This window comes from Arthrobacter rhombi (genome assembly GCF_039526245.1).
Taxonomy (GTDB): domain Bacteria; phylum Actinomycetota; class Actinomycetes; order Actinomycetales; family Micrococcaceae; genus Arthrobacter_H; species Arthrobacter_H rhombi.
Genome location: NZ_BAAAIV010000010.1, coordinates 74,413 through 187,751, shown reverse-complemented (window position 1 = coordinate 187,751; position 113,339 = coordinate 74,413). Strand labels below are relative to the sequence as shown.

The following is a 113,339-nucleotide window of genomic DNA, read 5'->3' as shown; positions in this document are numbered from 1 at the left end:
CACCTGCTCCTGGTGATCGCCCATCAGGGCATGCCCGAATACCATGCCTTTGCGGACCTGGTTGAGAAGTATCCGAGAGTCCACATGGATACGACGATGGTCGGGACCGACTTCACCAACCAGTTCGCGCCCATGCCGGAGAGCTATCTCGAACGACTGCCGGGCCTGCGGGAAAGAATTGTCCTCGGTTCCGACTTCCCGAACATTCCCTACCGGTACTCCCATCAGCTCGAGGCACTGGCGCGCTTGGGCCTGGGCGATGAATGGATGCGCAGCGTGTTGTGGGACAACGGCGCACGGCTGCTGGGATTGCCGGCGCACGAACCAATGTTGGAAACCTAGGCCATCCAGCCAACCCATACCCCACATACAGGTTCTCCCAAGGTGGACTTCCTAGAGTGGTGAGTACCTCAAAAAGGTGCGAGTGATGAATCGGGCCCCGGCTTTCCCCCAAGCCGGGGCCTTCATCATGTCCGGGTGCCTACCAGGAGACGATGAGCAGCGTCGCCGCGAACACCAGCCCGGAGGCGATCAGCACGATCGTGGTGTAGCCCAGGATGTCGCGCATCTTCAGCCCCGCAATGGCCAGCAGCGGTAGCGCCCAGAACGGTTGGATCATGTTCGTCCACTGGTCACCGTAGGCAACTGCCATGATCGGGATCGCCGGATCCACCCCCAGCTGTTCTGCTGCGGTGAGCATGATCGGTGCCTGGACGGCGAACTGCCCGCCCCCTGAGGGGACGAAGAAATTCACCAACCCCGCAGACAACAGGGCCAGCACGCCGAAGGTCTGGGGCGTGGAGATCGAGACGAACGCTTCGGAGAAGACCTGGATCAGCCCGGTGCCCTGCATGATGCCCAGGATCCCGGCGTAGAGCGGGAACTGCAGCAGGATCTCCCCGACATTGGACGCGGCATCCTTCGTCAGGGCCACCAGCTCGAAGGGGTTGCGCACCAGCAGCAGGATCAATGCCAGGAACGTCCAGTTCACGATGTCCAGGGTGATGGTGCCGCCCTGCACGAAGTGGATCACCAGGTAGGCGGCCAACATGAGGCCGAGCAACAAGGTCGGGACGCGGCTCGCGTCCACGCGGTCCGCGGGAGTGACGATGTCCTCTTCGACCTGGACTCCGGTGTCACGGGCGTCGCGCTCCAGTTCAACGATCTTGTCGGCCTGGCGAGGAGCCACCAGGAACAGGGCCAGACCGACCACCACGATCGTGGCGACTGCCGCGATCATGTTCCACGTCGAGAACGTCGTCTCGGAGATCGGCAGCGGTCCTCCCAGCTGCTTGGCAATGAACGAGTCCGGGGTCGCCGCCGTCAGCGGACCGGAGCCCGAGTAGCCCATGTGCCAGACGACGAAGCCGGCGAACCCGCAAGCCACGAGCATCGGGAAGTGCAGCCGGAGACCGCGTTCGCGTCCCTGGGCGGCGACCTCCTTGGCGAGCAGCGCCCCCACGACCAGGCCCAGCCCCCAGGTGATCAGCGAGGCCACGGCGGCGACGACGAACACGAACAGGTAGGCCTGGATCGGCGTGCGCGGGATGCTGCCCAGGAACGCCAGCAACCGGCGCACCGGACGCGTGTTGGCCAGGATGTGGCCGAGCATGAGAACCAGGGCCATCTGGGTAATGAAGGCCAGCAGGCCGGCCAGTCCATCACCCCAGCTCTTGATGACCAGCACCGGCGAGGAACCGGTCAGGGTGAGCGCCAGGATGGCGACGATGAACGTCAGCACGATCGCGAAGACGAGTGCTGAGGGGATGAACTTCTCGACCAAATGGTTGACCGGACGCATGGCGCGCGAAATCGGCGTGCCCTGCTTCACGGTATCTGTGCGACTCTGCACGAAAAACACCTCGCGGGATGAAGGAGTGGGTGATTTCGAACACACTACCGTCAACCAATTCCTGACTAGGGAACCCCCATCATCCGGTCGGCCGTCAGATGGAGCAGGAGTCCGGCTGAACTGGGGTTCGCAGTGATTCCCCACCGCACGCACAGCCCGCGTAAAGCTTGGGCTTTTAGTGTTTTAACTACCTCATAAAGGTGCGAGTGATGAATCGGGCCCCGGCTTTCCCCCAAGCCGGGGCCTTTCTCATGTCCGGGGTGGGGCTATCAGTCGATCCGCCGGGCCCCGGGGCCCGGCTGGACCACGAAGATGTCGGGCTCCAGATATCCCTCATCGGCGAACCGCCGGCGCACCGCAGCCATGACGGCCGCTGTATCCCCCACGGGAACAACGGCGATGGCCGAGCCGCCGAAGCCTCCGCCGGTCATCCGCGCCCCCAGGGCGCCGGCCTGCTGTGCTGCCTCGACGGCAGCGTCCAGCTCCGCACAGGAAATCCCGAAGTCGTCGCGCATGGAGACGTGGCTGGCGTCCAGCAGGGGGCCGATGGCGCGGGGGCCGGCGGTGTCCAGAATGTCCACCGTGTCGAGCACCCGCTGGTTCTCGGTCACGATGTGGCGCACCCTGCGGAACGTGTCGGCGTCCAGGACCTGCTCGGCTTCGGTAAGCCGGCTGGTGTCCACGTCACGCAGCGCGGGAACCCCCAGGGCGGCCGCGCCGCGTCGGCAGGCGGCGACCAGGTCCTTGTAGCCTCCGGATTCGTGCGCGTGGGCCACGCGGGTGTCGATGACCAGCAGCTCAAGCCCTGCACCGGCCAGATCCAGGGACACCTGCCGGGCGTCGCGGCTGCGGCAGTCCAGGAACAGGGCGTGCCCGGTGGTCCCGAGCAGGGAGGCTGACTGGTCCAGGATGCCCGTCGGTGCGCCGACGAAGTCGTTTTCTGCGTGCTGGCAGAGCAGGACCAGGTCCTCCCGGGGGATATGCAGTCCCAACAGGTCGTCCAGGGCGAGGGCGACGGCGCATTCGATCGCCGCCGAGGAGGACAACCCGGCACCGGAGGGAACGTCGGAGTCGAGCAGGACATCCACCGCCGGCACCTGGTGGCCGCGTTGTTGCAGCGCCCAGATGACTCCCGCTACATAGCGGGCCCAGGGTTCGACGGTGGCAGGTTCGAGCTGGCCCAAGTCGGCCTCCGCAATCCTGCCTGCCGTCGCCGCCTGGCCGGTTCCTGCCGGGTCGGCGCCCTGTAGCGATGCGGCCCGCAACCGGGCGGGACCCTGAGGCCGCAGGGCGACGGCGACGCGCGCCGTATGCCCCAGCGCGAAGGGCAGCACGAACCCGTCGTTGTAGTCGGTGTGTTCGCCGATGAGGTTCACACGGCCGGGGGCGGCCCACACACCGTCGGGTGCAGATCCGAAGAGCTCGCCAAAGGCCAGCGCAACGCGCTCGGCCGGGAGGGCACCGGCGTCGTCCTGATGACTCATGCCGGGGTTCCCTTCACTGACTGGACGGCGTCCCGGAGCCGGGCTGCCGTGGATTCGGGCGTGACGTCGCCGATGAAGGCACCCATCGCGGCCTCCGATCCTGCCAGGTACTTCAGCTTGTCCTCGGCCCGGCGCGGGGAGGTCAACTGCAGGTGCAGGCGCAGTTCGCCGGCGTCCGGGTGACGGGTGGGGGCCTGGAACCAGGCGGCGATGTACGGGGTGGGCGTGGCATAGAGGGCATCCACCCCGCGGATCAGGCGCAGGTACACCTCCGCCAGGTCGGCCCGCTCGGCGGCGGTGAGCCCGGCCAGGTCCGCGACGTGGCGGTTCGGGACGATGTGCACCTCGATGGGCATGCGGGCGGCAAACGGGACGAAGACGGTGAAGTACCCGCTGCGTTCCACGATCCGGGAGCCGTCGGAAATTTCGAAGTCCAGCACGTCCTGCATGAGGTTGCGTCCGGTGTCGGCACGATGGTTGCGCGCCTGTTCCAGTTGGGCCAGCGTCCGGGGCGGAACGTAGGGGTAGGAATAGATCTGGCCGTGCGGGTGGTGCAGGGTCACCCCGATCTGGGCGCCGCGGTTCTCGAACGCGAAGACCTGCTCGATCCCCGGCAGCGCCGAGAGTTCCCCGGTGCGCTGGGCCCAGGCATCGACGACGGTGCGGGCCCGCTCCAGGGGGAGGTCTCCGAACGAGTCGTCATGAGCGGCACTGAAGGCGATGACTTCGCACCGTCCGTGCGCGGGAAAGGTCTCCCCCAGGCCGGCGCCCAGGACCTGGTCCTGCTGGTCCGGCCCGAAGGAGGGGAAACGGTTCTCGAAGACGACGACGTCGTAGTCCTGGGCCGCAACCTCGGTGGAACGGCCAGCCCTCGAGGCGCACAGCGGGCATTCATCTGCCGGCGGCAGATGCGTACGGGTTTGCCGGTGGGCGGCGAAGGACACCCACTCCCCCGTCAGCGGGTCCCGCCGCAATTCGGCAGCCGGTGGCCGACCCGGCAGCGTCCGCAGGTCTGAAAGTGCCGCAAAGTCCTCGGGTCGATGGGATGCGTCGAAGAAGTACAGGATGTCCCGGCCGTCGGCCATGCGCCCCCGCACCGGCTCGCGCGGTGTCCCGACGTCGGCCTGCCGCGGGGTGCGGGTCACGGGGCTGTTCACGATGTCTCCTCGGCTTCGGCATGGAGCAGGATGGCCCGCTCGGGATTGAGGGCGGGCACCATCAGGCCGACCGTGGACAAGTAGGCGCCCGTCGCGGTGAACCCGTCGGCCACCCAGTCCGGGGCTTCGCGTTCGGCATAGGTACCGGCTTCGTTCCCGGGAAGGACCACCGACACACGGTAGGTCGTCCCGGGTTCCAGCCCCGGCAGCGCCACGGCCCCCGGCCCGGCATCCTCGCTGGAGCGCAGCAGGGAGAAGGCATACAAGGCCTCCTGGCCGTCGAGGGCCACCGTTCCGTACAGGCTGAAGGCGTCGTCGGCGAGGTCGGCACGGACCTGGACCCCGGAGTGCAGCAACGCCCGGTGCTGCTTGTAGAGCCCGACGAGTTCGTGCAGGGTCTCCCGGTCGGTGCCCACTGCTTCGCGGATGTCCCATTCCATCCCGAAGTGCCCGAACAGGGCGGTGATCCCGCGGAAGGCCAGGGCGTGCGTGCGCCCCGAGGTGTGGGCGGTCGAGGGGCCGATGTGCTGGCCGACGAGTTCCGGGGGCAGCACCCGCTGGGTCATCTCCTGGATGTGCTGGCGTTCCAGCGCGTCGTTGGAGTCCGAGGCCCACACCCGGTCCGTGTGTTCGAGCACCCCCAGGTCCACCCGACCGCCGCCGGAGGAACACGATTCGATCTCCAGCCCGGGGTGGGCGGCCTTGAGCTCGTCCATCATCCGGTAGGCGGCCAGCGTCTGGGCGTGCTGGGAGGGGGTCCCGGCCGAGGCCACGTCTGCCAAGTCGCGGTTCTGGTCCCATTTGAGGAACGCGATCGGTCCTCCCGCGTCCCGGGCCGTCGAGAGCACCGCGTCCAGGGAAGCGAACACGTGGGCGTAGGCGTCCGGCCGGGTCAGGTCCACCACGTGCTGGTTCCGCCAGGTGGGGGCCAGCCGGTCACCGCGGGCACTGCAGATCCATTCGGGATGGTTGCGGGCCAGGTCGGAGTCGGGATTCGTCATCTCGGGTTCGACCCACAACCCGAACTCCATGCCCAGCTCGTTGACTTTCCCGATGAGCGGCTGCAGCCCGTCGGGCCACATCTCGGCCGAGACGCTCCAGTCACCGAGCCCGGAGGTGTCGTCGCGGCGGGATCCAAACCAGCCGTCGTCGAGCACGAAGCGTTCCACGCCGGCCTCCGCGGCGCAGACGGCCAGCGAGGTGAGCTCGTCCAGGTCGTGGCGGAAGTACACGGCTTCCCAGGTGTTCAGCACCACGGGCCGTTCACGGCGCGGGTGGCTTGGGCGCGAGCGCAGGTAGGTGTGGAAGCGGGCAGCGATGCCGTCGAGTCCGTCGGCGGAATAGGCCAGGTACGCCCACGGCGAGGTGTGGGAGCCGCCGGTGTCCAGCACGATCTCCCCGGGGCCGGGCAGCTCCCCCGCACCGAGGGCCCGGGTGGGGGTGGCGGTGCGTTCGGCGAACACCGTGCTGTTCCCGCTCCACCCGAAGTGCAGCGCCCACACCTCCCCGCGCCGGTTGGCGAAGGACGGTGTTCCGGCGGCCATCAGCAGCGGCGCATCATGCCCGGTGCGGCCGCGCCGGCCGGTGCGGGTGTGCGTGCCCACCACGAACGGCAGGCGCTGGACCGACCGTTCACGGGACCACCGCCCGGCGGTGTCGAGCAGGTCGGTGGCCTGCGGGCCCACGGGCAGCATCACGTTCAGGGCGCGCACCTCATAGCCGGGGGCGCCGACGTTGGACACGGTGTGGCGCACGCGCAGCACCCCGCCGGGCAACAGCTCCGCCTCGGTGGACAAGTCCAGGCCGGCGTCCGCATCGGTGGCACGCAACACCAGCCGCTGGGGTTCCTCGGTCACCTCGGGATCGGCGAACCGGGCCGAGGTGTCCCGGCCTCCGCGCCCGCCCTCCAGCAGCGGGGTGCCGGACCAGCCGTTCGCCGCCTGCGGCCACAGCGGCATCGCCAGCGGGTGGTCGTAGTTGGAGTGCAACACGGGACCGGTGGATTCGTGCTCCGGCAGCGGGCCGGGATCGGCGCCATGATGCACGACGGCGGGAACTCCGGTGGTCTGCAGGATCAGGGCCACGCCGTGGCCGGCCAGGGATACAAGACTCATGCGGTGCCCTCCCAGGCGGTGGTGCCCAGCAGGGCGACGTCAATGACCAGCTCTGCCTGGCTGGATGTCAGGGAATCCCGGGTGGGAACGTCGACGCCGCAGGACCGGCTGCCCAGCCCGTGTTGGCCGGCGTCGAGGCCCAGATGCCAGGCGGTGGGTGCCGGCAGGTCGGTGGGGTGGTCAGCGGCGGCCAGTTCCTGCTGGCTCCACGGGCTGAGGGTGAAGCCGGTATCCGGCGGCCCCTCGATGACCCGCAGGCGCAAGGTCCTGCCGTCGGCCAGTGCCAGGTCCAGCCGGTGCAGGTGCCCCCGACGGCCGTTGGCCTGGGGCCGCGGGTAGTCGGTGCGCAGGTCCCCGGCCCTCAGCCGGTGGGTTCCAAACCGGGGGGCCGCCTGCGAGTCGGCGTAGGACTCCCCCGGCCCGGCCCCGGTGAATTCGACGACGGCGTCATCGGTGAGGGCCTCCGCCGGCAGGGTGAAGTCCAGACCCAGTTGGGCCAAGGGGAACCCCAGCTCCTGCAGCGCCGCCAGCCGGGCCCGCAACCGCAGGCCACCGTCGACGACGCTCCAGTGCAGGTCAGCGGTGAAACCGGAGGACAACGCCGGGGCGCCGTAGCGGTGCGTTGCCCGCAGCGTCGATTCGTCGCCACCGGTGGACACGGTGCGGCGCTGGAGCCGGTGCAGGCCGGCGGCATGCCACTTCTCTGCGAGCGCGACGACCGGGCCGGGTTCCGTGTCGGCGTAGTCGTCCCAGTCGAAGCCGGGTGCCGCCTGGGCGGTGATGCCCACGGTGCCGGCGCCGCCGGGCCGCAGGTCGCGGGTGGGTTCAATGGCTCCCGCGTCGTTGTCCGTCGGCGCACGGTAGGCCAGCAGCTCCGGACCCGCCAGGCCCAGGCCCGCCCAGTCCCGCAGCAGTCCGGCGGCGTCGAAGTCCGCCACCGTGCGGGGGTCGGTTGCTGCTGTCTGTGCCGTGGCGGGCAGGTGGCGTTGCGGGGCGGCCGCGGCGGCACGGGCGGAGCCGGGACCGGCCGTCGCCGTGGGGCCGGCGATGATGCCCTGTCCCCAGGCGACCTCATGGCCTCGTGGCGCCCACCAGGTGTCGGCGACCAGCCGCGCTGAGACGGTGAAGACGGCACCGGGGTGCTGCCGTGCTGCGGCGGGCACTTCCACCGTGGCGCTCGAACGGGCGGGGAGCGCCGGATGGTCGAGGGTGCCCCCGGCCAGCGGCGCGACCGCAGCGTCGGGACCGGTGGCATCCAGCCGCCAGGTGAATTCGATGCCCGAGGTGTCGACGAAGTCCTGGCGGTTCTCGATCCGGACGTCCCCTCCCACGGTGATCCGCACGGGGGCGATCACCGCAGCGTATTCCAGCAGCCCCGGGCTCGGGGTCCCGTCGGCGAAGACCAGTCCGTCGAGCACGAAGTTGGAGGTGTGGATCGGCTCGGCAAAGTCGCCGCCATAGGCATGCACCGGCCGGCCGTCGGCGGTGCTGGCCAGGATCCCGTGGTCCTTGTACTCCCAGACAAAGCCGCCGGCCGCGCGGGGATGCGCGTCGAAGAGGGCCTCGTAGTCGGCCAATCCCCCGGGGCCGTTGCCCATCGCGTGCGCATATTCGCACAACACGTACGGTTGTGTGGCGATCCGGTCCGAGCCGGCGGCGCTCGCCGAGGGCACCGGGTCTCCGGCGAGGATCGAGGCGGACTCGGTGGGGGTCGCATACATCCGGGAGTACACGTCGGTGTAGGCGCCGTCGTGGTCACCTTCGTAGTGGATGGGGCGCATCGGATCGTGGTCGCGCAGCCAGTCGGCCATCGCCGCCAGGTTGGCCCCGGTGCCTGCCTCGTTGCCGAGCGAGAACATGACGACGCTGGCGTGGTTCGCGTCCCGTCGCCAGGTGCGTTCGATCCGGTCCAGGTAGGCCGGAAGCCACGCGGGGTCGTCGGAGGGATTGCGCGCCCACCGGTCGACGACGAAGCCGTGGGTCTCCAGATCGCATTCGTCCACGAGCCAGAAGCCCAGTTCGTCGGCGAGGTCAAGCAGGTGGTGGTTCGGCGGGTAGTGGCTGGTGCGGATGGCGTTGATGTTGTGCCGCTTCATCGTGGCCAGCTCGCTGCGGGTGAATTCCCCGGTGACCGCGCGGCCTGAAGTGGGGTGGAATTCGTGGCGGTTGACGCCGCGGAACCGGATCGGGGACCCGTTCACGCGCAGCACGCCCTCGAGGATGTCGACGCGGCGGAATCCCAGGCGCAGGGTCACCCGTTCGTCCGGGGAGGACAGGGTGGCCGGATAGAGGTGGGGCGTCTCGGCGGTCCACCCCTGGACGGTTCCGACATCCAGCTCGGTCCGGGCGGTGGTGATGTCGCGGGCGATCCCCAGGTCGGGGATGGACAAGTGCAGCGGGAACGCCGCCGCCGGGGCATCGACGTCCAGGGCCAGGTGACCGGTCCCGTCGTCGTAGTCGGCCACGACGTGGACGTCACGGATGCCGGCCCGTGGTTCGCCGATGAGGGTGACGTCACGGAAGATCCCCGGCAGCCACCATTGGTCCTGGTCCTCCAGGTAGCTCGCCGCGGAGAAGGCGTGGACGCGTACGACCAGGCGGTTGCGTTCGCCTCCCGTGCGCAGCGTGTCGGTGACATCGAATTCGTGTGTCAGGCGGCTGCCCGAGGCGTGGCCGATCTGCGTGCCGTTGAGCCACAGTTTGAAGGTCGATTCCACTCCCTCGAACCGCAGGATGATCCGGCCCAGTCCCGCCAGGACGTCAGCGGTGAAGCCGAGTTCGTCGGCGGTGAATTCGCGCAGGTGGTCACCGGTTCCGTTGGCGTCGGGCACGTAGGGGGGATCCACCGGGAACGGATAGTCGACGTTGGTGTACCAGGGGCTGCCGAAGCGGTTGACCTGGCCGATGACCAGGGGGCCGTTGGAGGGATCGAGCACCCAGTGGCCGGGCACGGTGACGGTGTCGGGGAAGTCGGCGTCCTCGGCCGCCGGGTCCGGGCGTGCACCGGAGACCGACGGCGCATAGCGGAAGCCCCACGTCCCGGCCAGGTTGGCCTCGGGCCGATCGGAGGCCAGGTGCGCCCGGGCGGGCAGGGTCCCGGAGCCGGGTGAGGGGTCGAGGTCGTAGGGAAGCTGCGGGATTCCAGTCGTGGTCACCGGGCCGCCCTACTTGTTGCTGCCGAGGGTCAGGCCGGCCACGAAGTGCTTCTGCAACAGCAGGAACATGACCACGGTGGGCAGGGCGATCATGACCGCACCGGCGGCCACCAGGTTGTTGTCCGTGAAGAACGCACCCTTGAGGTTGTTCAGCGCGCTGGTCACCGGCATCGCGTCGCCATCGCGCAACAGCACCAGGGCCCAGAAGAAGTCGTTGTAGATCCACGCGAACTCCAACGTGGCCAGTGCGGCCAACGCCGGGCGGGTCAGCGGCAGGATGATCTGGTAGAACTGCCGCCACACCCCGGCCCCGTCGACCTGGGCGGCCTCGCCGAGCTCGTCGGGCAGGGCCTTCATGAAGTTGGAGAGCACGAAGACGCAGAAGCCCATCTGGAAGGCCACGTTGATCACGACGACGCCGAACTGGGTGTTGTAGATGTCCATCGACAGGAACATCCGGTACAGCGGGGTGATGATGACCTGTTGCGGCAGCAGGTTCGCGGCGGTGAAGAACATCAGCATCGCCAGGTTGAGTTTGAAGCTGAAGCGCGCCAGCACGAAGGCCGCCATGGAGGACATGAACAGGACGATGACGACGGCGGGGAGTGCGATGTAGAGCGAGTTCAGGAAGTAGTGGGGCAGGTCCGCCTGGTTCCAGGCGGTGACATAGTTGTTGAAGTTCAGCGTGTCCGGCAAGGACACGTAGCCCTTCTCAGCGGTTTCCGCGTAGGGGCGCAGCGACGTGTAGATGGCCCAGGCCAGCGGCACGAGCCAGATCGCCCCCCACAGGATCAGGGACACGTGCAGGATGACGCGGCCCGGTCGCAGCGGAGCCTTGCGCTCCGGACCGGCTTCTCCGCGCCGGGATTTCCGGGTTCCGGTGGCTGCTGCCCGGGAGGCCACGGGGCCGGGTTCCCCGGGGGTTAATGTGGCGGCGCTCATCGGGCCCCCTCCTTCTTGAAGGTCTGCACCAGGTAGGTGACGATGAAGACCAGCGAGATGACCAGCAGGATGACCGCAATCGCGGATCCAAAGCCGATGCGGCTGGCCTCGCCGATGATGTTGTTCGTGATCAGCACGGAGAGCAGCTCCAGGCCGTTGGTCCCCTTGTTGATGATGTACACGATGTCGAATGCCCGCAGGCCCTCGATCACGGTGACCACCAGGACGATGACGTTGATCGGCTTGAGCACCGGGAAGATGACCCTGAAGAAGGTCTGGCGTTGGTTGGCCCCGTCGATGGAGGCAGCTTCCTTGATGGAGGGATCCACGCCCTTCAGCCCGGCCAGGTAGAGCACCATGATGTAGCCGACGTGTCGCCAGCTGGCCGCGACCAGCACGGCCCACAGGTTGACGTCGGAGTTGCCCAGCCAGTTGACGTTGGCCCCGGAGAGCTGGTTGATCAGCCCCTGGTCCTGTGAGTAAAGCAGGGTCCAGATGAAACCGACCAGGGCCAGGGACAGCACCACCGGCAGATAGAAGACGCTCTGGTAGACGCGGGTCCCGCGGATGTTCTTGTCCAGCAGGACGGCCAGGAACAGCCCCAGGGGTGTGGCGATCAGGGCCAGGACCAGCAGCCAGATGACGTTGTTGCGCAAGGCGGGCCAGAACGGCGGGTAGATCGTGGCGATCTGCTCGTAGTTCTGGAACCCGACAGGCTGGATGGCCGTCACGCCGTTCCAGCGGGTGAAGGAGAGGAACACCGATCCCAGGGCCGGCCCCCAGACGAAGGCCAGCACCACCAGGGCCGGGACACCCAGCATGAGGGTCAGGACCACACGGTCGGCGGTGCTGTATCTGCGGACCTTCCGGGCCCTGGCCGGACGTGCCTTGTGCGTCAATGTGCTCATGGTGTTCCTCTCCCCCGCGGCCTCAGCCGGCGAAGATCGCCTTCTTCTGCGCTTCGACGTCCTTCAGGATGTTGTTGATGTCCTTGGGGTTCTTGATGAACGCCTGGATGGAGGGGATCATCACCGTCGAGGCGAAGTCCGGGCGGGTATCTCGGTCCATGAACTGGGCGATGTTCTTGGCCTCGCCGACGACCTTGGCCGCCTTCTTCTGCAGGGCCGTGTAACCGGAGGTGTCCATGTCGTTGGCCGGGCCCACCAGGCCCTTGTCGGCGTCGGCATTGATCTTCTCCGCGTCAGCGCTGCCCAGGTACTCCAGCAGCTTCTTGGCGGTGCCGCCGTTTTGCGTCTTGGCGCTCATCATGAATCCGTCGATGGGTGCGTCGATCGAGTCGGTGCCGAAGTCCGGGTTGATCTCCGGGAAGGTGAAGAAGTCCAGGTCCTTCAGCGCGTCCCCACCCTCGGCATCCTGGAACTGCTGGGAAACGAACATCCCCAGCAGGTACATCCCCGATTTCTTCTGCAGCAGCCCCTGCGCGGTTTCCTGCCAGTCGCGTCCCAGGCCACCCTTCTGGTGGTACGGCAGCAACTTGGTCCACGTGTTGAAGACCTCCTTGACCTGATCGGACTCCCAGGAATCCTCTCCGGCCAGGAGCTTGGTGTGGTAGTCGTAGCCGTTGATGCGCATGTTCAGGATGTCGAACGTGCCCATTCCGGGCCACCCGTCCTTGTCGCCGAAGGCAATCGGAGCCAGGCCTTCCTTGAGCATGTCCTCGCTGACGGCGGTCATCTCATCCAGCGTCTTGGGAACCTCGTACCCCTTGTCCTCGAACACCGATTTCCGGTAGAAGACGGCCCACGGATAGTAGGAGAGCGGGACGAAGTACTGCTTGCCATCAGTTCCCGTGGAGGCGGCCTTGAACGATTCGCTGAAGTTCTTGCCGATGTTCTCCCACACCGAGGAGATGTCCCCGGCCAGGCCCTGGTCGGCGAAGAAGCGCATGCGGTAACCGGAGAACCAGCTGAAGACGTCGTCCGGGTCACCCTGGAGGTAGGAGTTGATCTGCTCCTGGAACGTGTTGTGGTCCACGGTGTTGATCGAGACCTTCGATCCGGACTCCTTGACGAAGCCGTCGATGATCTTCTTGTAGGCGGCCTTCGGCACTGCATCAGACTGGTTGGAACCGAAGGTGATGGCGCCGCTTCCCTCGCTGACGCTCGCGCTGCCACCACCCCCGCCACCGCAGGCGGTGAGAGCGGCGAGTGCCGACAGGCCCATCGCCCCTCCGAGGACTGACCGTCGGTTGACGGGGACGCTGAGTCCCTTGCCCAGCGATGACGGGCTGGGCGGGAACGAACGCCCGGTCGGACGCGATGGTTGGTGGGCCACGGTGACTCCTTGGGTTGTGCCGTCGGCCCGGATTTCCAAGGACACAACGACGAGGATGATGGAGAAACGCTCAATATCGATCAGAAAACAACTAATTCTGACTTCTGGACACTATGACACGCACCACAACCTGACGCAAGGAGTTGACGAAAATCCCTGTAAATCGTGCTGTTGGCGAGACAATTCGAAGGGTTTTCCGATGGAACGACTCGCACAATTCCGCACCTCGGTTATGCTGACCCCACCACGTACACCGGCCCCCATCCCCGCAGGAAGGCGCATCGACCATGGCAGAGATGCTTCCGCAGCAGCGCCACCGCCACATCCTGGAGGAGCTGAACCGCTTCGGCCAGGTCCGCGTGACCGAGCTGTCGCACGATCTGGGCATTTCGGAAATGACAGTCCGCCGGGACCTCAACGCCCTGGCCGGGGCCGGGGAACTCGTCAAGGTCCACGGCGGTGCCACCCGCGAGCAATCCGCCACCAGCATCGAGCCCGGCTTCATGCGCAAGCTCGGATTGGCTGCTGCCGAGAAGGAGGCGCTGGCCGTGTGCGCCGCCCGGCTGATTGAACCGGGCATGTCGGTCGCCCTGAATTCCGGGACCACGACCTATGCGCTGGCCAGCCAGTGCACCGGGATCGACGACCTCACCGTCATCACCAACTCGCCGCGGATCGCGGAGGTCTTCTACAGTGCCGAGAACCAGACCCAGACCATCATCCTGACGGGCGGGATCCGCACCCCCTCCGACGCACTCGTCGGCCCCCTGGCCACTGCCGCATTGGCCCAGCTGCACGTGGACATCTGCTTCATGGGCGTGCATGGCATGACCGCCGAGGACGGGTTCACCACGCCGAACATGCTCGAGGCCCAGGCGAACCGGGCCTTCCTGGCCTCCGCTGCCCAGCACGTGGTTGTCGCCGACCACAGCAAATGGGGCATGACCGGCCTGTGCCAGATTTCCCCGCTGGAGGCTGCCGACATCCTGATCACCGGTGACGCCCTCTCCCCCGACGCGGCGGAGGTCGTGCGGCAGTCGATCGAAACGCTGCTGCTCGCCCCCACCGCCTAAACTGGCGCCATGCCCCTGCCCCTGAGCCGCGAGCTGGCCCAACGCGTCATCGACCAGATCGCCCCGACGCTCGAGTTCAACATCAACGTGATGGACCCCTCGGGCCGGATCATCGCCTCCACCGACCCGGCACGCATCGGTGATCTGCATGCCGTCGCCCGGGCCGTTGCCTCCGGCGAACCGCGGATCGTGCACGACGACGGCTCCCCCACCGAACGTGCGGGAATCAACCTCCCCGTGCGGCTCGAGGGAGGGATCGTGGGCGTCCTGGGCATCACCGGGCCACCGGAGCGGGTCGCCCCGGTGGCGCAGGTCCTGGTCCTGACGATGGTCCTGCTGCTGGAGCGCGAGCGGGAAATGGACGACTCGGCCCGCCGGGAAGCAGCAGATCGTGAACTGCTGGTCCGCCTGGTCTCCGGTGAACTCGCTGCCGAGGCGATCGAGAAGGCCCTGGCCGCCGGGGTGCCGGACCTGCCGCCGCCCTGGAGGCTCCGGGCCGTGCTGGCTCCGGAGCCGACGGGCACTCCGGACACCGTCGAGAGCGAGCCGCGGCCTCGCGGACCGCATCGACATGCCCACTTCGGTGGCGCGCTGTGGGTGCTCACCGGCGGGCGGGGTGCCGGGCTCGAGGACTGGCCGGCGGAGATCCCGCCCGGATGCACCGTGATCGACGGCGGACCCTGCGCAACCGGTGGCGACCTGGCCGGATCGGCCCAGGCCCTCGGAGCCCTGGCCACGGCACGGAAGGTGTTGCCCACGCCGCCCACCTCCGGAGCCCTCCGGCTCGACGACCTGGCCGCCGAACTGTCGGTGGCCTGCCTGCCTCCCGCCACGGCGGCAACGCTCGCCGCCCGCGTGGGCCCGCTACGCGCGGAACACGTGGGCACCCTGGATGCCTGGGCCGCAGCGGGCGGATCGGTATCGGCGACGGCACGGGTGTTGTTCGTCCATCGCAATACGCTCACCCAACGACTGGATCGGATCACCCAGCTGACCGGACTGGACCCGCGGATCCCGGCGCAGGCACAGACACTGCGACTGGCCACCATCGCGTCCCGCGCCGAGACATCGACACCTCTGGGCACGCCGTCGACACATGGCTAGTCTGCACCCTCCTGGGGACCAAAATACGTAAAATCGTGGGCACCTTGCCCATATCGTCGGTTCGCGGTGCCGCCTAGAGTGGTCCCATGAGCACCGAGATCCAGCCCGTCATCGTCGTCGCACCGGATTCCTTCAAGGGCAGTGCCTCCGCGGCCCAGGCTGCCGCCGCCATGGCCCGGGGTGCGCGCGCCGTCGCCGGCGAGGCGGCACGGATCGTCGAGCTGCCACTGGCCGACGGCGGCGAGGGCACGCTGGATGCGTTGTTGGCCGTGTGGGGTACCGCACCGCGCAGCACGGAAACCACCGACGCACTCGGACGCCGGTGCACCGCCCGGTACGGCATCTCGGCGGATGGCACCACCGGCATCATCGAGGCAGCCGAGGCCAACGGCCTCCCCCAGGTATCGGATGTCCCCCTGCAGCCGCTGGTCGCCGACACCTACGGCGTCGGTCGCGTCGCCGCCGTGCTGCTGGACGCCGGCGTCGAGGAGATCCTGTTATGCATTGGCGGTTCGGCCACCACCGACGGCGGGGCAGGGCTCCTGCGCGCCCTCGGCACCAGGTTCCTCGATGCCGGAGGGCACCCCACCGGCACCGGCGGCGGGGACCTGTCCTCCATCCGGAGCGTCGATGCCTCCGGGGTGCATCCGCGGGCCACTGCGGTGCACTGGAGGATTGCCGTCGATGTCGACAACCCGTTGTGCGGGCCCCGGGGTGCCGCCGCGGTCTTCGGCCCGCAAAAGGGCGCCTCACCCCAGGACGTGGACACCCTGGATGCGGGGCTGGCCCACCTGGCACGGGTTCTGGCTGCCGGGGACGTTGCCACGACGCCGGGGTTCGGGGCGGCCGGTGGCATGCCGTTGGGGCTGGTCGCCGTCCTCGGCGCACAGCTGGTGCCCGGGGCCGAGCTGGTCTCCACGGCGGTGGGCTTGCCGGAGGCGCTGGCAGGTGCCGACGTCGTACTCACCGGGGAGGGCCGGTTGGATTCACAATCCCTGGGCGGGAAGGTCGTCGACGCGGTGCGGCGCACCGCGTCGGCGCACACCCGCGTGGTGGTCATCGCCGGGGCCGTGCAGCTCGATGCCGCCGCCTGCCGTGCCGCGGGGTTGACCGCTGCGTTCTCGATTGCCCCGGGACCTGCCGAGCTGGCCGGGCTGCAGGCCGATGCCCAGTGGCTGATCGAGGACACCGCTGCCCAGGCCTGTGCCGCGCTGGGGCTCGGGACCGGACGGTGCGGCTAGTCTCGAGGGACCATGAAAACGTTGGACAAGGCAGTACGCATCGATGCGTGGCTCTGGGGAGTGCGCGCCTTCAAGACCCGCTCCGCGGCCACCGCCGCGTGCCGTGCCGGACACGTCAAGCTCAATGACCGCCCGGCCAAGGCCGCGGCGGTCATCGTGCCCGGGGATACCATCCGGGTGCGCGAAGCGGGGTTCGAGCGGATCCTGGAGGTCCGCCAGCTCATCGTCAAGCGCGTGGGGGCGCAGGCGGCGGCCAGCTGCTTCATCGACCACACGCCGGCCCGCCCGAAGGCCCCCGCGCTGATGGTCCCGGTCCGGGACCGCGGCACGGGGCGGCCCACGAAACGCGACCGGCGCGAGCTGGAGCGGATGCGCCGCGAGCTGGGCGGTTAGGCCTCGGCGTCGGCCCCCGGACGGGATCCGAGTTCGGCATCCAGGCGCAGCAGGCCCGGGCCGTCGTTGCCGATGAGCCGGACGCGGCCGATGATCTCGCCGACAGTTGCCTCCTCCTCGAGCTGCTCGGAAACGAACCAGCTCAGCAGCGGCAGGGCGTCGATGTCGCCCTCTTCCTGGGCCAGCCGGTACAGGTGGCGGATGGCCTCGGAGACCTTGACCTCGTGGGCCAGCGATGCCTCGAAGGCGTCACGGACGGAACCGGCCTTCACCCCGGGGGCCTTGATGGCGCCGATGGTGGGGCTCGAATCGCGGTCCGTCATGTGGGAGATGAACTTCTCGGCGTGGACGATCTCCTCCTGGGACTGCGCACGGAACCAGCCGGCGATGCCCGGGAGGTCCTGGACCTCCATCTCGATGGAGAGCTGGCGGTACACGATGGACGCTTCGAGCTCCAGGGTGACTTGGTCGTTGAATGCCTTTTCGAGTGCTCCGGTGAGTTTCATGGGGCCCAATCTACGGCGGTTTCCCGGGGCTGTCACCGGAGTTTGGCCTAACTGACCTGATCCGGTCCCCATTAGCGAACGGTGGCGTTGCGCCGGGTGGGCAGGGTTGGGAAGCCATGCCTGATCGCCCCTAGACTGGCCGGATGGGTCATATTGATGTTGCCGGAATCGACTACTTCCTCTCCGACGGCACGCAGCTGCTCAACGAGGTCTCCTTCAAGGTCGGCGCCGGGAGCAAGACCGCACTGATCGGCCCCAACGGCACCGGCAAGACCACGCTGTTCAAGATCATCTCCGGGGACCTGGTGGCCGATGGCGGCACCGTGGGGCTCTCCGGCACGCTGGGCATCATGCGCCAGTTCGTGGGCCAGGTCCGTGACGAGTCCAGCGTGCGGGACCTGCTGGTCTCCGCCGCTCCCCCGGTGCTGGCCGCTGCCGCCGCCGAACTGGCGGCCTCCGAGGACGCCATGCTGGCCGACCATTCCACCGCGGCGGCGGAGGAGAAGACGCAGATGCGCTACGCGCAGGCCATCGTGGACTGGGGTGACGCCGGCGGGTACGAGGTGGAGACCGTCTGGGACGAGGTCTGCATGGCCGCCCTGGGATTGCCCTTCGAGAAGGCCCAGTACCGGCCGGCCTCCACGCTGTCCGGCGGCGAACAGAAGCGTTTGGTCCTGGAAGCGCTGTTTGCCGGCAACGACGAGGTGCTGCTGCTCGACGAGCCCGACAACTACCTCGACGTGCCGGGCAAGCGCTGGCTCGAGTCCAAGCTGCGCGCCACCGACAAGGCGGTGCTGTTCATCAGCCACGACCGCGAGCTGCTCAACCAGGCGGCCGGGCGGATCGTCACCCTGGAACCGGGCATCAACGGCGCCTCGGCCTGGATCCACGGTGGCTCCTTCGGCAGCTACGTCGAGGCCCGTGCCGACCGCAACGCCCGGTTCGAGGAACTGCGCAAACGCTGGGACGAGGAGCACCTGAAGCTCAAGGAGCTGGTGAACATGTACAAGAACAAGGCAGCGTTCCGCTCCGACATGGCCAACCGGTACCACGCGGCACAGACCCGGTTGGCGAAGTTCCTGGAGATCGGGCCGCCCGAGGCGCTGCCGATCGAGCAGAACGTGAAGATGCGCCTGCGCGGGGGACGGACCGCCAAGCGGGCGATCGTGGCGCAGAAGCTGGAGCTGACCGGGTTGATGAAGCCCTTCTCCACCGAGATCTGGTTCGGAGACCGCGTGGGGGTCCTGGGATCCAACGGTTCGGGCAAATCGCATTTCCTGCGCCTGCTCGCCGCGGGAGGCACCGACCCCGAACGCGAACACCTGCCGGTCTCCGACGCCGTGCTGGCCGAGGTGCCCCACGAGGGCACGGTGAAACTCGGGGCCCGCATCCGCCCCGGCTACTTCGCCCAGACCCATGTCCGCCCCGACCTGGGCCACCGCAGCCTGCTGGACATCCTGCACCGCGGTGACGAGCACCGCTCGGGACTCGGACGCGAGGCGGCCTCCGGGGCGCTGGACGGCTACGGGCTGGCCGCCCAGGCCGAACAGTCCTTCGACTCGCTCTCCGGTGGCCAGCAGGCCCGTTTCCAGATCCTGCTCCTGCAGCTGTCCGGCGCCACCCTGCTGCTGCTCGACGAGCCCACCGACAACCTGGACCTGCACTCCGGCGAGGCCCTGGAGCGGGCGATCAACGCGTTCGAGGGGACCGTCCTGGCCGTCACCCACGACCGCTGGTTCGCCAAGTCCTTTGACCGCTTCCTGGTGTTCGGCTCCAACGGGAGGGTCTACGAGACCGAGGAACCGGTCTGGGACGAGGCCCGGGTGGAACGCGCCCGCTGAAGAATTGCACAGCGTTGTAGCGGCAGCAGGGAATAGAAGCTGCCGCCACAACGCTGTGCCGAAGAGGTGGCCAGGGGTGGACCCTGGACACGACACCGAAGTTCCCCCCACCGAAGGAGCCACGTTGAGCATCTACGCCGTCACCAACCCCGCCACCGGCCAGGTCGAGAAGGAGTTCGAGACCATCACCGACGCCGGCCTGCAGGACGCCGCCACCGCGGCCCACACCGCGTTCGGCGCCTGGCGCACCAGTTCGATCGAGGACCGGGTGGCGCTGCTGGGCCGGGTCGCCGACCTCTATGAGGAACGCAAGGTCGAACTCGCAGCGATCATCACCCGCGAAATGGGCAAGCCGGTGCTGCAGGCCCAGGGCGAAATCGACATCGTCGTCTCCATCTACCGCTACTACGCCACCAATGGCCCGAAGTACCTCGAAGACGAGCAGCTTGATGTCGTCGCCGGGGGCACCGCCGTCGTGCGCAAGGAAGGCCTCGGCGTCCTGCTGGGCATCATGCCGTGGAATTTCCCGTACTACCAGGTGGCCCGGTTCGCCGCCCCTAACCTGATGAACGGCAACACGATCCTGCTCAAGCACGCGCCGCAGTGCCCGGAATCGGCGCTGGCGATGGAGCAGATCTTCCGCGACGCCGGCGCCCCGGAAGGTGCCTACGTCAACATCTTCGCCACCAACGAGCAGATTGCCGAGCTGATCGCCGACCCGCGGATCCAGGGCGTTTCACTGACCGGTTCCGAACGTGCCGGTTCGGCAGTCGCCGAGACCGCCGGGCGCAACCTGAAGAAGGTGGTGCTCGAACTCGGCGGCTCGGACCCGTTCATCCTGCTGGACACCGCGAACCTGGACAAGACCGTCAAGCGTGCCGTCAACGGCCGCATGGGCAACGGCGGGCAGGCCTGCAACGCCGCCAAGCGCTTCGTGGTGATGGAGGACCTCTACGACGACTTCGTCGAGAAGTTCACCGCATCCCTGGCGGCGATCACCCCGTCGGATCCGACCGATGAGCAGACGTTCCTGGGCCCGCTGTCCTCGCAGGCAGCTGCCGACAACCTGGAGCAGCAGGTGAAATCGGCCATCGCCGAGGGCGCGACGGCCCTGGTGGGCGGCGCGAAGGTCTCCGCCGACGCGGCGTTCTTCCAGCCGACGGTGCTCACCGGCGTCACCCCCGACATGGACGCGTTCCACCAGGAGCTGTTCGGTCCGGTCGCGATGATCTTCAAGGTCTCCAGCGAGGAGGAGGCGGTGGCCCTGGCCAACGACACCCCCTTCGGCCTGGGGTCCTCCATCTTCACCGAGGACCCGCAGCGCGCCCAGCGGGTGGCGCACCAGATCGATGCCGGCATGGTCTACATCAACGAGCCCTCCGGCACCGCTGCGGAACTGCCGTTCGGCGGCGTGAAGCGCTCGGGTGTGGGCCGCGAGCTGGGCAAGTACGGGATGGATGAGTTCGTGAACCGCAAGCTCATCCGCACCCGCTAGCCGACAGCGAAACCGGTGGCCCCGGGGTCCGGCATCACCTGCCGGACCCCGAGGTGCCCCACCCGCCCCGGCGCCTGCGCCGAACGCAACCAGTCCACCAGTGCGTCGAGGTCCTCCTGCGCGCCCTGGGCGGTGATCCGCACGCTGCCGTCCCGGCAGTTCACCGCAGCACCGGCCAGGCCCAGCGCCTCGGCCTTCTGCCGGGTCAGGTAGCGGAACCCGACTCCCTGCACCGTGCCGGTGGCCGTGGCCTCGATGGCTGCGGGAGCACCGTCGTCGTGCCCTGGGTGCCGTGTGGGCGCCCCGTTCATGCCATGATCCCGCCGCCGCGGGTCAGTTCGATCGGCTCGACGTCGGCGGTGAACCCGAAGACGTGGGCGTAGAACGCCAGTGAGAGCTCCTGGGCGCGCACGATGTTCGCCGCCATCCGGAAGCCGTGTTGTTCGCCGGCGAAGAGGACGAAGGCGTGCTCGATCCCCTTGGCCGCCAGCGCGTCGGCGAACTTCCGGGACTGGTTCGGCGGCACTACCCGGTCCTCGTCCCCCTGGAGCAGCAGCACGGGGCAGTCGAGCTGGTCGACGTGGTTGATCGGCGCGCGTTCGGCGTAGAGTTCACGGGCCGCGGGCCACGGGCCGACCAGTGATTCCATGTAGTGGGCCTCGAAGTCGTGGGTATCGGCGACCAACGCCTCCAGGTCGGCCACCCCGTAGCGGGAGATGCCGGCGGCGAACGTGGACGTGCCGGTCAGGCAGGCCAGGGTGGTCCAGCCGCCGGCGGAGCCCCCCTCGATGGCCAGCCGGGCGGGATCGGCGATCCCGGCGTCGACCAGGCCCCGCATGACCGCTACCGTGTCCGCCACGTCGGCGACGCCCCATTGGCCAGCCAACCGGTCCCGGTAGGCGCGGCCGAAGCCGCTGGATCCCGCGTAGTTCACGTCCACCACCCCGATCCCCCGGCTGGTGTAGTACGCGATCTGCAGCGACAGCCCGATGCGCGCCTGCCCGGTGGGCCCGCCGTGGACGAACGCGACGAAGGGCGGCAGTTCCCCGACGTCCCCGGCGTACCCGGCGAGCGTCGGGGCGTAGACGTTGGCATGCACGACGGCGCCGCCGTCACCGGGGAACTCCATGGCCCGCCCCACGGGCAGGGCGCCGGGCGCGGGGATCCCGTCCAGGGCCAGCCTCAGGGTGCGCAGGCTGCCCGTGGCGCCGTCCACCAGCCGGATCCCGGTCCCCTCGGTGGTGTCCTGCGACAGGGTCAGCACCTGCAGGCCGGTGCCTGCCGGGTCGCGACGCACCCCGGCCGGGAGCGCGTGGGTCAGCGGGAGGTCCAGCTCCTCGAGCTCCCCGGTGGCCGGGTCCAGCAGGCCCAGGGCCATGCCGTGGGTGCCGTGGGCGGTGAGGATCCGCCCGTCCTCGAGCAGCTGGTACCAGGTGGTGCCGATCTGCCAGAGCGGCTCGGCGAACTCCTCCGCCCGCGGGCACAGCGGCCGGGCCTCACCGCCGCCGAGGTCCTGGGCGTACAGGTTCCACCAGCCGGAGCGGTCCGAGATGAAGGCCAGCGTGCTGGCGTCGAGCCATTCGGGTTGGAGCACCGATTCGGTGGTGGATCCCGCCAGGTCCAGCACTGCCGTGGCCGGGCCGGCCTCATCGAGGCGGCCGACGTGCAGCACGGTGCCGTCCCATGGCATCTGGGGGTGCTCCCAGCTGATCCAGGCGATGCGCGTTGCGTCCGGGCTGACGCGGGGGTAGGCGACGAAGCGCGAGGACGGGGTGACCCGGCGCAGGGCGGCGGCATCCTCGGCCGCGCTGCCGTCCAGCGGGATGGCCACGATGTAGCGCTCGATCACCGCCCCGGTGTGGTCCTCGCACACGGCCAGGACCTCGCCCGCCCGCCAGGAGGCGGTGAATTCGGCGAAGCGCAGCTGCGGGTCGGCCGCGTTCCCTGCCGGCGCCGAGGCGGGGGTCAGCGCGCTGGGCCCGTCCCCGGTGCGCAGGTAGACGCGCTGGTCGGCGTAGTTCGCGAACACCAGCCGGTCCCCGGCGCCGTCGTCCACCGGGGCCCAGGCGGCTCCGCCGTATTCGTGCACCCGGCTGCGCACGTTGTAGGGGGCCGGCACCAGGTCGCGGTCCGGATCCCCGCCGGCGATCACGGTGAACCGGCCGCCCTCGGCGGGTCGACCCTCCTGCCACCAGATCTCGTCGCCGACGTAGCGCGGGGAGGCCACCGGGATGGTGGAGGCCACCAGCGAGGTGGCGGAGATCGGCGAGGGCCAGGAACCGAACGGGGCGCGGATTGTCATGCCCGTAGCGTATCGACATCGCGGCCCGGCACGGCAGAATGGGCGCATGCATACCTACGCCGTCTTCCTGCGCGGCATCAATGTCGGCGGGGTCAGGATCGCGATGAAGGACCTCACCGAGGCGCTGGCCGGCGCCGGATACGCCCACGTGTCCACCCTGTTGGCCTCGGGGAACGTGGTCCTCGACGCGTCCACCGCCGATGCCGCCGCGCTGAAGGCGGACCTCGAGGCGGTGCTGCGTGCGCGGTTCGGCTACACCGCCTGGGTCATCATCACGACGCCGGGGCAGCTCGCCTCGATCGTCGCCTCCTACCCCTTCGGGGCCGTGGATGACGGGATCGAACGCCACGACTACGTGGTCCTGGCGGCGACCCCCGACGCGGTCCGCACGGTGCTCGAGGCCTGCCCGGAGCCGTCCGCCGGGGAGCAGGTCGCCGCCGGGGAGGGCGTGCTCTACTGGCAGGTCCCGCGGGGCAGCTCGCTGCAGACCAACGTGGCCCGCGAACTGGGACGCAGCCGCCATCAGGCGGTGCTGACCACGCGGAACATGAACACCCTGCGCAAGGTCCTGGCCCGGATCGGGGCCTGAGCAGCGTCAGCCGCGCGCCGGCACCCGGGAGGCTTCGGCGTCGTCCTCGATGTGGCGTGGCCCGTTGATCATCACCGCGCCGATGATGAGCACCACCAGGCAGACGCCGAGCATGCCGAAAGAGGCAGCCCAGCCACCTGTGGCATCGCGCACGACGCCGAAGAGCAGTGGCGCGATCGCCGCACCCGCGTAGCCCAGGCCCTGGCTGAACCCGGCCAGCACCCCGGACCCATAGGTGGTGCGCGAGCGCAGGTTGATCATCAGCAGCGCCATCGCGAAGGTGCCCTGGCCGAGCCCTGCGGAGGTGATCCACCACCAGGTGCCCTGGGTGGGGAAGAAGAACATGCCGGCGTGCCCGATGATCCACAACACGATGAACACCCCGGCTGCGTAGATCGGGTGCTTCATCCGCGGTACCACCAGGGGCACCAGCAGGCTCACCGGCAGCCCGAGGATCGCGAAGTAGCCCAGCGCGCTGCCGGCCACCGCCGGGTCGAGGCCCTCGCCGATGAGGTAGGGCGGCAGCCAGGTGAAGTAGACGTAGGTCTGGCCCGAGTTGCCGGCCAGGAAGATCGCCAGGCCCCAGGCCACGCGGGAACGCCACGGGTTGATCCGCCGTTCGGCTTCCACCGGGACGACGCCGGAGAGCCGGGCCTTGGTCTGTTCGGCTGTCTCGGTGGCGGCCAGCCGGGCGTGCTCGGCCGCCTCGGCACTGCGGCGGCGGCGGTCCGCGGCGAACTGCAGGGCCCAGGGGATGAGCACGACGACGCTGGCCAGGGTCCAGAATCCGATGGAGAACCGCCAGTCGGAAACCTGCGCGAGCGGGACGGCGAACATCGGGCTCATGGCGGTGCCGATCGCGATGAGCGTCACGTAGCCGGAGGTCACCAGGGAGATCCGGTCGGGGAAGTACTTCTTGACCAGCGGCGGCAGCACGACGTTGCCGATGCCGTAGCCGACCATGGTCAGCGCGGAGAGCAGCAGGAACGATGACACGTCCCCCACGAAGGCGCGGCATCCCTGGCCGATGATGGCCACGACCACGGCCAGCAGCAGGGTGCGTTCAAGTCCGAACGCGGAGATCATCCGCGGGGTGAACAGCCCGGAGACGGCAAAGACGATGGGGGCCAGCATGGCCAGCAGGCCGGTGGTGAACGAGGTGAATCCGAGCTCGGGCCCGATGACGTCCAGCAGCGGCGGAACGGAGACGACGGCTGCCCGCACGCTCAGCGCCATGAGGAGGATGCCCACGAGGGCCGCGATGCGCCCCTTCCACGGGCGGGTTTTCAGGCGGAACGCCATCAGCTGCCCTCCCTCAGCCGGTCGACCTGGAGCAGCAGGGCATCGATGTCGGCCCCCACCAGCGACCTCGACCAGCTGCCGGGCAGGGTCGAGTGGAAGTACAGGCCTTCGCCGATCAGCATGATGGCCTCCGCCGCATGCGGGTCGGGGACGTCCTGGCGCACCAGCCGCTCCCAGTCGCCGTGGACCTGGTCCAGGGCAGCCACTGCCGGTGCATGCGATCCGGCGGCCAGCCGGACGACTGCCTGGTAGGTGTGGTCGAACGCGGTGTCCTCGGCAGTGGAGGTCCTCACGTAATACCGTGCAGCACCCTCGGCGGCGGTGGCCATGAGTTCGTTGTCCTGGCGGGCCGCGTCGAGCAGTCGGTTGATCACCGCTTCGGCGAGGGCGTCCTTGGACGGGAAATGGTAGAGCAGGCCCCCTTTGGAGACGCCGGCCAGGGCCGCGGTGGCGTCCATGGTCGCTGCCCGCTCCCCCTCGGTCCGCAGCAAGGTGCAATAGGCGTCGAGGATCTTCTCCCGCGCTGCTGGTGGTCTGGACATGGACCCGACTCTAGCGTTTTTGCCTCTGCCGGCTGTCATCGGTGAAACATGGACGTCATACCGTCCAGACGGTACAGTTATGCAGGTTCAGCCGTCCTCTTTCCAAGGAACCCATGAGCCTCCCCCAGTACTCCACGAGCCCGCAGCCCCAGCCCGGCCGCGCGCGGCGCTGGTCGGCACTGGTCGTGCTGATGTTCCCGGTCCTGCTGGTCGCCGTGGACAACACGGTGCTCAGCTTCGCCGTCCCCGCAGTCTCCTCGGCCCTGGCACCCACCTCGACGCAGCTGCTGTGGATCATCGACGTCTACCCCCTGGTTTTGGCTGGCCTGCTGGTGCCGATGGGCAGCCTGGGCGATCGGATCGGCCGCCGGAAACTACTGCTGCTCGGCGGGGTGGGCTTTGCCGTGGTCTCGGCCGTCGCCGCCTTCATGCCAAGCGCCCCGCTGCTCATCGCCGCGCGCGCCCTGATGGCGGTTTTTGGCGCCATGCTCATGCCGGCCACCCTCTCGCTCATCCGGAACATCTTCACCAACGCCGCCGAGCGCCGCCTGGCCATCGCGGCCTGGGCTTCCGCGTTTTCCGGAGGAGCCGCGCTGGGGCCGATCGTCGGCGGGTGGCTCCTGGAGCACTATTGGTGGGGCTCCATCTTCCTGCTGTCCGTGCCCATGCTGCTTCCACTGCTGCTGCTGGGCCCGTTCCTGATTCCCGAGTCCCGCGACCCGGCGCCGGGGCGCGTGGATCCGGCGAGCATCGCCCTGGCCATGGGGGCCCTGGCTCCGATCGTCTACGGCATCAAGGCCGCGACGGGGCACGGTCCGGCATGGGTCGCCACAGTCGCCATCGTGTGCGGGTTGCTGTGTGGTTTCGCCTTCGTCCGCCGCCAACTGCGCAGCACCTCGCCCATGCTCGATGTGCGCCTCTTCCGCAATCCCGTCTTTTCCGCTGCCCTGCTGGTGAACCTGTTCAGCGTCTTCGCCCTGGTGGGATTCATCTACTTCCTGGCCCAGCATCTGCAGCTCATTGCCGGCCTGTCCCCTATGGAGGCGGGTTTCTTCATGGTTCCCGGGCTGGTCCTCACGGTGGTCTTCGGATTCGTTGCGGTGCCGCTGGTCCAACGGATCGGAGCATCCCGCGTCGTCATGGCCGGGCTCGCCTTCAGCACGTGCGCCTACATCCTAGTCGTCGCGTTCGGCCGCTCTGGATCCATGCCTGCACTCTTGGCGGCCTTCTGCGTCCTGGGCATCGGCGTGGGGCTGGCGGAGACCATCTCCAACGACCTGACGCTCTCCGCCGTCCCTTCGCATCGGGCAGGGGCAGCGGCGGCGATCTCCGAGACCGCCTACGAGGTCGGCTCCGTCCTGGGCACCGCCATCCTGGGAAGCATCCTCAACGCCGCCTACAGCCGCGGGGTCTCGGTTCCGGAACACCTGCAGCCGGCCCAGGCCGACCGGGTCCGGGAAACCCTGGCGGGCGCCGTCGACGTGGCGGGCACCCTCCCTTCATCCGGGAACGCCGCCGTGCTGATGGAATCCGCGGCCCACGCCTTCGACAGCGGGGTCACCATCACCGCCGCCATCGCCGCAGCACTCATGCTCACTGCACTTCTGGTCGCCAGGAGGGCCCTCCGACAGCCGATCGTCGAGGGGCCGACGCCTCCCAGGAGCCCGATCGGGTCGGCCGAAACCGCGGAAACGACGGCCAAAAAGAGGTAAACGCCGGGCAACATCGGGATGAAAGTCCGGAAGTCCTGCCCCCGAGGTAGGTATTGGCGGCAAACTCGCGTATTGTGGAACTCGTAGTCGTAGTTTTCTCGCAGTAATTTCAGTGTCAAGGCCCCGTTCGCGGGGAGTGTCTCTTTTTGACTCGCGGTAAATCTCGTAGCTGCATGTCACCGTCAAGTCCGGTGGTGACAACCCCTACGTCCCCTGCGGACAGTCTCGAAAGGACACAATCATGGCAATTGGTACCGTCAAGTGGTTCAACGCTGAAAAGGGCTTCGGCTTCATCGCTCCGGATGACAACTCGGACGACGTGTTCGCGCACTACTCCGCGATCCAGTCCAACGGCTTCCGCTCCCTCGAAGAGGGCCAGCGCGTCGAGTTCGAGGTGACCCAGGGCCAGAAGGGCCTGCAGGCCACGGACATCCGCGCCGTCTAAGTCTTCCATCAGGTCCTTTTGGACCGATGAGAACACCTGAAAATGGTGGCATCCCCTCGGGGATGCCACCATTTTTGTTGCCCGTCGGTTACTGGACGATGATCTTGTCCAGGTCAGGCTGCTTGGAGAGGAAGCCGTACTCCACGGTCATCCCGCCCAGCTTCTCGAGCTGGTCCCGCGGAACCGCAGCATCCCAGGTCTCCATCTTGAGGCCCTTGGCCATCTTGGCGTCCATGCCCATGAACTCCGGAAGCAGCGCCTTTGCGTCGGCCTGGTGGGCTTCGGCCGACGTCAGGGTCTCCGTCATCGCCTCGCGGAACTTGGTGACGACAGCCTGCTGGTCATCGGCATACTTGCCGCTGGTGAAGGTCACCATGGTGGGCAGTCCGGGGATGGCCACCTGGTTGGGATAGCCGACGAGCTTGTTGTCCTTGTCGGCCAATGCCCGGCTCAGGAAGGGCTCGGGTATCCAAATCGCATCGGTGTTCCCCCGCTCCAACTGGGCTTCCATGTCCTGGAAGCCCATTTCATTGAACTTGAGCTTCGAGGCGTCCGCTCCATCCTGCGCCGCCGCATCCATGATGGTCAGGTCGCCTTGCGTCTTCAGCGCATTGACCGATGTGGTCTTACCCGCCAAATCAGCAAACCCGTCGATTCCGGAATCCTTGCGGGTCACCACGCCGTTGATGTCATCGCCCTCGGCCTTGGAATTCGAGTAGCCGGTGACGATGCGCATATCCAAGCCCTTGTCGGCAGCGGTCAGCACCGACAGCGGATTACCGACGGCGAAGTCCATGCTGCCCGTCGATACTGCCGGAAGCATGGCAGCCCCGCCCTGCCCCGTCTGCAGTTCCACCTTCAGGCCGTGGTCTTTGAAGATGCCCTCGTCGATCCCGTACTGCATGGCCACCGATGGAGCGATGGACAGGACGCCGACGGTCACGGGCGTCAGCTCGCTACTGCCGCCCGAACTGGAGCCGGCGTCTGCAGCACCGGAAGGCGACCCTCCCCCGCAGCCACTCAACAGCAGCATCGCCGCCAGGCCCAGGCCGACCGTTGCTGATCTTAGTTTCATCATGGTTGTCTCCTCATTGAGCTCCGGCGGGCGTTCCCGACCGGCGTCGTGCTGGCGGCGTCGAGGCGGACCTCCGACGCAACGTGTGATGGATCACACCATAGTCAGGCTCTTCGCGATTTACAAGAAGTTTTCAATGATTGAGGAAGACACCTATTTATGACTCGCTCACCCTAGACGAACACTATGGACATAGATATGTTGTTGTGACCGACCCTAAGGACTTCACCATGGCCTCCACTCCGGACCCCCGCCGCTCCTCCGGCATCGAGCTGGTGGACGATTTCTCCCTGGAAATGACCGGCAAGGACAACGCGGCCCTCGCCGAAGCAACCGGCACCGTGCCGCCGGGAACCAGGATCAACGTGACCTTCCTGGGCAACGAGAACCTGAACATGCGCGTCGCCGCCGCCGCGGCCGTACGGGCCGCGGGGTTCGAGCCCATTCCCCACATTTCTGCCCGCAGACTCGTCTCGGTGGCCGAACTCGACGAATTCCTCGAAGCACTGGCCACCCGAGCGCAGGCCACCGAGGTGTTCGCCGTCGGCGGCGACCCGGAGGCTCCCCTCGGGCCGTTCCCCGACGCACTATCCCTGATCACCTCCGGCCGGCTTCAGGCCCACGGGGTCACCGCGGTGTCCATCGGCGGATACCCCGAGGGACATCCCGACATCGACGACGCCACGCTCTGGGAGGCGCTGGAGGCCAAGGCGACGGCACTCCACGATGCCGAGCTGGACGGGTCGATCATCACGCAGTTCGGATTCGACACCGGCCCGGTGCTTTCCTGGCTGCAGGAACTACGGAGTCGCGGCATCCAGCTCCCCGTCCGCATCGGCGTGCCGGGGCCCGCTGGCGTCAAGAGGCTGCTGACCTACGCGCGCCGCTTCGGGGTGTCATCCTCGGCAGGCATTGCCCACAAGTACGGCTTTTCCTTGGCCAACCTTCTCGGCACCGCCGGCCCCGACCGGTTCATCACTGATCTGGCGGCCGCCCTGGACCCGGCACTCCACGGCGACGTCCGGCTACATTTCTATACCTTTGGTGGCCTGCAGGCCACCGCCCGCTGGGTCGCGGACTTCGACACCGGGCACTAGACGGGAGCCGGCGCCGACGGACATCTATCCCGCCCGACACCGGCTCCACACGCGCTAATCGGTCGGCAACAACTTATCCATGTCCGGCTTCTTGTCGATCAGCCCACGGTCCAGGGAGATATCTGCGACCTGCTGGATTGATGCCGCGTTGACCTCGGTGTTGTAGGTCGGCAAGGTGAGCTTCTCGATGACCTCTGGCTTCAGCGTGGTGTATTCCGGCAGGATCGCCTTGACCTTCTCGGGGTTCTCCTGGGCATACTGCTGCGAGGCCTTCATCGCCCGGACGAACTTCGCGGCCGTTTCAGGGTGCTCCGCAACATACTGGTCGGTCGAGAAGTAGACGGCCACCGTCAGGTCCTTCACGGGCTCGGCATAATTGGAGAACACCGGAACATTGCCGTCGGCCTCGGACATGGTCACGAACGGCTCCACTGCGGCAATGGCATCCACGTTGCCCTTGGCCAGCTGCGCGGTCATGTCGGGGAAGGCCATCTCCACGAAATGGATCGACTTGTAATCCCCTCCAGCCTGCTTCACGGCTTCTGAAATCGTGGAGTCGGAGATGTTGTTCAGCGTATTGACGCCGACCTTATGGCCCGCCAACCCAGCGATGTCCTTGATCCCGCTATCGGGCTTGGTCATCACGGACGCGAAGTCGGCCTTGGTGTCCCCGGTGGTGCTCCCCCCGGGCGCCATCATCTTCAAGGGCAGCCCCTTGCTTCGCCCGACGATCATCGAGGTGACATTGGAGAAGCCGAAATCCATCTGGCCACTGGTCACGGCGGGCACAATGGCTGCGCCACCCTGCGCCGGAGTGAGCTTCAGTTCGAGCCCCTCCTTTTCGAAGATCCCTTCCTTGACCCCGAGATAGATCGGCGCCACGTCAACGATCGGAATCACCCCGACCTCGATCTGCTCCAACGAAGCTCCTCCGGAACCCGACGACGGTGCGACCTCGCTGGATGACGGCGACCCTCCCCCGCAGGCCGTCAAACCGAGAATGGCCACTAGCCCAACGGCATACTTCAACCTGCTCATGCTGTAACTCCGATCGATGGGCCCCGAGTCGAGGCGAGTGATGTGGTTCACATGGTAGCTATCGGCATAGATAATGAACAGGCTTGCAGTTAACGCGTCGACCGACGGCCTGCCGACACGCTGGAGAGTCCCATCGCCAGCAAACCCCCGAGGCGCCCCCTCTCGACATAACTACGTAGATAGTCATATGGTCGAGGCCAGGCAGTGAGCCACGCCACACGCCGCGATGGAATGCGATCGAGCGGAAATCGCCCCGAAGGAAGAGGAATGCACCATGACGCACCAGAATCTCCAGGAAGTACTCGACGCAACGGAGAACACCGTCGACTTGCTGCGCAACTCGCAGCTGGGCGCCTATATCTATCCGGTGGTTGCCCCAGAATTCACGAATTGGCGCAGCGAACAACGCGCATGGCGCGAAACGGCGGTGCTGTACGACCAGTCGCATCACATGGACAACCTGTTCATCTCCGGTCCCGACGCCCTGAAGCTCATCTCGGACACGGCAATCAACTCGGTGGCCAATTTTCCCGTGAACAAGGCCAAGCAATACGTCCCCACCACCCCGGCGGGGCACGTCATCGGGGACGGGATCCTGTTCCACGAAGCCGAGAACGAATATGTCTACGTTGGCCGGGCTCCCGCGGCCAACTGGCTGCTGTTCCACGGGGAGACCGGAGGCTACGACGTCAAGATCGAGGTGGATCGACGTTCGCCGTCGCGTCCGATGGGCAAACCCGTGCAGCGACGCTACTGGCGATTCCAGATCCAGGGACCGAACGCGTGGAAGATCATCGAGAAGCTCAACGGGGCCCCCGTTGAGCAGCTGAAGTTCTTCACCATGGACACCATGCAGATCGCGGGACAAGCCGTCCGAACGCTGCGACACGGCATGGCCGGTGCGCCCGGTCTGGAGATCTGGGGACCGTACGAGTCCTACGACAAGATCCGTGATGCGGTCCTCGAAGCCGGGCAGGAGTTCGGCATGCTCGCCGTGGGTGCACGGGCCTACCCATCCAACACACTGGAATCCGGCTGGATCCCCTCGCCCCTTCCCGGGATCTACACCGGCGAGGAGCTCCGCGCCTACCGCGAGTGGCTCGGCGCCGACAGCTATGAGGCCGTCAACGCCGTGGCCGGCAGCTTCGTTTCCAACGACATCGAGGACTACTACCTCACGCCGTGGGAGCTCGGCTATGGATCCTTCGTCAAATTCGACCACGACTTCATCGGCCGTGAGGCCCTGGAGAAGATCGACCCGTCCACCCAACGCCGCAAGGTCACGCTGGCCTGGGATCCCGAGGACCTGGGCACCATCCTCACCTCCGTGCTGGACACCGAGCAGGAGCCCTACAAATACTTCGACCTCCCACTGGCCAACTACGGCTCCTCCAACTACGACCGCGTGATCGACGCCGACGGGAACACCGTGGGCCTGTCGATGTTCACCGGCTACAGCGCCAACGAACGCCGGGGCCTGTCCCTGGCGACGATCGATCCACAGGTCCCCGAGGGGGCGGAACTGCGGGTGGTCTGGGGCGAACCCGATGGCGGCACCCGCAAGACGACCGTCGAACCGCACCGCCAGTTCACGGCCCGCGTCGTGGTCAGCCCGGTCCCCTATTCGGTGGCCGCGCGCGGCGACTACAAGGGCGGATGGCGCACCGGCTACACCCAGTAGCCGCGGAGGGGAGTGTCCGGGCCGGGGCACTCCCCTGCGCATCGGGGCACATAGGATGGGCACACAAACCACGGAAAGGTGCGCGGATGAGTTTGCGCTATGCCATCCTGGCGCTGCTGAATGTGGAGCCGATGACGGGCTATGACCTGTACAAGTTGTTCGGCGAGTCCGTCGGGCACGTCTGGTACGCCCCGGATTCGCAGATCTATCCCGAGCTGCGCAAGATGGAAAAGGAACTCCTGGTCGAGGGCGAGGACATCGCCTGGGGCAAGAACGGGACCAAACGCCGCTACCACGTCACTGGCGCCGGGGCCGATGCCTTCACCGGCTGGATGAACGAACCCATGGGCTTTTCCCGGGTGCGCGACCCCGCCCATCTGCGCGCCGCCTATCTTGAATGGGCCACTCCCGAGGCGGCCCGAGCCCAAATGCGCGACCACATCAAACACAACACTGTGTTGCTGCGCCAGTGGGAGACGAAGATCCGCGAGATCGACACCGGCACCAGCGCCATGCTGAACCGCCGATTGGAAGTGACCCCGGAGCCCGATCACCACCGCACGTCGGCCTTCAAGCGCTTTGCCTACGAGGGGCTCATCGCCCGCGCCGAGGCCGAGATCGCGTGGGCCAATCGCGGGTTGCGGCTGATCGAGGAGCTCTACGCCGGAGAATCGGCAACACCGCCCGGCATCTCGACGCCCCGGCGGTAGCCGGCTGCGGCAGTGCGCCTACTGCCCCAGTCCGGAATGCCGTGCTGCCAGGGCGTCGGCCACGGCTTCCTCGCGGTCGTGCAGGCGTGCTGCCCGGTCCCGCCCCCGGGCGGAGCGCAGGGCGGCATGCCGAGCGGCACGCCGGGCGGTGAGCTGCTCGCCCCAATCGGTGAGCGCTGTCCCCGCACCGATGAGCGCCGCACCGAAGCCGTCGGGCTCCAGCGCGCACAGCTGGCGGCCGGTGACATCTGTGGTGGGCAGGATGTGGGTGTTCATGTCGTTTTCTCCTGGTTCGGGCCCGCGGTCCCGGGATGTTCCGGGTCCACCAGCGGAAAGGCGTTGAAGTGCATCTGCACCGGCCGGGCATCGGGGCCTCCGGTATCGCGGTATTCCTCGACGATCTCGCCCAGGAAGGTGACCACCCGATCGGAGATCTCCGCCAGCTGGCCGCGGTCAAGCCGCAGGTTGGACGTGTTCATCACGGCACCATCCATCCACTCGGGCCCCAGGGTGTCATCGCCGAAGCGCAGGAAATCATCCAGCGCCCGGGCGCGGTTCTGCTCGAATTGCCGGGCCACGATCCGCGCAGCCGAGACCGTGGCCGGGTCCGATTCCATGACGTCCGGTCCCACGGCGATCGGGCCCGGCGGCCGCTCCCACCAGCGTTCGCGCCCATTGCCCCGTTCCGGGAGTTCCCGGACCAGCGAGTGCTTGGCCAGCTGGCGGAGGTGGTAGCTGGTCGAACCGCTCGATTCACCCAGCCGTTCGGCCAACCCGCTGGCGGTCTGCGCCCCGTAGCGTGAGAGCATCTCCAACAACTGCAGCCGCAACGGATGGCTCAACGCCTTCAGTGCGGGAAGGCCAAGGGGCCTGCCGCTGTGCTTGCGGGAGTCTTCGAGTGGTTCCATGTGGACAGCGTACGACTGCAAAGAAACCTTTGCAAGCCTTTCTTTGCAATACGTTTTTTGCGGTTTTCCGGGTCGGGAATGATTGAGGACGACGACGGGTTGTCGCCTATGTGAACATCCCCCTCTCCCTCCTTGACCTTGCCCCGGTCCCCGCCGGCAGCACCATCGCCAACACCTTCCGGGAGTCAGTCGAACTGGCCCGCACGGCCGAGGCGGCCGGCTACACCCGCATCTGGTACGCCGAGCACCACAACATGGCCTCCATCGCCTCCAGCGCCACGTCGGTCCTCATCGGGCATATCGCCCAGCAGACCTCCTCCATCCGTCTGGGCGCCGGCGGCATCATGCTCCCGAACCACTCACCACTGGTCATCGCCGAGCAGTTCGGAACGCTGGAGACCCTGTTCCCCGGACGCATCGACCTGGGACTGGGCCGGGCGCCGGGCAGCGACCAGGCCACGTTCCGCGCCTTGCGCCGGGACCCGGCGGCCGCCGACTCGTTCCCTCATGATGTCCGGGAACTGCAGGGGTTCCTGACCGGGAACTCGCGCATCCCCACGGTCAACGCCTACCCCGGCTCCGGCACCAACGTCCCGATCTACATCCTCGGATCGAGCCTCTTTGGCGCGCAACTGGCCGCCCAACTCGGACTGCCCTACTCCTTCGCCTCCCACTTCGCCCCGGACGCCCTGCACGCCGCCATTGCTGCCTACCGGAACAACTTCCAGCCCTCGGAGCAGCTGTCCGAACCCCACGTGATCGCCGGGGTCGGCGTGGTCGCCGCCGAGACCAACGAGCAGGCGCAGGTCCAGATGGAACAGGTCCGCCGCGACCGCGTTTCCAGCTTCCTCGGCCGCGGCCGGGACACCCCGTTCACCGAGCCTGAAATCGACATGCTGATGGAATCGGCTGCGGGCGAGCAGATCCTGAAGATGCTCGCCTACACCGCCGTCGGCTCACCCGAGGCAGTGCGGGAATACCTCGAGGGCTTTGCCCGCAGCGCCCATGCCGACGAGCTCATCACGGTCCACAACGCCTCCGATCCAGCGGATCGGCTGGCCTCGGTCAAGCTGACGGCCACCGCCATGGGCCTGGCTGGCTGAGCGGCGCCACCAGCCCGCACGGTCCTCGGTCTCCCTCCGCCGCGGGTCGGATCGTTCACAAGAGCCCCGTCCCGGCCTAGGCTGGAGGTGTCAGAGGTGCATTGGGCAGTCGGCCTCGCACCCGGAGCAGGAGGGCAACGACCATGAGCGGCATCTACGACGACACGGTGTTCGACGAAGCGCCCGAGGATGATCTCGACGAGCCCGAGGATGGCCGCTACGGCACCCCCGAGGACGGCTCCTCGGACAACCCGGAGACCATGAACCGGATCGATCCCCTGCGCCGGCACAGCTACCTCGTCGAGGACGACCTCGAGGAACACGACGACGCCGACGGCGACTCCGAGAACGAGACGCTGGCTTCGCAGTGGGAACTCGACGATGAGGAGCAGGCGGACCAGGAGGACGACGAGGACTAGCATGGCGTAGGAGAGCTTTTCGTTCCCCACGCCGACACCCAGGAGTGCTGATGGTCAACCCCGTGCATCTGCGCACCCTCCTGGAGGTCATCGCCCACGGCTCCTTCGCCGCGGCCGCCATTCCCCTGGGCTACACCGCCTCTGCCGTCTCCCAGCAGATGACCGCACTGGAACGGGACACCGGCGTCGCACTGTTCCGCCGGTCCGCCCGCTCCATTGAGCCGACCGAAGCGGCAACCACCATGGCCCGGCATGCCCGCAAGGTCCTCACCGACATCGATGCGCTGCTCGCTGCCAGCACGACGGCGGCGGGAGACCCGGGCGCGGACCCCGCGCAGGAGCTGCGCCTGGGCATCTTCCCCTCCCTGGCCACCTTCGCGCTTCCCCGCCTGCTCGGTGCACGGGACTGGGCCGGTCTGGGGATCCGGTTGCGGGTCAGCGTGGGCGAACCACACCAGACGATTGCCAGCCTGCAGGCCGGCGACGAACTCGATCTCGCCCTGGTCTTCCAGGTCGGCCAGACCGGGTTGGGTTGGCCCGGGACCATGGACCGGCAGTGGCTTGGCGACGACGAGTTCCGTGTGGTGGTCCCCGCCTCCTGGAAATTCGCCGACGGCGCGCGGGTCGAAGCCGCCCAGCTGGAGAACATGCCGTGGATCATGCACCACCCCGGGACCTCGGACGCCACGGTCATTTCCCGGCTCTTTGCCTCCTGCAACCTGCACCCCCGCATCGTGGCGCACTGCGACGATTTCAACGCCTCCCTGCACCTGGCCTCCACGGGCCTGGGCGCCGCCTTGGTGCCCGCACTGGCCATGCAGCAGAAGCCCGCGGGACTCGTGGTCCTGGATGTGCCAGAAATCAGGTTGGCCCGCAGCATCTTCGCCCTGCAAACCGGCCCGGCGCGCAGCCCCAAGGTCGATGTGTTCATGGACCGCCTGGCCGCAGAACTCCGGCAGATCAGCATCGCCCCCTGACCGGAATCCCCGCGCCAGTTCCCCCTCCGCCCAGCCCCCCACAGGGAACGACGGCGCCGCTCAGCGTCTGGCGCGCAGGGCTTCCTCGACGCGGCTGGCGGCTTCCCGCAGGTGCGGCAGTACGGCCATGGCCTCGTCGGCACCGTTCGGGCCGCCGGGTGCGGTTCCCGGCATCGTGCTCATGGAGACGTTCAGGGCGGCGGCGACGGTGCCATCCGGGGACAGGACGGGCACCGCGATGGACCGCAGCCCGACCTCGAGCTCCTGGTCCACCAGGCACCATCCACGCTCCCTGACCGCGTCCAGTTCCCGGCGCAGGGCCGCGGGATCGGTGATGGTGTTCGGGGTCAGTGCCTCCAACGGGCGGGCGGCGAGCGCCGCGTCCAGTTCCTCCGGATCGAGGTGTGCCAGCAGCACCCGGCCCATGGAGGTGGCGTAGGCGGGGAAGCGGCTGCCCACGGCGATGCCGACGCGCATGATGCGGCGGGTGTGGACCCGGGCGATGTAGACCACGTCGGATCCGTCCAAAACGGAGGCGGAGGCCGACTCGTTCAACCGGGAGGAGAGTTCCTCGAGCACGGGTTCGATGAGCTCGGTCAGGGTGTGGCCGGCCAGGAAGGCGTATCCCAGCTGCAGCACCTGGGCCGTCAGCTCGAAGTGCTTTCCATCGGTCCGCACGTAGCCCAAGTCGGCCAGGGTCAGCAGAAAGCGGCGGGCCGTGGCCCGCGAGAGGCCGGTGCGCTTGGCGACATCGGTCAGGGTCATCGAATGGTGTTCGGCGTCGAAGGCGCGGATGACATCCAGCCCACGGGCCAGCGACTGCACGAACTGGCCGCCCGTGGCCGTGGGCGGGGCAGCCGGGGTCGTCTCGACGTCGTGCTCCATGGTGTCCTTCCGAAAAGGTGCGGGGGCCGTGGCGGTCCCGCGGCAACCCACCCATCCTAGAGGGCGACGGCACGGGCCGTTCCGTGGAGGCCGGCCGACGGGCGGCACGGCCCCCACGGTGGTGGTGCTAGGCCTGCTGCAATGCCACCGGGAGGCGTTCGGAGAGCTCGGCGAAGCTGATCCCGTGGGTGGAGCGGACCGTGACCGTTCCGTCCTCGATGAGGAAGATCGCCGATTCCGTGTAGATCCGCGAGACGCAGCCCAGCCCGGTGACGGGGTAGCTCAGTGCCTCGACCAGCTTGGACTCCCCGGCCTTGGTGAACAGCCCCATCATGACCCAGGTGGACTTCGCGCCGATCGCCAGGTCCATGGCACCGCCGACCGCGGGGATGGCCCCGGGGGCTCCGGTGTGCCAGTTGGCCAGGTCGCCCGCCTGGGAGACCTGGAAGGCGCCCAGGACGCAGACGTCCAGGTGGCCCCCGCGCATCATCGCGAAGGAATCGGCATGGTGGAAGTAGCTGGCTCCGGGGAGTTCGGTGACCGGGATCTTGCCGGCGTTGATCAGGTCGCCGTCGATGTCATCCCCCGTGGCCACCGGGCCCATGCCCAGCATGCCGTTCTCCGTGTGGAGGGTGACTCCCTGTTCGGCGGTGAGGTAGTTGGAGACGTTGGTCGGCTGGCCGATGCCCAGGTTCACGAAGGCGCCCGCGGGGATGTCCGCGGCGACCATTTCTGCCATGTCATCGCGGGTCAGTGCCGCGTCGGTGGAGGTGTAGGTGCTCATTTGTTCTCTCCTGCGATCTGGACGATCGTGTCGACGTAGATGCCCGGGGTCACCACGACTTCCGGGTCGATCCCGCCGACCGGGACGATCTCGTCGACCTGGACGATGGTCTGCGCCGCGGCGGTCGCCATGACCGGGCCGAAGTTGCGGGCGGTCTTGCGGTAGACGAGGTTGCCGAACTCGTCCGCCGTGAGTGCCTTGATGAGGGCGACGTCCGCCTTGATCGGGGTCTCCAGCACGTAGCCGATCCCGTCGATCTCGCGGGTCTCCTTGCCTTCGGCCAGCAGCGTGCCGTAGCCGGTGGGCGTGAAGAACCCGCCGATCCCGGCGCCGGCGGCGCGCAGTCGCTCGGCCAGGTTGCCCTGCGGGACCAGTTCGAGTTCGATCTCCCCGGCCCGGTAGGCCTCGTCGAAGTGCCAGGAATCGGACTGGCGCGGGAACGAGCAGATGACCTTGCTGACCTTGCGCTCCTTGATCAGCAGCGCCAGCCCGGCGTCGGCCTGTCCGGCGTTGTTGTTCACCACCGTCAGGTTCGAGGCCCCGCAGGCAAGCAGCGCGTCGATCAGTTCCATCGGCTGGCCGGCGTTGCCGAACCCCCCGATGAGGACGGTGGCGCCGTCGTGGATGCCGGAGACGGCATCGGCGGCGTTGGTGGCGATACGTGGTGCCACGGTGGTACCCCTTTACTTGCTGGTGGTGTTTTCGAGGACGACGGCCAGGCCCTGGCCGACGCCGATGCAGATGGCGGCGACGCCCCAGCGTTCGCCGGAGGCCTGCAGCCGTCGGGCGAGCGTGCCGAGGATCCGCAGGCCCGAAGCACCGAGGGGGTGGCCGATGGCCAGGGCGCCGCCCCAGGCGTTGACGATCCCCTCGTCGATGCCCCAGGCGTCGACACAGGCCAGGGACTGCGCGGCAAAGGCCTCATTGAGTTCGACGGCGGAGACGTCCCCCCAGCCGATGCCCGCCTTGGCGAGGGCGCGGTTGGCCGCCTCGACCGGGGCGAACCCGAAGTACTGCGGTTCAAGGGCGGCGGCGCCGCGTCCGGCGATGCGGGCCAGCGGTTCGCGGCCGAGCAGGCCAGCGGCCTTCTCGCTGCCGAGCCAGGCGGCGGAGGCGCCGTCGTTCATCGGGGAGGCGTTGCCCGCGGTGACGGTGCCGTTCTCGGAGCGGAAGACGGTGCGCAGCCCGGCCAGGGATTCGGGAGTGGATTCGGGACGGATGGTCTCGTCGCGATCCAGGCGCACGCCCTTGCGGGTGTTCGGTTCGACGGGGACCACGAGGTCGTCATAGCGCCCGGCGTTCCAGGCGGCATCGGCCAGCTGGTGGGAGCGCGCCGCGAAGGCGTCCTGGCGTTCGCGGTCGATGCCCTCGCGTTCGCGCAGCTGCTCGGTGGCCTCCCCCAGGGAGACGGTCCAGGCGCCGGGCATTTCGGGGTTGACCAGGCGCCAGCCCAGGGTGGTGTTGGCCAGTTCGAGGTTGTTCATCGGGAACGGACGCTCGGTCTTGGGTAGCACCCACGGGGCACGCGACATGGATTCGACGCCGCCCAGCAGCATCAGGTCGGCATCCCCGACGTTGATCTGGCGGGAGGCGATCATGGCGCCGTCCAGGGATGAGCCGCAGAGCCGGTTGACGGTAGTGCCCGGCAGGGAGACGGGGAGACCGGCCAGCAGGGTGGCCATCCGCGCCACGTTGCGGTTTTCCTCGCCAGCGCCATTGGCGTTGCCGAAGATCGTCTCGTCGATCCGCTCGACGTCCAGGTCCGGGGACCGGCCCACCAGCGCCTTGATGATGTGCGCCGCGAGGTCGTCGGGCCGATGCGAGGCCAACGCCCCACCGATCTTGCCGAACGGGGTACGTACCGCGTCGTATATGTAGGCCTGTTGCATGGGACTCCCGCCATCACGTGTTCGCTGAATGAACTTAAGTTCGTATATTGAACTCTATCGGTTCGTCCCCCGCGACACAATGGGGAGGACCCGACCTTCTGCTGGCCAGCCCCCCAGGGCGGGAGTAGCGTCATTGAATGGGAACCACACATGGCGAAGGGACGGGCTCGATGACACAGGTACAGGACACCGAAACGGGTAGCGGGAATGAGATCCTGGTCGACCTGGCGGATGGCCTCGGGATCCTGACCTTGAACCGGCCCCGCCAGATCAACGCGCTGACCCGCCCCATGGTCACGGAATTGACCCGACAGCTCGAGGCCTGGCGCGAAGACCCGCGGGTGGGGATCGTGGTGCTGCGCGGCGCCGGCGACCGGGGATTCTGCGCCGGAGGAGACATCCTGGCCTTCCACACCTCCATCACCACCGGGAAACAACACGAGTTCCTGTCCTTCCTTGCCGAGGAATTCCAGCTCGACGGAATCATCGCCACCTACCCCAAACCGGTCGTGGCATTCATGGATGGGCTCTGCATGGGCGGCGGAGTCGGCCTGGCAGGTCACGCGTCGGTCCGCATCGTGACGCCCCGCTCGGCGATCGGCATGCCCGAAACCCACATCGGCTACTCCCCCGACGTCGGCGGAACCCACCTGCTGGGGCTGGCCCCGGGACGGCTCGGCGAACACCTGGCCCTGACTGCTTCCACGATGGGTGCCGGGGACGCCATCCACGCCGGATTCGCCGACTTCTGCATCGCCGAGGACGGGTTCGACGAGGTGCTGGCCGCGCTGCCCGACCTGGTCGGGGTGCCGGCGAACGACGTGGCGGTGGCCCTCGAGATCCTGCACGGCACTGCCGCACCCGCCGCCCGCCTGGTGGCCGACGCCGCCTGGATCGACGACGCCTATGCCGGCGCGGACGTCCCCGATATCCTGGCGCGGCTGGACGCCAGCACCTTTGCCGCGGCGGCTCCAGCGGCAGCATCCATTCGGGCCAACTCCCCGCTGGCCACCCAGACCGCCTTGCAGGCAGTGCGTGCCGCCCGGGAAGACGCCCACCTGCCCTCGGCACTGGCCCGCGAACTGCGCGTGGCCGATTACCTGATGAAGCATCCGGATCTGCCGGAGGGGATCCGCGCCCAGATCATCGACAAGGACCGCTCCCCGCGCTGGTCTCCGGCGGACCACGCCGGGGTTGATTCCGCGGAGATCGCCGCGGCCATCGCCTCCTCGTAGCCGTGGCGAATTCCCCCTCGGGCGATTCCATGTTGGACCGGCTGGTCAGGATCCTGGATTCCTTCGATGCGGACCAGCCCACGCTCACCGTCACCGCCCTGGCGCGGCGCGCCGGCGTGCCCCGGGCGACCGCCTACCGCCTGGTGGAGGACCTCGTCTCCCATGGATTGCTGGCCAGGAACGACGACGGCGAAGTCAGGCTGGGTCTGCGGTTGTGGGAGCTCTCCAACCGGGCCTCCCTCACGCGCGACCTGCGCTTGGTCGCCTTGCCCTACATGGAGGACATCAACCAGCTGCTGCGGCAGAACACGCAGCTGTCGATCCTGCACGAGGACGAGGTGCTGATCGTGGAGCGGTTGTCCCGCCCCGGAGCGGCCGTCAACCAGGCCCACGTCGCCGGGCGGATGCCGGTCCTGCGCACGTCGATGGGCATGGCATTGCTGGCCTTCTCGCCTCCCCACCTCACCGAGGGGTTCCTGGACCGGCATCAGCAGGAAGCCCTGGCCCAGCAACCTGACCTGCGCCGCACGCTGGCCCATATCCGGTTGACCGGTTACGCCACGCTGGCCGGTTTCACGGACCCCGAGACGACCGGGGCCGCCGTCCCCATCCTGGATGACCGCCGTCGTGCCGTGGCGGTGATCTCCGTGGTCGTTCCCACCGATTCCGACTTGCTGCCGGCCGCGGTCATAGCGTTGCGGACTGCAGCCGGAGGAATTGCCCGTTCCCTCGCCGGGACGGTCTGACCGGCTACGCCACCCCGTCGGGACGATGTCCGCGCTTGGCGAGCTGGATCTGCTCGTAGACATGGTGGCGCAGCTCGGTGAACCGCGGCAGGGACCGGGTCTCGAGCTGGTCGCGCTCATCGGGCAGGTCGATGACCAGATCCTCCTGGACCACCGTGGGCGATGACGAGAGCACGATCACGCGGCCACCGAGGTAGATCGATTCGTCGATATCGTGCGTGACGAACAGGACCGTCATGCCCAGGTCCTTCCACAACCTGCGCACCAGGTCCTCCAGATCCGCACGGGTCTGGGCATCCACCGCGGCGAAGGGCTCGTCCATGAGCAGCACCTCGGGCTGGTACGCCACGGCACGGGCGATGGCCACGCGTTGCTGCATGCCACCGGAGAGCTGCCACGGATACGAGCGGGGAACCGCGGAGAGCCCGACGGCTTCCAGTGCCTCGGCGACGCGCGCCTTGCGTTCGACCTTGGGGACGCCAGCGTTCTTCAACGGCAACTCCACGTTGTCGGCCACCCGCAACCAGGGGAACAGCGAGCGCCCGTATTCCTGGAACACGACGGCCATCTTCTTCGGTGGCCCGGTCACCTTCTGGCCATCGAGCATCACCTCGCCCTCGGTGGCGCCCAGAAGCCCCGCGATGACCTTCAACAAGGTCGTCTTGCCGGACCCCGAGGGGCCCACCAGGCATGCCAACTCCCCCCGGGCCAGGTCGAACGTCAGGTTCCGCACCGCCTCGATGTCCCCGCCATCGGTGTGGTAGACCTTTTTCACCCCGCGTACCGAGAGCAGGGCCTCCCCTGCGCCGAGGGTCCGCCCGGCAGGAGTCGGTGAGTCCACCGGACCGGCGGATGGGGACAAGTGATCGGGAACCGCTGCGGGAGTGCTGGCTTCAGACTGCATTTTCTACCTCTTTCAAGCCGTGGTACCAGCGCAAGACGCGCCGTTCGGCCCACTGGAAGATGAACGACATGACCACACCGATGAGTCCGAGCACGATGATGCCGGACCACATTTCGGGAATGGCAAAGGAACGTTGGAACTGCACGATGGTGAAGCCCAGCCCTGAGGACGAGGCGAACATCTCCGAGATCACCATCAGGATCAACCCGATCGACAGGCACTGGCGGATCCCTGCCATGACCGTCGGCATGGCCGAGGGAATCACCTGGTAACGGATCCGGGCGAACCCCGAGATGCCGTAGGAACGCGAGGTCTCGTTCTGCACCGGATCGATCGAACGGACCCCCTCGATCGTGTTGAGCAACACCGGCCACACGGCACCGGAGACGATCACGGCGACCTTCATCGAGTCATTGACCCCGATCAGGAGCATCAGCACGGGGATCAGCACCGGCGGCGGCAGGGCCCGGAAGAACTCGAACACCGGCTCGGTCAGCGCGCGCAGGGTCCGGTTCAGACCCACCAACAGGCCCAACACCACACCCAGGATGATGGCCAGCAGCACGCCGATGACCAGCCGCCCCACGCTGGGGAGCACGTCGGAGGAGATCCGGCCCTGGAACCAGGTGGGGCCAAAGGTATCGACCAACTGCGCAGGGGTCGGGACGAAGAAGTTCGGCTCCCCGGAAGTACCCACCCACCACAGGGCCACCAACAGGACCGGCAGCGCGAGGAGGTATCCCATGGATTTCAGTGTTTTCATGCGATGGCCTCCCCACGTACCGAGGGATGCCACCCCAGCACCCGGCGTTCAACGGCGCGCATGACGACGTTGATCACCGTGCCCAACAGCCCGGTCGCCAGGATCAGCGCATACATCCCCGAAACGGCTCCACCCGACTGGGCCAACCCGATCTCCCGGCCCAAACCGGGCGAGCCGATGATCAGCTCCGCGGTGATGGCCAAAATCAGGGCGACGGCGGCGCCCAACCGGATGCCGGTCATCAAATAGGGAAGCACTGTCGGGAACACCACGTCCTTGATCCGCTGCCATGTCGAGAAGCTGTAGGACCGGGCGGTCTGCATGGCCACGTTGTCGACGTCGGCCACACCATAGAGCACCTGGATGAGGACCTGCCAGAAGCAGGCGTAGACGATCAGCAGCAACGACGATTCGATCTTCACCCCGTACAGCAACACGGCCAACGGGATCAAGGCGACCGAGGGAATCGGGCGCAGGAACTCGATCGAGGAGTTCGTGAAGCGGCGCAGGAACCGCGAACTGCCGATCACCATGCCCAGCACGAGCGCCAGGACGGTCGCCATCGCCAGGCCGACCGCCCAGGCCAGCAGGGTATCGCCCACGGATACCCAGAAGGCGGCCAGGCCGAAGTCCCGCCCCAGCGCCACGATGACTTCGGAGGCCGGTGGCAGGTACTTGGCCTGGACGATGCCCAGGATCGGCATCAGCTCCCACCCCACCAGGAAGATGACCACCCCCACCAGGCCCAGCGCCCACGATGGTGGTCCTTTTCGACGGGCCCGTGCGGGCCGCGGCGGCTTCGGTGCCGTCGTCGGGTCAATCACGACAGTCATGGCAGCAACACCTCCAGATCAGGCGCCTGGGAGAGCGTCCCGAATTTCACGGCGGCCGCGCCGAGCTTCTGGGCCGCTTCGCGGTTCATGTCGACCTGGAATTTCGGAAGGATCAGCTTCTTGCGGGTCTCGGCGTCGATTTTGGTGTAGGTCCCGACGATGTCACGGACCTTGTCCGGGTTCTGCTCGGAGAACTCCAAGGACTTGTCCATGGCCCGCTTGAACTTCGCGGCCAGTTCCGGGTTCTTGTCGATCGCCGCCTGGGAGGTGAAGTACGCGGAGATGTCGAGTTGGGGGTCGAAGTCGGTGAAGTTGTTGCTGATCACCCGGGCCCCGTCGTCCACGGCCTGGGTCAGGAACGGGTCCAGGATCCAGGCGGCGTCGACCACTCCGTTGTCCAGAGCCGCCGGGGCGTCGGGGAAGCCGACTTCGACGAAGTTGATGGATTTCGGGTTGCCCCCGTCCTTCTCGACGATGGACTTGATCGTGGTGTCGCCGATGTTGGAGAGGTTGTTCACGGAGACCTTCTTGCCCGCGAGGTCCTTGGGCGAGGTGATCTTTGAATCCTTGGAGACGACGACGGCGCTGAAATCGTGGTCGGTTCCGGTGGTGCTGTTGCCGTTGGCCACGATCTTCATGTCCAGCCCCTTGTCGTTCGCCACCATGAGCGAGACGAGATTGGAGAAGGCGAAGTCGTAGCTGCCCGATTGGACGCCGGGGATGATGGCCGCGCCGCCACTGGCGGTCTGGATGTCCAGGTCGAGTCCCTCATCGGCGAAGAACCCCTCCTTGTCACCGAGCCAGATCGGGGCGGTGTCGACGATGGGGATGACGCCGACCGTGACCTTGGTCAGTGATCCGCCAGCGGATCCCCCGGCGTCACCGGATCCGCCGCTCGGCGAGCCCGAACCGCACGCTGCCAGCGCCAGGATCGTTCCGGCGACGGCTGCGGCCCTCACGAGTTTCTTCATGATCTGTTCCTTGCCTCAAGGGTGTTTGTCGTACCGACGCGACCCGGGTCCTGGTGGGTGATGATGCGGTTGCGCAGGGTCGCCTTGCGGATCTTTCCGCTCGCGGTGCGCGGGAGTTCGCCCACAAATTCGACAGTGCGGGGAATCTTGTATCGGGCCACCCGGCCTTCAAGATGTGCCTGCAGGGAAGCGCCATCCAAGGCTGCGCCGTCGAAGAGCTCGACGACGGCCCGCGGAACCTCGCCCCACTTCTCGTCCGGAACGCCGATCACGGCGACGGAGGCCACCTGGGGCAGTTCCATGATCACCGTTTCCACCTCGGCCGGGTAGATGTTCTCCCCACCGGAAATGATCATGTCCTTGAGCCGGTCCGAGACGTAGAGGAATCCTTCGTCGTCGAGGTGTCCGATGTCCCCGGATCGCAACCATCCGCCGTCGATGATCGTCTGCGCACTGGCTTCGGGCAGTTGCCAATACCCGGAGATGACGTTGGGGCCGCTGATCTGGATCTCCCCGTCGACTCCCGCGGGGGCCATGCCGCCGCCCGGTTCGACGATGCGGATGTCGGTGAAGAAGTGGGGAAGCCCGGAGGAACCTGCCTTCTCGTGTGAGTGCTCGGCCAGCAACGCGGTGGCTCCCGGGGCGGTCTCCGTCATGCCGTATCCGTTGGAGAACGAGAGCCCCCGGGCTTCGTAGGCCTCGGAAACCCTGGCCGGAACTGCCGATCCGCCGCAGGTCAGCTTGACCAGCGAGGAGATGTCGGTGGTCGCAAACGTCGGGTGCTCGGCCAGCAACTGGTAGGTCGTGGGCACACCCGACAGGCTGGTGATCCGATGATGCTCGATGGCCGCCAGCACCTCGCCGGGGTCGAACCGGTCCTGGAGCACCAGGGTGCCGCCCTTGAGCAAGGTCGGCAGCGCGCCCATGCCGAGGGAGGCGACGTGGAACATCGGGGCGATCATCAGCGCGACCTCGGAGGCCGGAACGTCGTAGTCGACGATGACGTTGATGCTGTTCCAGGTCATGTTGCCGTGGCTGAGCACTGCGCCCTTGGGACGCCCCGTGGTGCCGGAGGTGTAGAGGATGATCGCCGGGTCCTCCAGGGACACCGGGACATCGACGGTCGTCGGCTCGGCGTTGGAGATGGCCTCTTCATAGGCCTCGACACCGGCGGAGGTGCCGCCGACCGACCAGCGGGCCCGGACGTCGGTCCCCTCAACGGCCTGTCCGGCGAGCTCCGTTAGTTCCGACGCGTGGATCAGCAGCCGGCTTCCCGAGTCGGTGAGCTGGTAGGCCAGTTCCCCCGCGGCCAGCCGGGTGTTGAGCGGGACGAACACGGCACCGAGAATCCCGGCAGCGAAAAGCGTTTCGAGGTAGGCAGGATGGTTGTTCCCGAGGTAGGCGATGCGGTCTCCGGCGGTGATCCCCCGCTCCTGCAGTGCACCGGCAAGCAGGTCCACCCGGTCGGCCATGTCCGCATACACGAGTTCCTGTCCGGCGTGGATGACGGCGGGCTTGTTCCCCGACTTCACCTTGCGCTTGCGGATCCACGGACCCAGCCCGGCATTGCGCATGTCCCATCTCCTTCGATGTCCGGCAGGCCTTCGCGACCCGGCCGATGTGATGCGTATGACATACACCACACGTAAATCAGGTTATGTTCAACTATTGAGAAAATCAATATCTTTCGTGGGGTCAGGCGTAGAAGCGGTACAGGCCCCGGGATACCACTGCCGGCTTGGTTCCGCCCTCGACCTCGATGACCTGGTCCACGGCGATCTGGTAGCCACCGGGGACCTCGTCGACGGTGGCGATGACTGCTTTCATGCGGATCCGGGATCCGACGTGGACCGGCGAGGGGAACCTGACTTTCTCGAGTCCGTAGTTCACCTTCGTCGTGACCCCGTGGACGTCGAAGAGTTCGGCCCAGAAGGGGATCTGCAGGCTCAGGGTGAGGTAGCCATGGGCGATGGGGCCGCCAAAGGGCCCGTCCTTGGCGCGCTCGGGATCAGTGTGGATCCACTGGTGGTCGTCGGCGGCATCGGCGAAGGTATCCACCTGCTCCTGTGTGACAGTGCGGTAGTCGCTGTAGCCGAGGTCGGTCCCGACGGCAGTGGGAAGGTCTTCGTAGCTGATGACTTTCTGGGACATGTCATTCTCCTGGGTAGGTGGTGGCGGGATTCCGCCGGGGGTGTGCAGGGTGGGATCAGCGGAAGGCGGCCAGACCCGTGATGGATCGGCCGACGACCAGCGCATTGATCTCGTGGGTTCCCTCGTAGGAATAGATGGCCTCGGCGTCGGCATGGAAGCGGGCGACATCGTGGGCAACGAGGATGCCGTTGCCGCCGACGACCTCGCGGGCCAGGGCGGTGGTTTCCCGCAAGGTGCGCGCCGTGTGCATCTTGGCCAGCGACGAATCCTCGTCCCGGTAGATGCCCTCGGCCTGCCGCTGGCTCAGCCGCACGACCATGCCCAGGCTTGCCGTGACATTGCCGAGCATGTGTGCCAGCTTCTCCTGGATGAGGGCGAAGCCGGCCAACGGCCGCCCGAATTGTTCCCGCTGGCCCACATAGCGGACCGCCGCCTCATAGGCACCGGCTGCGGCGCCGGCCGCGCTCCACGCCACGTCGGCCCGCATGCGACGCAGGCAGGCCGCAACATCGGTCCACGAGTTGATGTTCGGCAACCGGGCGGATTCGTCGACCACGACGCCGGTGAGCTTGATGTCGAAGTTCTGCATGATGCGCAGGCTCGCCTTGCCCCGGATGACCTCGAGTTCGACACCCTCCGCGTCGACCGGAACGACGAAGCACTTCACTTGGCCATCGTCGACATCACGGGCGAAGACTGCCATGACATCTGCTTGCCCCGCCCCTCCGATCCACCGTTTGGCTCCGTCGATGGTCCACTTCCCGGTGCCGGCGTCCCGACGCGCGCTGGTGGCCAGGCCCCCGGCGATATCCGATCCATGCTCGGGTTCGGTCAGGGCGAAAACGCCCTTCCAGGAGAAGTCACGGATACGGGCATCGAGCTCCGCGGCATGGGCTGCCGCAGCTCCGTAGGCGATGGTGGTGCGGAACAGGCCGGCCTGGGCGTTGTACCAGGTCAGTACCGAGGCATCGGTGCGGGCGAGTTCGAAGGTGCGGAACCCGGAGTACAGGGCGCCGGGTTGCCCACCGGTGTCCGCGACCTCCACCGGGTCCATCAGACGGGCCTCGATCAGTGGTGCCTCGATGCCGGGAGGGAATTCGCCGCGGTCCCAGCTTTCGGCCAGGACTGGACGGACATGCTCATCGAGCAGTCCCCGCAGCCGCAGCAGGGACGCCCGCTCGGCGTCGCTGAGCAGCTCGGCGTAGCCGTAGGCGTCGGCCGGATGGAAGGGGGCCTGGGTGGTCATGACTTCTCCAACCCGAGGACGCGGACCGCGTTGTCTTTCAGGATGCCGGGCCGCACCGCATCCTTCAGGGGCAGGTCGGCGAAGGCAGCCAACCATTTTTCCGGGGTGATCAAGGGGAAATCGGTGCCGAAGAGGAGCTTGCCGGCCAGGATGTTGTTTGCGCGCTTGACCAGCGACTCCGGGAAGTACTTGGGGCTCCAGCCGGAGAGGTCGATGTACACGTTCGCCTTGTGGGTGGCGATCGAGTTGGCCTCGTCCTGCCACGGCACCGAAGGGTGGGCCATGATGATGGCCAGGCCCGGAAACTCTGCCGCGACATCGTCGAGCAGCAGGGGGTTGGAGTAGCGCAGCTTGATGCCCCGCCCGCCGGGGAGGCCGGCTCCCATCCCGTTTTGGCCGGTATGGAAAGTACACGGAAGCCCCAGCTGCTCCAGCTCACGCCAGAGCGGACGGAACGCGCCATCGCTGGGATCGAACCCCTGCAGCGAGGGGTGGAACTTGAATCCCCTCACGCCCAGCTCGACGGCTTGGCGGCGGGCTTCAACGAGGGCGTCAGCACCGGTGCGCGGGTCGACGGATCCGAACGGGATGAGGACATCGTGGTGGCGCGCGCATCCGGCGACCAGGTCGTCGATCGAATTCGGCAGATGCCCCAGCGCGGTCCGCGCATCCACGGTGAAGACCACTGCTGCCATTCCGGCAGCCCGGTAGATCTCGGCGATGCGGTCGATGGAGGGGGTGCGCTCCTCGGATTTGAAGTAGGCGGCCGAGGCCTCGAAGAGGTCCTCCGGCATCGATCGATGCCCGTGCGAATCCTCTTCGAGGTGGACGTGCATGTCGATGGCTGAAATCGCTGCCAGGTCAATGGCCGGCTCGTAGACAGGCATGCCCGCCTACTTCGCCGGTGCCGGCTGCAGGTCCGCAGGCAGTTCGGGGAACGTCTCCCCGACGCCCTGCGCCTGTCCGGCGAAGGGGTAGCCGGACCGGAGGGTCTCGTAGTCCCAGCCGCCGTCGCGGTATTCGGTGGCAACTGCCTCGGGGTGGCTCCACAGCTGCAACCGGTCGCCGCCCACCCCGATGACCTGGCCGCTGATGTCGGCTGCCTCGTCCGAGGCGAGGTAGGCCACGAGGCCGGCAACATCGTCGGCGGTCCCGAAGCCCAGCTCCTTCCGGAAGAAGTCCGGCATGGCCTCACCGCGTTCGTCGGCCTCGACGGCCTTGGCAAAGAACGGGACGGTCTGGGTCATGGCCGTGGCGGCGACGGGGATCACCGCGTTGACGGTGACACCGGCGCGTTTCATCTCCAGCGCCCAGGTGCGCACCATGCCCACGATGCCTGCCTTCGCGGCAGCGTAGTTGGTCTGGCCGAAATTGCCGCGCTGCCCCGTGGGGGAACCAATGGTGACGATGCGCCCGGCGAGTGCGTTGTCCTTGAAGTACCCGAAGGCCTCGCGGACGCAGGTGAACGTGCCACGCAGGTGGACGTTGATCACGGCGTCGAAGTCCTCGTCGGTCATCTTCAGCAACGACTTGTCCCGCAGGATCCCGGCATTGGTGACCAGGATGTCCAGCCGGCCAAAGGCCTCCAGTGCGCCGGCGACCAGCTGGGCGGCGGCTTCCGAGCTCCCCACCGGGGCGACCACGGCGGTGGCACTCCCCCCGTCGGCCCGGATCGCGGCAACGGCCTCGGCAGCCACATCGGCGTCGACGTCATTGACGACGACGGCAGCACCCTGGCGGGCCAGCTCACGTGCATAGGCCAGCCCGAGTCCGCGGCCGCTGCCGGTGACGATGGCGACTTTTCCAGTGAGGGACATGGGGGCTCTCCTTCGGATCGGCGCCAGCCGGCAATGTTGCCGGGCCGACTGGCACGTGGGATTCTGGTGTTGGTTAGATGACAACTGATATTCTTGATTAAGTCAACCATTAATTAACTCATCAAATATTTTGGAGCTCCCATGACGACCCCTACGGCACCCGCGACCAGCGGCACCGATCGCTTCCTGGCCTCGGAGCTGGCCGGCGAGGCCAGCTTCCTGATTGCCCGCGCCCGCTCGCGCGGTTCGTCCATCGCGAACGAGCGCCTGGTGCCCCTGGGATTGCGCGTGCGCTCCTACTCCGTGCTCTCCCTGGCCTGCAGCGGTCTGCGTCCGACCCAACGCGAACTGGCCGAATTCCTCTCGCTGGATCCCAGCCAGATCGTCGCACTCGTGGACTCCCTGGAGAAGGACGGTTTCGTCCAGCGGGTCCCGGACCCCAACGACCGGCGCTCCAAGCTCATCGAGCCCACCGATGCCGGCAACGCCTTGTATGCGCGCGCCCACGCCCTGACCGGTGAGTCGGAGGACATTTCGCTGGCCGGGCTGGACCCGACGGAAAAAGGGGAATTCCTCCGCCTGCTCAGCAAGGCGGCCTTCCCCGTCCGCTGACGTGATGATTCCCATTGATTGGGAACGCCGGGGCGTGTGAGCCACGCGACAGCGCAGACTGGAGCCAATCCATCGGACGCCGGGCAACCATCCAGCCCGCCCGGCAGCCCGACCCCTGACCGCAAAGGAGCGCGCATGGCATCGGCATCCCCTCTCGTGGTGCGGACCCGCGTGGGCATCATCGGCGGCGGTCCCGCCGGCCTGCTGCTCTCCCACCTGCTGGCGCAGGCCGGCATCGAGAACATCGTCGTCGAGTCCCGTGACCATGAGACGATCCGCAACACCCACCGCGCCGGCATCCTCGAGGCGGGTTCCGTCGACCTGCTCACCAGCACGGGCGTCGACGGCCGGGTCCTGGTCGACGGCGACGAACATGCGGGCATCGACCTGCGGTTCAACGGCGAATCCCACCCCTTGGATTTCCGCGATCTGGTCGATGCCACGGTCACCCTGTATGCGCAGAACGAGGTCTTCGTCGACCTGGCAGCGGCGCGGAAGCGCGATGGGGGCGATGTGCGCTTCTCCTGCGACGTCACCTCCATCTCGGACGTCGAAACGGAGCACCCCTCCTTCACCTTCACGGACGCCGACGGTGCCGTCACCGAGGTCCGCTGCGACATCGTCGTCGGTGCCGACGGCTCGCGCAGCTTCAGCCGCCGCAACGTCGAGGTGCCCGGCCACCGGGATTTCAAGGTCGAATACCCCTTCGCCTGGTTCGGCATCCTGACCGAGGCCCCCAAGAGCTCCCCCGAGCTGGTCTACGCCAACTCCCCGCACGGCTTCGCGCTGATCAGCCAGCGCAGCGAAACCGTGCAGCGCATGTACTTCCAGTGCGATCCCGGCGAGGACGTGGCCGCGTGGAGCGAGGACCGGATCTGGTCCGAGCTCCAGCGCCGCGTCGACGGGCCGGACGGCTTCGAGCTGAAGACCGGCCCCATCTTCGACAAGACGGTGCTGGGGTTCCGTTCCTTCGTCCGCGAACCGCTCAGCCACGGCCGGCTTTTCCTGGCCGGGGACGCCGGGCACACCGTCCCGCCCACCGGCGCCAAGGGCCTGAACCTGGCGTTGGCGGACGTGAAGGTCCTGTTCGAGGCGATCGATTCGTTCTACTCCACGGGATCGGACTCCCTGCTGGAGGGCTACTCGGATCTGGCGCTCCAGCGCGTCTGGAAGGCGCAGAACTTCTCCTACTGGATGACCTCCATGCTCCACACCCCACCGGATGCCCACCCGTTCCTGCTCAAGCGCGCCCTGGGCGAGCTGCAGAGCGTCACGTCCTCGCGGTTCGGCCAGCAGTACCTCGCCGAGTCCTACACCGGATGGCCACATGCCTAGCATCGCGCCGCCGTCGTCCTCTTCCCCCATCACCCACCACCTCCGGAAGGAGCAGATTCGATGACCAACACCACCCACGGCGCCGAATCCTTCGCCAACAGCCACGTCCTGGACCCGGCAGCCACCACGGCCACCCAGGAACAGATCAGCGCGGAAATCGCCGCAGAGCACGAGGCCTATGGCGCAACGCTGCAGGCCGGTGACGCGCCGGAGACGCAACCGCGCACCGACTTCGCCCCGTACCGCAGCTCGCTGCTGCGCCACCCGACCAAGTCGCTGCACCACGCGGACCCGGAGACCATCGAGCTGTTCAGCCCGGCCTTCGGCCAGCGCGACGTGCACGCCCTGGAGTCGGATCTGACCATCCAGCACAACGGCGAGCCGATCGGCGAGCGCATCGTGGTCACCGGCCGCGTGCTCGACGGCGATGGGCATCCAGTGCGCCACCAGCTGGTGGAGATCTGGCAGGCCAACGCCGCCGGCCGCTACATCCACAAGCGGGACCAGCACCCGGCGCCGATCGACCCGAACTTCACCGGCGTCGGCCGCGCGCTGACCGGGGACGACGGCGAATACACGTTCACCACCATCAAACCGGCCCCCTACCCGTGGAAGAACCACCACAACGCCTGGCGTCCGGCCCACATCCACTTCTCGCTCTTCGGCACCGAATTCACCCAGCGGATGATCACCCAGATGTACTTCCCGGGCGACCCGCTATTCGGCCTGGACCCGATCTACCAGTCGATCACCGACCCGAAGGCCCGCGAGGCGCTCGTGGCCACCTACGACCACTCGGTCACCAGCCACGAATGGGCCACCGGCTACCGCTGGGACATCGTGCTGACCGGCAGCAACCGCACCTGGATGGAAAACGAAGAAGGGGATCACTGATGGCACAGGCACCCGCCACGAAGCTCGACGCAACCCCGGGCCAGACCATCGGCCCGTTCTACGGCTACGCGCTGCCCTACGAGCGCGACAACGAACTCGTGAGCCCCTCCCGCGCCGGAGCCGTCCGCCTGCATGGCACGGTGTACGACGGCGAGGGAGCCGTGATCCCGGATGCCCTGTTGGAGATCTGGCAGGCCGACGGAGAGGGCCATGTCGTGGCTCAGGCCGGCTCACTGGTCCGCGACGGCTACACGTTCACCGGCTTCGGCCGCACCGCAGTGGACAACGAGGGCAACTACACCTTCACCACGCTGAACCCCGGTCCCACCGGGGAGGGCAAGGCGCCGTTCATCATGCTCACGGTCTTCGCCCGCGGCCTGCTCAACCGGCTGTTCACGCGCATCTACCTGCCCGAGGACACCGCCGCCCTGGCCGCCGACCCGCTGCTGGCGTCGCTGGATGCCGCGGACCGCGACACGTTGATCGCCACCCGTGAGGCCGATGGCGCGTTGCGCTTCGACGTGCGGTTGCAGGGCGAGGGCGAGACGGCGTTCCTGTCCTACCCGCGGTCCTGAACGGCGGACCTGCTAATTTGAAGGGCATGATGACCGACGCCGATTTCGGCCTGCTGGACCCCGCGTGGGCCGGCACCCCCGCGGCCGCCGCGACCTCGGACGCAGCCATCGCCCAGGCGCTGCTCGACGTCGAGGCCGCTTGGGTGGGGGTGCTCGCCGATGCCGGCCATTGCCCTCCGGAGGCCGCCGACGCCGTCGACGCGGCGGCCGATGCCTCGCTCTACGATCTGGCGGATGTGGCCCGGCGCTCGGCCGGCGGCGGCAACCCGCTGATCCCGCTGCTGGCGGACCTGCGCGCCGAGCTGAAGGCCGCGGGGTCTGCCGAGGCGGCCGCCGTGGTGCACCGCGGGGCCACCAGCCAGGACATCGTCGACACCGCGCTGATGCTCGTGGCCTCCCGGGCCGGTGCCACGATCCGCGCCGATCTGGCCGCGGCCGCCGCCGGTGCGGCCCGGCTGGCCGACACCCACCGCGACACGATCTGCGTCGCCCGGTCGCTGACCCAGCATGCCCTGCCCATCACGTTCGGTTTGCGCGCCGCCAACTGGCTCGCGGGGCTCACGGCCGCGGGCCGTCGCCTCGACGCCGCCCTGGCCGGGCTGCCCGTGCAATGGGGCGGCGCCGTCGGCACGCTCGCCTCGCTCACCGACTCGCTGCAGGCGGGGAACGACGGCGGTGCCCCGGTCCCCGAGCTCGTCACCGCGCTGGCCGAACGGCTGGGGCTGGTGGATCCCGGAACCCCCTGGCATACCAACAGGATGCCCGTCACCGGACTCGGTGCTGCCCTGGCGGACACCGTCGCCGCCGCCGGGACCCTGGCCGCCGACGTGCTCACCGCCTCCCGGCCGGAGATCGCCGAGGTCTCCGAACCCCGGGCCCCCGGCCGCGGCGGTTCCTCGGCCATGCCGCAAAAGCAGAACCCCGTGCTCTCCGTCCTCATCCGCCAGGCGGCGCTGTCGGCACCGCATCAGGCGGCGCAGCTGTTCCTCGCCGCCGGCCTGGCCGCCGACGAGCGCCCCGACGGTTCCTGGCACAGCGAATGGGCCGCCCTGCGGTCCCTGCTCCGCTTGGCCGGAGGGGCGTCCACCAAGCTGTCCGAACTGGCCACCGGCCTGCAGGTGCATCCGGAGGCCCTGGCAGCCAACGCCGCCCTGACCGGGGACCTGCTGCTCAGCGAACGGATCACCTCACGGCTGGCACCGCTGGTCGAGGGCGGGAAATCCGCCGTGCAGGAACTGGTCACCCGCTCGCTCTCCGAGCGCCGCGAACTGCGGCCGCTGCTGCGCGACGCGGTCCCCGCCGGCTCACTCTCCGACGACGACTTCAACGCCCTCTTCGACCCGGCCGGCTACCTCGGCCAAACCGGGACGTTCATCGACCGGATCCTGGCCGACCACGCAGCGTGGTCGGCCACCGCCGGCTGACGTCGCGGCCCCACCAGACCACCATCGAGCACCACCGAGAACCCAGGCAGAAGGACCCATGACCGAACCGATGTTGCGCGGACTCGCGCTGAACCAGATCGCCGGTGCCCCCACCGACGCCCCCGCCAAGCCCGCCTTGTTGCTGGGCCCTTCCCTGGGCACCGGCGCCAAGGCCCTGTGGGGCCCCATTGCCCCCCGGTTGGCCCAGCACTTCGACCTCTTCGCGTGGGACCTGCCCGGCCATGGCGGAGCCCCCGCCTCCACGGGGGACTTCAGCATGGCGGAACTGGCCTCCGCCGTCGTCACCCTGCTGGAGCGCCTGCGCGCCGACGGCACGATCGCCGCCAAGACGCCGGTCTACTACGCAGGCGTCTCCATTGGCGGCGCCACCGGCATCCAGCTCGGCCACGACCACCCCGGGCTGTTCTCCGGTCTGGCGATCATCTGCTCGGCCGCGAAGATCGGTTCCCCCCAGGGGTGGACCGACCGCGCCGAACTCGTCGCGAAGGCCGGCACCCCCACCATGGTCGCCGGCTCCGCGGAGCGCTGGTTCGGTCCCGGCTTCATCGAATCCCACCCGGTGGTCTCCGCCGACCTGCTGCACACCCTGCAGGACGCCGACCGCTTCTCCTACGCGCATGCCTGCGCCGCCCTGGCCGGGTTCGACCTGACCGCCGAGCTCGGTTCCATCACCGATCCGCTGCTCGCCATCGCCGGCGCGCACGACGTGGTCTGCCCGCCATCCGACGCCGAGTTCCTGGCCGGCCACGTGGCCCATGGGCGCTCCGCCGTCGTGGAGTCGGCGGCCCACCTGGCCCCGGCCGAGGACCCTGCGGCAACCGCCGCGTTGCTCATCGACTTCTTCACCACCGAGGGGGCGCCCCGTGCCTGAATCCCACCGCTTGCCCGGGGACCGGTACGACGACGGCATGGTGGTCCGCCGCGAAGTGCTCGGCGGCGAACACGTGGACCGTTCCACGGCCAACGCCACGGAGTTCACCGAGGAGTTCCAGGAGATGATCACCCGCTACGCGTGGGGGACCATCTGGACCCGTGAGGGACTGCCCCGGACCACCCGGTCGGCCATCACGCTGACCGCGATGATCGCCGGCGGCTACTGGGAAGAGCTGGAGATGCACGTGCACGCTGCGCTGCGCAACGGGATGACCGCCGCGGAGATCAAGGAGGTCTTCCTCCAGTGCGCCATCTACTGTTCGGTGCCGGCGGCCAACGTGGCGTTCAAGATCGGGCAGAAGGTCCTGGCCGAATACGAATAGCCAGACGGGCCGGACGGTGGCCGGACTCCGGGTCTAACCGCCCGGGCGTCCCTCCGGGCGGACCCCGGAGGACTCGACCCGTGAGGTCTTCCCCGTATCGGTGTCATCCACGTCGTCCCGGCTGGGGCCCGGCACCTGGGACATGGAACTGGTCTCGTCCCAGCGGGCCATATCGGGTCGATCCCGCCGGGAATGACCGCCGCGGGTCGCGTCCCCGGCCCCCTGCCCGCCCGTGGGTTCCAACCACGGGATCGGCGCGTGCTCGCCGAAATGTTCGGTGTCGGCCTCGTCCCAGTCCAGGCGCCATCCGCGCGGCGGATCCTCCAGGAGTTCACCGGGACGCATCCAGTTGTAGAGGGCCGCGTAGCTGCTGGTCGTCAGGTGGTCCACGCGGCGGCGCAGCATCCGCTGGTTCAGGTTCGCCGGGCTGGAGACGCCCATGGAGGCCATGATCTGTTCCGCCTCGGTGACCGTGAGCTTCTGGTAGTTGTGGACGCGGTTGCCCTTGTCCTCCACGTTCAGGGCCCGCATGAGACGGGGATTCTGTGTGGCCACGCCCACGGGGCACTCGTTTGTATGGCACTTCTGGGCCTGGATGCAGCCGGTGGCCATCATCATGGAGCGCGCACTCATGGTGAAGTCGGCACCCTGGATGAGCCGCTTGACGATGTCGCTGCCGCTGGCAACCTTGCCCGCCGCCCCGAGGCGGATCTTGTCGCGCAGGCCCGTCCCGACCAGTGCGTTGTGCACGAGCATCAATCCCTCGGTCAGCGGCGTCCCGATGTGGTCCTCGTACTCCAGCGGGGCGGCACCGGTGCCGCCTTCGGAGCCGTCGATGATGATGTAGTCCGGGGTGATTCCGGTGTCCAGCATGGCCTTGCACATGGCCAGCACGTCGGTGCGGGAACCCACGCAGAACTTGTAGCCGATGGGTTTGCCGTCTGAAAGTTCGCGCAGCTGCTGCACGAACTCCATGAGTTCGCGTGGCGTATGGAAGGCGGAGTGCGACGCCGGGGAGATGCAGTCCTTCCCCATCGGCACGCCGCGGGCCTCGGAGATCTCGGGGGTGATCTTGGCCGCCGGGAGCACGCCGCCGAGCCCCGGCTTGGCCCCCTGGCTGAGCTTGATGGTGATGCCCTTGACTTGTTCGGTGGCAGCCTTCGTGCGGAACGTCTCCGGAGCGAACCTGCCGTGCTCGTCGCGGCAACCGAAGTAGCCCGAACCGATTTCCCAGAACAGGTCGGCCCCGTATTCGAGGTGGTATTTGGTCAGGCCACCCTCGCCGGTTTCATGGACGAACCCGCCCAAGGCAGCGCCCTTGTTCATGGCCAGCACGGCATTCTTGGACAACGACCCGAAACTCATCGAGGACACGTTCATCAGCGCCATGTCATAGGGCTGGCGGCAATCCGGTCCGCCGATGCGCACGCGATGGTGCTCCTCGGGTGGGGCCAACGGTGCGCTGGAGTGCAGGAGGAATTCGTACCCCTGGGAGTTCACGTCCCGTTCGGTGCCGAAGGCCTTGTGGCTGTCGGCTCCCTTGGCCCGCGCATAGATCAGCGAGCGGGTATCCCGGTCGAAGGGGCGGCCGTCGGTGTTGCGCTCGACGAAGTACTGCTGGATCTCCGGCCGGACCGACTCCAGCAGGTACCGCATCCGCCCGAGCACCGGGAAGTTGCGCAGGATCGCGTGCTTGGTCTGCAGCAGGTCGTGCACGCCCAGTGCGGCAACCAACAGCACCACCACGCCGAAGACGATCCAGCCGATGGTCCCGAACGATGCGGCGACCACCGCCGCTGCCGCCAGGACGATGAACAAGGTCAGCAGGAAGAAACGCACCATGAGCCCGAGACTACCCCCGCGACGCGCCATTTCGACACCGCCGAAGCCGGTGGGCGACAATGGGTGCATGTTTGAACGCCGACGACGAGCCGCCCCACGCCTGACCCAGCTGGCAACGCTCGCCGCGGCGGCTGTGCTGCTGGCCTCCTGCGCCTCCGATGCCCCGTCCCAGGATGGGTCCGCCGACGGCAGCCCCGCCACCCCGCGGACACCCGCGACCCAGGCCTCGCCGTCATCGTCCACGGCCCCCGATGCGAGCATTCCGGCGCATGAAACGCCCCGACGGGCGACCAGCGACCGCGGCCTGCCGCTCTACACGCCCGGCGAGACGGTGGAGCTCGAGGGCACCGGTGGACAACCGGCCATCAGCTTGACCGTCACCTCCATCGCCGTCGAGGACACCTGCCCGGTCGATGGCGGCAAACCGGACCACGGCGCCTTCGCCCTGCTGGAAGTGGAAGCCACCTTCGAGAAGGCGGATGATCCGGACGCGCAACAACGCCCGCTCGCGCTCTCGCCGAATGTCTGGTCCTACTACCCCGTCGAGGGCCCCCGGTACGACGACGGCCTGGACACCACCGCCGCGGCATCGTGCCAGCAAGCAGGCAATGCCCTCCCCGCCGAGATGAAACCGGGATCGAGCGTGCGCGGCACGCTGGTGCTCGACATCCCCGACCCGCACGGCTCCCTGACCCTGGCCGACGTCGACACCGACATCGCCGAGTGGCCCCTGCCGTAGGGCGGATACCGGCGCTGGTCAGGCCCCCACGTAGCGGGCCAGGTGCTCGCCGGTCGTCGTCGACTTCGCTGCCACCAGCTCTGCCGGCGTTCCCTCGAAGACCACCGAGCCGCCGTCGTGCCCTGCCCCGGGTCCCAGGTCGATGATCCAGTCGGCGTGGGCCATGACCGCCTGGTGGTGTTCGATCACGATGACCGACTTGCCCGCTTCCACCAGCCGGTCCAGCAGTGCCAGCAGGTTCGCCACGTCGGCCAGGTGCAATCCGGTGGTCGGCTCGTCCAGGATGTAGATGTCGCCCTTTTCGGCCATTTGGTTGGCGAGTTTCAGGCGTTGGCGTTCGCCTCCGGAGAGGGTGTTCAGTGCCTGGCCGAGCTTGATGTAGCCGAGGCCGACGTCGGAGAGCCGGGCAAGCATCTTGTGGGCAGCCGGCGTCTTCGCGTCCCCGGCTGAGACGTAGTCCAGGGCCTCGTCCACCGACATGTCCAGGACCTCGACGATGTTGCGTCCGCCGAGGGTGTATTCGAGCACCGCTGCCTGGAACCGCTTGCCCTCGCACTCCTCGCACGGGGTTTCGACGGTGTCCATGATGCCCAGGTCGGTGAAGATGACGCCGGCCCCCTTGCAGGTGGGGCAGGCGCCTTCGGAGTTGGAGCTGAACAGGGCGGGCTTGACGCCGTTGGCTTTCGCGAAGGCCTTGCGCAGCGGTTCGAGCACCCCGGTGTAGGTGGCCGGGTTGCTGCGCCGCGACCCCTTGATGGCCCCCTGGTCCACGACGACGACGCCCTCTCGTTCGGCGAGCGAGCCGTGGATGAGCGAGCTCTTGCCGGAGCCGGCGACACCGGTGACGACGCACAGCACCCCGAGCGGCACGTCGACGTCGACGTCCTTGAGATTGTGGCTCGAGGCCCCGCGGACCTCCAGGGCACCGGTTGCGGGGCGCACGGCGTCCTTGACCCGGGCCCGGTCATCGAGGTGGCGCCCGGTCACGGTAGCGCTGGAGCGCAGGCCCTCGACGGTGCCCTCGAAGCAGACCGTGCCGCCGGCCGTTCCTGCGCCGGGGCCCAGGTCCACCACGTGGTCGGCGATGGCGATCGTTTCGGGCTTGTGCTCGACGACGAGGACCGTGTTCCCCTTGTCGCGCAGCTGCACGAGCAGCTCGTTCATCCGGGCGATGTCGTGCGGATGCAGGCCGATGGTGGGTTCGTCGAAGACATAGGTGACATCGGTCAGCGAGGACCCGAGGTGGCGGATCATCTTGGTGCGCTGGGCCTCGCCGCCACTGAGCGTCCCGGCGGGGCGATCCAGCGAGAGGTAGCCCAGACCGATCTCCACGAAGGAGTCCAGCAGGTGCCGCAGCCCCTTCAGCAGCGGCGCCACGGAAGGTTCGTCGAGGTCGCGCACCCAGACGGCCAGGTCGCTGATCTGCATCGCACACAGCTCGGCGATACCCCGGCCGTTGACCTTCGCTGACCGGGCTTCCGGGGTCAGGCGCGTGCCCTCACATACGGGACAGGTTCCGAAGGTGATGGCCCGTTCCACGAAGCGGCGCACGTGGGGCTGCATGGCCTCCACGTCCTTGGAGAGCATCGACTTCTGGATCTTCGGGATGACCCCCTCGAAGGTGAGGTTCACCCCCTCGACCTTGATCTTGGTCGGTTCGGCGTAGAGCATCGTGTCCAGCTGCTTTTTGGTGAACTTCCCGATGGGGGTGTCCATCGGCAGGCCCATCCCGGAGAACAGGCGGCCGTACCAGCCGTCCATCGAATAACCGGGGACGGTCAGCGCACCGTCGGCGAGCGACTTGGCCTCGTCATACAGGGCGGTCATGTCGAAGTCCGAGACCTGGCCCATGCCCTCGCACTTCGGGCACATGCCGCCCAGGTAGACGGCGTCCTTGACGACCTTCTTCTCGATGCGCCCGCCCTTCTCGGTGCTCATCACCCCGCCGGCCCTGCGGGTGGGGACGTTGAAGGAAAAAAGCTGTCGGCGGACCCACGAAGGGGTCGCCCAACCGGCTGAAGAGGATGCGCAGCATGGCATTGGCGTCCGTGGCGGTGCCGACGGTGGAGCGGGGGTTGGATCCCATGCGTTCCTGGTCGACGATGATCGCCGGGGTCAGCCCCTCCAGGTAGTCGACTTCGGGGCGGGCCAAGGTGGGCATGAAACCCTGCACGAAAGCACTGTAGGTCTCGTTGATCATCCGCTGCGATTCCGCCGCGATGGTGCCGAAAACCAAGGAACTCTTACCCGAGCCCGAGACCCCCGTGAACACCGTGATCCGGCGTTTGGGAACATCCACCGAGACGTCCCGCAAGTTGTTTTCCCGAGCGCCGCGCACCCGGATGAGGTCGTGGCCATCGGCGGTCTGGACGCCGTCAGGCGAGGTGTCTTCGGACATGGGATCCAGTGTATGCGGGGCCGCACCCGTCACGGCGGAACATCGTATCGACGAAAATGCCGTGACTACCCACAAGTAACTTTTTTTTGGACAACCCTTGAAATGTTACCGAACAGTATGTTCAATGTAAGGCAGGTCACAATCACTGACATCCATCCGGACCTCCTGGTCCGGTCCCCCGCGACCACCTCGTAACCGGCGAGGTACCGCGGGTGAACATCCCGGGCTGGGGGGCCGGCTCGTGCGCTGCCGCACGTCAAACGGGCAGCGTCGCGCCGTCCGGCCCGACACGACCTCCCCGAGGAGACGCATGAATGCACATCGCGCGGCGAAGCAGCACTCGCTGATGCACGCCATCATCACCGCCCTGCTGGCCCTGTTCCTGGTGGCCCTTTTGGCCTTCTACGTCATCTATTCCGGCCAGGTGGCCAACGGTGCCTCCAAATTGGACAACGGCATGGGCCAGGCGAAGTCAGGAATCACCCAATTGGACGACGGCGCCACGCGCGCCGCCTCCGGCGCCACCAAGCTGCACGAGGGAACCGGTGAACTCGACCAGGGAGCGGGCAAGCTGACAGCGGGCATCAGCACGGCGAACAACGGGGCCGGCGATCTCAACGACGGTGCCCAGCAGCTCCACTCCGGAACCGGAGAGTTGTCCACCGGCGCGGGAACTGCAGCCCAGGGTGCCACGAAGCTCTCCGAAGGCAGCGGAAAGCTTGCAGTGGGTTCCCAGAAGGTGGCCGCGGGCGCCGGACGCGCCGACCGCGCGGCGAAGAAGCTCGACGCTGGCGCCGTGAAGCTCGTCGACGGAGCGGGCCAGGCCGCCACGGGCGCCGACAAGCTCAGCGCGGGCGCCAGTGAACTCAGCACCGGCGGGCAGGCCCTGGGCAAGGGAGCCCAGGAGCTGGAGACCGGTGCCAACAAGGCCTCGGTCGGTGCCAACAAGCTCCACGCTGGAACACAGGAACTCGCTGCAGGCACCGGCGACGCCCTGGCCGGTAGCTACAAGTTGAAGGAAGGCACCGCCAAGGCGGCACCCGGCGCCCACCAACTGGCCGACGGCTCGGCCGAATTGGCTGCCGGTACCGAGGAATTACTTGCCGCAGCCAACGACCCAATCAAGGGGCTCGTGCCTATTAGCGTAATCAAGAAAGACATCGAGAAGCTGAACGCCGGCGCCCAGAAGATCGCCGCCGGAAACGGCGAGTTGGCCAATGGCACCGACCAGCTCAAGGTCGGTACCGAACAGCTCTACACCGGGCTCTCGCAGCTCGATACCGGCGCAAACCGTCTGGAAGCCGGCGCGGGCGAACTCGCCACCGGCAACAAGGCCCTCGCCGTCGGTGCCGGGAAGCTGTCCACCGGGGCAGACCAGCTGAGCGTCGGATCGACGAAGGTCTCGAAGGGCGCCTCCGCCTTGGCCGATGGCAACCATGCCATCGCCGCCGGTTCGGTCAAGCTGCAGAAGGGCACCGGCGAACTGGCCCGGAAGACCCCCGAACTGGTCGCCGGCGCGGAAGAGGCCGCGGCTGGCTCGGTCAAGGTCCGCGACGGTGCCGGAGCGCTGGCAGACGGCAACGGCAAGCTCGCCGCCGGGGCCACGAAGCTCGACGACGGTGCCGGTCGCCTCGCCGCCGGAACCCACCAGCTCGATACCGGACTGGGCAAGCTCGATACGGGTTCGAAGTCGCTGCAGGCCGGCACGGGCAAGGTCAACGACGGGGCCGGTGAATTGGCCGAGGGCAACGGCAAGCTCGCCGACGGAACGGCCAAGCTGTCCTCGGGATCGATGGAGCTGGCCGGCGGAACCCAGAAGCTGCGCGGATCCACCGCCGCCGTCTCGGCAGATTCCATCCTCAGTTCCCCCAAGGGCCTGTTGCTCCTGCTGCCGCTCCTGATCCTCGCGATCCCGGCCGTCCTGCTGGTCAGGGCCCGTCGGCACCTGCGCCGCTAGCAGGGAGGCCGCAGGCCACCGATCAGACGGAAGCGCACGGCATGGCTGTGGCCGGGATCCCCCAGGGGAGCCCGGCCACAGCCGCATTTAAGGGGGTATGCCCGGTCGGCGTCAGACCGCGGCAGCGTCCCCCAGCAGTGACGCGGCAGCGTCGTCCAGGACCACGGTGACGTGCGGATGGCGCTGGATGATCGACGCGGGAAAGTCCTCGGTCACCGGGCCCTGCAGCGCCCGACGGACTGGTTCGGCCTTGTGCCCGCCGTGGGCAACCAGCAGCAGCTGCCGCGCGCCGAAGATCGTGCCGATCCCCTGTGTCAGGCATTCCCGGGGAACGTGATCGGGCGTATCGAAGAACCGCGCATTGTCCTGTCGGGTCCGCTCGGCCAGCGGCACCACACGCGTGCAGGAGTCGAACGCGGAGCCCGGTTCATTGAATCCGATGTGCCCGTTCGATCCCACGCCAAGGATCTGGACATCGACTCCGCCGACCGCGGCAAGGGCCGCGTCGTAGTCGGCTGCGTGTGCCGCATGGTCCGTGCCGTGCGGATCCGGGACGTGCACGCGGCGCGGGTCCATCCCCAGCGGCTCGGTCACGACAGTGCGGATGACCTCCGCATACGACTGGGGGTGCCCATCCGGCAGGCCCAGGTACTCATCCAGCGCGAAGCCGGACACCCGGGAAAAGTCGAGGGCCGACGCGGCCAGCGCCATGTACACCGGCAGCGGAGAGGAACCGGTGGCGAGTCCGAGCACTGCAGCAGGGTTCCCCCGCACCACGGCCAGGACGATTTCGGCAGCCAACCGGCCGACGTCGTCCGCATCCTTGCCCACGAGGACGCGTGGTGGGTGGGGGGCCCCGGCAGCTTCGGGCGCGCGGGACCCGCGCGCCTTGGCACTCACGAGAGCCCGCTGGCGCTGCGCAGGGCGGCGTCGAACCATCCGGTGATGCTGCTCGGGTGGGTGATCGCCGTGCCGACGACGACGGCGAAGGCCCCGGCATCGAGCGCGGCCCTGGCCTGGGCGGGGGTGTGGATCCGTCCCTCGGCGATCAGCGGCACGTCCAGGCCGGCAGCGGCAATCGCCGAGATCAGGTCCAGGTCCGGCCCCTCGGTCTTCGGCCGTTCGCCGGTATAGCCGGACAGGGTGGTGCCCACGGCATCGGCTCCGGCCTCGACGGCGGAGCGGGCATCGGCCAGGGAACCGCAGTCTGCCATCACGAGCGCCGAGGTCTGGTCCTTGACCCGCGCAACGGTCGCGGCGAGGGAGAGCCCGTCGGGACGGGCGCGGCGGGTCCCGTCGAGGGCCACGATGTGTGCCCCTGCCTGTGCCACGGCGATGGCGTGGTGGGCCGTGGGGGTGATGAAGACCCCGTCGTGCCCGTCCTTCCAGAGCCCGATCACGGGGACTTCGACGGCCGATCGGGTGAACTGGATGTCCGCCAGGCCCTGTACGCGGACGGCAGCCGCCCCTCCGACGACGGCGGAGGCGGCCACCTGCGCCATGGTCTGGGGGTGGCGCATCGGCTCCCCGGGATAGGCCTGGGCGGAGACGATGAGCCGCCCGCGCAGCGATGCGAGCAGTTCCGTAGGGGGCATCATGAGGGGTCCTTCGGCTCTAGAGCAGTCCGGTGGAACGCAGGATCTCCGCGATGGCCGCGGTCTCCGCCTCGTTCAGGCTGCCCATGGGGGTGCTCATCGCATTGTCCTCGATGACCCCCAGCAGGACCAACGCCGTCTTGAAGGCGCCCAGGCCAGCGGCACCACCGGAAACCCGCGAGGCATCCGGGGTGAAGACGATCGTGAACAATTCGGCCAGGCGGTCCTGTTCGCGGCGGACCGCTGCCCAATCGCCGGCTGCGGCGGCGTCGACCATCCGGCAGTATCCGGCAGGGTCGACGTTGCCCAGACCGGGGACCACGCCGTGGGCGCCGCCGAGCAGGGCCCCGTCGACGACGACCTCGTGGCCGGTGAAGACGCAGAAGTCCTCGAGGTGGGCGGTGGCCAGCAGCAGCCGGCGGAAGGAGACGTCGTCTCCCGAGGAGTCCTTGACGCCGGCAATGATGCCGTCCTCGGCCAGGCGGACTGCCACGTCCAGCGGCAGCTTGGCGTTGGTGCGGATCGGAACGTCGTAGGCGAAGACATCCACCCCAACGGCTTCCTTGACGGCACGGAAGTGGTCCTCGATCTCCGCGGCGTTGGACAGTGCGTAGAACGGGGTGGTCACCACCAGGGCGTCGGCACCGAGTTCGACCATGCGGCGGCCTTCCTCGATGACGCGCGCCGTGGTTTGCTCGTTCGCACCGGCGAGCAGCGGGACGCGCCCGTTGTTGCGTCCGGCGATGGTCTTCATGACGAGCTCGCGCTCCACGTGGGTCAGGTAGGGGACCTCCCCGGAGGAGCCGAGCACGAACAGCCCGGAGACGCCACCGTCGATGAGATGGTCCACGACGCGTTCCAGCGAGGCGGTGTCGATGACGCCGTCGCCGGAACGGGGCGTGACAACCGGCGGGATGACCCCGGAGTAGGTGCGGGGGGCGGCGGTCGATGCTGCGGTCACGGGATGTGGTTCCTGTTCTGCTGGAGGGTGGAGCGTACGTGTCTTTGGCGGTGCTTCGGTGCGCGCTATCCCGCGTGGAGCAGGGAGGGCGCTGCACCGAGCAGCTTGCGGGTGTAGTCGTTGGACGGGGTGTCGAAGACCTGGGCCGCGGGGCCCTGTTCGACGATCTCCCCGGCGTTCATCACGCAGATCCTGTCGGAGACGTAGCGGACGGTCTGGATGTCGTGGGAGATGAAGACCATGCCGAGGTCCAGCTGGTCCTTCAGGTCCGTCAGCAGGTTCAGCACCTGGGCCCGCACCGAGACGTCCAGCGCGGAGGTCGGCTCGTCGGCCACGATGATGTCCGGTTCCAGCGCCAGTGCCCGGGCGATGGCCACGCGTTGGCGCTGGCCTCCGGAGATCTGGTTCGGGAAGGCGGCACCGGCGGAGGCCGGCAGACCGACCAGGCCCAACAGTTCCGCGGCCCGCTTGCTCCGGGTGGCAGCGGTGCCGATCCCATGCACGACGAGCGGATCCATGAGGATGTCGCGGACCTGGAGCCTGGCGTTCAATGCCGTCGCGGGATCCTGGAAGACGACGGAGACACTGCGGCCGAATTCCTTGCGCAGGGCGGCGTTGCGCTTGACCGCGGGTTTCCCGCGGAAGAGGACCTCGCCGGAGGTCGGCTGTTGCAGGCCCACCAGCACCGAGGCGAGGGTGGACTTGCCACAACCGGATTCACCGACGATACCCACGGTTTCCCCGCGACCGACGCTGAAATCGATCCCGTTGACCGCCTTGATGACCAGCGGTTTGAAGGCCTTGCCGGAGCGGGCCCTGTGGTGGACGTGCAGGTTCTTCAGTTCGATGACCGGTTCCGGATGGCCGGTCGTTGCTGGTTGGTTCATGCCTGCTCTCCCTTCGACGTGGTGCCTGCGGTGGACACGTTTCCTGCCGGTTGCGGGCTGGCCCACAAGTGGTCGGCGTTGCCCTCGACGGCGGTGAGTACCAGCTGGCGCCCCGGGTCCGCGTCGGGCTGGGTCGAGCGGTCGGCGAACCGGTCTCCGTCGGCGAAGTCTCCGGGGCTGGGCACGGTCCCCGGGATCTGGTGCAGGCGTTCGGCGCCGGACTCGATGGAGAGCACGGAGCCGAGCAGACCGCGCGTGTATTCGTGGGTGGGACGCGTGAGCAGCGCCTGCACGGGACCCGATTCCACGACCTGGCCGGCATACATGACGGTGACCTTGTGGGCCAACGAAGCGACCAGTGCCAGGTCGTGGCTGACGAACACCATGGCGAAGCCGAGTTGTTCGCGCAGCTCGTTGAGCAGGTCCACCACTTGCTTCTGCACGGTCACGTCCAGTGCGGTGGTCGGCTCGTCGCAGACCACCAGCTTGGGTTTGCGGGACAGGGCCATGGCGATCAGCACGCGTTGGCGCTGGCCACCGGAGAGCTCGTGCGGATAGGACTTCAGCGTGCGGGCCGGGTCCAGCTTCACCAACTCCAGCAGCTCGGCGGGGCTCTTGCGGCCACCGCGTCGGGTGAGCTGGGCCAGCTGGTCCTTGATGAGCATCGAGGGGTTCAGCGAGGACAGCGCGTCCTGGTAGACCATCGCGATCTGTTCACCGCGCAGCCCCTTGTAGACACCGGGGTCCCCGCCACGGGTCCCGCCTTTGCCGTCGGAAGGCAGCAGCTCGCGGCCGGCGAAGCGGATGGAACCGGTGATGCGGGCGCTGGCGGGGAGCAGCCCCATGATGGCCAGCGAGGTGATCGATTTGCCGCAGCCCGATTCGCCGACCAACCCCATCGTCTCGCCCTCGCGGACGGTGAAGGAGACCTGGTCCACGATCCGGGTCTGGCCGTAGCGGTCCGGGAAGCGGATCGAGAGGTCACTGACTTCCAGCACCGGTGCGGCGTCCGCTCCCGCGTTGGCCAGCTTCAGCCGGTCGGTCCGGGAGGACTCGACCACGGAGAGGCGGTCGAGTTCGATGGCCAGCCGCCGCCGTTCGGCATCCCCCTGGTCGCCGGCCAGGTGGTCCATCCCGGAAGCCAGGGCCCCGCCGTCGTCGTCGGCGACCGTGATGCCCGGGGTGGGCGCGGTGCCGTGGTGCTGGACGGTGGCGTCGCCCGCGGCGGCCACCCCGACCGTGGCGGTATCGGCAGCCGGGGTGGCGCCGCGCAGCTTCGGGTTCACCAACGCGTCGGTCATGCCCTCGGCGAGGATGTTCAGTGCCAGGACGGTCAACAGGATGACCAGCCCGGCGAAGGTGGTGGCCCACCAGGCCCCGTTGAGGACCAGGGTGCGGCCGTAGGCGATGACGTTGCCCCACGAGGGCGCGGGGTCCTGGACGCCGGCGCCCAGGAAGGACAGCGACGCCTCGAGGATGATCGCGTCCGCCACCATGACCGTGGCGAAGACCAGGACGGGGGCCGCGCAGTTGCGCATGATGTGTTTGATGAGGATGTAGAACCGTCCGGCGCCGATGACGCGTTCGGCCCGCGAATAGTCCTCGTCCCACTGGGCCAGCACGTTGGCGCGGACCACGCGGGCGATCTGCGGGGTGTAGATGATGGCGATCGCCAGGATGATGACCGGGATGGAGTTGCCCAGCGATGCCAGCAAGGCAGCGGCCAGGGCGATGCCCGGGAAGGCCATGAGCATGTCCATGATGCGCATGATCACCTCGTTGGCCCACTTGCTGCTGGTGGCTGCCAGCGAGCCGAGCAGGCCGCCGAGGACCAGGGCCAGCGCCACGGAGCCCAGGCCGATGACCAGCGAGGTCCGGGCGCCGAAAAGCAGGCGGGAGAAGATGTCGCGTCCCAGCCGGTCGGTGCCGAAGAGGTTCTCGGCGCCCGGGCGCTGGGCGGGGATCCCGGAGGCCAGCGGGCTGTGCGGGGCCAGGACCGGGGCGAAGACGGCGGCCAGGGCGATGAGGACCAGGAAGACCAGGGCGATCTTCGAGCCCAGGGTCAGCGAGGTCAGGCGGGTCGCGCCGGAACTCAGGCGTGCCACCAGGGCGTTGCGGGGTGCCAGGGGAGCCATCGGCTACACCGTCCTAATGCGGGGGTTGATGAGCAGGTAGACGAGGTCCACTGCGATGTTCACCAGGACGAAGGTCACGGCGATCGCCAGGACCACGCCCTGGACCAGGTTGGTGTCATGGGCGGTGATCCCGTTGAGGATCAGCTGGCCCATGCCCGGCAGCGAGAAGATCATCTCGATGACGACGGCGCCGCCGAGCAGGTACCCGATGCGCAGCCCCAGCACGGTCACCGGGGTGACCAGGGCGTTGCGCAGCACGTTGCGGGAGATGACCTCGTTGCGGGGCACGCCGTTGCCGATCGCCGTGCGGACGTAGTCCTTGTCCAGCTCCTCGACCATGGAGGTGCGCACCACGCGGATCAGCGAGGCGGAGACCGGGATGGCCAGCGCGAGCGCCGGCAGCGTCATATGCGCCAGCCACGCGCCGAGGCCCTCCCCCGGTCCGGGCATGCCGCCGGAGGGGAAGACCGGGTTCGTGCCCAAGGCCAGCCACTGGATGAGCAGGATGCCCAGCCAGAACGACGGCGTCGCCACGGCGGCGATGGAGAAGATGCGGATCAGCTGGTCGGGCAGCTTGTCGCGGTACAGGGCACCGAGCACGCCGAAGGCCAGGGAGATCACGATGGCGATGACCACGCCGAACGCCGTCAGCTGCAGCGTGAGCGGAAAGGCCTGGGCGATCATCCCGGCGACCGGCCGCGACGGCGGGGTGGTCACCCCGAAGTCCAGGGTCAGCAGCCGCCCCAGGAAGGCCACGTACTGCACCGGCAGCGGCAGGTTCAGACCGCGCTGCTCGCGGTAGGCCTCCTTGGCGTCGAGGCTGGCGCCCTCGCCCAGGGCCATCGTGGCCTCGTCGCCGGGGGCGAGCTTGAGGATCACGAAGACCAGGAACGTGACGCCCAGGATCATCAGCGGCAGGGCCGCCAGGCGGCGCATCAGTAGTCGCAGGAGTGTTCCCACGGTTGGACTCCCATGTGTCGGGGAAGGGTGTACTCGATCAGGTGTGGGGTCGCACCGCCGCCGTTGGGGGGGGCGACGGCGGCACGACCGGTTCAGGGGTGCCTACGCCTTGGGCTTGACCCCGACGAAGGAGACGCCGGTGGTTGGCAGCGGCTGGAACCCGTCCAGCTTGTTCTCATCCCAGGCGGTGGGCAGTTGGCGGTGGAAGATCGGGTACAGCGGGGCCTCCTCGGCCACGGTGTTGATGATCTCGCCCCAGGCCGCCTTGGCCTGGGCCTCGTCGTCGGTCTTCGCTGCCTCGTCGAGCTTGGCCTGGACCTTCTTGTTGGCAGCCGTCTTGTCCCAGTGGAAGCGGTTCTTGGGCCAGACGTCGCCACGGTAGAACCAACTCAGCAGCAGGTCCATGTCGTTGCCGAAGACCGACGGATCGCCCGGAGCGACAACGACTGAGTACTTTCCCGCGTCGACGTTTTCCCCGTACAGGGCGCCGGATTGCAGGTTGCGCATGGTGACCTGCACACCTGGGATCTTGTTCCACGACTCGAGGATCAGCGGGGCGACGTCCTTGACCCAGGAAGTGTCGGTGGTGAGCAGCTCGAATTTCAGCGACGTCACCCCGGCCTCCTTGAGCAGTGACTCGGCTTTGGCCTGGTCGTAGGTGTAGACGGTGGAGGCCTTGATGTACTGCGGGTGGGTCTCCTGGACGTAGGAGGTGGCGGCCTTGGCGTTTCCCAGCAGCGCAGTCTTGATGATCGTCTCGGTGTCCATGCCGTAGTGCAGGGCCTGGCGGACTTCCTTCTTGTCGAAGGGGGCCTGGGTGCAGTTGAACATCAGGAACAGCAGGCCGAACGACTGGACCGATTCGACCTTGATCTTGGCCTTGAGCCGGTCGACGTCCAGGTAGGGGACGTCCTCGATGGCGGAGACCCGACCGGATTCGGCGGCGGTCACGCGGGCCGCGGCGTCGGAGAGCAGGTACCAGGTCATGTTCTTCGCGCCGGCCGGGTACTTGCCGCTGTAGTCGTCGAACTTCTTGAAGACGATCTTGTCGTCCTTCGTCGCCGAAACCAGCTGGTACGGGCCCGAGCCGATGGGCTTGGCGTCGAATCCTGCGGGGTCGGCCTTCGCTGCCTTCTCCGGGACGACCTTCACCACGGAGATCCGGCTGGGGAAGAGCGGGAACGCGTACTTCAGGGTGAAGACGACGGTGTCCTTGCCCTGGGCCTTCACGGTCTCGATGAAGGGGACGAACTGCGCGAACAGCGAGGCGTTCTTGGTGTCGAGCACGCGTTCGAAGGAGTAGACGACGTCCTGGACGGTGACGTCGTCGCCGTTGTGGAACGTGGCGCCCGAGCGGAGCTTGACCTCCCAGGTGGTGTCATCGATCTGCTTCGGTTCCTCGGCCGCGAGGGCCAGGTATGGCTTGCGGGTAGCCGGGTGCAGGTCCACCAGGGCTTCGAAGATGTGCATGTTCGCCGCGTACGGGGTGGCTCCCGATGAGGTCATCGGGTCGAACCCGGTGGACAGCGCGTAGGAGATCCCGGCCTCGATGGTGTCAGAACCCGCGGCGCCGGAAGCGGCACCCGAGGAACTGGGGCCACTGCAGGCGGAGATGCCCGCGGTGAAAGCGGCAGCGGCACCGATCAGGCCGGAGACCTTGAGGAAGTTGCGTCGGCTGCCTTCTTTGGCTGCCAGGTCGCTGAGGGACATGATGACCTCTTCTGTACGATGAGAAGTCGGACGTAGGATGTCCGACGTAATGAGGTAGACTGTAAGCCGAATCACAGAGCTGGGTCAAGTGGCCCACGCCACACCCCGGAGGGGCAGCCAGCACCCGCGGGGTCGGTCCATCCGGTTCGAGCACGGCGAAAGGAAATGGCCATGACCGCTCCGACGCGTCACGTCCGGTTGGGGGCCCACGAACGCCTACGCGCGCTGACCTCCGACATCATGGACCTCATCATCGAAAGCGGATTACGCGCGGGCGATGCGCTCCCCACCGAAAACGTCCTGACCGAGGAACTCGGCATCGGGCGCAACACGCTGCGCGAGGCGATCAAGGTATTGCAGGCCCTCGGGGTGGTGGAGATCAGGCACGGGTTCGGCATGTTCGTCGCCTCCAACAACTTGGTCGCCCTGGCCGACAGCCTGACCTTCCGCGGCAGGATGTCGCTGCGGCACCAGGGACACGAGGCCCACGAGCTCGTCGAGGTCCGACAGGCGCTGGAAGCGGGTTTGATCGGCGCGGCCATCGACGCCCTCGACGGGGAACAGCTCGGGGAGCTGGACACCACCGTCGCCACCATGGAGGAGCGCGCCGCCCGCGGCCTGGCGTTCGTGGAGGCCGACCAGGAATTCCACCGGCTGTTGTTCTCCTGCCTGGAGAATGAGCTGCTGACCAATCTTCTGGGCGTGTTCTGGCAGGTCTACCGCACCATCCATGACGCCATCGAGAGCACCGATGACGACAATCAACTGGTCGGCTTGACCGAAACGGCCAAGATCCACCGCGACATCCTCGATGCGGTCCGCAGCAAGGACAAGGGCCTCGCCGCCCTCTTGATGCACCGCCATTTCGACGGGATCCGCGACCAGCTCACGGCCTTCGCCGTCGAGCCCTGAGGACGCGAACCGGCGGAGCCGCGCGGGGCTACCGCCGGAGGCCCAGTGCCCAGGAGTGCGGCGCCGGCTTGCGTGAACCGGGAAGTGCCGTCGACTCACGCCACCGGGTCGCCCACTCGGGCAGCTCGAGGTCCGCGGGGACCTCGACGCCCAGCGTCTTCAGGATCTCCTCGTTGGGGACCGGACCCTGGCGCCCCAGCAAGCGGGTGCAGATCAAGGCACTGACATAGATCTCGCCATCGGCCACGATGCGCTGCTCGAAGTAGATGCTGCGCTCATCCATCCCGGCGATGCGGGTCTCCACGCTGAAACGCTGGTTGAAGACCACCGACTTCCGGAACGTGATCGTCTCCGCCTGGACCACCGGCGTCCAGCGCTTGCGCTTCATCACGTCCCAGGTGCCCGCCCGCACCATGAGGTCGAACCGCCCGAGGTCGAAGATCGAGAAGTACATGCCGTTGTTGATGTGTCCGGCGATGTCGATATCCGTCAGCAAGGCGCGCATCGGCAGCGAGCTGACGCCGAACATGTCCAGGCGGGAACGACGGCGGGCCTTGAGGAGCATGAGCCAGAGGCGGAAGATCATGTGCATATCCGCATGCTACCCGACAGTAACAACACCGTCACTCCTTACTGATTGACTTCCGCCAACCAGTGGGGGCAGAATATCCTTGGGTGCCCACCAGCACCCCTCCCCCCTGCCGGCACGGCACCAGCCGCCGCACCCCGTCCCGTCCGAAGGAACGCACCATGGCCCCGCGCGCCTTCCGGCCGTTCGCCCATCGCGATTACCGCATCCTCATCACCGCCATGGTCGTCAGCGTCTTCTCGCACGGGATGTGGGCCGTGGCCATGGTCTACCAGGTCAAGCGCCTGGGTGGGGGTCCGGTGCAGCTCTCCTTCGTGGCGACGGCCACCAGCATCGGCCTGCTGGGTTTCGTGCTGGTCGGAGGCATCACCGCCGACCGCGTCTCCTGCCGACGCATCATCATCACCGTGGAGGCGGCCAGCCTCGCGGTCATGGCGGCAGTGGCCACCCTCGGGCTGACCGGAGTGATCGAACTATGGCACCTCGTGGTGGCGGGTTTCCTGGTGGGCGCCGGGGCCGCGTTCTTCTTCCCCGCCTATTCTGCATTGCTGCCCCGGATCCTGCCGCCCGAGGACCTGCTGGCCGCCAACGGGATGGAGGGCACACTACGCCCCGTCCTGCAGCAGGCTGCCGGGCCGGCAGCCGCGGGCATGATCGTCGCGGCACTCACCCCCGCGTACGCGATCGCGGGAATGGCGGTCTGCCATCTGGTGGCGCTATCCGTCCTGCGCACGATCAGCCACGCGACCGCCTACGATGCCCACCTGGAGCCAGGCGAGGTCCGCCCCAGCGCGCTGGCCGATCTCCGCGAGGGGGTCTCCTACACGCTGCGGACCCCCTGGCTGCTCTGGACCCTGCTCTTTGCCGTGCTCTCGGTGCTGAGCTTCATCGGGCCGATCGAGGTGCTGTTGCCCTTCGTCGTCGGCGGCCAACTGGGTGGCGACGCCCAGGCGTTCGGCTTCATGCTCGCCGCCTTCGGCATCGGTGCCGCCGCCGGGTCGTTGTTCACCGCCTCACGCCCCCTGCCCCGCAGGTACCTCACCTGGATGGTGGCGGTGTGGGCGCTGGGAACCCTCCCCCTCGCTGCCGTGGGTATCGTGACCGGACTGTGGCAGCTGGCGTTGGCATTGTTCGTCGTTGGCGCCACGGGCGGAATGGGCCAGGTCATCTGGGGCACGCTGCTGCAGCGGCGTGTCCCGCGGCGGATGCTGGGTCGGATCTCGAGCCTGGACTTCTTCGTCTCCCTGGCCCTCATGCCGGTGTCCATGGCCCTGGCCGGCCCGATCGGTGAAGTCGTCCCCCTCTGGCTGGTCTTCGTGGTCGCGGGGGTGGTGTCCCCGGTGATCGGGGTCATCGTCTGGCTGGCAGGGCGCATGGCCCAGGACGAGATCGCGCACCCCTTGGATGCGAGGACTTCGGCACCCCTCGGCTCGACGGCCTGACGGCCACCATCCGAAGCGGCCTGGCGCACCCTAGACGGCGCGCTGGCCGTGTCCGTTAATCGCGTCTGCCGCACGGATCAAGGTCAGGTGCGAGAAGGCCTGCGGGAAGTTTCCTGCCATCCGCCCGTCGACGGTGTCGTATTCCTCGGCGAGCAGCCCCAGCCCGTTGGAATACCCGACCAGCTGGTCCATCAGCTTCCGGGCATCGTCGATGCGGCCGGAGCGGGCATACTGCTCCACCAGCCAGAACGAGCACGCCAGGAACGGGTGCTCGGCACCGGACAACCCATCCTTGCCCGAGGTCGTGCGGTACCGCAGCAGCAGGCCCGCATCATCCATCAGATCCCGTTCCAGGCGCGCCACGGTGCCCAGCATCTTCGGATCGTCGTAGTCGATGAAGCCCACCTGGGCGATCACCAGCAAGGAGGCATCAACCTCGGTGTCGCCGTACGTCTGGGTGAACGTCCCTTCCGTCTCGTCGTAGCCGTGCTCCATGATCTCCTCGCGCAGGCGGTCGCGAAGCTTCTCCCATCGGGCAGCGTCCCCGTCGAGCTGGTGTTCGCGCACCGCGCGGACGCCCCGGTCGAAGGCAGCCCACATCATCACCCGTGAATGCGTGAAGTACTTCAGGTCCCCGCGCATCTCCCAGATGCCGTGGTCCTTGTCGTCGATGTGCTCCTCGACGTAGCCCAGCAGCGTCTTCTGCAGCGGCCAGGAGAAGTGGTCCTCGACGCCGCCTATGTTGCGCAGCTTCTCCAGGGCCACCAGCACCTCGCCGACGACATCGCCTTGGTATTGGTCCACGGCCCCGTTGCCGGCACGGACGGGCAGTGAACCCTCATATCCGGGCAGGTGGTCCAGGGTGCGTTCGGGCAGGCGCCGCTCCCCGCCCACCCCATACATGATCTGCAGGTCATCGGGATCCCCGGCCACGGCGCGCAACAGCCAGTCGCGCCAGTTCAGGGCCTCCTTCTCATACCCGTGCGTCATCATCGCCTCGAGTGTCAGGGCCGCGTCCCGCAGCCAGCAGAACCGGTAGTCCCAGTTCCGTTCCCCGCCGAAGTCCTCCGGCAGGGAGGTGGTGGGCGCCGCGACGATCCCGCCGGTGGCCTCATGCGTCAGCGCACGCAAGACGAGCAGCGAGCGCTTGACGACGGCGTGATACGACTCCTGCACGGGGATGTCCTTGGCCCAGTTCTTCCAATACGAGACGGTCTCCTGCAGGCTCGCCCCGGCGTCGATGCGCGCGGGAACATGCCGATGCGAGGGGAACCAGCACAGCTCGAAGTCCACTGCCTCGCCCGCTGAGACGAAGAAGTCGCCGACGTGCCGGTGATCGTGCCCCTGGGGCAACCGGTCCCCGTGCAGCACCACCGCGTCCGGGCCGGCCACGGCGACGATCGAGGTGGCACCGCTCTTGCGGTCCTCGTGGCGTCGGACCCAGGGAACGACGGCGCCATCGCCGAAGCGGAAGCTGATCTCCTGGTGCATCCGCACGCTCCCGGCCAGCCCTTCGACGCGGCGGACGATCGACGCGCGCCGATCCCCCACCGGCATGAAATCGGTGACCAGCGCCTGCCCTTCGGACGTCTTCCACAGCGTACGCAGCACGAATGTCGAGTCCACATAGGTCCGCTGCACGACGACGGGTCGGCCTTCCGCCTCCACGTCGGGTTCCGTCTCCCCTTGCAGGGGATCCTCCTGGCCAGCGGCGCGCGCGGCCCGGCGCCGCTCGGAGCGTCGGGCGGGATGCTGGGGTTCGCAATCGTCCACCGCGCCCTCCGGGGCGAGGAGCCACCGCCCATGTTCCGAACCGCCCAGCAGCGCCGTGAAGGCGGCGTCCGAGTCGAAGCGCGGGAAACAGAGCCAGTCGACACTGCCAGATTCGGACACCAATGCTCCGGTGCGTAGATCGGACAGCAATGCGTAGTCTTCGATCAATGAGGCCATCCACCCAGCCAACCGCAGCGGACCTCGAGGGGCAAGCCGCAGGCCCCTCACCTGTCGCTACCCGCGCCGCCGTCCGCACCGAAAAGCCCGATCAGATTTGTTTTTCTGTGTTTCTGTTGACTTCACCCCACCACCGCATCTAAAGTCAACGAAACGCAGATTTACTGTGATGCGGACCACCGAAGGGACATGGCCATGTTTGCCGAAGAGCGGCACCGCCTGATTGGGGACCTCGTCGCCAGCACGGGCCGGGTCAGCGTCGCCGACCTCGCCGCGCGACTGGACATCACCCGCGAGACAGTGCGCCGCGATCTGGCCCAGCTGGAGCACGATGGCCTGCTGCGCCGCGTCCATGGCGGAGCAGTGGCCGGCGGGACCGCCAGCACTGCCGAGGAAAGCCTCAGCGTGCGGACCTCGCTGAACCACGAACAGAAATCCCGGATCGCCGCCCGCGCCCTCGAGCTGTTGCCCTCCGGCGCCACCTCGGTGGCCCTGGACGCCGGAACGACGACGGAACTGCTCGCCCAGCAGATGGCCTCCACTCTGCCGGAACACGGCACCACCGACCTGCTGGTGCTCACGCACTCCGTCCCCGTGGCCTACCGCATCGCCACCGGCAGCTCCTTCCAACTCGAGCTGATCGGGGGCCGCGTCCGCACCCTGACCAGCGCCGCCATGGGCGCTGCAGCCATTGACCAGTTCCGCGCCCTCCGTCCGGACATTGCCTTCATCGGAACCAACGGCATCCACGCGGAATTCGGCCTGAGCACTCCCGATCCCCTGGAGGCAGCAATGAAATCGGCCATCGTCGCCAGCGCCCGCCGAGTCGTCCTGTTGGCGGACTCCAGCAAGCTCGGCCAGGAAACGCTGGTCCGCTTTGCCGCACTGGACCAGATCGATGCCCTCGTCACCGACAACGCCCCCGATGCCCAGCTGGCAGCCGCCCTGGAGGACGCCGACGTCGAGGTAGTGGTCGCATGATCACCACGTTCACGGCCAACCCCAGCCTCGACCGGACCATCGAGCTCGGTGCCGCCCTGGTCCGCGGCGGCGTCCAACGAGCCCAGTCTGCCGGGGCCCAGGCCGCGGGCAAGGGAGTCAACGTCACCCGTGCGCTCGTCGCGGCCGGCGTACCGACCCTGGCCCTGCTGCCCGGAGATGACACCGACCCGGTCGTCGTCGGTCTTGCCGTCGATGGACTGCCCCACCACGCACTGCCCATCGGCCAGCCATTGCGCAGCAACGTCACCATCACCGAACCGGACGGGACCACCACCAAGGTCAACGAACCCGGTCCGACCCTGGATGCCGCCCAACAAGAGCAGATTTCCCAGGCGCTGCTGGAAGCCGCTGCGAAATCGTCCTGGATCGTCTTGGCCGGCTCCTTGCCCCCCGGCGTCCCCGCCTACTTCTACGCGGAGACGATCGCCCGGCTGCATCTGGGCCTCGGCAGCCGCTGCCCCCTGATCGCCGTCGACACCTCCGACGCCCCCTTGGCCGCGCTCTATGACGCCCCGGCAGGGCTGCCGGATCTGATCAAGCCCAACGCCGAGGAATTGGCCGGGCTGACGGGAACCGCTTCCGAAGCCGAGTTGGAGGCCTCCCCCGAGTTGGCGGCAGCCGCGGCCCGGCGTCTCGTGGACCGCGGCACCACTGCGGTCCTGGCCACGCTCGGTGCCCGCGGCGCCCTCCTCGTCACCGCGGAAGGCGCCTGGCTCGCCACGCACTCCCCCATCCAGGCGCGTAGCACGGTGGGGGCAGGTGACTCGTCGCTGGCCGGATACCTCATCGCCCACGATCGCGGCGCCACACCGCCCGACTGCCTCCGATCCGCTGTCGCCTACGGTGCGGCAGCGGCATCCCTCCCCGGTTCGCTGATCCCCACCCCGGAACAGCCCTCGCCGGAATCCGTCACCGTCACGCCCCTGACCCCGGCACCCACCGGCCACCTGCTGGCCTCCTCGACCCAGACTCCCAAGGAGTAAGCATGTCCGAGCTCATCACCGAAGATCTCGTCCTCCTGGACCGCGATCTCGGCAGCACCAGCGCCGACGTCGTCCGCGCACTCGCCGCCTCCGTCGCAGCCGCCGGACGCGCCACCAACGCCGACGACCTGGCCGCGGACGGCATCGCCCGCGAAACGAAGACCGCCACCGGCGTCCCCGGCGGCATCGGCATCCCGCACTGCCGTTCGGCAGCGGTCACCGAGGCCACCCTGGTGATGGCCCGGCTGGCCCCACCCGTGGATTTCGGCGCCAAGGACGGCCCCGCGGACCTGGTGTTCTTCATCGCCGCCCCCGAGGGTGCCGACCAGGAGCACCTCAAGCTGCTCTCCAAGCTGGCCCGCTCGCTGGTCAAGAAGGACTTCACCGCGGCGCTGCGCTCGGCCACAAGCCCCGCCGAGATCGTGGAGCTGGTCCAGGGCGCCATCTCCCCGGCACCGACCCCACCGGCGGCCTCCACCGAGAGCACGACGGCGCCGGCAGCCGCAGCAGAACCGGCCACCCGCCGTCGTACCCTGGTTGCCGTGACCGCGTGCCCCACCGGCATTGCCCACACCTACATGGCCGCCGACTCGCTGGTAGCCGCCGCGGCCGAAGCAGGGGTTGACCTGCAGGTCGAGACCCAGGGCTCAGCCGGCTCGACCCCGCTGGACCCGGCGGTCATTGCGGCCGCCGACGCGGTGATCTTCGCCGTGGACGTCGACGTGCGCAACAAGGACCGCTTCGCCGGGCTCCCCGTCATCCAGGTGCCGGTGAAGCGCGGCGTCGACGAACCCGGAAAGCTCGTCGCCGATGCCCTGGCCGCGGCGGACAACCCGAACGCGCGTCGCGTCCCGGCCGGCACGGGCAGCGCCGACGCGGACGGCCAAACCGGCGAGGGCCGCGAGCCCATCGGCGCGGCGCTGAAGCGTTCGCTGCTGACCGGCGTGAGCTACATGATCCCGTTCGTCGCCGGCGGCGGCCTGCTCATTGCATTGGGCTTCCTCATCGGCGGGTATGACATCACCGGGGTCGCCGACAAGGTCAGCGTCCAGAACAACCTGTTCAATCTGCCCGACGGCGGCCTGAACATCTACCTCGGAGCCGTGGCGTACAAGGTCGGCAGCTTGTCCATGAGCTTCCTGGTCCCCGTCCTCGCCGGCTACATCGCCTACGCGCTGGCCGACCGGCCCGGGCTCGCACCGGGCTTCACCGCCGGTGCCGTCGCCGGGTTCATGGGTGCCGGCTTCCTCGGCGGCATCGTCGGCGGCCTGCTCGCCGGCGTCATCGCCCGCTGGATCGGCCACTGGCGCGTACCCAAGCTGCTGCGGGGCCTGATGCCCGTGGTGATCATCCCGCTGATCGGCTCCATCCTGGCCTCGGGTGCCATGTTCCTCTTCCTCGGCGGGCCCATCGCCGCCCTGAGCACGGCGCTGAGCAACTGGCTCTCCGGCATGTCCGGAACGGCAGCCACCCTCGTCGGTCTCATCCTCGGGCTCATGATGGCCATCGACCTCGGCGGACCGGTCAACAAGGTGGCATACGCCTTCGCCGTCGCCGGCCTGGGCACCGGATCGATCACCAACCAGGCTCCGTGGGAGATCATGGCAGCGGTCATGGCCGCCGGCATGGTGCCCCCGTTGGCCATGGCGCTGGCCACCGCCCTGGACAAGAAGCGATTCACCGCTGCCGAGCACGAGAACGGCAAGGCCGCCTGGCTACTCGGTGCAGCCTTCATCTCCGAGGGTGCCATCCCGTTTGCCGCCGCCGACCCGCTGCGCGTCATCCCCGCCAGCATGCTGGGCGCCGGCGTCACCGGTGCCATGGTCATGGGCTTCCACGTCACCAGCCAGGCCCCGCATGGCGGTTTGTTCGTCGCCTTCGCCATCGGCAACCTGCTGATGTTCCTGGTCTCCATCGTGGTCGGCATGGTCATCTCGGCCCTGGCCGTGTTGGCGCTGAAGCGCTACGCCCGCAAGGCCCCCGCCGCCGATTCCGCGGCCGACACGGAGAAGGTGGCGGCATGAGCACGACGTTCACGGGAGTCGGCGTCAGCGCCGGCCGTGTCATCGGCCCTGTCCGCCGGATGCCGGACCCGATTGCCGCACCCTCAGATGGAGCCCTTTTGCCCGAAGGCATCACGGCCGAGCAGGAAAGCGCCCGCCTGGCCGAGGCAACACGCGCCGTCGCCGCGGGGTTGAAGGAGCGCGCCGCGACCGCAACGGGCGATGCAGCGGACGTGCTGAAGGCCACGGCCCTGATGGCCTCGGACAAGTCCCTATTGAAGTCGGCGACGAAGCTCGTGGCCTCCGGGACCCGCGCAGAGTCGGCGATCTGGGAGGCGGCGGATGCCGTCGCCACCCAACTGGCGGCCTTGGGCGGCTACATGGCCGAACGCGCCACGGACGTTCTGGATGTCCGGGCCCGGATCGTCGCCGAGTTGCGCGGCGTGCCGGCACCGGGAATACCCGACGCCGAGGAGCCGTTTGTGCTCTGGGCCGCCGACCTGGCCCCGGCCGACACCGCCACACTGGACCCCACCCGAGTCCTGGCACTGGTGACCAGCGGCGGGGGTCCGCAGTCGCACACGGCGATCGTCGCCCGGTCACTGGGGCTTCCGGCCATCGTGGCGGCCGCCGACACCGTGGTGCTGGTCGACGGCGACGTCGTCTTCGTCGACGGGATCGACGGAACGGTCGTCCGCAATCCAGGCGCCACGGAGGCGGCACTCGCCGAGGCCTATGCCTCCCGCGTGGCCCTGCCCGCGTTCGACGGCACCGGACAGCTCTCCGACGGGCACCGCGTTCCCCTGCTGGCCAACGTGGGCAGTGGGTCCGATGCGAAGGATGCTGCGGCCGCGGGCGCCGAGGGCGTGGGCCTGCTGCGCACGGAATTCTGCTTCCTCGGCCGGGACTCCGAGCCCACCCACGCGGAGCAGGTCAAGGCCTACCGTGCGGTCTTCGACGCATTCGCCGGTTCCAAGGTCGTGGTGCGGACCCTCGATGCAGGTGCCGACAAGCCCTTGCCGTTCCTGACCGACGACTCCGAGCCCAATCCCGCCCTCGGCGTGCGCGGCTACCGCACCGACGCGGCGGTCCCGGGGGTTCTGGACCGCCAGCTGGCCGCCATCGCGGAGGCCGCAAGCGGAAGCGAGGCCGAGGTCTGGACCATGGCGCCGATGATCTCCACGCCGGCCGAGGCAGCCGCCTTTGCCGGCCTCTGTGCCGGTGCCGGCCTGACGACGCCCGGAGTGATGGTGGAGGTCCCCTCCGCCGCCGTCATGGCACGACAGGTTGTCTCCGAGGTGTCTTTCGCGTCCATCGGCACCAATGACCTGACCCAGTACACGATGGCGGCGGATCGCCAGGTCGGTCCACTCGCCGAATTCAATGACCCCTGGCAGCCTGCCGTCCTGCACCTCGTGCGGTCAACGTGCGAGGGCGGGGCGTCGGCCGCCGGCGGCCCCAAGCCCGTGGGTGTTTGCGGCGAGGCCGCGGCAGACCCAGCGTTGGCCGTCGTCCTGGTCGGTCTGGGCGTGGCAACGCTCTCGATGAACAGGCGGGCCCTCCCCGCCGTCGCGGCCATCCTGAAAACCGTCGACCGTGCCGAGGCGCAGCGGATCGCCCATCTCGCGCTGGGTGCCGGGTCCGCCGACGAGGCCCGGACTCTTGTCCGCGCCGCCTTGCCCGAGCTAGACGTTTTCGGGTTGTGACCAGGATGAACAACCTTTCAGACAACAGATCGAAACCCCTCGAAGAACCATCTAGCAAGGAGAACACCATGGCAGAACGTACAGCAGTCATCGCCAGCCGGGTCGGCCTGCACGCCCGCCCGGCGGCCATCTTCGCCGAGGCCGCCGGCGATCTCGACCTCGAGGTCACCATCGCTCGTGAAGGCGAGCCGGCAGATGAGGCACTAGACGCTTCGAGCATCCTGTCGCTCATGGGCCTAGGCGCCGAGCACGGCACCACCGTCGTCTTGCGCGCCGAGGGCGCAGGAGCCGACGCAGCGCTCGACCACCTGGTGGGCATCCTGGAGACGGACCACGACGCCGAATAGCTTCGCCGGGCCCTTGCGACAACCTCCTTCGAAACCGGCCGAAGTGCATGTCGCGTTTGAGCTACCCTCACCGGGCATTTTCGCGGGCGGGTCTTACGGGAATCAGACATTCGCGGAGCACCGGAAAGTTCCGTGCAGAGGCTTTCCGAGCGAAGCTGTCCGGGTGGGGACCGGCAATTGAGACATCTGCGAGGTTTGCATGAGAGCGTCAAGTTCTTTGTGTAAGCCGCCAAGCGGCCGTGGCCTCGGTGCGCAAAGGGTAGGTAAGCAAATTTGACTGCGGTAGGGAAACAGCCCGTAAAGGAGTTAGCCTGCCAGAACTATAACTCTAAAAATCGCAATAGCCTTCATGTCCTGGCTTTGAGCTTCGTGCTTTCTTCAACGCTTCCATCAGGACGTTTCTCACTAAGTTCCTCAATAAAGCTGCGCTTCATTACATTCCTGAAAAATGGTGCGCTGACCGCCAAAGCAATAGAAGCCAGGAGCCCGAAGAGAACCGGAGGGCCTCCAACATAGGCGATGAATGCGGCATGGGTGAAGACGAATGCCATGATCACTGCGGCAAAAATGAGACAGAGAGTCATGAAATTGATCCAGTTCGTCGAGACGCTATGGGAATGGTTCCCGGGCTTAGCAATCGAGATCAGTCGCCAGATTGCGAGCAGGGCCGCCTCTAGCCCGAAGATCGCGACGATGATGGCGATCATGTATGGGGTCGCCAAGTATGCGGCCTCAGGATAAGCTCCCGCGAAGCTGTTTGCCACCGCCGGTGTTATCAAGGCTTGGGTGAGTATCGCCCCAACTGCGACTGTGACGACTGCTACACGCAAGACTGGAATCTGCTCGACGTTCATGAGCCAATCCTCGTCATATTTGTATCAATAGTCAACGTTCGGACTCAACTCGTCAAAGGGGCGCACACATGGCTGCGAGAGAGGCGTCTTTTTTTGCTGGTGCACCAAGGTTCGAGTTACTGCGTCCCATGGCGTTGCACGGGCGGCAGAGGTGGGAGTATGCGGGTGACGGCGCTTTGGATGACGTTTGGCGGGTATGGCTATGGCAGCAAGCCGAAGGAAAAACTTTGTGGCAAAGGGTATTGCAAGTCCCCAAGTCCATTGCTTAGATGAACACTGTCAACAGGAACGTTGACAGGGCAGGGGGACTCTGCCACGGACCTGAATAAAGGATTCAAGCGTGACCGCATGGAGGAAAGTAACGACCACGGTGACGGCGTTAGTGATGATCAGCCTCGGGACGGCAGGTGCTTCCGCAGCAGCTGCACCTAATCTCCAAGATACCGATCCGCAGACCGTGGTCGTCAGTGGGCAAGAGTTCGGGCCCGAGGACGGCGTCGAGGTCATCACAGAGTCGTATGACGTGAATCCGGGAGAAGGGCCGGTGGGGTCCATCTACGAGGCTGCTCCAACAGGGATCAGCCCACTTGCCACGTGGGGATCGAGCTACGCCATAAGCAAAGAAACAGCTCAGCTCTATTACAAAGGTCGGGCCAAAGCTGCCGCGAACGTCTACTCGGGCAAGCGCATCATCAAGGTGTGCATTTGGTACAGCCAAGGAAGCGTGAACGTCTCTGGCACCGTCTGCTCGTCAGCGAGCTTCACGGGATCGAGCTGGAAAGTCGGAAGCGAGAAGTCCGTGGGCCAGTGGGACAATTTGAGCGTCAATTGGCCGCAAACCACTTTTCGCATCCAGACGACGCGGATCAACCCTTCCGTCCACTGATTAGTCGGGTATATCGCAAAGGAATAGTGTCGTGCCAGCTTCGCCTCTTGAGTCGAGGCTGGCATGGCTCTTTGGCGCAAACGATGCGGGGCAATAATTGAGGCTGACGGACCGGGTGGTCCGACGCAGCAGGAGGATCCTGCTGGTCGGCACCGAGAACGGCACGATTCGGCCCATGAGACACGGACGCCCAGGCTTCTCGTCCCGGACGTCGGCGCTGGGTCCAGGGAGGTCGGAGTCCATACCGGTGAGGGTTCCCCTTGCGGGCGCACAGGCACAGTGCGGCCGACTTTGGACACTCAGTGCAGCCGAGTTCGGAAACTGACAGTGTCCAGTCATATCAATGTGCTGGGCGAAGGTGTCCCACTTCCAAGGAAGTGGAACACCACCTAGGACACGTCCGCGTTCGGAAACCAACGAACCTCCGCCGGCTGGATCAGTAGTCCTTGCTAGGCCGCGCATTCCCGCGCCCAATTTTCTTCAGTGCTTGTAAACCAACGAACGCGAGTACCGAAAGTGCTGTGGCGACGAGTGGTAGCGGAAAGTTGATGATAAGGCTGTCCAGGAATCCGCGCCAGCTCAGCAGTGGATTGTCTGCCAGGGCGATCGCCAACGCCATCACCAAGGTGATCAAACACCAATCCCTGAAGGTTGACGCATGCTTGGTCACCAACGTGGGCACCAGGCTTCCCGCCGCAGTTGAGACGGCGCCAAGGAGGAACATATAGGCCATAGTCTTCACGGTGTCAGCCCATGAGAATCCGACTCCTGTTGCCGAGAGAGCTACCAGCATGACCGTTCCGATAATGGTGGTGAGTACCGTGAGCCATGAAAACCGGACCAGGGCCGCCGGGACATTTGATGTCACGGGCTCATTGCGCGCCTTGGAAATGAGGCTCACCAGACGCTCTTGGTCGCACTGTAGGACTCCGTGCCACAGTTCAGGTTGAGGCAGAAGAAGCTTTGGAGGTTTTGTCTTCCCATGATGGTCCAGTACGGCGAGGCTCCTCGTGCATAGAACTCGTGTGAGGGGGCCTTCACCCGCCTCGTAGTGATCTGCATCTTGCCGCTGCGCCAGCTGTCAACGGTGGCGGTATAGAAGATGTCCCCGGCAGCCCAGCAGAGCGGGTTACCCACTGAGTGGTTCATCCGTGCGCGGCCATAGGTCTTGTTGATGTAGTTCCCGAAGAATTTCATTCCGGCGGAGCTTGCGACGCCGGTCTTGATGAGAGCTCCCTGGGAGTTGTATTCCTTGCTGACGCCGACGCCCTTTTTGAAGGTCTGGTTTAGTTTGAGCCAGTTGAAATCGACGCCCATGGCTGTTTTGTAGGAAAGAAACTCTTCCTTCGTGTATCCGGGCTTCCAGGTGCGGTTGTTGCCGTTGTATGTTCCGTTGGTATTCGTGGGATGGCAAACGGTGGGAACGTCAACCCGGTTGTTGGGGATGAACGTGGCGTAACGGAACTGTGTGCGGGTCGCAGTTCCGTACGGTGATGCCGCAGCAGTCGTTGCGTTGGTGGCCTGGAAGTCGAGGGAAAGGGATCGTTGGTAGTCGCCTTCGTCGAATTTGACCGCCAGGTTGTGTGTGCCGTCCTGGGTGACTACGCCCGAGTAGACCACTGGTTTCGTCGTGTCTCCTCCGCCCATGCCGACGTTGTTGACCTGGACGCCGTCAATGTCGACCGAGTCGATCCGGCTGCCCGCGGGAGCGACCAGGGAGTATGAGGTTTCGCTGGTCGCTAGCGCCAGTACCGGGCTGAGGTCGCTCTTGTTAACTGCGGGGACCTCGACGGTCGATTCCTCCTCGACAGCGTCGCCAGTTTCCGGAACCGGGGCGCTCTCGTGGGGTGCAGCAATGGGCTCGACAGATTCCAAGTTGATAGCTGGCAGAGCTGAGAGCAGGGTGACTTTCACTGGTTTCTGGTCCGGGGTCATGCCCTGGTAGGCATCTTCCCCGTCGCCAATTTCGTCCAACGCTGTCAGAGGGATCGTCGCGCCCGAGGCAACGTGCCTGACGGAGGGAGCATCGCCGTTCAACGTGAGGGAAATTGTGCTCTGTCCGGGGAGGACGATGCCCGGGGAACAAGTGGGGAGGCCATGGGAGTGGCCAGGGAAGCCAATAGAAAGGAACTTGCTACTGCGGCGGTGACCCCGATTGAGGGCATGTGTAGCCAACTCTCATGTTTGAGTGAAACTGCAAGTGATGAGAGATAGTTGCACCGCCAGGAGGACCTTGTCAACGACTAATTTTTGAGGGCACCGAGTGTCGGCCGGCTTGCCGTGAATCTTGTCTAATCGACGGGTGCTCGGCACGTATTTCCTGGTAAAAGTTCCCCTCGCGGGCAGCCACGAGCGCTGCACGCCACTCTGGACATCCAATGCAGTCGCCTTCGGAAGCTGACAGCCAGAATCCGTGTCGTAAACGGTTCCCCATGCGGAACTCCCTCAAGGCCGACCTACATGCCCGGAGGCGGCCGGCTTCATCAAGGTAGCCGTCGTGCCGGACCTCGGATGGCGGACCGAGCGGCGAAATACGGCGAGCGCTATCGGGAGCGACGCTTCCGGTGGCGCGCCGCAGCCCGCCCGAGCACCGCCTCGTAGACGACGTGCGCCGCGAACATGGTCCACGCTCTCCCGGGTTTGTCCCGGTGGGCCGGCGGCAGGATCCCCAGCAGCGGCAGCCACCCCTCATACCCCACGGCCCACACCCCGACCCCATAGAGGGCACCGGTCCAGGCATTGCGATGCGCCGGGGCTACCAACACCGCGTAGGCGGCACCGGCACCGGCACCGTAGCCGACGTGGGACACCAGCGTCAGGACGTTGGTCTCCCCCCTCGACAGGCTGGGCAGGAGATCCTCGACGATGATGCGCGGGGGTTGGTGGTCCATGATCCCGCGCAGGTCGGCGACCCCCAGCGCCAGGCTCATGGCCGCGGTGCCCGCCATACCCGCACCAGCCCCGGAGATTCCCCGCCTGATGATGCCGCCTGCCCGGTGTTCACCCATGGCCCATGGTAGGCCCGGGACCAGCCGTCCTGGCCAGTGTTTGGGTCAGGACGACCGGTACCGGGCGGAGTCTTCCCTCCGGGCGCCTAGATGATCCCATCGCTGAGGTGGTTCGGTGTGCCGAACCGGTGTGCGGTGATCGAGATGGCCTGTTCGCGCAGGAACGGCAGCAGCTCGACCCGCCCGGCTGCAACGACGGGGTGGTCGTATACGGCCACGTCCGGCTTGCCCCCGGCCGCTGCGTAGGTCGCTGCCGACGAGGAACCGATGTATCGGATCCTTGCCCCGGAGTCGGGACCGGTCTGCGCGGCCAACTGGCCCACGCTGGCGGCCCACGCGCCATCGTCCTCCACGGCAACCTGGACGCCCTCGGCCTGCAGGGCGGCCAGCACGCGGGCGGGCAGCTCCGAGGCGACGCTGACGGTGATCCCGGATCCGTGGCGGTTTCCGGTGCTGGCTCGGCCGCTGATGCCATCGGTGGACGTGGCGGTGTGTGCCCCGAGTCCGGCGGCGACCACGCGCAGCAGTTCGGCCAGCCCGTGGCCCGAGGTGGCTTCTTCGTACCGGACTGTCACCGGGACCGGGCGGTAGCGGAAGACGTTGCGCTCGGACTGCAGGGCCGAGACGTCCTTGGCGACGCCGAACTCCTCGGCCAGCTGGGCGGCGTCCGTGGCGCGGGCGCCCTGCAGCCAGGCGAAGTCGGCCGGGTCGATGGCGTTGCCCGACGCGGTTCCGGCCTCCGCCGCCACGACACCGAGGATGTCGCTGCCCCCGGCGACACCGGAATTGGAGGTCGCCGAGGTGTCCGTTCCCGTCGCGGTGCGAACGGTGGCGTGGGAGACGGCGGCATGCGAGTCGGCGGCGGTCATGGCCTCCGCGCTGACGGGGGCATCAACCCAGGAGCCCATGCCGACCAGGTAGTTCGGCCCGCCGGCCTTGGTCCCCGCGCCGACGGCCGATTTCTTCCACCCGCCGAAGGGCTGCCGGCGCACGATCGCCCCGGTGATGCCGCGGTTGATGTAGAGGTTGCCGGCCTGGACGTTGTCCAGCCAGTAGCCGAGCTCCTCGGGGTCCAGCGAGTGCAGCCCCGAGGTCAGCCCGTAGTCGATGTCGTTGACGATGCCCACGGCTTCCTCCAGCGTTTCGGCGGTCATGACGCCCAGGATCGGGCCGAAGTACTCGGTCAGGTGGTATTCGGAGCCGCGTTGGACGCCCGAGCGCACTCCCGGGCTCCACAGCTGGCCGGAGTCGTCGAGTTGCCGCGGCTGCAGCACCCACTGCTCGCCCGCCCCCAGGGTGGTCAGCCCGCGCAGCAGCTTGCCCTGCGCCGGTTCGATGACCGGGCCCATCTGGGTTGCGGGGTCGACCGGGTAGCCGACCTTCAGGGACCGGACGGCGTCGACGAGCTGGCTGTGGAAGCGCCGCGAGTTGGCGACGGAGCCGACGAGCACCACCAGCGACGCGGCGGAGCACTTCTGCCCGGCATGCCCGAACGCCGAGGCCGCCACGTCGCGGGCGGCCAGGTCCAGGTCGGCCGACGGGGTCACGATGATCGCGTTCTTGCCGGACGTCTCCGCCAGCAGCGGCAGGTCCTGGCGGAAGGAGCGGAACAGTTCGGCGGTCTCGTACCCACCGGTGAGGATCAGCCGGTCCACGCTGGGGTGCGACACCAGCCGGGTGCCCAGGTCGCGTTCGGAGAGCTGCACGTAGGAGAGCAGTTCGCGACCGATGCCAGCGGCGTCGAGCGCCTCCCAGATGGCCTCGACCATCACGGCGCCGGAGCGCGCCGCCTGCTTGGCGGGCTTGATGACGACGCCGGATCCCGCGGCGAGCGCCGAGAGGGTGGATCCGGCGGGGATGGCGACCGGGAAGTTCCACGGCGGGGTGACCACGGTCAGCCGCGAGGGGATGTACGTGGCACCGTCGACGGTGTCGAGCGCGCGGGCGGATTCGGCGTAGAAGTGGGCGAAGTCGATGGCCTCGGAGACCTCCGGGTCCCCCTGGTCCAGCGTCTTGCCGCATTCGGCGGCCATGACCTCGAGCAGCTCGGCCCGGCGTGCGGCCAGTCGTTCACCGGCGTGGTGGAGCACCGCTGCCCGCTCGCCACCGGTCAGCTTCCCCCAGGCCTCGGCGGCGGCGTGGGTGGAGGCCACCACGGCGTCGACCTGTTCGGTGGAGCCCAGCGTGTGCGCCCCGATGGTCTCCAGCCCCAGCTTGCTGTCCGGGACGCGGGCCAGGATGTCGGCACCCCACGCCCGGTTGCCGGGCAGGTCGGGGTCGGTGTCCGGGGTGTTGGAGAACCCGCGGGCCCCGGAGGCGAGTTCCGTGACCTCGGTGGCGGCAGCGTCGACGTCGTACCGGCGCCGGTCCTGGGTGCGGTTCGGGGCCGGGACGGTGTCGCCGAGGTCCTCGAGCGAGGCGAGGAAGCGCTGCTTCTCGCGTTCGAACAGGGCCTCGTTGCCGTCGAGTTCGAAGACCGCCGACATGAAGTTCTCCTGGCTGGCGCCCTCCTCGAGGCGGCGGATCAGGTAGGCGATCGCGACGTCGAACTCCCCGGGGTGGACCACGGGGGTGTAGAGCAGCAGCGATCCGACATCGGCCTTCACGGCGGCGGCCTGGCCGGTGGCCATGCCCAGCAGCATCTCGAAGTCCAGGCCGTCGGTGACGCCGCGGGCCTGGGCCAGCAGGTGGGCCAGGGCGATGTCGAAGAGGTTGTGCCCGGCGACACCGAGGTGGACGTTCGCCGTGTGCTCGGGGCGCAGTGCGTAGTCCAGCACCGACTTGTAGGAGGTGTCCGTGGCCTGCTTGGAATGCCAGGTCGCCGCCGGCCAGCCGTGGATGTCGGCCTCCATGATCTCCATCGGCAGGTTGGCGCCCTTGACCAGGCGGACCTTCACCGGGGCACCACCGGCGGCGACCCGCTCGGCGGCGAACTCCTGCAGCGAGATCATTGCAGACAGGGCGTCGGGCAGGTAGGCCTGCAGCACGATCCCGCCCTCGACGTCGTGGAATTCCGGCATCGCGAGTAGCCGCTTGAACACGGCCATGGTCAGGTCGAGGTCCTTGTACTCCTCCATGTCCAGGTTGATGAACTTGCGCGGGGAGGAGTCACGGGCGATCCGGTACAGCGGGGACAGCTTGTCCACGATGTGGCCCACCGCCGCCTCGAAGTCCCAGTGGTTGTGCGGGGCGACGGTGGAGGAGACCTTGATGGACACATAGTCGACGTCGGGGCGGCGCAGCAGGCGCGCCGTGCCGTCGAGGCGGCGGCCCGCCTCCTTTTCACCCAGGATGGCCTCGCCGAGCAGGTTGATGTTCAGCCGGACATCATCCTGCTGGAGCTTCGCGATGGCCGGGCCGAGCTTGGCGTCGGTGGCGTCCACGATGAGGTGGCCGACCATCTCGCGCAGCACGCGCCGCGCGATCGGGATGACGACTCCGGGCATCACGGGGGCCATGGCACCACCGAGTGCGACGGCGGAGCGCATGTACCAGGGCAGGAAGCCGGGGACCTTCGGGGCCAGCGAGCGCAGGTTGCGTGCCGCGACGGTGAGGTCCTCGGGGCGGATGACCCCATCGACGAAGCCGACGGTGAAGTCCAGGCCGCTGGGGTCCTTCAGGACTCCGGCGAGTTGCTGGGCCGAGGAATCGACGGGCTGTTTCGACCCTTCGATGAGCCAGCGGCGGACCAGGGCGACGGCGTCGTCGGCGAGGTCCTTCGGGGTGGCGATGCTGTCCGGCGCGGCGGACGGGGAAGCGGTGGTCACTTCGGTGGTGCTCCTAGCGGAAATCGACCGGAACCTACCGGCCTGCGCGGCGTGGGGCAGTCCCCCACACGTTCAGTATCCGGCCGTCAGGTATTAAGTAAAAGCAACGATTAGTGAAGAATGGCGTGAAGTAAAGATGATGGTTCGAAGACCGGCGAAAGGGTCAGTTGATGCTCGAGGTCAGACGGCTGCGCCTACTGCGGGAATTGGGCATCCGCGGCACGGTCGCCGGGGTCGCCGCGGCGCTGAACTACAGCCCCTCCGCGGTGTCCCAGCAGCTGGCCCTTCTGGAAAAGGAGACGGGCGTCGAGCTGTTGCGGCGCAGCGGCCGGCGCCTGGCACTCACGCCGCAGGCGCAGGTCCTGGTCGCCCACACCACCGAGCTGCTCGAATCACTGGAACGCGCCGAGGCGGCGCTGGCCAGCACGTTGCCCCTGGTCTCCGGGACCGTCAGGTTGGCCACGTTCCAGACGGCCGCGTTGGCCCTGCTTCCGCGCACGTTGCGCCGGCTGCGCACCGAGCACCCGCATCTGAGGGTGGAGGTCGTCCAGCACGAACCCGAAACGGCGCTGCACGAGACCTGGGCCCGGGATTTCGACCTGGTCGTGGCCGAACAGTATCCGGAACATGCGGCGCCTCACTACGCCGAGCTGGACCGCGAGATCCTCACGCATGACGACATCCGCCTGGCCCTGCCGCTGCATGACGCGCCGCCGGAATTCGACAGGGTTTCCACATTGCGCGACGCCGCGGCCCTGCCCTGGGTGATGGAACCCCAGGGGGCGGCGTCGCGCCACTGGGCCGAGCAGGCCTGCCGACTGGCGGGGTTCGAGCCGGACGTGAGGTACGAGACGGCCGACCTCCAGGCCCATATCGGCCTGGTGGAATCGGGCAATGCCGTCGCCCTGCTGCCTGATCTGATGTGGGCGCACCGCGAGCCGACCGTCCGCCTGACCGACCTGCCGGGCCGGCCTCAGCGTTCGATCTTCACATCGATGCGCCACTCGAGCGCACGGCATCCGGGCATCGAGGCCGTTCGCCGGGCCCTGGGCCGTGAAGTGGAAATCTTGTCACCCGGCTACCAGTAATCTGGTCACGAAAGCATCACGGCGCCGTGATGCCCATCACACGGGTGGTCCACGTGATGCAATACTCGAGGAACCGCTCACTCGCATCGCCCGGTATTGATTGACACACTTCCGGACGTACCCGCCGGGGCAACCCCGCGGAGGACCATCCACCCACCGGACCATTGAGGAACATCATGTCTGAACAAGCGTTCCAGCTTGCGGCGATCATCGTCTATCTCGCCGCCATGCTCGGCATCGGCTACTTTGCCTTCCGCCAAACCAAGGACCTCGACGACTACATGCTCGCCGGACGCGGTCTGAAACCCGGCGTCGCGGCGCTTTCCGCCGGGGCATCCGACATGTCCGGCTGGTTGCTGCTGGGCCTGCCCGGAGCCATCTACGTGTCGGGCCTGGTCGAGGCGTGGATCGCCATCGGACTGACCATCGGAGCGTGGCTGAACTGGAAGTTCGTCGCCCCCCGGCTGCGCTCCTACACGGAGGTCTCCCAGAACGCGATCACCATCCCCAGCTTCTTCGAGAAGCGCCTCAAGGACAACTCGCACATCCTGCGCATCGCCGCGTCGCTGATCATCCTGGTCTTCTTCACCTTCTATGTTTCGTCCGGAATGGTCGCCGCCGGCAAGTTCTTCGAGAGCTCCTTCGGCTGGCCCTACCTCATCGGCATGGTCGCGGTCGCCGTCGTCACCTTGGCCTACACGCTCTTCGGCGGGTTCCTGGGCGCGACCCTCACCGATGTGGCGCAGGGGCTGCTGATGTTCGCCGCACTCATCGCCGTCCCCATCGTTGGAGTCATCGCCACCGGGGGCATCGGAGCCACCATGGAGGGAATCCGCAACGCCAAGCCCGGGGCCCTGAACCTCTTCGACGGCCTGGGTGTTGGCCCGACCGGGATCTGGATCCTCGGCATCGTCTCGGCAGCGGCCTGGGGACTGGGGTACTTCGGCCAGCCGCACATCATCGTGCGCTTCATGGCACTGCGCACCCCGGCCGACGCCAAGGCCGGGCGCCGCATCGGCATCAGCTGGATGGCCATTTCCGCGCTCGGCGCGGTGGCCACCGCATTGGTCGGCATCGCCTACTTCGCCGGCGACCCCGCCAAGGAGATCACCGACCCCGAGACGGTGTTCCTGCTGCTGAGCCAGATCTTCTTCCACCCGTTCATTGCCGGCCTCGTCCTGGCTGCAGTACTGGCAGCGGTCATGTCGACGATCTCATCGCAGCTCATCGTCTCCTCCTCCGCCCTGGTGGAGGACCTCTACAACATCGTCGGGAAGGAGTCAACGGCCAAGAAGCAGGTCGCGCTGGGCCGAACAGGCGTCCTCGTCATCGCCGTCATCGCCTTCCTCATCGCGTTGGACCGTGATGCCAGCGTCCTGCAGCTGGTGTCCTTCGCCTGGGCCGGTTTCGGTGCCGCCTTCGGACCGCTGGTCATCCTGAGCCTGTACTGGCGCAAGCTGACGTCCGTCGGTGCCCTGAGCGGCATGATCGTCGGGGCGGCGACCGTCTTCGTGTGGGGCAAGATCCCGGCACTTCACGATTTCCTGTACGAAATCGTGCCGGCCTTCGCGCTCAACCTCATCGTCGCCGTCATCGTCTCGAGGATGACGCACAAGCGCAATGAGGTCATCGAGGGCGAGTTCTCCGCCATGGAGGCCCAGGTCGCCGGCACCCCGGAACCGGCAACCCGCGGCTAACCGCTGCGAAACCACACCGAAACACGACGGGTGGAGAGTGGGGGTGTCGTATCCGGCACGCACCCCGAGGAGCACCCCATGGACACCCCCCTTTCCCCCGTCACCGATCTGAGCCTGCTCGAGCCCTGCGACGTGATCGAAGCGCGGCGCCATGGCCACCTGCACTGCCGTGGCAGGGTCGAGGCCACCGCCCCGGCGGCGGGTGTCGTCTGGGTCCGTGATGACGCGACCGGGGAACGGTTGATGCTCCATGCCGATCGGTTGGACGTCGTCCGGCTCTCCACGGGGTTCCTCCGGGTGGCCTGATCGCCCGTGTACGCTCAAACCCATGTCAGAGCACACGTCCCCGAGCGACCATGGGCCGACCGGGCTTCCCGCCGCCGACGAGCCAGCCACCGTGACCGACGATTTCGTCACCCGCGCGCACCAGAGCGCCTCCGGGCTCCCTTACACGAGCACCACCGGCCGGATGGTCCTGCGCCGGGAGGAATCCTCGGACGGGACGAGCGACGGCCACCTGCCCAAGGCCGAGATCTTCCTGGTCGCCTACACCGCCGACCATGATCCGGTGGATGCACCCAACCCCCGGCCCGTCGTCTTCGCCTTCAATGGCGGTCCCGGATCGGCCAGCCTGTGGCTGCACCTGGGCCTGCTGGGTCCGCGCCGGGTGGATGCCGGTGACGTCGGGGCGATGACCCCGCCGCCGTATGGTCTGGTCGACAACCCCGAATCGATCCTCGAACATGCCGACCTGGTGGTGATCGACCCGGTCGACACCGGTTATTCACGCGTCGTCGACGGCGGCAAAACCGACGAGTTCCATGCGTTCATCGAGGACCGTGATCTGGTGGCCGAGGTCATCCGCCTCTGGACCACGCGCAACGGCCGCTGGCTTTCGCCCAAATACCTGGTGGGCGAAAGCTACGGGACCCTCCGGGCCGTCGCCGTCGCCCGTCGGCTGCTGGACGCCCACGGGCTGGCCGTCAATGGCCTCGGGCTGATCAGCACGGTGCTGAATCTGGGCACCGTCGACTTCCAGCCGGGCAACGACACCCCCTACGCGCTGCACCTGCCCACCTACGCGGCGATCGCCCACCATCATGGTCGGCACGGCACCCGCTCGTTGGCCGAGGTCGTCCGCGACGCCCGCGACTACGCCTCCGGGGACTACGTCCTGGCCCTGCACCTGGGCAACCGCCTCACCAAGCGCAAGCACGACGCCGTTGTGCGCCATCTTGCGGAATTGACCACGTTGTCGGAGACCTTCATCCGGCGGACCAACCTGCGCTGGGACTACCTGGAGTTCGCCGCCGAGCTGCTGCGGGACCAGGGCCTGCTCGTGGGCCGGATCGACGGGCGGTTCACGGCGCAGCCCCCACGTGTCCACGATTCCCGTACGTGGGAGGATCCGAGCATGCGCGCGATCACCGGCCCCTATGCCGCCGCCGTCAACCACTACATCCGCGTGGAACTGGGCTACGCGTCCGATCTGCCCTACGAGGTCCTCACCGGCCGGGTCCATCCCTGGAGCTACCGCACGTTCGAGGGAGCCCCGGTGGACGTGTCCCGGGACCTTGAACGCCTGATGGTCGACCTGCCCGACCTGCGCATCCACGTGGACTACGGCTACCATGACGGCGCCACGCCGTTTGCGGCGACCGAGTACACCTGGGCGCACCTGCAGCTGCCGGAACAGGCCCGGGCGCGGTTCTCGCACCACTACCATGAGGCCGGGCACATGATGTACCTCAACAACGACTGCCGGCTGGCGCAATCGGCCGCGTTGGCGGCCTTCGTCGGAGGACCGGCCCAACCGTGACCCGGATATCGGTTTGCAGACGACACACCGCGGCAACGGTCCACGTCAAGGAGTTTTGATATCATGACGAGTTGTCGCATCGGGGACGCAATGCCCCCCGGGGACTACAGCCCACTCCACGTGGGAAACGCAAGGAGGACAGCATGAATTTTCTGGCTTTTCTACTTCTCGGACTGATCTGCGGCGCCATCGCGAAGGCGATCCTGCCGGGAAAGCAGGGCGGCGGCTGGATCGCCACCCTGATCCTCGGTGTCATCGGCGCCCTCCTCGGCGGCTGGATCGGCAGCCTCTTCGGCAGCGGAACCGCCGGATTCTTTGACCTGATGTCCTGGATCTGGGCCATCATCGGCTCGTTGATCGTCCTGGTCATCTGGGGCTTCATCACCAAGCGCCGCACCGCCTAACGGCACAACGCACCACCGAACGAGGTGGCCATCCCCCAGGGGGTGGCCACCTCGTTCGCGTCCGGCGGCGAACCGCCCGGCTCACCGTTCGCGGCTAAGCTGAAAACATGGCCTGGAACCGCACTCAGCACCATGTCCTCGCGCTGGCACCCGACGATGTCTGGCGCATCATCTCCGACCCGGCCCGGCTGCCGGAATGGAACCGCGCGGTCCGTTCACTGGTCCCCGAGCACCAGGGGCCGCTGGTTCCCGGCACCCGTCTCGCCTTCACACCGAATCCGCCGCTCCTCGGTGCCGTCCACTCCCGCACCGCGCCCGACGCCGTCGTCACCCGCAACCTGGCTGGCCGGTCCTTCGCCTGGCGCCAGCACCAGCCCGGCGGCGGGCTGCTCGTCCACTGGGAGGTCACCGGGCACGACGCCGGCACCCTCCTGACGCAGAAGGTCGCCATCGAGGGCTACGGCTCGGCACTGTTCACCGAAACCGCAGCCAAGCCGCTGGCCGCCCGTTTCGCGGAGAACTGCGCCCGCTTGTACCGGCTCGCCGGCGGCACCAGCGACCGGGCCCGCCGCGTGGTCATCGCCGGCGGCAACGGCTTCCTGGGCACCCGGCTGGCCGCCGACCTCTACTGCCGGGGACTCGATGTCGCCATCCTCACCCGGACCCCGCGCCCCGATTCGCCCTTCCGCCAGGCCAGGTGGGACGGACGCAGCCAAGGCGCCTGGGTGGCCGAATTGGAGAACGATGGAGGGGAGGTCTCGCTGGTCAATCTCGCGGGCCGCCTCGTCGACGTCCGCCCGACCGCCGAGGCAATCGCCGACCTGCGCGATTCCCGGGTCGATGCCACCCGCACACTGGTCCAGGCCAGCCGCCGGCTCACCACGCCCCTGGCCCGGTGGGTGCAGGCGAGTACGACGGCCATCTATTCCGATGCCGGCGAGCAGCGGCTGACCGAGGACTCCCCCGTGCCCGAAGGCCAGGCGGCGCTCCCGCAGATGACCGGGGTCGCGCGCCCGTGGGAGGAAGCCCTCAACGGCGCCAACGCGGAACACGCGACCATCCTGCGCACCGCCGTCGTGCTGGAGCAGGAATCCCCGGCCTTCGACCGGCTGGCGTTGCTGGCCCGTGCCGGGCTCGGCGGGCCCGTGGGGTCCGGGCGCCAATGGTTCAGCTGGATCCACCCGGCTGATTGGCTGCGCATCGTCCGGGCCGGACTCGGGGTGGAACCGGGGTTCGAGCTCCCCAAGGGAGTCGTCATCGCCTCCGCCCCGCGTCCGGTCCGCAACACCGAACTGATGCGCCAATTGCGCGGTTCGCTGGCCGCTGGTCCACTCAAGCGCTTCGGCCTGCCCACCCCCGAGCCGCTGCTCAAACTCGGTGCCGCCGCCCTGCGCAGTGATCCCGCGCTCGGGTTGACCGGTCGCCACGCGACCTCGCGGCGGCTCTTCCAGGCCGGGTTCGTGTTCGAATACCCCGAGTTGGACGCCGCGCTCGCGGCCATCACCCGGTAGTCCGTGATGGTCGTGTATGCGCATCTGGAGTCGCCGATCGGACGGCTGCGGCTCACGGCCACCGAGCGGGGCCTGAGCGCCGTGCACATGGAAAACCACGCCCACCTCCCGCCCGGTCCGCCGGAGGGGAACGAAGTATCCGGGACCGCGATACCGGAGGTCATCGTCCAGGCCATGGACCAGCTGCGCGGCTACTTCGCGGGAACCCGCACGACGTTCTCGGTGCCGCTGGATCCCCCGGGCTCCGATTTCCAGCACCGGGTCTGGGAGCGCCTGGCGGCCATCCCGTACGGGACCACGCGCAGCTACGGCCAGCTGGCGGCCGAGCTGGGGGACCGGCATCTGACCCGTGCTGTCGGCTCCGCCAATGGGCGCAACCCGATCTCGATCATCGTCCCGTGCCACCGCGTCATCGGTTCCGACGGATCCCTGACCGGGTACGGCGGCGGGATCGACCGCAAGCTCTTCCTCCTCCGGCTCGAGGGCGTCCTGCCCCCGGCCGAGGACCAACCAGCGTTGTTCTGAAGTCAGGAGGAACCATGCGCACCATCGCGATCGTCTACTACGCCCGCCACGCACCGACCAGCGCCTACGCCCAGGCCCTGGAGGACGCGCTGCGGGCCGCAGGTCATCTCGCCGAGCGGATCCAGGTCCGTGACGCCGCGGCGAACGACATCATCTTCTACGACGCCCTGGTCCTCGTCGGGCCACCGCGTTTTGGGCGGCTCCATGGGATCGTCCTGGCCCGGGCGATCGCCCCGGAGCGGAACAGTGCCGTCGTCGTCGTCGGTGGCGGACGCGGCGCCGGGTCCTACGAGCGCCTGTTCAAGCCGGCCGAGCGGCCCTACATCACGTTGTTCCACGAGGACGACGGCGGTGCGGTCTTCGCGACGATCCCCCCGGTGGTGGACTGGGTGGGAGGACAGGAGCGGCCATGACCACCTTGACAGCCGACCACGGCGACATCACCGCCCAGCAGGTCGACGCCGTCGTCAACGCCGCGAACACCGCCATGCGGGGTGGGGGCGGCGTCGACGGGGCCATCCACCGGGCCGGGGGCCCCACGGTCCTGGCAGACTGCGTCTCCCGGTTCCCCCACGGGCTGGCCACCGGCGATGCCGGGTGGACCACGGCCGGGCGGCTGCCTGCACGGTGGGTCATCCACACCGTGGGGCCGAACTACGGCGCCGGCGAGCGCGACCGCTCGCTGTTGCTGTCCTGCTACCGGCGCAGCCTCGAGGTAGCCGACGAGCTCGGCGCCCGGTCCGTCGCCTTCCCGCTGATCAGCGCCGGCGTCTACGCCTGGCCGCCGGACGATGCGGTGGCGGCGGCCGTCGAGGCCATCACCGGGACCACCAGCGCCGTCGAGCGCGTCCTGCTGGTCGCCTACTCGACCGCCGACTACCACCGGGTATCCGCAGCCGTGGAAGCCCGCACACAATGAAGGAGCACCCATCCATGCCAGCCACCGACCCCACCGCCGTTCCGGAACTCGACGCCAGGGAACTGCCGAAACCCCAGCGCCACCCGGCGATCTTCGCCGCCTACGGCAAGCTCCCGGTGGGCGGCTCCTTCGTCCTGGTCAACGACCACGACCCGCTGCACCTGCGCGAGGAGTTCGAGGCCGACCATCCCGGTAGCCACGGATGGGACTACCTGGACACGGCGGAGGGCGCCTGGCGGATCCGGATCACCAAGCTCGCCAGCACGCCGCTACCCAGGATCCTGCTCAACACCAACGATGTGGCGGCGCAGACGGGGGACCCCGAGGTTTCCGGTGCCGTCTGGAACGTGCCGGTGCGCGAGCGCGACCTGGACTCGAACATCATCGCGCTGGGCCCCGGCGGAACCATCGACCCGTTCGCCGGGCCGGAGCTCGACGTGATGATCCACGTCCTCGGCGGATCCGGGACGCTGGCCACCGAGCGGGGCGATGTGGACCTGGAGCCCGGCGCCCTGGTCTGGTTGCCGCGCCGCTCCCGCCGCGCCTTCACCGCCGGCCCCGAAGGGTTGCGCTACCTGACCGTGCACCAGCGCCGGCAGTCACTGCTGCTGCAGCCGACCCGGCTGGCCGACGGGAAGTGAACGGCCCCGTCCCGGAGACACACGCCGATGAAGCCGGGAGGCCTGCCGGGCTTCAAGGGGTGAACAGCCGCCACGACCCCTCGGACACCACGTCGACCCTCCCCGCCTCCACGCGGATGGCCGTCTGGTCGTCGATGGCGTAGGTCGGGACCGGGATGCCCGCCGCCCAGCGGCCGATGTTCTCCTCGGTGGTGTCCGGCATGTCGGGGCTCCCCAGGTGCGGGTACAAGGTGAAGTCGACCAGGCCGAGGCCGCGTTCGGCTTCCGCGCCCCGGCCATCGCCCTCCGGCACGAACTGCAGGTCGAACTCCGCATCGCAGTTGTACGGTGTCACCGCGATGCTCCCGGCACTCATTCCCACATAGACGGTCCGCTCCAGCGAGGGCAGCAGGTCCGCCAGCCCGGACCGCCGCATCCAATGACACAGGTAGAGCACGTCGCCTCCCCAGACGAGCAACGCGTCCGCGTCCCGGACCGCGGGCATCCAGGTGTCCTCCCGAATGGTCGGCAGGGCGGTCAGTTCCAGCACCCCCACTGACTTCCAGCCCAGCCCGCACAGGGGATTCTCCGCCGTGCCGGAGATCGCCTGCCACGCCTTCTCGGCGCCGTCGGGGAATGAATAGATGGCCGTGGGGATGACCAGCGCCCGGCATTCCCCGAGGGGTTTGCCCAGCAACCCGGCCAACGCGTCGGCGATGCCCTGGTTGGTGATGCCCGCAGAGGTGAGCAGGAATTTCATGACGTGTCGTCCTTCCGGAACCTGGCCTGGCCGCTGCACTGCCTGTCCGGCACGATAGCCTCCGGCGCGGTCCCGCACAACACCACGTGAGCCGTGTTCACGCGGTGGCCACCCGATGGCTACCGGGGCGTCGGCCACGGTCGGTAACGTCGCCGACGGCATGACCCCCGGAAGGCGCCCATTCATGAAGACCACTGCACGACGGCGACGGCTCGTGGCCGGCGCAGCCGTCCTCGGCATAGTGGTCCTGGTCGTGGTGCTGGCCCTGGTTCCCCGCGAGCAGGCCTCCCCCACGCCGCGGCCCGAACCCGGGTCGGCTGCCGAGGCACTGCCGCCGGGATCGACCGCGTTGTTCATCGGCGACTCGTATTCGTACGGTGTCGGCGTCGCGGGCAACGACCAGCGCTGGACCTCGTTGGTGTCCGCCGACCTGGGGTGGACGGAGCAGAACCGGGCGCTGGGCGGGACGGGGTACCTGCGGGTCCCGCCCCACGTCGCCTGCCGCCAACCCCACTGCCCGCGCTATGCGGACCAGCTGCGGATCGTTGCCGCCCAGGGGCTGGATCCCGACGTCGTGGTCATCGCGGGCGGCCAGAACGATGCGGCAGCCTACACGGCGGATCCGGCGGCCGGGGAACGGGCCATCACCCTGACCTACCGCCGGGCCGCAACGCTGTTCCCGTCGGCACGGGTCATCGGGGTGGGTCCCAGCTGGCCGACCGGCAACGACCCGCTGGCCCGGCGCATGGACCGTGCCGTCTCGAACGCGGTCCACCGCATCGGCGGAACACACATCTCGTTGCTCGATCCACCTGTTGTCGTCCCGGGCATGGTGCAGCCCGACCGCATCCATGTCGGCCCGGACGGGCACCGGGCGATCGCCGACCGGGTGCTGTCCGGGCTGCGCTCGGGGCCCACCCGGTAACGTACCCGGTCTTCTCCTCCGGGCCCGGCGGGCGTACGTTGTGGGCCATGCCGCCCACCGTTCGTGGCCATGCGGACGTTGGCTCCACACCAGGAAGGTGACAGTCATGAAGGACGCTCGAATGGCCGGGATGTCCCCGCAGGCGCTGCCCCTGGCATTCGTGGGTCTCGACTGGGACGCCCTGGAGCCCCGGCAGCTCGCCCGGTTCTGGTCGACGCTCCTGGGCCGGCCCCTGGGCGATGCCGGCGAGATCCCCGATGGCGGTTCCGGGTTCCGCATCGCCTTTGTCCCGGCCTCCGAGCCGAAGTCGGGCCAGAACCGGATCCATCTCGACCTGGCGAGCTCATCGCGCGATGCACACCAGAAGCTGCTCGACCGGGCGATCGCCCTGGGTGCCCGGCAGGTGGATATCGGCCAACGCCCCGATGAGCCCCACGTCGTGTTCGCCGACCCGGAAGGCAATGAGTTCTGCATCATTGAACCGGGCAACCAGTTCCTGGCCGGCACCGACCTCGTGGGCGCCGTCAACTGTGATGGGACGCAGGCCCTGGGGTACTTCTGGCACAGCGCGCTGGGATGGCCGCTTGTCTGGGATCAGGACCAGGAGACCGTCATCCAGGCGCCCAGCGGCGGGTCGAAGGTCACATGGAGCGGTCCGCCGCTGATGCCTCGGCACGGACGTGACCGGTTACGGTTCGTGGTCTCACCGACGACCAACGACGTGCCCACGGAGGTCCGGCGTCTGACGTCCCTGGGTGCGTCACGTATCGACGTCGGGGATGACGGATGCGCCGTCCTGGCCGATCCCGATGGAAACGAGTTCACGGTCCTGCCAACGGGCCTCCGCTAGCGCCGCTCAGGCTCCGGCGTCGTGCACCTTCAGTTCGCCGGCGCGGATCTGCACGAGCGTCACGTCGAGCAACGGGGTATCGACGGCCAGCCGACGGGCCCGGGCCTGCAGATCCCCCAGGATGTGTTCGGACTCCGTGGCGTTCCCGGCGGCCACATCGCGGTAGAGCGACGACGTGAACGCCGATCCGGGCTCCATGAGCAGACCGACGGATTGCTGGTGGCCGGCGTCGGTCGTGGGGTATCCCGCGGCCCGGGCCACGGCTTCGGTTTCCGCGATGGCGGCCTGGATGTGGTCCCGGCCCCCGGCCTCGAGGATGTTGCCCACGGAGTTGCGGAACAGGCAGGTGACCACGCCGGCCGCCGCGATGAAGGCCCACTTGTCCCAGAGGGCATGGAGGACGTTCCCGCTTTCGGTGAGGTCGACGCCTGGCACCCGGAGCAGGTCCAGGAGCGCCTCGGGCACGGGCGCCCCGTCGAAGGTCCCGATGGTCATCGTGGCCAGGGAGGTCATCTGCACGACGGAGTCCTCGCCATCGAGGGTCGCGACGATCTTCACCAGCCCGCCCAGCGGGACGCCGACCGGCAGTGCCCGGATCAGGTCCACGTGGCGCATGCCGTTGAGGAAGGGCAGCACGGTGGTGCCGGACCCGATGAACGGGGTCGCGTCCTGCAGGGCCGTCTCAAGCCCGGTGGCCTTCACGGCGATGATGACGAGGTCAAATGGGTCGGCGTCTTCGTCGGCGGTGAGGACGTGCACCGGCAGCGTCCGGTCATCCTCCGGTGAGATGAACCGAAGGCCGTCGCGCCGCAGTTTCCCGGCCCGTTTCGGCCGGACCAGGAACGTGACGTCGCGTCCGGCTTCCTGCAGTCGCGCGCCGAATGCCCCACCGGTCGCGCCGGCTCCCACCACCAGAATCCTCATAGTTCATTCTCGCCCCGGCCGGTACCCCGGACGAACTCGGTGACGGGCAAACGAAAAGGGCCTCCCGGCGAACCGGAAAGCCCTTTTCCTGTGGTGGAGGTAAGGGGATTCGAACCCCTGACCTTCTGCATGCCATGCAGACGCGCTACCAACTGCGCCATACCCCCGCAGGATGTCCCCGGCGGCGTCTTTCGACGTCCGGGACGATTTAATAATCTACAGCACCCGGGCCACCCTGCGCCAATCGGGCCAACCCCCATGGCGCGATCTCATCCCCTGGACCGATGCCCCCCGCCGTGGGCCCCGCCGTAAGCTGGTATCCGAACAACAGCAGGGGGAACCACCAACACATGGAACCGACCATGGCCAACAATCCGGCGCCGGCCGCCGAACCCAAGGCGCCGATGCCGCGATTCGTCCTCATCTGCCTCGGTCTCGCCGGGCTGGCAGTGACCCTGCACTTCTTCCAGGGTCTGTCCAGCATCGTGGCCCCGGTCTTCCTGGGTCTGAACCTGATGATCGTGGCCTATCCGCTGCAACAGCTGATGTCCCGCGTCATCCACCGCTATCTGGCAGCCGTCCTGACGGTCCTCATCGTCCTGGTGCTGCTCCTGGTGTTCCTCGGCGCCACGGCCTGGGCTGGCAGTGAACTACTCCTCGCCCTGCCCCGCTACAACAAGGAGTTCATCGACCTCTGGGTGAACCTCTCGGCCTGGCTGGGCACCCTGGGCATCAGCGAATCGATGCTCGTCGACCAGCTCAAGTCGATCAATGCCGGCAGCATCGTCAATGTGGTGCGGCCGCTGCTGAACAACGTCTCCTCCGTCATGTCGCTGCTGGCCACCGTGGTGATGACCGTGTTCTTCCTCGGCATGGATTCCACCCAGATCCGCCGCCGGCTGGCCGCGATCTCCGGGATCAACCCCCGGTTCACCGAGGCCATCATGTCCTTCAGCCAGGGGGTGCGCCGCTACTGGGTCGTCACCACCGTGTTCGGCCTCATCGTCGCCCTGCTCGACGTCTGGGTCCTGGCGGTCCTGGGCATCGAACTGATCTGGGTCTGGGGCGTGCTGGCCTTCCTGACCAACTACATCCCCAACATCGGCTTCGTCATCGGCCTGGTCCCCCCGGCCCTGCTGGCCCTGCTCGATGGCGGCCCCGGACCGGCGATCGCCGTCGTCGCGGCCTACAGCCTGCTGAACTTCACCGTGCAGTCGATCATCCAGCCCAAGTTCACCGGTCAGTCCGTCGGCGTCACCCCCACCGTCTCGTTCCTCTCGCTGCTGTTCTGGTACTGGGTCTTCGGCTGGCTCGGCGCCCTGCTGGCCTTGCCGGCAACCCTGCTGCTCAAGGCGCTCCTCGTCGACGCCGACCCGAAGGCCCGGTGGATCAACGTGCTCATTTCCAGCCAGGCACCCCCGCGCCCGAAGCCCGCACGCACCCGTCGAGCGGTCGCCCCGACCGCAGAGGCCAATACGACGGCGGAGCCTCCCCCGGAGGAACAGGCACCGGCAGCACGCGAAGGCCACGACGAGATCCGCTGACCTCTTCCCAACGGTCGGACCCTGCGGCAAGAATGGCCTCGGGTGCCACCGCGCCCACATCCAACCGAAGGGCAGCATCATGAGTATCGGATTGACCCCGTACCTGAGCTTTGGCGGCAATGCGCGCGAGGCCATGGAGTTCTACAACACCGTGTTCGGCGGCGAATTGAGCGTGTTGACGTTCGCCGACGGCATGGGCGAGAAGGACCCCGAGCAGGGCCAGAAGATCATGCACTCCTCGCTCTACGTCGAGCGCGGCATCCATCTGATGGGCAGCGACTCCGGCGACGGCCACCGGGTCGACCCCAACGGCACCACGGCATTGAGTTCCGACGGAACCGGGGCCAGGACGCCCAGACACTGCAAGGATGGTGGGACAAGCTCTCCGCCGGTGCGACCATCACCATGCCGCTGGAGAAGGCCCCCTGGGGCGACTCCTTCGGACAGCTGACCGACAAGTTCGGTGTCGGCTGGATGTTCAACATCACGGCCCCGCAGGACGCCGGCTGACCCACCGTCCGGCAGTGCCCGGGCAGCGGGTCAGGCCAGTTCGGTGGCCTGCTCCGCGGCCCGGGCATCTGCTGCGGCGCGTGCCTTGAAGACCCGCGCGGTCAGCAGCGCCAGGCACAACCCCAGCAGCGCCAGGCCGGCGCCGAGGAAGGCCGGGGCCTGGTACCCGAACCCGAGTTTGATGACCGCTGCGCCCAGCGCGGCGCCGAGGGCGTTGGCGATGTTCAGCGCCGAGTGGTTCAACGAGGCAGCCAGCGATTGTGCCTTCGGCGCGGAGTCCATGAGCAGTGCCTGCAGGCTCGGCACCAGGATCGATCCGGTGCCGCCGAGGATGAAGACCAGGATCAGCGCCGGTACCGGGTAGGGCGAGAGCAGCCCGAAGGCGCTCATGAACACGACCATGGCGATCGTGGCGATGTAGATGCTCCCGTGCACCGACCAGTCGGCCAGCCGGCCGCCGAGCAGGTTCCCGAAGACCATGCCGATGCCGTACAGGCCCAGGACCAGCGGAACCGCAGCGGCCTGCAGGCCGGTCACATCGGTCAGGGTCGGGCTGATGTAGGAGTAGACGGCGAAGAACCCGCCAAAGCCCACGATGCCGGTGGCCATGGCCATCCAGACCCGTCCGCTGCGCAGGGCGGTGAGTTCCTTGCGGATGCTGGCCCCTTCGTGGATGGGGTTGAAGGGGACCCAGATGCGGATGGAGATGAGGGTGAGCACTCCGATGAGGGCCACGGAGGCGAACATCCAGCGCCACCCCATCTGCTGGCCGAGCCAGGTCACCGCCGGGACCCCCAGGACGTTGGCCACCGACAGGCCCATCATCACCCAGGCGATGGCCCGCCCGCGCATCGTGGCGGGCACCAGGTTCCCGGCCAGGATCGCCGCGAGGCCGAAGTAGGCGCCGTGCGGCAGCCCGGACAGGAAGCGGGTCACCAGCATGGAGTCATACGTCGGGGCCAGGAAGGAGGAGAAGTTCGCGACCGTGAAGAGCACCATCAGCCAGGAGACCATCGTCTTGTGGGCCACCCGGGCGCCCAGGGCAGTCAGCAGGGGCGCCCCGACCACCACGCCGAGCGCGTAGGCCGAGATCATCAACCCCATGTCGGCGTTGCCGACCCCCAGGTCGGCGGCGCCCTCCTGCAACAGCCCCATGATGGAGAATTCGGTTGTCCCGATGCCGAACCCGCCCAGTGCCAGGGCGACCATGGCGATCACCAGCGGTCGGCCGGAGAGCAGGGTGGTGCGTGGCGGAGTGGTCATGCGGGGGTTCCTACCTTCGAGAGCATGGTGCGGTCTTGGTCACCGGCCAGGTGCCTCATTGCCTTCCGTGGCGCGTACCGAGGACAACAGTCTAGGGAACCGGGTTCATTCCCTCCGCATCGAGTCTGTCGCTGCGCCGTGGATCACAGGTCCTCCAGCGGCACATCCCCGTCGGCCAACTGGTCTGCGTCCAGCGCCCGGCCCAACAGTCCGCGCAGCGTGTCGTTGACGTCCCAGATGTTCACGTTCATCGCCGCGGTGACCACACCGTCCTCCAGCCAGAAGGCGATGAACTCGCCATCGTCCAGGTCGCCGCGGATGACGGTACGCGCGTCCGGGCCGGCATGGCCCACGTATTCCATGCCCAGGTCGAACTGGTCGGTGAAGAAGTAGGGCTGCCAGTCGTAGCGGTCGGTGTGCCCCAGGATGGTCTTCGCGGCGAGCTCGCCCTGCCGGATGGCGTTGTCCCAATGCTCCACGCGCAACCGGCCCAGCTCGGTGTGCTCGGCATTGGCCACGTCGCCGGCCGCGAGGATGTCCGGGTCGCTGGTGCGCAGGGCACTGTCCACGAGCACCCCGTTGTCCGTGTCCAGACCGGCCGCCTGGGCCAGCTCCACTGCAGGAGTGGCGCCCACGGCAATGAGCACGACGTCGGCCGGCACCTCGCCGTCGGAGGTCACCAGTCCCGCGGCCCGCCCCTCGGCCTCGATGATGCCGGTCACCTGGACACCCAGCCGCAGGTGCACCCCCTGGCTGCGATGCAGGTCGGCAAAGTGCTCCCCCACCTCGTCACCGAGGATGTTTCCCAGCGGTGGGCTGCTGGGGGCGACCACGGTCACGTCCATGCCCGCCTGCTTGGCGCTGGCCGCGACTTCCAACCCGACCCAGCCGGCGCCGACGATGGCCAGGCGCCCGCCCGGGGTGAAGGCCTGCTTGAGGCTTTGCGCCTCACCCAGCCGGCGCAGCATGAACACCCCGGGCAGTCCGGCTCCCTGCAGATGCAGGCGGCGGGATTCGGCGCCGGTGGCGAGCAGCAGCTGGCCGTAGGCGACCTCTCCCCCGGAGGCCAGGGCCACGGTGTGCCCGGCCCGGTCGATCGAGGTCGCGCGTTCGCCCAGCATGAGCGCGACGTCATGGTCGGCGTACCAGTCGGTGTCGTGCACGATCGCCGCCTCGGCCTCCTGTTTGCCCTGCAGGTAGTCCTTGGACAGCGGGGGCCGCTCATACGGGGCGGTGGCCTCGTCGGCGATGACCGTGATGCTGCGTGGATATCCGTGCTCACGCAGGGTCTCGACCGCGTGGGCTGCTGCCAGTCCCCCGCCGATGATGACCGTGCCGTCCGATGCTGCCATGGCTGCCTCCTGGATGCCTCGTGTCCCCGGCTGGGGGCCTTGCACCCAACGTAGGCCCGCCGCCCGTCCCGGGCAAGAATCAGCGGGGCAGGTGCGGGTACTCGGGCCTGCGTTGCTGGAACTCGAGGATGGCCGGATTGACCACGACGCCGTCGCGCACCTCGATCGCCCGGGTGAGGGTCTCGCTGTCCTTCCACGCCGCGGGTCCGCTCATGACGAGGTCCAGGAAGGGCAGGACTGCTTCGCTGATTTCCCAGCTGGCGGAATTCCACAGGTAGGACGGGCTGTGGTCCACGGCGTAGTAGTCGATGTTTTTCCCGACGGTGAACATCGGGTCGGCGAAGCTCGTCGGCCGTGCCCAGTCGAACGCCATGCCGGCGTCGCAGGAGACGTCGACGATCAGGCTGCCCGGGCTGAAGGCCGCCAGGTCCTCGGTCCGCAGGTAGAGCAGCGGGTCGTTGGGGTCCTGCAGGGTGCAGTTCACCACGATGTCGCTTTCGGCCAGGAACGGAGCCAGCGGGACCCTCCCGCGGTCATCGGTGATGACCTCACTGAGGTACGGGCCGCCGTCGTGGTCGAACTGGATCATCTGGGCCGAGTGGATCGGGGAGGCCACGGAGGCGACCTTGCGGTTGGTGAGCACCCGGACGTCCAGGACGCCGTGGGCCTTCAACGCGGTCACCGCTCCCCGGGCGGTGGCCCCGAAACCGATGACGACGGCGGTCAGACGCCGGCCGTAGTCCCCGGTGATCCCGGCAAGCCCCATGGCGTGGATGACGGAGCTGTAGCCGGCCAGTTCGTTGTTCTTGTGGAACACGTGCAGGGAGAACCCGCCGTCGCTGGCCCAGTGGTTCATCGCCTCGAAGGCGATCAGGGACAGGCGCTTGTCGATGGCGAGTTGGGTCAGCTCGCGGTCCTGGACGCAATGCGGCCACCCCCACAGCGTCTGCCCCTCATGCAGGTCCTCGAGGTCCCTGGCCTGCGGCTTGGCCAGCAGCACCGTATCGGAGGCATCGATGACCTGCTGCCGGGGGGCGACCTGGCGCACCAGCGCCCCGAGATCGGCATCCGAATAGCCGAACCGTTCCCCGTAGCCTTCCTCGAGGAGCAGACGATCGCGCACCCCGGGGTCGATCCGTTCCAGGTGGGCCGGGTGGATCGGGACGCGGTGTTCGTCGATCTTGCGGGACTTGCCCAGGACACCCAGGACGGGTTTGTTCGGTGTTGCCATGATGCACATCCGTTTCGGGGCGCCTCCGTGGCGCCGTGTGCCTTACGCTACACCGGCGCTGTCGCCCTCTCTCCCCCGGGCCATACACTGTCGCCATGGAGTCCTGCACATGACAGTCATCATCGCCTTCTGCGCCAATATCCTGGTCGCGATCGCCAAGAGCGTCGTCACCCTGATCACCGGTTCCGCCTCCATGGCGGCCGAGGCAGCACACTCCTGGGCCGACGCCAGCAACGAGATCTTCCTGCTGATCGCCGACCGGAAGTCGGCGCGCCCCAAGGACGACCGGCATCCGCTGGGGCACGGACGCGAAGCCTACGTGTGGTCGATGTTCGCGGCCGTGGGCATCTTCACGGCAGGTGCGGTGTTCTCCGTCATGCACGGCATCCAGGAACTGACGAATCCGGCCCCGGTTGAATCCCCCGGGCTCTCCTTCCTCGTGCTGGGCATCGCCTTCGTGCTGGAGGGCGCCTCCTTCACCCAGGCGGTCGTGCAGGCCCGGCGGCAGGCCCGGGAGGCGGGAACCTCGGTCGTGAAGTTGGTCCTGCGCACCTCCAACACCACGCTGCGTGCCGTGGTGGCCGAGGACTTCGCTGCCCTGGTCGGCCTCATCGTTGCAGCTGCCGGCATCTACCTCCACCTCGTGACCGGCAATGGCCTCTGGGACGCCCTGGGGTCGGTGGTCATCGGCGTCCTGCTCGGCGTCGTGGCCCTGGTGCTGATCGACCGCAACCGGCACTTCCTCGTCGGGGCCAGCTCAACGCCGGAGATCCGCAGCAAAGTGGGACGCGCCCTGCAGGACCATGAGGAGGTCAACCGGGTCACCTACCTGCACCTGGAATACATCGGCCCCGGACGCCTCTTCCTGGTGGCTGAGGTGGACCTGGTGGGCAACGATCCCGAAGAGGAAGTCGCCCGCCAGATGCGCAGGATCGAACGCGAGCTCGAAGGCCATGACGCCATCGAAACGGCGGTGCTCTCCCTCTCGGTCAGCGACGAGGTCTCGCTGGTCTTCTAGCGTCGGCCGTCGGATGACCGGCTATTGCCCGTCCCTCCAGCGGGCAATGCCACCGGTCCACGCAGGAAAACCTGCACCATCAACCGAGGCGATGTTCAACACGGCGGCCGCCGCCGGGTCCCGATCGGCCAGGTGCCGGCGACCCGCGTCGGCGATGGCCACGAGCAGTCGCCGCTGGGCGTCGTCGGTGTCCAGCGGTGCCCGTCGCCCGGTACCTTCGCCGCCGACGGTTCCACGCTCCCGTTCCGCCTCCTGCGCGGCCTCTTCCATGGCCTGCAGGAGCGGCGAGGCGAAACCTGCCTGTACGGCGGCGCGGGACACCGAGATCCCCGACATGCCGTCGGCGACCAGTTCGCGTGCCGTCGCCCGGGCGGCCTCCGTGAGGTCGGTGACCATCTGCCGGGCCGCATCCGGATCGGAGCGTCGGGACGGATCCAATGGCCCGCCGTCGGCGGCGGCGTCCGGTGATGTCGGCGACGTCGCCTCTCCAGCGGCGGCGGTTGCCGTGTCGGGAACGGCTCCGGTGGTCGCGTCCATCGCCTGCGGTCCTGCCGACTTGCGGTCGGTGTGGCGCAGCCCGATCATCGCGCTGGAGACCGGGGAGATGACCGTCTGCGTGTAATAGCGCGCCTCGATGAGGGCGGCGGTGTCGATGTCCACCTGGGCCCCTTCCACCGCCGCGGCCAGGATGGCCCGCGTAGCCGGGTTGTGCAACGCGTCAACCCGTCCCCGCAGGCGTGCCGGCAGGAACTGCAGGACAGCGGTGAGGGGATTGGGTCCGGTGGTGGTCGGGATGCGGGGCGCGCCCCCGGGCATCTCGTAGCCTTCGGCATCCCAGGGCTGGACGGCCCCGGGATGTTCCAGGATCCACTGCCGGGCCGCCGGCAGCAGCTCTTCCTCGTCGTCGACCGACGCGTCGATGATCCCTTGCTGGATGGCGTCCTGCGTGCCCATGATGGAGGCTCCCAGGAGCAGCTCGTCGAGGGACCGCTCGATGCCGAGCAACCGGACGGCACGCAGCACCCCGCCGGCGGCCGGGCTGATGCCGAAGTCCACCTCGGGCAGGCCGAACCGGATCCCCGGCACATCGACGGCGATACGGTGGTGGGTCGCCAGCGCCAGACCCAGCCCGCCGCCCAGCGCGGAGCCGTTCACCGCGGCGACGACCGGAACCCCGAGGGTCTCCATCCGGCGGAACTGGGTCGCCAGCCCACCGGCCAGCTCCTGGACCGTGGCGGCGTCTTGCTCAGTGGCAGCTGCCATCATCTCCAGGTCGGCGCTGGCACAGAAGCTCTCCTTGGCGGAGGTGAGGATGATGCCCTTCACGGAGGCCGGGTCCTCGGCGCGTCGGGAGTCGACGCCATCAAGCCGGTGTCCCAGGGCGGCCACGAACTCCGCATCGAGCAGGTTCACCGCCGCCCCGGGGGCATCCAGGTACCAGGTGAGGATTCCGCCGTCGTGCTCCTCTTCGCGGATGATGCCGTGCTCTTCCATGTCCATCCTCCGGTTCAGACGCGTTCTATCAGGGTGGCGACGCCCATGCCGCCGCCAATGCACAGGGTGACGACGGCGCGGTGCAGTCCGGTGCGTTCAAGCTCATCGACCATGGTGCCCAGGATCATCGCCCCGGTGGCGCCGAGCGGGTGGCCCATGGCGATGGCGCCGCCGTGGACGTTGAGTTTCCCATCGGGGATCCCGAAGTCACGCTGGTATTTCAGGGCCACCGCGGCGAAGGCCTCGTTGATTTCCCAGAGGTCGATATCCGCAGGGGTGAGTCCGGCGGTGGCCAGCAGCTTGTGCGTGGCGGGGGTCGGGCCGGTGAGCATGATGGTCGGGTCCGCCCCGGAGACTGCCGCAGCAGCGATGCGCGCCCGGGGTTCCAGGCCCAGGTCGCGGCCGACCGACTCGGAACCGACCAGGACCAGGGCTGCGCCGTCGACGATGCCCGAGGAGTTGCCCCCGGTATGGACGTGGTCGATGCCCTCCACCCAGTGGTATTTCTCCAGGGCGACGGCGTCGAATCCACCGTCCTGGCCCATGCGGGCGAAGGCAGGACGGATGGCCCCCAGGGTCTCGACGGTGGTGTCCCGGCGGATGTGCTCGTCATGGTCCAGGATCGTGAGCCCGTTCTGGTCACGAACCGGGACGACCGACCGGGCAAAATGGCCGTTGTCCCAGGCCGCGGCGGCACGCTGCTGGGAGCGGACGGCGAAGGTGTCCACATCCTCGCGGGTGAATCCCTCGGTCGTGGCGATCAGGTCGGCGCTGATGCCCTGCGGGACGTAGGAGGTGTCGAAACTGGTGGCCGGGTCGAAGGCCCAGGCGCCACCGTCGGTGCCAATGGGAACCCGGGACATCGATTCGACGCCGCCGGCGATGACCAGATGTTCCCACCCAGACCGGATCTTGGCGGCTGCCAGGTTGGTGGCCTCCAGCCCGGAAGCGCAGAAGCGGTTGAGCTGGAAACCGCCCACGGTGTCGGGCAGGCCTGCGGCAATCGCCGCGATGCGGGCGATATCGGCGCCTTGGTCCCCGATCGGTGTGACGACCCCCAGGATCAGGTCATCGATCCGTGACGTGTCGAGTCCGGGATTGCGCTCACGCAGGGCGTCGATGAGACCGGTGACCAGCGAGATGGGCTTGGTTCCGTGGAGGGCGCCGTGGCGGCCGCGTCCGCGCGGAGTGCGCACGGCGTCGTAGATGTAGGCCTCGCTGTGCATGCCGGATCGGCTCCCTTCGACAGATGGTGTGATCGGTGTCGCATCCCCGGCCCATACTAACCACCCGCCGCAACCGCCGGGGACCGGAGGCGGCCTCCCGGGGGAACCCCTGAGCAGTCCCCGGCCTCGTGGC

General features: G+C 67.8%; 104 protein-coding genes and 1 tRNA gene (1 of these 105 running past the window's edge). 50 read left to right on the top strand and 55 right to left on the bottom strand.

Features of this window, described 5'->3' with window-relative positions:
* Positions 1-342, top strand: partial view of an amidohydrolase family protein gene (locus ABD088_RS09025; protein ID WP_343901595.1) — the final stretch only. Its footprint begins 573 nt before the window's first position; 342 of the gene's 915 nt are visible here — the last part of the coding sequence; the start codon falls outside the window, past its left edge; the stop codon is at positions 340-342.
* Positions 343-481: 139 nt separating this feature from the next.
* Here the strand turns inward: ABD088_RS09025 and ABD088_RS09020 are convergent, their stop codons facing one another.
* The 8 genes from ABD088_RS09020 to ABD088_RS08985 all read right to left on the bottom strand — a co-directional run bounded on the left by ABD088_RS09020 (position 482) and on the right by ABD088_RS08985 (position 12,999).
* Entirely contained in the window at positions 482-1,801 is a 1,320-nt protein-coding gene (locus tag ABD088_RS09020; RefSeq protein ID WP_343901678.1) for a short-chain fatty acid transporter, read from the bottom strand.
* Between the two features lie 320 nt (positions 1,802-2,121).
* The gene (gene galK / locus ABD088_RS09015; protein ID WP_343901594.1) at positions 2,122-3,336 is read right to left on the bottom strand and encodes a galactokinase; all 1,215 of its coding nucleotides are present in this window, start codon (positions 3,334-3,336) and stop codon (positions 2,122-2,124) included.
* Positions 3,333-4,493, bottom strand: coding sequence for a galactose-1-phosphate uridylyltransferase (gene galT / locus ABD088_RS09010; protein ID WP_343901593.1), 1,161 nt, complete (start codon positions 4,491-4,493; stop codon positions 3,333-3,335). Before galT ends, galK begins: the two co-directional genes overlap by 4 nt.
* Entirely contained in the window at positions 4,490-6,607 is a 2,118-nt protein-coding gene (locus ABD088_RS09005) for an alpha-galactosidase (protein WP_343901592.1), read from the bottom strand. Before ABD088_RS09005 ends, galT begins: the two co-directional genes overlap by 4 nt.
* On the bottom strand, positions 6,604-9,762 hold the full coding sequence (locus ABD088_RS09000; protein WP_343901591.1) for a glycoside hydrolase family 2 TIM barrel-domain containing protein: 3,159 nt from the start codon (positions 9,760-9,762) through the stop codon (positions 6,604-6,606). The genes ABD088_RS09005 and ABD088_RS09000 overlap by 4 nt, the downstream gene beginning before the upstream one ends.
* Positions 9,763-9,771: 9 nt before the next feature.
* The gene (locus ABD088_RS08995; RefSeq protein ID WP_343901590.1) at positions 9,772-10,704 is read right to left on the bottom strand and encodes a carbohydrate ABC transporter permease; all 933 of its coding nucleotides are present in this window, start codon (positions 10,702-10,704) and stop codon (positions 9,772-9,774) included.
* Positions 10,701-11,612: a carbohydrate ABC transporter permease gene (locus tag ABD088_RS08990; RefSeq protein WP_343901589.1), complete on the bottom strand. Its 912-nt coding sequence runs from the start codon at positions 11,610-11,612 to the stop codon at positions 10,701-10,703. Before ABD088_RS08990 ends, ABD088_RS08995 begins: the two co-directional genes overlap by 4 nt.
* A 22-nt stretch (positions 11,613-11,634) precedes the next feature.
* Positions 11,635-12,999, bottom strand: coding sequence for an ABC transporter substrate-binding protein (locus ABD088_RS08985; RefSeq protein WP_343901588.1), 1,365 nt, complete (start codon positions 12,997-12,999; stop codon positions 11,635-11,637).
* 287 nt (positions 13,000-13,286) lie between these two features.
* On the opposite strand from ABD088_RS08985, the gene ABD088_RS08980 reads away from it, so the two are divergent.
* From ABD088_RS08980 to ABD088_RS08965, 4 genes are all read left to right on the top strand, one after another.
* Positions 13,287-14,072: a DeoR/GlpR family DNA-binding transcription regulator gene (locus tag ABD088_RS08980; protein ID WP_343901587.1), complete on the top strand. Its 786-nt coding sequence runs from the start codon at positions 13,287-13,289 to the stop codon at positions 14,070-14,072.
* A 9-nt stretch (positions 14,073-14,081) separates the two neighbouring features.
* Positions 14,082-15,176 (top strand): CdaR family transcriptional regulator, encoded by a 1,095-nt coding sequence (locus ABD088_RS08975; protein ID WP_343901586.1) that lies wholly within the window; start codon positions 14,082-14,084, stop codon positions 15,174-15,176.
* Positions 15,177-15,262: 86 nt separating this feature from the next.
* Positions 15,263-16,417: a glycerate kinase gene (locus ABD088_RS08970; RefSeq protein ID WP_343901585.1), complete on the top strand. Its 1,155-nt coding sequence runs from the start codon at positions 15,263-15,265 to the stop codon at positions 16,415-16,417.
* A gap of 12 nt (positions 16,418-16,429) precedes the next feature.
* Entirely contained in the window at positions 16,430-16,810 is a 381-nt protein-coding gene (locus tag ABD088_RS08965) for an RNA-binding S4 domain-containing protein (protein WP_343901584.1), read from the top strand.
* Here ABD088_RS08965 and ABD088_RS08960 read toward each other — a convergent pair.
* Positions 16,807-17,316 carry a ferritin gene (locus ABD088_RS08960; protein WP_343901583.1) on the bottom strand — a complete coding sequence of 170 codons (510 nt, stop codon included), beginning with the start codon at positions 17,314-17,316 and terminating at the stop codon, positions 16,807-16,809. The two genes, ABD088_RS08965 and ABD088_RS08960, sit on opposite strands and share 4 nt — an antisense overlap.
* Positions 17,317-17,459: 143 nt before the next feature.
* On the opposite strand from ABD088_RS08960, the gene ABD088_RS08955 reads away from it, so the two are divergent.
* Positions 17,460-19,157, top strand: coding sequence for an ABC-F family ATP-binding cassette domain-containing protein (locus ABD088_RS08955; RefSeq protein ID WP_343901582.1), 1,698 nt, complete (start codon positions 17,460-17,462; stop codon positions 19,155-19,157).
* A 124-nt stretch (positions 19,158-19,281) separates the two neighbouring features.
* A complete protein-coding gene (locus ABD088_RS08950; RefSeq protein ID WP_343901581.1) occupies positions 19,282-20,652 on the top strand; it encodes an NAD-dependent succinate-semialdehyde dehydrogenase in 1,371 nt (456 codons plus the stop codon).
* On the opposite strand, the gene ABD088_RS08945 is transcribed toward ABD088_RS08950, so the two are convergent.
* Both ABD088_RS08945 and ABD088_RS08940 read right to left on the bottom strand, forming a co-directional pair.
* Positions 20,649-20,963 carry an acylphosphatase gene (locus ABD088_RS08945; RefSeq protein WP_343901580.1) on the bottom strand — a complete coding sequence of 105 codons (315 nt, stop codon included), beginning with the start codon at positions 20,961-20,963 and terminating at the stop codon, positions 20,649-20,651. The two genes, ABD088_RS08950 and ABD088_RS08945, sit on opposite strands and share 4 nt — an antisense overlap.
* Positions 20,960-22,954, bottom strand: coding sequence for a prolyl oligopeptidase family serine peptidase (locus ABD088_RS08940; protein WP_343901579.1), 1,995 nt, complete (start codon positions 22,952-22,954; stop codon positions 20,960-20,962). The genes ABD088_RS08945 and ABD088_RS08940 overlap by 4 nt, the downstream gene beginning before the upstream one ends.
* Positions 22,955-23,000: 46 nt before the next feature.
* Between ABD088_RS08940 and ABD088_RS08935 the strand changes: the two genes are divergently transcribed.
* Positions 23,001-23,543, top strand: coding sequence for a DUF1697 domain-containing protein (locus tag ABD088_RS08935; protein ID WP_343901578.1), 543 nt, complete (start codon positions 23,001-23,003; stop codon positions 23,541-23,543).
* 6 nt (positions 23,544-23,549) lie between these two features.
* On the opposite strand, the gene ABD088_RS08930 is transcribed toward ABD088_RS08935, so the two are convergent.
* Together ABD088_RS08930 and ABD088_RS08925 are read right to left on the bottom strand one after the other, a co-directional pair.
* On the bottom strand, positions 23,550-24,845 hold the full coding sequence (locus ABD088_RS08930; protein WP_343901577.1) for an MFS transporter: 1,296 nt from the start codon (positions 24,843-24,845) through the stop codon (positions 23,550-23,552).
* On the bottom strand, positions 24,845-25,387 hold the full coding sequence (locus ABD088_RS08925) for a TetR/AcrR family transcriptional regulator (protein WP_343901576.1): 543 nt from the start codon (positions 25,385-25,387) through the stop codon (positions 24,845-24,847). The genes ABD088_RS08930 and ABD088_RS08925 overlap by 1 nt, the downstream gene beginning before the upstream one ends.
* Before the next feature lie 113 nt (positions 25,388-25,500).
* On the opposite strand from ABD088_RS08925, the gene ABD088_RS08920 reads away from it, so the two are divergent.
* Complete coding sequence (locus tag ABD088_RS08920; protein ID WP_343901575.1) at positions 25,501-27,099, top strand: MFS transporter; 1,599 nt, start codon at positions 25,501-25,503, stop codon at positions 27,097-27,099.
* A 241-nt stretch (positions 27,100-27,340) separates the two neighbouring features.
* Positions 27,341-27,544, top strand: a complete 204-nt coding sequence (locus tag ABD088_RS08915; protein WP_343901574.1) for a cold-shock protein — start codon at positions 27,341-27,343, stop codon at positions 27,542-27,544.
* A gap of 88 nt (positions 27,545-27,632) precedes the next feature.
* On the opposite strand, the gene ABD088_RS08910 is transcribed toward ABD088_RS08915, so the two are convergent.
* Entirely contained in the window at positions 27,633-28,622 is a 990-nt protein-coding gene (locus tag ABD088_RS08910; protein WP_343901573.1) for an ABC transporter substrate-binding protein, read from the bottom strand.
* 227 nt (positions 28,623-28,849) lie between these two features.
* Here ABD088_RS08910 and ABD088_RS08905 point away from each other — a divergent pair, with 227 nt between their 5' ends.
* Entirely contained in the window at positions 28,850-29,716 is an 867-nt protein-coding gene (locus ABD088_RS08905; RefSeq protein ID WP_343901572.1) for a methylenetetrahydrofolate reductase, read from the top strand.
* A 54-nt stretch (positions 29,717-29,770) separates the two neighbouring features.
* Here the strand turns inward: ABD088_RS08905 and ABD088_RS08900 are convergent, their stop codons facing one another.
* Positions 29,771-30,754 (bottom strand): ABC transporter substrate-binding protein, encoded by a 984-nt coding sequence (locus ABD088_RS08900; RefSeq protein WP_343901571.1) that lies wholly within the window; start codon positions 30,752-30,754, stop codon positions 29,771-29,773.
* A 274-nt stretch (positions 30,755-31,028) separates the two neighbouring features.
* Between ABD088_RS08900 and ligM the strand changes: the two genes are divergently transcribed.
* Both ligM and ABD088_RS08890 read left to right on the top strand, forming a co-directional pair.
* Positions 31,029-32,435, top strand: a complete 1,407-nt coding sequence (gene ligM / locus ABD088_RS08895) for a vanillate/3-O-methylgallate O-demethylase (protein ID WP_343901570.1) — start codon at positions 31,029-31,031, stop codon at positions 32,433-32,435.
* Between the two features lie 86 nt (positions 32,436-32,521).
* Positions 32,522-33,145, top strand: a complete 624-nt coding sequence (locus ABD088_RS08890) for a PadR family transcriptional regulator (RefSeq protein WP_343901569.1) — start codon at positions 32,522-32,524, stop codon at positions 33,143-33,145.
* Between the two features lie 18 nt (positions 33,146-33,163).
* Here ABD088_RS08890 and ABD088_RS08885 read toward each other — a convergent pair whose 3' ends face one another.
* Together ABD088_RS08885 and ABD088_RS08880 are read right to left on the bottom strand one after the other, a co-directional pair.
* The gene (locus tag ABD088_RS08885; protein ID WP_343901568.1) at positions 33,164-33,421 is read right to left on the bottom strand and encodes a hypothetical protein; all 258 of its coding nucleotides are present in this window, start codon (positions 33,419-33,421) and stop codon (positions 33,164-33,166) included.
* Positions 33,418-34,053 carry an ArsR/SmtB family transcription factor gene (locus tag ABD088_RS08880; RefSeq protein ID WP_343901567.1) on the bottom strand — a complete coding sequence of 212 codons (636 nt, stop codon included), beginning with the start codon at positions 34,051-34,053 and terminating at the stop codon, positions 33,418-33,420. The genes ABD088_RS08885 and ABD088_RS08880 overlap by 4 nt, the downstream gene beginning before the upstream one ends.
* A 110-nt stretch (positions 34,054-34,163) precedes the next feature.
* Here ABD088_RS08880 and ABD088_RS08875 point away from each other — a divergent pair, with 110 nt between their 5' ends.
* The 3 genes from ABD088_RS08875 (at position 34,164) to ABD088_RS08865 (ending at position 36,552) form a co-directional block, all read left to right on the top strand.
* On the top strand, positions 34,164-35,156 hold the full coding sequence (locus ABD088_RS08875) for an LLM class flavin-dependent oxidoreductase (RefSeq protein WP_343901566.1): 993 nt from the start codon (positions 34,164-34,166) through the stop codon (positions 35,154-35,156).
* A 143-nt stretch (positions 35,157-35,299) separates the two neighbouring features.
* Positions 35,300-35,575: a hypothetical protein gene (locus ABD088_RS08870; RefSeq protein WP_343901565.1), complete on the top strand. Its 276-nt coding sequence runs from the start codon at positions 35,300-35,302 to the stop codon at positions 35,573-35,575.
* Between the two features lie 50 nt (positions 35,576-35,625).
* On the top strand, positions 35,626-36,552 hold the full coding sequence (locus tag ABD088_RS08865) for a LysR family transcriptional regulator (RefSeq protein ID WP_343901564.1): 927 nt from the start codon (positions 35,626-35,628) through the stop codon (positions 36,550-36,552).
* Between the two features lie 60 nt (positions 36,553-36,612).
* Here the strand turns inward: ABD088_RS08865 and ABD088_RS08860 are convergent, their stop codons facing one another.
* The 4 genes from ABD088_RS08860 to ABD088_RS08845 all read right to left on the bottom strand — a co-directional run bounded on the left by ABD088_RS08860 (position 36,613) and on the right by ABD088_RS08845 (position 40,110).
* On the bottom strand, positions 36,613-37,437 hold the full coding sequence (locus tag ABD088_RS08860) for an IclR family transcriptional regulator domain-containing protein (RefSeq protein WP_343901563.1): 825 nt from the start codon (positions 37,435-37,437) through the stop codon (positions 36,613-36,615).
* Between the two features lie 127 nt (positions 37,438-37,564).
* Positions 37,565-38,221 (bottom strand): 3-oxoacid CoA-transferase subunit B, encoded by a 657-nt coding sequence (locus tag ABD088_RS08855; protein ID WP_343901562.1) that lies wholly within the window; start codon positions 38,219-38,221, stop codon positions 37,565-37,567.
* The gene (locus ABD088_RS08850; RefSeq protein ID WP_343901560.1) at positions 38,218-38,892 is read right to left on the bottom strand and encodes a 3-oxoacid CoA-transferase subunit A; all 675 of its coding nucleotides are present in this window, start codon (positions 38,890-38,892) and stop codon (positions 38,218-38,220) included. Before ABD088_RS08850 ends, ABD088_RS08855 begins: the two co-directional genes overlap by 4 nt.
* A 12-nt stretch (positions 38,893-38,904) precedes the next feature.
* Positions 38,905-40,110 (bottom strand): thiolase family protein, encoded by a 1,206-nt coding sequence (locus ABD088_RS08845; protein ID WP_343901559.1) that lies wholly within the window; start codon positions 40,108-40,110, stop codon positions 38,905-38,907.
* A gap of 170 nt (positions 40,111-40,280) precedes the next feature.
* On the opposite strand from ABD088_RS08845, the gene ABD088_RS08840 reads away from it, so the two are divergent.
* Positions 40,281-41,345 (top strand): enoyl-CoA hydratase/isomerase family protein, encoded by a 1,065-nt coding sequence (locus tag ABD088_RS08840; RefSeq protein WP_343901558.1) that lies wholly within the window; start codon positions 40,281-40,283, stop codon positions 41,343-41,345.
* 2 nt (positions 41,346-41,347) lie between these two features.
* Complete coding sequence (locus ABD088_RS08835; RefSeq protein WP_343901557.1) at positions 41,348-42,091, top strand: IclR family transcriptional regulator; 744 nt, start codon at positions 41,348-41,350, stop codon at positions 42,089-42,091.
* A gap of 4 nt (positions 42,092-42,095) precedes the next feature.
* Here the strand turns inward: ABD088_RS08835 and ABD088_RS08830 are convergent, their stop codons facing one another.
* From ABD088_RS08830 to ABD088_RS08790, 9 genes are all read right to left on the bottom strand, one after another.
* Positions 42,096-42,995, bottom strand: a complete 900-nt coding sequence (locus ABD088_RS08830; protein WP_343901555.1) for an ABC transporter ATP-binding protein — start codon at positions 42,993-42,995, stop codon at positions 42,096-42,098.
* Complete coding sequence (locus tag ABD088_RS08825; RefSeq protein WP_343901554.1) at positions 42,985-43,758, bottom strand: ABC transporter permease; 774 nt, start codon at positions 43,756-43,758, stop codon at positions 42,985-42,987. The genes ABD088_RS08830 and ABD088_RS08825 overlap by 11 nt, the downstream gene beginning before the upstream one ends.
* Entirely contained in the window at positions 43,755-44,591 is an 837-nt protein-coding gene (locus tag ABD088_RS08820; protein WP_343901552.1) for an ABC transporter permease, read from the bottom strand. The genes ABD088_RS08825 and ABD088_RS08820 overlap by 4 nt, the downstream gene beginning before the upstream one ends.
* Positions 44,588-45,562: an ABC transporter substrate-binding protein gene (locus ABD088_RS08815; RefSeq protein ID WP_343901550.1), complete on the bottom strand. Its 975-nt coding sequence runs from the start codon at positions 45,560-45,562 to the stop codon at positions 44,588-44,590. The genes ABD088_RS08820 and ABD088_RS08815 overlap by 4 nt, the downstream gene beginning before the upstream one ends.
* Positions 45,559-47,136, bottom strand: coding sequence for an o-succinylbenzoate--CoA ligase (gene menE / locus ABD088_RS08810; RefSeq protein ID WP_343901549.1), 1,578 nt, complete (start codon positions 47,134-47,136; stop codon positions 45,559-45,561). The genes ABD088_RS08815 and menE overlap by 4 nt, the downstream gene beginning before the upstream one ends.
* 121 nt (positions 47,137-47,257) lie before the next feature.
* A complete protein-coding gene (locus ABD088_RS08805; protein ID WP_343901548.1) occupies positions 47,258-47,713 on the bottom strand; it encodes a MaoC family dehydratase in 456 nt (151 codons plus the stop codon).
* Positions 47,714-47,768: 55 nt separating this feature from the next.
* Positions 47,769-48,959: an acyl-CoA dehydrogenase family protein gene (locus ABD088_RS08800; protein WP_343901546.1), complete on the bottom strand. Its 1,191-nt coding sequence runs from the start codon at positions 48,957-48,959 to the stop codon at positions 47,769-47,771.
* A complete protein-coding gene (locus ABD088_RS08795; protein WP_343901545.1) occupies positions 48,956-49,846 on the bottom strand; it encodes an amidohydrolase family protein in 891 nt (296 codons plus the stop codon). The genes ABD088_RS08800 and ABD088_RS08795 overlap by 4 nt, the downstream gene beginning before the upstream one ends.
* A 6-nt stretch (positions 49,847-49,852) precedes the next feature.
* Positions 49,853-50,776 (bottom strand): SDR family oxidoreductase, encoded by a 924-nt coding sequence (locus ABD088_RS08790; protein WP_343901544.1) that lies wholly within the window; start codon positions 50,774-50,776, stop codon positions 49,853-49,855.
* 141 nt (positions 50,777-50,917) lie between these two features.
* Here ABD088_RS08790 and ABD088_RS08785 point away from each other — a divergent pair, with 141 nt between their 5' ends.
* The 7 genes from ABD088_RS08785 (at position 50,918) to pcaC (ending at position 56,893) form a co-directional block, all read left to right on the top strand.
* Positions 50,918-51,388, top strand: a complete 471-nt coding sequence (locus ABD088_RS08785) for a MarR family winged helix-turn-helix transcriptional regulator (RefSeq protein ID WP_343901542.1) — start codon at positions 50,918-50,920, stop codon at positions 51,386-51,388.
* Between the two features lie 135 nt (positions 51,389-51,523).
* Positions 51,524-52,723, top strand: a complete 1,200-nt coding sequence (locus ABD088_RS08780; RefSeq protein WP_343901541.1) for a 4-hydroxybenzoate 3-monooxygenase — start codon at positions 51,524-51,526, stop codon at positions 52,721-52,723.
* A 60-nt stretch (positions 52,724-52,783) separates the two neighbouring features.
* Complete coding sequence (gene pcaH, locus ABD088_RS08775; RefSeq protein ID WP_343901539.1) at positions 52,784-53,617, top strand: protocatechuate 3,4-dioxygenase subunit beta; 834 nt, start codon at positions 52,784-52,786, stop codon at positions 53,615-53,617.
* Entirely contained in the window at positions 53,617-54,192 is a 576-nt protein-coding gene (gene pcaG / locus ABD088_RS08770) for a protocatechuate 3,4-dioxygenase subunit alpha (RefSeq protein ID WP_343901538.1), read from the top strand. The genes pcaH and pcaG overlap by 1 nt, the downstream gene beginning before the upstream one ends.
* A gap of 26 nt (positions 54,193-54,218) precedes the next feature.
* A complete protein-coding gene (locus ABD088_RS08765) occupies positions 54,219-55,616 on the top strand; it encodes a lyase family protein (RefSeq protein WP_343901537.1) in 1,398 nt (465 codons plus the stop codon).
* 58 nt (positions 55,617-55,674) lie between these two features.
* Positions 55,675-56,508, top strand: coding sequence for an alpha/beta fold hydrolase (locus tag ABD088_RS08760; RefSeq protein WP_343901536.1), 834 nt, complete (start codon positions 55,675-55,677; stop codon positions 56,506-56,508).
* Positions 56,501-56,893: a 4-carboxymuconolactone decarboxylase gene (gene pcaC, locus ABD088_RS08755; protein ID WP_343901535.1), complete on the top strand. Its 393-nt coding sequence runs from the start codon at positions 56,501-56,503 to the stop codon at positions 56,891-56,893. The genes ABD088_RS08760 and pcaC overlap by 8 nt, the downstream gene beginning before the upstream one ends.
* 33 nt (positions 56,894-56,926) lie before the next feature.
* Here pcaC and ABD088_RS08750 read toward each other — a convergent pair whose 3' ends face one another.
* On the bottom strand, positions 56,927-58,735 hold the full coding sequence (locus tag ABD088_RS08750) for an FMN-binding glutamate synthase family protein (RefSeq protein WP_343901534.1): 1,809 nt from the start codon (positions 58,733-58,735) through the stop codon (positions 56,927-56,929).
* Between the two features lie 67 nt (positions 58,736-58,802).
* Between ABD088_RS08750 and ABD088_RS08745 the strand changes: the two genes are divergently transcribed.
* Entirely contained in the window at positions 58,803-59,474 is a 672-nt protein-coding gene (locus ABD088_RS08745; RefSeq protein WP_343901533.1) for a hypothetical protein, read from the top strand.
* A gap of 18 nt (positions 59,475-59,492) precedes the next feature.
* Here ABD088_RS08745 and ABD088_RS08740 read toward each other — a convergent pair whose 3' ends face one another.
* Positions 59,493-61,355 (bottom strand): ATP-binding cassette domain-containing protein, encoded by a 1,863-nt coding sequence (locus tag ABD088_RS08740; RefSeq protein WP_372710942.1) that lies wholly within the window; start codon positions 61,353-61,355, stop codon positions 59,493-59,495.
* Complete coding sequence (locus ABD088_RS17255; RefSeq protein ID WP_372710910.1) at positions 61,285-61,872, bottom strand: P-loop NTPase family protein; 588 nt, start codon at positions 61,870-61,872, stop codon at positions 61,285-61,287. Before ABD088_RS17255 ends, ABD088_RS08740 begins: the two co-directional genes overlap by 71 nt.
* 310 nt (positions 61,873-62,182) lie before the next feature.
* Here ABD088_RS17255 and ABD088_RS08735 point away from each other — a divergent pair, with 310 nt between their 5' ends.
* Positions 62,183-63,829, top strand: coding sequence for a hypothetical protein (locus ABD088_RS08735; protein ID WP_343901532.1), 1,647 nt, complete (start codon positions 62,183-62,185; stop codon positions 63,827-63,829).
* A 111-nt stretch (positions 63,830-63,940) separates the two neighbouring features.
* On the opposite strand, the gene ABD088_RS08730 is transcribed toward ABD088_RS08735, so the two are convergent.
* The 7 genes from ABD088_RS08730 to ABD088_RS08700 all read right to left on the bottom strand — a co-directional run bounded on the left by ABD088_RS08730 (position 63,941) and on the right by ABD088_RS08700 (position 72,077).
* Positions 63,941-64,660: a glucosamine-6-phosphate deaminase gene (locus tag ABD088_RS08730; protein WP_343901677.1), complete on the bottom strand. Its 720-nt coding sequence runs from the start codon at positions 64,658-64,660 to the stop codon at positions 63,941-63,943.
* A gap of 65 nt (positions 64,661-64,725) precedes the next feature.
* Entirely contained in the window at positions 64,726-65,427 is a 702-nt protein-coding gene (locus tag ABD088_RS08725; RefSeq protein WP_343901530.1) for an N-acetylmannosamine-6-phosphate 2-epimerase, read from the bottom strand.
* Between the two features lie 16 nt (positions 65,428-65,443).
* The gene (locus tag ABD088_RS08720) at positions 65,444-66,385 is read right to left on the bottom strand and encodes a dihydrodipicolinate synthase family protein (RefSeq protein ID WP_343901528.1); all 942 of its coding nucleotides are present in this window, start codon (positions 66,383-66,385) and stop codon (positions 65,444-65,446) included.
* A 65-nt stretch (positions 66,386-66,450) separates the two neighbouring features.
* On the bottom strand, positions 66,451-67,272 hold the full coding sequence (locus ABD088_RS08715; RefSeq protein ID WP_343901526.1) for an ABC transporter ATP-binding protein: 822 nt from the start codon (positions 67,270-67,272) through the stop codon (positions 66,451-66,453).
* The gene (locus ABD088_RS08710; protein WP_343901525.1) at positions 67,269-69,407 is read right to left on the bottom strand and encodes a dipeptide/oligopeptide/nickel ABC transporter permease/ATP-binding protein; all 2,139 of its coding nucleotides are present in this window, start codon (positions 69,405-69,407) and stop codon (positions 67,269-67,271) included. Before ABD088_RS08710 ends, ABD088_RS08715 begins: the two co-directional genes overlap by 4 nt.
* Before the next feature lie 3 nt (positions 69,408-69,410).
* Positions 69,411-70,367, bottom strand: a complete 957-nt coding sequence (locus ABD088_RS08705; RefSeq protein WP_343901523.1) for an ABC transporter permease — start codon at positions 70,365-70,367, stop codon at positions 69,411-69,413.
* A gap of 102 nt (positions 70,368-70,469) precedes the next feature.
* A complete protein-coding gene (locus tag ABD088_RS08700) occupies positions 70,470-72,077 on the bottom strand; it encodes an ABC transporter substrate-binding protein (RefSeq protein ID WP_343901521.1) in 1,608 nt (535 codons plus the stop codon).
* Positions 72,078-72,248: 171 nt separating this feature from the next.
* Here ABD088_RS08700 and ABD088_RS08695 point away from each other — a divergent pair, with 171 nt between their 5' ends.
* Positions 72,249-72,989, top strand: a complete 741-nt coding sequence (locus tag ABD088_RS08695; RefSeq protein ID WP_343901519.1) for a FadR/GntR family transcriptional regulator — start codon at positions 72,249-72,251, stop codon at positions 72,987-72,989.
* 28 nt (positions 72,990-73,017) lie between these two features.
* Here the strand turns inward: ABD088_RS08695 and ABD088_RS08690 are convergent, their stop codons facing one another.
* A complete protein-coding gene (locus ABD088_RS08690; protein WP_343901518.1) occupies positions 73,018-73,581 on the bottom strand; it encodes an acyl-CoA thioesterase in 564 nt (187 codons plus the stop codon).
* 158 nt (positions 73,582-73,739) lie between these two features.
* Between ABD088_RS08690 and ABD088_RS08685 the strand changes: the two genes are divergently transcribed.
* A complete protein-coding gene (locus tag ABD088_RS08685; protein WP_343901517.1) occupies positions 73,740-75,020 on the top strand; it encodes an MFS transporter in 1,281 nt (426 codons plus the stop codon).
* Positions 75,021-75,050: 30 nt separating this feature from the next.
* Here ABD088_RS08685 and ABD088_RS08680 read toward each other — a convergent pair whose 3' ends face one another.
* Positions 75,051-76,970 carry a glycoside hydrolase family 15 protein gene (locus ABD088_RS08680; RefSeq protein ID WP_343901515.1) on the bottom strand — a complete coding sequence of 640 codons (1,920 nt, stop codon included), beginning with the start codon at positions 76,968-76,970 and terminating at the stop codon, positions 75,051-75,053.
* Between the two features lie 195 nt (positions 76,971-77,165).
* On the opposite strand from ABD088_RS08680, the gene ABD088_RS08675 reads away from it, so the two are divergent.
* The 5 genes from ABD088_RS08675 (at position 77,166) to ABD088_RS08655 (ending at position 83,011) form a co-directional block, all read left to right on the top strand.
* Positions 77,166-77,951, top strand: a complete 786-nt coding sequence (locus ABD088_RS08675) for a DeoR/GlpR family DNA-binding transcription regulator (RefSeq protein WP_343901513.1) — start codon at positions 77,166-77,168, stop codon at positions 77,949-77,951.
* Positions 77,948-78,955: a 1-phosphofructokinase family hexose kinase gene (locus ABD088_RS08670; RefSeq protein WP_343901512.1), complete on the top strand. Its 1,008-nt coding sequence runs from the start codon at positions 77,948-77,950 to the stop codon at positions 78,953-78,955. The genes ABD088_RS08675 and ABD088_RS08670 overlap by 4 nt, the downstream gene beginning before the upstream one ends.
* A gap of 2 nt (positions 78,956-78,957) precedes the next feature.
* On the top strand, positions 78,958-80,979 hold the full coding sequence (locus ABD088_RS08665; protein WP_343901511.1) for a PTS fructose transporter subunit IIABC: 2,022 nt from the start codon (positions 78,958-78,960) through the stop codon (positions 80,977-80,979).
* On the top strand, positions 80,976-82,664 hold the full coding sequence (locus ABD088_RS08660) for a phosphoenolpyruvate--protein phosphotransferase (RefSeq protein WP_343901509.1): 1,689 nt from the start codon (positions 80,976-80,978) through the stop codon (positions 82,662-82,664). Before ABD088_RS08665 ends, ABD088_RS08660 begins: the two co-directional genes overlap by 4 nt.
* Before the next feature lie 68 nt (positions 82,665-82,732).
* Complete coding sequence (locus ABD088_RS08655) at positions 82,733-83,011, top strand: HPr family phosphocarrier protein (RefSeq protein ID WP_343901507.1); 279 nt, start codon at positions 82,733-82,735, stop codon at positions 83,009-83,011.
* Positions 83,012-83,358: 347 nt separating this feature from the next.
* Here ABD088_RS08655 and ABD088_RS08650 read toward each other — a convergent pair whose 3' ends face one another.
* Positions 83,359-83,865, bottom strand: a complete 507-nt coding sequence (locus tag ABD088_RS08650; RefSeq protein ID WP_343901505.1) for a DUF2975 domain-containing protein — start codon at positions 83,863-83,865, stop codon at positions 83,359-83,361.
* A 340-nt stretch (positions 83,866-84,205) separates the two neighbouring features.
* Here ABD088_RS08650 and ABD088_RS08645 point away from each other — a divergent pair, with 340 nt between their 5' ends.
* The gene (locus ABD088_RS08645; RefSeq protein ID WP_343901504.1) at positions 84,206-84,751 is read left to right on the top strand and encodes a hypothetical protein; all 546 of its coding nucleotides are present in this window, start codon (positions 84,206-84,208) and stop codon (positions 84,749-84,751) included.
* Between the two features lie 436 nt (positions 84,752-85,187).
* On the opposite strand, the gene ABD088_RS08640 is transcribed toward ABD088_RS08645, so the two are convergent.
* From ABD088_RS08640 to ABD088_RS08625, 4 genes are all read right to left on the bottom strand, one after another.
* Positions 85,188-85,652 carry a hypothetical protein gene (locus ABD088_RS08640; protein WP_343901503.1) on the bottom strand — a complete coding sequence of 155 codons (465 nt, stop codon included), beginning with the start codon at positions 85,650-85,652 and terminating at the stop codon, positions 85,188-85,190.
* Positions 85,649-86,725: a hypothetical protein gene (locus ABD088_RS08635; protein WP_343901501.1), complete on the bottom strand. Its 1,077-nt coding sequence runs from the start codon at positions 86,723-86,725 to the stop codon at positions 85,649-85,651. The genes ABD088_RS08640 and ABD088_RS08635 overlap by 4 nt, the downstream gene beginning before the upstream one ends.
* Before the next feature lie 569 nt (positions 86,726-87,294).
* Positions 87,295-87,759, bottom strand: a complete 465-nt coding sequence (locus ABD088_RS08630) for a DUF1440 domain-containing protein (RefSeq protein ID WP_343901499.1) — start codon at positions 87,757-87,759, stop codon at positions 87,295-87,297.
* A gap of 86 nt (positions 87,760-87,845) precedes the next feature.
* On the bottom strand, positions 87,846-91,526 hold the full coding sequence (locus ABD088_RS08625; protein ID WP_343901498.1) for a proline dehydrogenase family protein: 3,681 nt from the start codon (positions 91,524-91,526) through the stop codon (positions 87,846-87,848).
* A 170-nt stretch (positions 91,527-91,696) separates the two neighbouring features.
* Here ABD088_RS08625 and ABD088_RS08620 point away from each other — a divergent pair, with 170 nt between their 5' ends.
* From ABD088_RS08620 to ABD088_RS08575, 10 genes are all read left to right on the top strand, one after another.
* A complete protein-coding gene (locus ABD088_RS08620; RefSeq protein WP_343901497.1) occupies positions 91,697-92,614 on the top strand; it encodes a LysR family transcriptional regulator in 918 nt (305 codons plus the stop codon).
* Positions 92,615-92,790: 176 nt separating this feature from the next.
* Positions 92,791-94,311, top strand: a complete 1,521-nt coding sequence (putP, locus tag ABD088_RS08615) for a sodium/proline symporter PutP (protein ID WP_343901495.1) — start codon at positions 92,791-92,793, stop codon at positions 94,309-94,311.
* A 78-nt stretch (positions 94,312-94,389) separates the two neighbouring features.
* Positions 94,390-94,617: a hypothetical protein gene (locus tag ABD088_RS08610; protein WP_343901494.1), complete on the top strand. Its 228-nt coding sequence runs from the start codon at positions 94,390-94,392 to the stop codon at positions 94,615-94,617.
* Positions 94,618-94,639: 22 nt separating this feature from the next.
* Positions 94,640-96,130 (top strand): S10 family peptidase, encoded by a 1,491-nt coding sequence (locus ABD088_RS08605; protein ID WP_343901493.1) that lies wholly within the window; start codon positions 94,640-94,642, stop codon positions 96,128-96,130.
* A 143-nt stretch (positions 96,131-96,273) separates the two neighbouring features.
* A complete protein-coding gene (locus tag ABD088_RS08600; protein ID WP_343901491.1) occupies positions 96,274-96,534 on the top strand; it encodes a GlsB/YeaQ/YmgE family stress response membrane protein in 261 nt (86 codons plus the stop codon).
* A gap of 107 nt (positions 96,535-96,641) precedes the next feature.
* Positions 96,642-98,045 (top strand): DUF1731 domain-containing protein, encoded by a 1,404-nt coding sequence (locus ABD088_RS08595; protein ID WP_343901490.1) that lies wholly within the window; start codon positions 96,642-96,644, stop codon positions 98,043-98,045.
* 6 nt (positions 98,046-98,051) lie between these two features.
* On the top strand, positions 98,052-98,570 hold the full coding sequence (locus ABD088_RS08590; protein WP_343901676.1) for a methylated-DNA--[protein]-cysteine S-methyltransferase: 519 nt from the start codon (positions 98,052-98,054) through the stop codon (positions 98,568-98,570).
* A gap of 14 nt (positions 98,571-98,584) precedes the next feature.
* Positions 98,585-98,983: a hypothetical protein gene (locus tag ABD088_RS08585; RefSeq protein WP_343901489.1), complete on the top strand. Its 399-nt coding sequence runs from the start codon at positions 98,585-98,587 to the stop codon at positions 98,981-98,983.
* The gene (locus tag ABD088_RS08580) at positions 98,980-99,489 is read left to right on the top strand and encodes an O-acetyl-ADP-ribose deacetylase (protein ID WP_343901488.1); all 510 of its coding nucleotides are present in this window, start codon (positions 98,980-98,982) and stop codon (positions 99,487-99,489) included. Before ABD088_RS08585 ends, ABD088_RS08580 begins: the two co-directional genes overlap by 4 nt.
* A 14-nt stretch (positions 99,490-99,503) precedes the next feature.
* Positions 99,504-100,130, top strand: a complete 627-nt coding sequence (locus ABD088_RS08575) for a DUF2249 domain-containing protein (RefSeq protein ID WP_343901487.1) — start codon at positions 99,504-99,506, stop codon at positions 100,128-100,130.
* Positions 100,131-100,182: 52 nt separating this feature from the next.
* On the opposite strand, the gene ABD088_RS08570 is transcribed toward ABD088_RS08575, so the two are convergent.
* Complete coding sequence (locus ABD088_RS08570; protein ID WP_343901486.1) at positions 100,183-100,869, bottom strand: Type 1 glutamine amidotransferase-like domain-containing protein; 687 nt, start codon at positions 100,867-100,869, stop codon at positions 100,183-100,185.
* Positions 100,870-101,053: 184 nt separating this feature from the next.
* Between ABD088_RS08570 and ABD088_RS08565 the strand changes: the two genes are divergently transcribed.
* Positions 101,054-101,794 (top strand): SGNH/GDSL hydrolase family protein, encoded by a 741-nt coding sequence (locus tag ABD088_RS08565; RefSeq protein ID WP_343901485.1) that lies wholly within the window; start codon positions 101,054-101,056, stop codon positions 101,792-101,794.
* A 106-nt stretch (positions 101,795-101,900) separates the two neighbouring features.
* Positions 101,901-102,644 carry a VOC family protein gene (locus ABD088_RS08560; RefSeq protein ID WP_343901483.1) on the top strand — a complete coding sequence of 248 codons (744 nt, stop codon included), beginning with the start codon at positions 101,901-101,903 and terminating at the stop codon, positions 102,642-102,644.
* Positions 102,645-102,650: 6 nt separating this feature from the next.
* Here the strand turns inward: ABD088_RS08560 and ABD088_RS08555 are convergent, their stop codons facing one another.
* Both ABD088_RS08555 and ABD088_RS08550 read right to left on the bottom strand, forming a co-directional pair.
* Positions 102,651-103,568, bottom strand: coding sequence for a ketopantoate reductase family protein (locus tag ABD088_RS08555; RefSeq protein ID WP_343901482.1), 918 nt, complete (start codon positions 103,566-103,568; stop codon positions 102,651-102,653).
* A 91-nt stretch (positions 103,569-103,659) separates the two neighbouring features.
* Positions 103,660-103,735, bottom strand: a tRNA-Ala gene (locus ABD088_RS08550).
* Positions 103,736-103,930: 195 nt separating this feature from the next.
* Between ABD088_RS08550 and ABD088_RS08545 the strand changes: the two genes are divergently transcribed.
* Both ABD088_RS08545 and ABD088_RS08540 read left to right on the top strand, forming a co-directional pair.
* The gene (locus ABD088_RS08545; protein ID WP_343901481.1) at positions 103,931-105,112 is read left to right on the top strand and encodes an AI-2E family transporter; all 1,182 of its coding nucleotides are present in this window, start codon (positions 103,931-103,933) and stop codon (positions 105,110-105,112) included.
* A 79-nt stretch (positions 105,113-105,191) separates the two neighbouring features.
* Positions 105,192-105,563 carry a VOC family protein gene (locus ABD088_RS08540; RefSeq protein WP_343901479.1) on the top strand — a complete coding sequence of 124 codons (372 nt, stop codon included), beginning with the start codon at positions 105,192-105,194 and terminating at the stop codon, positions 105,561-105,563.
* Positions 105,564-105,652: 89 nt separating this feature from the next.
* Here ABD088_RS08540 and ABD088_RS08535 read toward each other — a convergent pair whose 3' ends face one another.
* The 3 genes from ABD088_RS08535 to ABD088_RS08525 form a co-directional block, all read right to left on the bottom strand.
* Entirely contained in the window at positions 105,653-106,885 is a 1,233-nt protein-coding gene (locus ABD088_RS08535; protein WP_343901477.1) for an MFS transporter, read from the bottom strand.
* Between the two features lie 143 nt (positions 106,886-107,028).
* Entirely contained in the window at positions 107,029-108,237 is a 1,209-nt protein-coding gene (locus ABD088_RS08530; RefSeq protein WP_343901476.1) for an NAD(P)/FAD-dependent oxidoreductase, read from the bottom strand.
* Positions 108,238-108,316: 79 nt separating this feature from the next.
* Positions 108,317-109,468, bottom strand: coding sequence for a N(5)-(carboxyethyl)ornithine synthase (locus ABD088_RS08525; RefSeq protein WP_343901474.1), 1,152 nt, complete (start codon positions 109,466-109,468; stop codon positions 108,317-108,319).
* 109 nt (positions 109,469-109,577) lie between these two features.
* Here ABD088_RS08525 and ABD088_RS08520 point away from each other — a divergent pair, with 109 nt between their 5' ends.
* On the top strand, positions 109,578-110,486 hold the full coding sequence (locus ABD088_RS08520; RefSeq protein WP_343901473.1) for a cation diffusion facilitator family transporter: 909 nt from the start codon (positions 109,578-109,580) through the stop codon (positions 110,484-110,486).
* A 21-nt stretch (positions 110,487-110,507) separates the two neighbouring features.
* Here the strand turns inward: ABD088_RS08520 and ABD088_RS08515 are convergent, their stop codons facing one another.
* A complete protein-coding gene (locus ABD088_RS08515) occupies positions 110,508-111,980 on the bottom strand; it encodes an enoyl-CoA hydratase/isomerase family protein (protein WP_343901471.1) in 1,473 nt (490 codons plus the stop codon).
* 14 nt (positions 111,981-111,994) lie between these two features.
* Positions 111,995-113,206, bottom strand: a complete 1,212-nt coding sequence (locus ABD088_RS08510) for an acetyl-CoA C-acetyltransferase (protein WP_343901470.1) — start codon at positions 113,204-113,206, stop codon at positions 111,995-111,997.
* Between the last annotated feature and the right edge of the window lie 133 nt (positions 113,207-113,339).

Excerpts from the sequence above, each read along its gene's own strand:
- putP (WP_343901495.1), top strand. The coding sequence starts at position 92,791 with ATGTCTGAACAAGCGTTCCAGCTTGCGGCGATCATCGTCTATCTCGCC.
- menE (WP_343901549.1), bottom strand. The coding sequence starts at position 47,136 with ATGCGCAATGCCGGGCTGGGTCCGTGGATCCGCAAGCGCAAGGTGAAG.
- ABD088_RS08590 (WP_343901676.1), top strand. The coding sequence starts at position 98,052 with ATGGTCGTGTATGCGCATCTGGAGTCGCCGATCGGACGGCTGCGGCTC.
- ABD088_RS08925 (WP_343901576.1), bottom strand. The coding sequence starts at position 25,387 with ATGTCCAGACCACCAGCAGCGCGGGAGAAGATCCTCGACGCCTATTGC.
- ABD088_RS08800 (WP_343901546.1), bottom strand. The coding sequence starts at position 48,959 with ATGACCACCCAGGCCCCCTTCCATCCGGCCGACGCCTACGGCTACGCC.
- ABD088_RS08965 (WP_343901584.1), top strand. The coding sequence starts at position 16,430 with ATGAAAACGTTGGACAAGGCAGTACGCATCGATGCGTGGCTCTGGGGA.
- ABD088_RS08690 (WP_343901518.1), bottom strand. The coding sequence starts at position 73,581 with ATGCACATGATCTTCCGCCTCTGGCTCATGCTCCTCAAGGCCCGCCGT.
- ABD088_RS08865 (WP_343901564.1), top strand. The coding sequence starts at position 35,626 with ATGGTCAACCCCGTGCATCTGCGCACCCTCCTGGAGGTCATCGCCCAC.
- ABD088_RS08680 (WP_343901515.1), bottom strand. The coding sequence starts at position 76,970 with ATGGCCTCATTGATCGAAGACTACGCATTGCTGTCCGATCTACGCACC.
- galK (WP_343901594.1), bottom strand. The coding sequence starts at position 3,336 with ATGAGTCATCAGGACGACGCCGGTGCCCTCCCGGCCGAGCGCGTTGCG.
- ABD088_RS08565 (WP_343901485.1), top strand. The coding sequence starts at position 101,054 with ATGAAGACCACTGCACGACGGCGACGGCTCGTGGCCGGCGCAGCCGTC.
- ABD088_RS08695 (WP_343901519.1), top strand. The coding sequence starts at position 72,249 with ATGACCGCTCCGACGCGTCACGTCCGGTTGGGGGCCCACGAACGCCTA.
- ABD088_RS08520 (WP_343901473.1), top strand. The coding sequence starts at position 109,578 with ATGACAGTCATCATCGCCTTCTGCGCCAATATCCTGGTCGCGATCGCC.
- pcaG (WP_343901538.1), top strand. The coding sequence starts at position 53,617 with ATGGCACAGGCACCCGCCACGAAGCTCGACGCAACCCCGGGCCAGACC.
- ABD088_RS08670 (WP_343901512.1), top strand. The coding sequence starts at position 77,948 with ATGATCACCACGTTCACGGCCAACCCCAGCCTCGACCGGACCATCGAG.
- ABD088_RS08525 (WP_343901474.1), bottom strand. The coding sequence starts at position 109,468 with ATGGCAACACCGAACAAACCCGTCCTGGGTGTCCTGGGCAAGTCCCGC.
- ABD088_RS08560 (WP_343901483.1), top strand. The coding sequence starts at position 101,901 with ATGAAGGACGCTCGAATGGCCGGGATGTCCCCGCAGGCGCTGCCCCTG.
- ABD088_RS08745 (WP_343901533.1), top strand. The coding sequence starts at position 58,803 with ATGTTTGAACGCCGACGACGAGCCGCCCCACGCCTGACCCAGCTGGCA.
- ligM (WP_343901570.1), top strand. The coding sequence starts at position 31,029 with ATGACGCACCAGAATCTCCAGGAAGTACTCGACGCAACGGAGAACACC.
- ABD088_RS08600 (WP_343901491.1), top strand. The coding sequence starts at position 96,274 with ATGAATTTTCTGGCTTTTCTACTTCTCGGACTGATCTGCGGCGCCATC.
- ABD088_RS08675 (WP_343901513.1), top strand. The coding sequence starts at position 77,166 with ATGTTTGCCGAAGAGCGGCACCGCCTGATTGGGGACCTCGTCGCCAGC.
- ABD088_RS08630 (WP_343901499.1), bottom strand. The coding sequence starts at position 87,759 with ATGGGTGAACACCGGGCAGGCGGCATCATCAGGCGGGGAATCTCCGGG.
- ABD088_RS08990 (WP_343901589.1), bottom strand. The coding sequence starts at position 11,612 with ATGAGCACATTGACGCACAAGGCACGTCCGGCCAGGGCCCGGAAGGTC.
- ABD088_RS08980 (WP_343901587.1), top strand. The coding sequence starts at position 13,287 with ATGGCAGAGATGCTTCCGCAGCAGCGCCACCGCCACATCCTGGAGGAG.
- ABD088_RS08595 (WP_343901490.1), top strand. The coding sequence starts at position 96,642 with ATGGCCTGGAACCGCACTCAGCACCATGTCCTCGCGCTGGCACCCGAC.
- ABD088_RS09020 (WP_343901678.1), bottom strand. The coding sequence starts at position 1,801 with ATGCGTCCGGTCAACCATTTGGTCGAGAAGTTCATCCCCTCAGCACTC.
- ABD088_RS08650 (WP_343901505.1), bottom strand. The coding sequence starts at position 83,865 with ATGAACGTCGAGCAGATTCCAGTCTTGCGTGTAGCAGTCGTCACAGTC.
- ABD088_RS08900 (WP_343901571.1), bottom strand. The coding sequence starts at position 30,754 with ATGAGCAGGTTGAAGTATGCCGTTGGGCTAGTGGCCATTCTCGGTTTG.
- ABD088_RS08860 (WP_343901563.1), bottom strand. The coding sequence starts at position 37,437 with ATGGAGCACGACGTCGAGACGACCCCGGCTGCCCCGCCCACGGCCACG.
- ABD088_RS08855 (WP_343901562.1), bottom strand. The coding sequence starts at position 38,221 with ATGAGCACCTACACCTCCACCGACGCGGCACTGACCCGCGATGACATG.
- ABD088_RS08795 (WP_343901545.1), bottom strand. The coding sequence starts at position 49,846 with ATGCCTGTCTACGAGCCGGCCATTGACCTGGCAGCGATTTCAGCCATC.
- ABD088_RS08685 (WP_343901517.1), top strand. The coding sequence starts at position 73,740 with ATGGCCCCGCGCGCCTTCCGGCCGTTCGCCCATCGCGATTACCGCATC.
- ABD088_RS08890 (WP_343901569.1), top strand. The coding sequence starts at position 32,522 with ATGAGTTTGCGCTATGCCATCCTGGCGCTGCTGAATGTGGAGCCGATG.
- ABD088_RS08960 (WP_343901583.1), bottom strand. The coding sequence starts at position 17,316 with ATGAAACTCACCGGAGCACTCGAAAAGGCATTCAACGACCAAGTCACC.
- ABD088_RS08585 (WP_343901489.1), top strand. The coding sequence starts at position 98,585 with ATGCGCACCATCGCGATCGTCTACTACGCCCGCCACGCACCGACCAGC.
- ABD088_RS09005 (WP_343901592.1), bottom strand. The coding sequence starts at position 6,607 with ATGAGTCTTGTATCCCTGGCCGGCCACGGCGTGGCCCTGATCCTGCAG.
- ABD088_RS08845 (WP_343901559.1), bottom strand. The coding sequence starts at position 40,110 with ATGCAACAGGCCTACATATACGACGCGGTACGTACCCCGTTCGGCAAG.
- ABD088_RS08735 (WP_343901532.1), top strand. The coding sequence starts at position 62,183 with ATGAATGCACATCGCGCGGCGAAGCAGCACTCGCTGATGCACGCCATC.
- ABD088_RS08545 (WP_343901481.1), top strand. The coding sequence starts at position 103,931 with ATGGCCAACAATCCGGCGCCGGCCGCCGAACCCAAGGCGCCGATGCCG.
- ABD088_RS08760 (WP_343901536.1), top strand. The coding sequence starts at position 55,675 with ATGACCGAACCGATGTTGCGCGGACTCGCGCTGAACCAGATCGCCGGT.
- ABD088_RS08605 (WP_343901493.1), top strand. The coding sequence starts at position 94,640 with ATGTCAGAGCACACGTCCCCGAGCGACCATGGGCCGACCGGGCTTCCC.
- ABD088_RS08840 (WP_343901558.1), top strand. The coding sequence starts at position 40,281 with ATGACACAGGTACAGGACACCGAAACGGGTAGCGGGAATGAGATCCTG.
- ABD088_RS08710 (WP_343901525.1), bottom strand. The coding sequence starts at position 69,407 with ATGGCTCCCCTGGCACCCCGCAACGCCCTGGTGGCACGCCTGAGTTCC.
- ABD088_RS08765 (WP_343901537.1), top strand. The coding sequence starts at position 54,219 with ATGATGACCGACGCCGATTTCGGCCTGCTGGACCCCGCGTGGGCCGGC.
- ABD088_RS08930 (WP_343901577.1), bottom strand. The coding sequence starts at position 24,845 with ATGGCGTTCCGCCTGAAAACCCGCCCGTGGAAGGGGCGCATCGCGGCC.
- ABD088_RS08580 (WP_343901488.1), top strand. The coding sequence starts at position 98,980 with ATGACCACCTTGACAGCCGACCACGGCGACATCACCGCCCAGCAGGTC.
- ABD088_RS08955 (WP_343901582.1), top strand. The coding sequence starts at position 17,460 with ATGGGTCATATTGATGTTGCCGGAATCGACTACTTCCTCTCCGACGGC.
- ABD088_RS17255 (WP_372710910.1), bottom strand. The coding sequence starts at position 61,872 with ATGTCCGAAGACACCTCGCCTGACGGCGTCCAGACCGCCGATGGCCAC.
- ABD088_RS08540 (WP_343901479.1), top strand. The coding sequence starts at position 105,192 with ATGAGTATCGGATTGACCCCGTACCTGAGCTTTGGCGGCAATGCGCGC.
- ABD088_RS08910 (WP_343901573.1), bottom strand. The coding sequence starts at position 28,622 with ATGATGAAACTAAGATCAGCAACGGTCGGCCTGGGCCTGGCGGCGATG.
- ABD088_RS08945 (WP_343901580.1), bottom strand. The coding sequence starts at position 20,963 with ATGAACGGGGCGCCCACACGGCACCCAGGGCACGACGACGGTGCTCCC.
- ABD088_RS08830 (WP_343901555.1), bottom strand. The coding sequence starts at position 42,995 with ATGCAGTCTGAAGCCAGCACTCCCGCAGCGGTTCCCGATCACTTGTCC.
- ABD088_RS08515 (WP_343901471.1), bottom strand. The coding sequence starts at position 111,980 with ATGGAAGAGCACGGCATCATCCGCGAAGAGGAGCACGACGGCGGAATC.
- ABD088_RS08880 (WP_343901567.1), bottom strand. The coding sequence starts at position 34,053 with ATGGAACCACTCGAAGACTCCCGCAAGCACAGCGGCAGGCCCCTTGGC.
- ABD088_RS08805 (WP_343901548.1), bottom strand. The coding sequence starts at position 47,713 with ATGTCCCAGAAAGTCATCAGCTACGAAGACCTTCCCACTGCCGTCGGG.
- ABD088_RS08885 (WP_343901568.1), bottom strand. The coding sequence starts at position 33,421 with ATGAACACCCACATCCTGCCCACCACAGATGTCACCGGCCGCCAGCTG.
- ABD088_RS08660 (WP_343901509.1), top strand. The coding sequence starts at position 80,976 with ATGAGCACGACGTTCACGGGAGTCGGCGTCAGCGCCGGCCGTGTCATC.
- ABD088_RS08750 (WP_343901534.1), bottom strand. The coding sequence starts at position 58,735 with ATGGTGCGTTTCTTCCTGCTGACCTTGTTCATCGTCCTGGCGGCAGCG.
- ABD088_RS08870 (WP_343901565.1), top strand. The coding sequence starts at position 35,300 with ATGAGCGGCATCTACGACGACACGGTGTTCGACGAAGCGCCCGAGGAT.
- ABD088_RS08815 (WP_343901550.1), bottom strand. The coding sequence starts at position 45,562 with ATGAAGAAACTCGTGAGGGCCGCAGCCGTCGCCGGAACGATCCTGGCG.
- ABD088_RS08610 (WP_343901494.1), top strand. The coding sequence starts at position 94,390 with ATGGACACCCCCCTTTCCCCCGTCACCGATCTGAGCCTGCTCGAGCCC.
- ABD088_RS08915 (WP_343901574.1), top strand. The coding sequence starts at position 27,341 with ATGGCAATTGGTACCGTCAAGTGGTTCAACGCTGAAAAGGGCTTCGGC.
- ABD088_RS08825 (WP_343901554.1), bottom strand. The coding sequence starts at position 43,758 with ATGAAAACACTGAAATCCATGGGATACCTCCTCGCGCTGCCGGTCCTG.
- ABD088_RS08535 (WP_343901477.1), bottom strand. The coding sequence starts at position 106,885 with ATGACCACTCCGCCACGCACCACCCTGCTCTCCGGCCGACCGCTGGTG.
- ABD088_RS08725 (WP_343901530.1), bottom strand. The coding sequence starts at position 65,427 with ATGATGCCCCCTACGGAACTGCTCGCATCGCTGCGCGGGCGGCTCATC.
- ABD088_RS08620 (WP_343901497.1), top strand. The coding sequence starts at position 91,697 with ATGCTCGAGGTCAGACGGCTGCGCCTACTGCGGGAATTGGGCATCCGC.
- ABD088_RS08570 (WP_343901486.1), bottom strand. The coding sequence starts at position 100,869 with ATGAAATTCCTGCTCACCTCTGCGGGCATCACCAACCAGGGCATCGCC.
- ABD088_RS08940 (WP_343901579.1), bottom strand. The coding sequence starts at position 22,954 with ATGACAATCCGCGCCCCGTTCGGTTCCTGGCCCTCGCCGATCTCCGCC.
- ABD088_RS08995 (WP_343901590.1), bottom strand. The coding sequence starts at position 10,704 with ATGAGCGCCGCCACATTAACCCCCGGGGAACCCGGCCCCGTGGCCTCC.
- ABD088_RS08665 (WP_343901511.1), top strand. The coding sequence starts at position 78,958 with ATGTCCGAGCTCATCACCGAAGATCTCGTCCTCCTGGACCGCGATCTC.
- ABD088_RS08935 (WP_343901578.1), top strand. The coding sequence starts at position 23,001 with ATGCATACCTACGCCGTCTTCCTGCGCGGCATCAATGTCGGCGGGGTC.
- ABD088_RS08975 (WP_343901586.1), top strand. The coding sequence starts at position 14,082 with ATGCCCCTGCCCCTGAGCCGCGAGCTGGCCCAACGCGTCATCGACCAG.
- ABD088_RS08715 (WP_343901526.1), bottom strand. The coding sequence starts at position 67,272 with ATGAACCAACCAGCAACGACCGGCCATCCGGAACCGGTCATCGAACTG.
- ABD088_RS08970 (WP_343901585.1), top strand. The coding sequence starts at position 15,263 with ATGAGCACCGAGATCCAGCCCGTCATCGTCGTCGCACCGGATTCCTTC.
- ABD088_RS08780 (WP_343901541.1), top strand. The coding sequence starts at position 51,524 with ATGGCATCGGCATCCCCTCTCGTGGTGCGGACCCGCGTGGGCATCATC.
- ABD088_RS08820 (WP_343901552.1), bottom strand. The coding sequence starts at position 44,591 with ATGACTGTCGTGATTGACCCGACGACGGCACCGAAGCCGCCGCGGCCC.
- ABD088_RS08655 (WP_343901507.1), top strand. The coding sequence starts at position 82,733 with ATGGCAGAACGTACAGCAGTCATCGCCAGCCGGGTCGGCCTGCACGCC.
- ABD088_RS08905 (WP_343901572.1), top strand. The coding sequence starts at position 28,850 with ATGGCCTCCACTCCGGACCCCCGCCGCTCCTCCGGCATCGAGCTGGTG.
- pcaH (WP_343901539.1), top strand. The coding sequence starts at position 52,784 with ATGACCAACACCACCCACGGCGCCGAATCCTTCGCCAACAGCCACGTC.
- ABD088_RS08510 (WP_343901470.1), bottom strand. The coding sequence starts at position 113,206 with ATGCACAGCGAGGCCTACATCTACGACGCCGTGCGCACTCCGCGCGGA.
- ABD088_RS08700 (WP_343901521.1), bottom strand. The coding sequence starts at position 72,077 with ATGTCCCTCAGCGACCTGGCAGCCAAAGAAGGCAGCCGACGCAACTTC.
- ABD088_RS08575 (WP_343901487.1), top strand. The coding sequence starts at position 99,504 with ATGCCAGCCACCGACCCCACCGCCGTTCCGGAACTCGACGCCAGGGAA.
- ABD088_RS08920 (WP_343901575.1), top strand. The coding sequence starts at position 25,501 with ATGAGCCTCCCCCAGTACTCCACGAGCCCGCAGCCCCAGCCCGGCCGC.
- ABD088_RS08790 (WP_343901544.1), bottom strand. The coding sequence starts at position 50,776 with ATGTCCCTCACTGGAAAAGTCGCCATCGTCACCGGCAGCGGCCGCGGA.
- ABD088_RS08530 (WP_343901476.1), bottom strand. The coding sequence starts at position 108,237 with ATGGCAGCATCGGACGGCACGGTCATCATCGGCGGGGGACTGGCAGCA.
- ABD088_RS08555 (WP_343901482.1), bottom strand. The coding sequence starts at position 103,568 with ATGAGGATTCTGGTGGTGGGAGCCGGCGCGACCGGTGGGGCATTCGGC.
- ABD088_RS08785 (WP_343901542.1), top strand. The coding sequence starts at position 50,918 with ATGACGACCCCTACGGCACCCGCGACCAGCGGCACCGATCGCTTCCTG.